Source organism: Chitinophaga oryziterrae (assembly GCF_009758125.1).
Lineage (GTDB): Bacteria > Bacteroidota > Bacteroidia > Chitinophagales > Chitinophagaceae > Chitinophaga > Chitinophaga oryziterrae.
This window is the reverse complement of sequence record NZ_WRXO01000001.1, coordinates 1,211,104-1,326,446: the sequence shown is the minus strand read 5'-3', so window position 1 is coordinate 1,326,446 and position 115,343 is coordinate 1,211,104. Positions and strand designations below refer to the sequence as shown.

Genomic DNA, 115,343 nt, shown 5'->3' with positions numbered 1-115,343 from the left:
GGAATAACACCAGGATAACATATCAAGGGTTGTTACTATCAATGCAAACAGGATAGCCCATTTTTTCTCAAGTAAAATAAAAAGGTTTGACAGAAAGCGCAAAGCCGGTAACAACAGGCTGCCAAATGCAGTCACTAAGACTAAGCCCTTAATGGAACTGATATTGAATGATATCTTATGATTAAAATAAAAGTAAGATCTGCTGGCCCATGAAAGAAAAGGAAGTAACATAAAAAACCACACATATATTTTCAATGCCAGCGGCATAAGCTGGCGACGACGAATCAATGTTTCCTGTATGAAATCGCGGTCGAAAATTGAAGGTTGTTCTTTTTGCATAGGAGATTCAGATATGAAAATAATGTTGACCTTGTTGACACAATTGAGAATCTATATGTTCCAGGAGTATTCGGCTACCCATCCAAATTTACAATTTTACCAGCAGATTAAGTGGTTTGTCCATTGAAAAAATAAATTTTGTTACGGCTATCGTACAAAGCAAGAAGGCTGCCCCGCAGGACAGCCTTTTTTTGTTAATGTGGTATAAAAGTTACATTACAACAAGCTTTTGAGTGGTGTTCGTCTTAGTGTTCTTAATTCTCACCAGATATATTCCACTTTTAAAATTCTTTGTATTAATCATATAATTTTTACCAGTAGTAACAGTTTCAAAAACTCTTCCACCATTCATTGAAATAATAGTGATAACGGTCTTTTCCATTACAGGATTGATAAATTCAAGCTTTACATTAGTGCTTTCAACAACGGGATTAGGGTACATCAAAAACTCAGCAGGATTTACTATCTCTTTCACTTCAGCAACTACGCGGGTACTCTCAAATGAATGATTGCAATACTTTGACCAGTCTATCCCTATTTCACCAGTGGTATCATTACCAGCTGTTCTTGCACTCGCTAGCGTAGCTGAATTATACCATTTGGTGTTAACGCTGGCAGCGCCTGTAACACCGGTAACCAATCTCAAACGATAATCATAATGAGCTGTGCGGGTACTTTCACCATTATAGATGTAATCAGTATTTGTAATAACGGCAATGACAACCCCATTTGCAGGAGGAACATCCAGCTTCAAACTACAAGTACCACTTGAAACATACTGGCTATATACCGGAACACCTGTTGTTGAGCGATAAACCAGCTGACAGGTCATATTCGCACCAATTGGTTCAAAGTTAACAGTAACGATATTACCTGTTACTGTCAGAGGGATCTGATTGGCTCCTGACCATCCTGGTAATGTGCGGGCTTCAGGAGTAAGCAGTCCTGCATTGTTCGTAGTTTTAACGTATGGAGTAGCAATCCATGCATCAGGATTTAACCAGGAAGGTTGCCATTCTGCACCAATTGATTGTCCGAAGTGCCCATTTAATAATGCCAGTACAGCAGTTTTCCATGGACCAAAATCTACCAGAGCCTGTTTAGCGCGGTATTCTGTAATTAATCTGCGCATTTGTGTAGCGCCAACTCCGGAAGCAATTCCTTCCAGTACGCGGCCAGGTGCATTTCTCCATATCCAGGGAACAGCGCCATCACCCAATGCATTACCCAAAAATGTTGGGAATGAGCTGCTGTACTGGTGTCCGCCTAAATAGGTACGCCATGTACAAATCTGCTGATTGCCATTGAACATGTTAACCCCTTCTGCTGAAGGTCCACCAAAGCTACCATCCTGTAACCAACCTGAGTAACATTCAATTGGCATAAAAGGGGCGATGAAATCCGTACCGTTCAGATCTCCCATCGTATTAAAATTACCGGACCTTCTTGCATCAGCAGTTTGTTGTAACCAGACATTACCACCTTCCTGGAACCATGCAGACTGCTTTACACCTGGTAAGTCGGCCAATAAAGCATGAATACCTTCATGCACCATTGCTCCTTTCTGAAATTCCCGGTCACTATAAGAGCAGGCAGGGTCATAACTGTAAATAGGATAATAGGATGCCAGCACCATTGGCCAGCTAACTCCGTTATAGTATATAGTACTTTGCCAGCCACCCAATTCTGTATTGGGTGCATTATCGGTACAAAGCCCTGAACCGTACAGGTATACTGAACTGAAATAACCCTTCTTCGCACGTAAATCCGGAGGCCAGCCCATTTGATCGCGGAAATAGGCAAAGTCAGTATTTAATCTCGCAAGCAGTGGCGTAATGGCAGCAGTCGTAACCAATGAATTTTTATTGGGTCCCCAACGGAAAGCCCACCATTGGGAAGATTGCGTTCCAACAACCTGGGGGCAATCATTTAATGCCACCGTAGGAGCAGGTAAACTTGGGAATTCGTCTCTGAAATTGTAACTGATGGTAGGAGAATAGGCAGGCCATGTATAAGGTTTCCCTCCTGTAGTATCTACTGTTCCTCCTCCGGCAGTACCCATTACACGCCATTCAAGCATTCCTGTGGACTGAGAGGGATTCAGCATCGATACGCGGATCCTGTCTATATTCATCGATGCGATCGGAACTACGTTAAATGCATTGGTCTGCAATGGTATATCAGCCAGGCGAACCCAGGATGAACCATTCCAGTATTCTGCATAAGCAGTTGTTGGTGTCAGTACTCCCCCTCCATCATTAAACCAGTATACTTCCATAGAAGTTACTGTATAATTCTGTGACCAGTTGTACTGCACCCATTCGATCGTGTTCGGATTGTTCCAGTTACCATAAGCACCGTGCGACTTATCATTAGAATTCGCCGGTGTGAAATTGTCATTTAAGGCGGTAATAGTTTCCCAGGGTGATACGTACGAAGTCGTAGCCGTGGCCTGTGGAGCAATGTTTGTTTGCGCTTTCATTAAAGAGCAATACAAAACTAATCCTAAACTCAGGATTGAGAATTTTACTTTGTTCATAAAATAGGTTTTTCTTGTTGGGTTTTCTTAGGTTTTGTTGTTAGTAAACAGGCTAAGAGAATCGGGTTTTAATGAGTACGTGAAATGGGCTACAAGTTTTTTATATGGTTTTCTGAGAATATTTGCTACGCCGCTAAACTAGATCAATAGCGTACATCTCGTTTCACATATTTTAACAATCTTCAATAGGATTTTGTCAGGTCGGATATTACCGGAAGAGACCTTATTTCCTTGCTACATCTGCCGGATCTAACTCTTTTAGTTTTGATTCGCACCGTTATTCAGCCCGGGTACTATGACAGTCTGTATGGTCCAATTCCAAAATCCTATATCCCTTCATCACTGAAAGTCCATTCCTTCGGCATTCTTTCAGCATTCCTATATCGTTTGGATATAGGAATGCCAGTAGAATGCTATAGGAATGCTATAGGTGTGATAAAGGAATGATGAAGGAATGTTAGTGTCAGAAAGTGTTTGGATCACTTTTTTTATTAAATTGCTGATGTAATTGTATTGTATAATCCCAAACTCAAATTAACCATGGCAAGAGCAGATAATAACCTGTTTATGTCCAATCTATCCGGTACGATTGGCAATCAGATGACGATCAGACATAGAGGTGGATCCACCATCGTTTCAAAAAAACAGAAAAAGAGTAAAAAACGATCTACTGAAGCACAACTGGAAGTCCAGGAAAAATTCTCCGGGGCAATCCTGTATGCAAATAAGGTGATGCTTGACCCGGACCTGAAAGCACTCTACAAGGCAGTAGCGTTACCAGGACAAAATGCCCATAACATGGCAGTAAGAGATGCCCGTAATCCTCCGGAAATAAAAAGCGTTATAACGGATAATTACACCGGTAACGCAGGTGATCAGATCGTGGTACGCGCTATAGACGTTTTCAGGGTATTCCAGGTAGTTGTGGCCATCTATACCGCCGCAGGTGCATTGCTGGAGCAAGGGAATGCCGTTATGGGCAGAAACAGCATCGACTGGACATATACTGCCACAAAGAAAAACACAGCCCTAAAAGGCGGGAAAATAGTGGCTATGGCAGAAGACCTTCCCGGTAATCAAACTTATAGTGAAATTTCTATGTGACCGGTTGTTTATAGATGCGTTTATCCGGTTTAATTAGTATTCTAAAAAATCCGTATAGTAGATTATAGCACAACAACCTTAGATTTGATTAAAATTGTTTGTGCTCTGTGTGAGACCTTTGCTTCATAAAATTTTATTTTATGAATATAGTTGTCACAGGTTCAATAGGAAATATAAGTAAACCACTTACAAAAGACTTGCTTCAAAAAGGACACAATGTGATTGTGATCAGCAGGGATCCTGATAAGCAGGGAGTCATTGAGGAAATAGGTGCGGTAGCAGCCATCGGTTCTGTAAATGACGCTCAATTTTTAGCTAAGGTATTCTCAGGTGCAGATGCCATATATACTATGGTCCCCCCCGCGAACTACATGGATCCGGATCTGGACCCTATTGCGCGTTTCAGCAGTATCGGTAGCAGTTATGCAGCGGCCGTCCGGGAGGTGGGCATTCGTAAGGTAGTTAATCTGAGCAGTTGGGGCGCGCATCGCGATAATGGTACCGGTGGGATTGTAGGAGCTTATTACCTGGAGCAGATCATGAATGGGCTGCCGGATGATGTAGCCATCACACATATTCGTCCGACGTCTTTCTACTACAATCTCTTCAACTTAATACCAGCAATAAAATATACCGGCAAGATAGCAGCTAATTATGGCGGTGAAGACCGTACCGTACTTGTTGCACCGGAGGACATTGCAGCCGTAGTTGCCGAGGAATTGGAGAGCATTACAACGGGCAGAAAAATACGCTATGTTGCCAGTGATGAACTGACCTGTAACGAGGTAGCCCGTATTTTAGGTGAAGCTATTGGCCACCCCAATCTGCAATGGGATTTAATTTCCGAAGAGCTGGCGCAGCAAAACCTGGAAAAGGCAGGCTTGCCATCACGTTCAGCGGCATTAATGGTTGAACTTCAGGCGGGGCATCACAAAGGGCTGATAGGCGAAGATTATTACAAACACAGACCCGTATTGGGTAAAGTAAAAATGACAGATTTTGCAAAAGATTTTGCATTGGCTTTTCAAAAACAGGTACATTAGACCATGACAGATCACCAGCCACAACATATTAAAACTATAGCTGAGTTTCACCGGCTCCGTGGTTTACCCGGGCCGGTACATCCGTTGGTCAGTGTAATACGCTTTGAAGACATGAAACAGGAAGCGGGCCATCCGCAAAGTTGGGTGCTTGATTTTTACGCCATAGCCCTGAAAAGAAATTTTCATGCAAAGCTCAAATACGGTCAGCAGGTATATGATTTCGACGAAGGTACTATGACTTTCATGGCGCCCGGACAAAAGATAGGCATCGAGTCTGACCCAAACGAAGCCATTGAACATGCTGGTTGGCTACTGATTTTCCATTCCGATTTTCTTTGGAATACATCTATGGCTAAAAGCATCAGGCAATATAAATACTTCGACTATTCCGTTAATGAAGCGCTTTTCCTTTCTGAACAGGAGGAAACTATCCTAAATGGTATCATGCTGAACATTCTAACGGAATATCAACGAAGTATTGATCCGTTCACCCAAAACATCATTATTGGTCAGTTGGAAGTGCTGCTGGCCTATGCTCAGCGATTTTATCAACGGCAGTTCTATACCCGCAAGATCAGCAACCATGATATACTCACCCGGCTGGAAGAGGTACTTAACAGCTCATTTCTTGATGAAAATCTGAGAAGTAAAGGGTTGCCCACTGTGTTGTCTCTTGCCGCATCACTTCATGTTTCACCTAATTATCTCAGTAGCTTGCTAAAGACGCTTACCGGCAAAAGCACACAACAGCATATCCAGGATAAGCTGATCAGACGTGCTAAAGAAATGCTGTCGACCACCCGGCTGTCTGTTGGCGAAGTTGCCTATGCGCTGGGGTTTGACTATCCCCAGTCCTTTAGTAAATTATTCAAAAGTAAAACAAAGCTTTCACCGGCTGATTTCAGGGAATCTTTTAATTAGCTATACCAAAGAATAAACAGCATCATTCAGTTTTAAAACGCTTCTGTTATCACTATCCAGATAAATCTGCGCCTCCCCTCCTTTTGCTATCATTTCACTATGATCAGGTAAGTTTTTTAACCATAGGTTGTTGTTAGTACTATAAAGCTTCAAAGATTCGGCCTTCTCTTTTTTGATAATTGATTGACGGTCGAAATCTTTTTTAACTGTAGAACTTGTGCTATAGCCTTCGCATAAGAAGTTTCTGGTTGCTGTGCAATGATCTTCCGCCCCTTCAACGACAATTCCTCGAATGATATTTTCAAGTTTTTCTTGGGTATCATGGTTTAACATTTACAAGGAAAATAATGCCAATCCGTCAATTTTCACAACCACGTACAGAATGGTCATAACCGTTTTTAGTAGAATCTATAACATGAGAAAGCGCAATAAACGGAAAAAGGTGCGATTAATCGCACCTTTGTGACCCGGTCTGGACAATTCTCGAACCGGTTTTATGAGCATTTAAGAGTGCTTCACAATATTAAATGTTTGTTAACCAAGGATAAATAAGATTACCTAAATATCACTCATAAACCGACCATGGCCCAGGTAGTAAATAAATATGCAATAAAACGTTCGTTAATGTTGTATTAGTAATTTTTGGTTCGCGTGTTTTTTCACCATCAAAGATGTCTAAAAAATATATACCTGGCATTAAATCCTGAACATAGAATGTTATCAGTTCAAGATCTGAGAAATTCATGCTTTTCATAAGTTTACCATTAGCGTTAGTAACCTTAACGTTATATATCAACACCCTGGATGTTGCTTTGTTTTTATTCCTGGCTATTGCATTGGACTCCGCACCTGAAGTTATAGTAACAATATATGTTGCCGGATTAGTGGAAACAGTAAAGTCACTGACGCTGGCACAGGTACTATATACTGTTACTATGGATCTCACGAGATCCCCCCCAGATAAGCCGCCAGTAGTATAGCTTACGCTAAAAGTTCTTTCATACCAAATGCTGTTAAAACTTTTGCGTATTCAACATTTACAGCATCGTTAGCTGTTTTTACAATTTCTCCTGTAGCTGGGTCCACAACTGTTCTTAATGGCCTTTGTCCTTTGGGTAAATTAATCAGGTTTACCACTGCGTCTGCAACATCCTGCGGATTAGGTTTTGCTGTTTCAAACATTTGACCAATGGCACCAAACATTTTATCTGGAAATTCAGCTATCACTTTATAACCGTCAAGAACTGATGTATCAGAGCCAAATTGGACCTTTTGGGACATCTCCGTAGGAAAAGCTCCTGGTTGAATAATGGCTACATCAACTCCTAATGGTCGTAATTCATAATGCAAACCTTCGCTTAAACCTTCCAAAGCGAATTTTGAAGCACCATACACTGCTGAAAAAGGAGCGGCAAATCTTCCCCACCCACTTGAAACATTAATAATTAAACCTTCCGATTGTTTACGCATATATGGTAATGCCAATTTCATTAATCTCCATGGGGCGAAAACATTGACATCAAACATCCGCTGCACATCAGCAATAGTAGAACTTTCAGCCACACCGAACATCGCAGAACCTGCATTGTTTACCAATACATCTATTGTTCCTTCTGTAGCTATAATGGTATCAATGGCATTTTTTACACTTGTTTCGTCAGTTAGTAAAACATCTAAAACGGTTACATTTTCTACCTGTCCCAGAGCCTTAGCTTTATCAGCATTCTTTCCGTCGGTGTCCCTCATGGTAGCATAAACTTTATGCCCCAAAGCTGCAACGGTGTTGGCGGTAAGCCATCCAAACCCACTATTTGTCCCTGTTATTAATACAATTTTTTTGCTCATTTTTTTATTTAAATTAATGATGCAAATGTTGGTATTAAAAAAATGAAAGCACTTACCATATGGTAAAAAGAGATTTTAACGGATATTTTTTCGTATTCTGCTTAATGATTGCTGCGTAATTCCAAGGTAAGAAGCGATATGAGAAAGCGGAATACGATTGACAAGACCAGGGAAATGTTCAATGAACGATAAATAACGGGTGGTAGCATCTTCAGATACCAACGGGCTTCTTCTTTCAATCGTTTTTAACAGACAATTTTTTACTATCAATCCTGTAATATTGTCCCAGCCAACAATGGTATTTCCAATATCGTCCCAATCTTTCTTTGAAAAAACAAGCAATTTGCAGTCGGTAACTGCCTGTATATACTCGGAAGCCACTACTTGTGCCTCAAACTTCTGGTGGTCAGAAACAAAATTGTTCTCGTCAATGAAATGATGAGTGATCTCCTGGCCTTTGTTGTTGTAATAGCAGAAACGAACGACACCTTCAAGAATAAATCCAACCTGCCTGGGAATCTTGCCGGCTTCCGAAAAATATTCGTCTTTATGAAGTTCCAGCATTTTTGCTTTGCTCACGATGAGGTCTGTCTGATGTTTGTTCAGATTCCCAAACTGTAATATGTAATCAATAAATGCTTTCATAGGTAGAAGATAGGGATTATAATAAGCAGTTCATTTACCATTTGGTAAAAAATTATAAGCTAAAAACAGAAAAGCCGCGTAAATCATTTGATTTATGCGACTTTGTTACTGCTTGATGTTCTTTTTGTTACCCCAGTTCGACAATTCCCGAACCGGTTTTATGAGCATTTAAGAGTGCTTTACAATATTAAGCTCCTGTTAACCAACGATAAATAATATCACCTAAATATCACTCACAAACTCACCATTGCCCAGTTGGTAAATAAGTATGCAATGACGATTTTAGACAAATATGGAATGCTAAGTTGCATGATATGTAAAGATGTTATCATGCCCAACACTACTCGAACCTTACCAATCGTTGATAAGTATGTAAAATGGCATAAAACAAAAACGCTCCAAGTTATTGAACTTGAAGCGTTTAATTTTCTGTGAACCGGATTGGAGAGTTTTCAAACCGTTAAGGGAGGATTTGAAGCTGTTTCAGACTATTAAACTTCGGAATTACAATTAGTTAATAATAAATTTCTAAAGTAAAAAGATAACTGTAAGAATCTATCTCCGGTGTCTGAAATATAGTCCCATTTTCAGAATAAATCGGACTATATGATTCTATAAAAACTATTATCGGTTAACCCCAAATTGTTCATCCAGTTCTGCTTACAGCATACCTTGCTTAAAGAGGTTACTGAAAAAGGAATGAAACTCTTCCATATTCAGTAACCTCTTATAAAAGTCTTTTGAGAAATTTGGTTGGTGATTTTCCGTGAAAAAACTGCATTCAAAGTTAAAAAATACGTAGCAATTTTGTAGCCATACCCAGCCGGCTTCGTTACGGTTGGCTACGCTTCGCCACCCTTCACGCCACCCGGCTGGGTGGTTTTAACTCGTATACAATTGCTATGATCTATTTATACAAAAGATTAAATACTACCTTACTGTCCAATTGGAGACAGTATTTTTTTCATCTTATGCATTAGTGACACCCTATGTTTCCTATTCTCTAAAAATGCGTTTATAAGCTTCTCGAGCTCCATAAACTCAGAAATATTCGAGTCGGTATCTTCATTAAGATCTCCTGCATCAGGCGTATAGGTATTACCATTTGGTAAAGAAGCATTTTCAATTAACCTATTCATCTGTTCATCTATTTTTCGTTCAATTATTTCATTCACTTCAATGGCTCCTTTATCAATGTACAATTGTTTTGTTATTTTTTCTTGAGATCAAGAGTTTGCGGTTTTTCAGAAGTATGATAGCCTATCCCCATAATTTTCAGGGTGCTTATCAACCACTCCTTTTTTGAAGCATCCTCAATATTGTCAAAATCAATTATAAGTTCCATGAGTATCGTTCTTCTGTCTAAACCCTATTTTCAAAATACTTATTCCCAATCGTTTTACAAAGTTAAACTTTTCTGCCAGAATAACCCCAGGATGCCGGGAGAACCAGACACCTGCTCAACTGACCAATAAAGTATTGCTCTTCAACAACTTAACAGGATGATAACATGAGATTTACCGTTAAACGTATGATAAGGTAAAGCGTTAAACCCTTCCGCGAGGACTGACCCTTACTTTTTTTGAAATATAGGTACTCCTATAGGGGGATACCTATCCAGGATAAGTAATCTGGCAACTATTGAGGGCAACACACTTACTGCCATAAAAGAAGCGCTTGAGAAACTTGCCTCATCTGCCGCTTTTACCGGGCTTCCAACCGATTACCCATATATAGCTTTTATAAAGGAGTTGAGAGACAAAATAACACAGATAGCCCAACAGCATAAACACCACTCATCTGTGATGTTTCGTATAAGTCCACATCTTAAAGCAAAGATTATCGCTAAACGATATCTGCTCGCGGATTATGTACCATGGTGGGTAGGGACAGTGGGGTACTATACTTTCACTGATTTAATTTCTGTAGAGAATGTTCGGAAAGTGTTCGGGAAGAGTTAAGGTTTAGATCAGGGTTAGATCGGGGTTAGGCCGCGTTTAAGTCGGGGTTAAGTCGGCTCCATACGATCAAACCCCGACTTAAACGCGACTTAAATCCGATCTAACTATAGAGACTCTCCGAACGCTTCCCGAACGCTCCTATACTACACTAAAAATTCTGTTAAATCTAGGATCAGTAGAGATTGGTTTCAAGTATTGGTCTTAATTTCGCAATACGAATTGAAGGAAGGAAAGGACGCTTACCACTTGTTGAAAAACACCTCCACTTTGCCAAATAGCTACAGTTAACCCTGATTTAATCCACGTAGCACACTTATTAGCAAAATTTAAAAACAAAAAATATGGGAATACAATTAAAAGGACTGTTCGGTGGCTTTTCAGGTAAGGTCCAACGCTTTAAGTTTGGTATGATTACCCATCTGTTAGGATACATTAGTAACCTGATAGACATAGGCTTCCAGGAGCATAAAGCATCAGTATCTGCTATGAATGCAACTGTAGCCTATAATCTCAAATATGCAGTGACAGGTATATCACGTGACTTTAGTATCAATTTACCTGAGTTATCTTTTAGCCAGGGTAAGTTAATTGGTCCTAAAAGTGTTACTGCTGAAGCGTTAGCAGGCCTTAAAGTTAAATTTACATGGACAGCAAGTGAGATTGTCCGGAAGTTGACTCATCCTGCAGATTTGCTAATGATCACTCAGAAAAGACTGAATTTATAACAAGCACTAACGCAGCATCCCGATCTGCATTAACATATACGATTCAACTACCGGTGAATTTTACCGGGGATGAAGTGCATGCGTATGTGGCTTTTGAAGGCTATGAAAATAATTTCAATAACACAATTTTTGCAGTAATGATATGACCGCAAAGGCAGCTGTAAGTTAATGATCCTCATGCTGGTAAGAAAGTCTCAACTTCTTATTGTTCGCCGAAAGATATTTACCGATAATGATACTGGTAACAAATACTGTGTAGAAATGGCCCGCAAGTCCAATCAGCATCACAGCTCTTCTCGCCAATAATGATAAAGGTAAAATATCTCCATACCCTATCGTAAGCAGCGTCGTAAAACTAAAGTAGTTAAGGTTATTCATCACTTCATAGCCTGTGCCTGTATTTGAAAACGCATTAGGTTCTTTGATCTGGATCTGATAAAAGACAAAAGTGCCTATAAGACAAAGCAGCACAAACCCACACAAAGCCGCCGATAGCAGGCTTCTTGAAACACGCTTTGCATACAACACCTCTTTAAAAACATCTGTTGCCACTATGAAAAAGAATAACAGGTACAGGATGCCCAGCCAGCTCTTGATATCGGTGATACCCAGTTCGCGTTGACACAGATCAAGGAAAACAGTACAGGTTATCACAACGAGGATAAATATGCGCAAACGCTTATTATAATAAAAAACGATAAATCCCACGATCATATTCTGATAAATATTGAATATTGCCGCCACATGCACATGTTCCGAAAAAGTATTACCAAATATGAAGACCATAAAACTGATGAGCAGCAATTCATAACGCTTCTTGCGAGCATAACATAAGATCTTCTGAAATAGTTCCGTTTCCTGCATAGTCATAATTATTTGCATCAAATTCATTTTGATTGAATTTCAGCAGATATGCTGGTTTTGTTTTGTTAAAACGAGATAAACGCTGAAAATGAACCGACAAAACGATTATTTTAATCGTCTCAACGTTTCCTTCGATCTTTTACACCAAAAAAAATGCCCTGCAGACGATGATGTCTGCAAGGCATTTATATTTCCGTTCTTCCGTTCTTTATTGCTTCACCCTGTCTGGACAATTCCCGAACCGGTTTTATCAGCATCTATAAATGCTTAAGCAGACTCACGACTTTTGTCTGTCTTACAAAGACATAACATCATTACTAATACGCATTAAAATATTCATACAGGGTTAAAATTCTAAAATCTGGAAAAATCAAAAGCCGTGTAAATCATAATGGTATCCAATATATGGGGTACCAGGACGCAACCGGCATCACCGTCGGGCTGTGGTCCAGCCCTGTATACGCCAATGGCATTGTCTTCGCGGGGAATAATGATGGCGAGAACTATGCTATTAATGCAGCCACTGGCAGGTCGGCATGGACATATGGCAACACGCTATCTGAACATCCGGCAGCCACGCAGGCCACGGTGGCCAATGGCATCGTGTTTTTTGGGACAAGCAGCGGCTATCTGGCCTAAGTTTACAAAGCCTATACCATATATGATAAAGATTTTTCGCATCCCTATTATTCTCTCAAGCACGTGCATTTTATTGTTTATTACCACATCTTGTAATAAATCCGGAGAAGATGTTTTACCAGGATCTGAAATGCCTATCATCCCGGAGTAGTGGCAACAAACTTTGGTGTCGAATGTAATCTTGGCGCTGTGCTCAATTTTATTGCAAAACCGGGTAAGAGCATTACTCAAAATGTCGGACCAAGGCGCAAACGTATCCGTTTATTAAGCCAATTCCATATTTTGTTTTATTGATATTGCTATATTTCAGATAGAATTGGTGCTTTGTGTTCAAAAGTTATGGTATCGAGATTGTCAACAAAGAATCTCGCCAACTGCTTCCGACTAATTTTAAAAGGTTTAGGGGTGCTTGAATAATTTATAGTAAGTTTTCCCATGGTTTCGTTATTATTGAGCGCAACTGGCCTGGCAATGGTCCAGTTCAGATCAGCGTTTTCAAGTAACTTTTCTTGTGCATTATGATCTGCAAATACAAATTTGAAATTTGTGATCTTAATGATAAGTCTCATATACCAGGGTGCATATTGATAAGAATTTCCAGCCCCTATGGATGATAAGATCATGACCCTTTTGATGTTATATTCCTTCATGGTAGTAATGGCGTTAGATAGACTTTTTTCCAATGTATGGGGAGGAGTAATCCTTTTGAAAGAAAAACTCTCTTTTTCCGGTAACGCACTTAATAAACTGATAACAGCATAACATCCTTTCATAGCAGCGCGTACATCTTCGATATTTGTAGGAAGCCCCTTAATTAGTGTTACTTGTTCTGAATTTATATGCAGTTTGTCGGGGTTTCTTACTAAGGCAACAACATGATAGCCTTTTTCTAAAGCGTAGTTGATGACTTCGTGTCCCGTTCTTCCGGTTGCTCCAAATATTAGTATTCGTTTTGACATTTGATTATCGTTACGTAATTTAAAATGGATTTGTTATTTCTTAATAATGATATTGTTGCTGTATAAAATGCACTTCTTAAGTAGCGCAAAACTACTTACATTAGCTAAACAGTAGTAAGTACTATACATTTGTTTAGCGCTATACTTTTAGTAAGCAAGAAAAATTATGGAAGGAAATACAAGTAATTGTTCGAAAAAAGACTTGAGAGCTGTTCGCGATGCTTTGGAAGTATTAAGCGGAAAGTGGAAATTGCAAATACTCATAGCAATACTAAGTGGAAATAAACGGTTTAAAGAAATTACCCGTGAAATTGACGGTATCAGTGACCGAATGCTATCAAAAGAACTAAAAGAACTTGAAGCTCATAGTTTAGTTAAAAGGAATGTATTTGATACGTTCCCACCGGTAGTGGAATATAGCGGTACTGATCACACCAACTCTTTAGAAACAGTTATAAACTCTTTAAAGGATTGGGGGCATTTGCACAGAGAAAAGGTAATTGGAATCCAGAATAACTCCCTGATCAACTAATGGAGTCCTGAGAGCAGAATTTTCCTGACGTTGCTCATCCCGATAGGGGCTTGCTACGAAGGGACACAGAACCAGGCTACATTAAAATTCAGAAGTGACAAATCATTCGAACTACATTGGACAGGGGTTTTCTTTTTTGATACGTGATATATTGGAACATGGAAGCAGATTGGCAATTTCTTGTATTTGAAGTATGACACTCAGAAATATCAGCGCTTAGGCGAAACACTAATGTTAAAAGATGGCTACTTACACAATATTGATCAGTTATCGAATGCAGGCATGAAAACTAAGATTCCCTTTAATCTTCCATTTAATATGATTATCGGCGAGATTTAAAAGTATTTTATTTAGTTCATTTTATCTGATTTAATTAGTATCTTAAAAATCGTATAACAGCGGTTGAACCTCGTTGAGGTTCTTACTGATTTCAATTTACATAATGAAATATACTTGTAGTTCTTGCGGTCAGGTACATGAGGAGTGGCCTGCTTTAACATTTGACTCTCCAACATCTTACAATATTCTGTCTGATAGTATGAAAAACCAAATCGGCGAACTCAATGCTGATTTCTGTATTGTCCGTCATCCTGGACAGACAGATAGATTTATTCGAGGTACTTTAACTTTAAAGGTAATTGACCATTGTGAAGGTCTCGACTACGGAGTTTGGGTGTCATTAAGTGAAAAGAGCTTTCAAGATTATTCAGAAACCTTTAATAATACTAGCCCCGAAGAAAAATATTTCGGTTGGCTTAGTAATGATATACCTGAATATGAGATATTGGAGAGCATGCCAACCACAGTTTTTACAAGATTAAACGGCCTGAGACCTGAAATGAATACCTACAATGCCAGTCTGGTTAAGGTTGATAGTTATATCGAAGGAAATGTCATATTAGGTTTGTGTTAGAATTACAGCCAACTCTCTAATTAATATACGCAAGTTATATATCATTCGTTCTTAAGTTTCAATAACATAAATTGATAAATATCAAAATCAATCCGTAACATCTCTCCGAAATCTAGCCATCTGTCGATTATGCTTCTTTGTCGATCTGTGGTTCCACCTAATTGCCCATTTTGCAAACTATCTAACAACGATGTGGACTCAGTCAGATTCATCATTTCAGTCGTAGGCTGTCCGTCTCGAAATCTCAAAAAATCGTAAATAGTTTGTCCAAGTGTTGATTGGTTGTTAAGATAAGTCGGGTCATGAAAACATATTTCTCCTCCAGTCTCCAAATAACTATATTTATGTTTATGAGTAGTCACTATTGTGTGCGGTGGAATGACAATATGCTCCTTTAAAATTGGAATGTTCTGAAATCTCATATTTCCGGTTGAATCCAGAATATTTTGTGTTTGTTCATAAAAAGGGTCATGCATGAACCAATGCCAGGGTCTCCAACTTAAAAGCGAAGACATGTGCACTGCTAATAAATAAGCAGTTCTGTTCAAAAACAATGGTGCGGTATAAAAAGCCTTACCTTTTCCTGTTGCGTCCAATTTCGCTTTCAAATTAAAAAGTACATTGTGTTGATAATCCGTATGCTTTGGTTGTTTATCCCGTAATTCAAAAAATAATGTTCTGGGTGAGCAATTCACTCTTAACTTCTTTCTATCCTTGATAATACTTGAAGTACTATTGTCAGGATATGCAAAAGACCTTTTGAATTGAATATATATTGGACTAATGGAATCAATTAAAGCATCTGCTCCATATATCACTTCATCTTTTTTTGATAATGGAACTAAAGCAAAAGGCGCCCTTGGAAACCTTGTTATTGTGAGTATAGATTGAATCATAAATCCAACAATATCCTCAGTAAAGTCTGGTATTATTAAGTTCGATTTGCTCATTATTAAATTCTCTAATTGCCATATATTTCTGAATATACGCAATTGTCCCAATCATGCAAAGATTTTAAATCCAACAAATTCTGAACTTTGATGAATCTGAGTAAGTATGGGGATAGCGGTCAGAGTTTAAAAGTATCATTAATTACCCGTATGGAACTCGAGCCAGACACCTGTGCAAATCATGAGTTGAAGTTAATATTAATTTATCGATCGCGTATCGAACCAAAGAAGGCTTCAAAACAAACATGTTCTGAAGCCTTTTTTATCTTTTGTGACCCCGTTAGGACAATTCCCGAACCGGTTTTATGAAGATTTGAAGGCGCTTTATTTGTTGAAGATGCTAATGGACTTGCCCTATCTCTGGCTTAAAATAATGGGCTTACTATTATTTAATATGAGTATAGGAATATGTATTGAATAATACCCGTCAATCTACTTTGTAGCTGACAATATTTGTCACTATCCAATATTCTGAAGTAGCGTTCTTTGCGCTTGGTTTATGGTTTATACTATTACGTTGAGTTTGTGGATCTAAACAAAGGCTCCAGTACATCGCGGTGAGCTTCACCCCATCGAGCTGTAACTTCGATCACGGGTATTAATGTTTTGCCCAGCGCCGTTAGTTCATACTCTACTTTCAGTGGCCATTGATCAAATATTATCTTCGTGATAATGCCCTGATCCGTGAGTTGTTTCAGTTGGATATCTAACAGCCGCCGGGAAGCTTTGGGCATGCGCCTATGTAATTCACCTGGCCTCTTTATGCCGGAATAGATGGACCAGATCAGGTTAATCTTCCATTTTCCGTTCATTACTTCCATAAACAGGTGAAGGCCGCAGTCCAGTTCAACAGGTAACTTTCTTTCGTACATCCCGCAAATATCAGTCATTCTATCATCTTATTTGATACGGCTGAATTTAGCCATACTTGACTTTACCTGGCAGCTAGACGAACTTTGAATTATGAAAAATAAATTATTCGGAACGCACACAGGTCTACCCGCCAGTGAACTGATATTAGGAGCTGCGAGTTTAGGTGAACGCCGGGGTTATGGTGCAGTGGCTGAAGACATTCCAAAGATTCTGTCGGTCTATACTGATGCAGGAGGCAATTTTATTGATGTATCTGACCAATACCAGCTTGGGGAAGCGGAAGAGATCGTTGGAAGGTTTATTGAGCCACACCGTCACAATTTCATCATTTGCACCAAATATACCCGCAGCAGTGAAAGGGATCCTTCGCCTGCCAATTCAGGCAACCACCGTAAGGCTATGCGTCAGGCAGCCGAAAGCAGTTTGAATCGCCTTAAAACGGATTATATTGACATTTACATGCCTCATTACGATGATGGACTGACCCCGATTGACGAAATCGCCCGGGGCCTTGAAGACCTGGTTAAAAGCGGAAAGGTACTTTACACCGGCCTGGCAAATTTTCCCGCATGGAAGGCGGCGGCCATCGCTAGCGCTATTCCGCTGGCTGCATTGCAGATCGAATACAATTTGGTTCAACGAACTGCTGAGCGTGAGTTAATAGGCATGGCCGGTTATTTCGGCTTGGGTACGATGCTCTATTCGCCTTTAGCAGGGGGATTGCTAACCGGTAAATACCGGAAGGGTGCCGCAGGAAGGCTAACACTTTCTGCACCGGATGGTTGCCAGGAAGATACCGCTACTAAAAATATCATAGATCAGTTAGAATTGATCGCTGCGGAGCTGGGAGTAACTCCTGGTCAGGTGGCATTAGCCTGGACGCTAACACGAAACGCTTTTCCGGTAATTGGTGCGCGTACAGTTGCTCATCTGGAGGATAGCCTTAAAGCGGTTGAGATCTGTCTGAGTGCCGATCAGGTTACACAGTTGGATAATATAAGCGCCGTGACTATGGGGTATCCGCATGATCTGCTTAAAACAGTTCAAAAAACGTATTGATCCTTCAATTAATTGCTACCTGGCTCATTGAACTTGCTATTTAATAATTTTCAACCAGCGGGGAAGTAGTCTTGCCGATCCGGCAATTTTTAGGCCTTATTGATAACCGGGGTTTTTCATATCTTGACGTACCTAAACGCTTTGACCAAATGACAAATAATAACAGCCAGCCAATACTTTTCCGTTGGCGGTCATTGTAGAGTGACACCAAACAGGAATAAAAAACCGTAGATTATGACAACTGAAAACTCTCTTCATAACGACCTTGAAATTGTGAAAGAATTGGTTTATGACAAATGCGGTTTCCACTTGACAGATCTAAAACTGAATTCTGAAAGTGTAGAATACGGTGCTTGTTCGTTTAAACTTAATGGACAGACAATTGAACATAGAGTTTCTAAAGTTACACCGACAAAAACAGGGCAATTTGTGACTATCTGGAAGCGAAATAAGGATGGAATAACAGAACCTTTTGACATTTTTGACGACATTGATTTTGTAGTAATAACATCAAAAATTGGCGACAACATTGGACAATTTATTTTTCCAAAATCAGTTTTGGCCGACAAAGGAATTATCTCTCAAAACGGGAAAGATGGAAAAAGAGGAATTCGGGTTTATCCACCGTGGGATGCTGTAACTAACAGACAAGCAGAAAAAACTAAAAGTTGGCAGACTGAATACTTTTTGACAATTAAAAGCGACAACTCTACCGATCTTGACGTAACAAGAAAATTATTTAACAAAATAAAGTAACAGACGAAATTAGGTACCCGAATGAAAAGAGGCTGCTTTTGAAGGCAACCTCTTTATAAATACGGTCCTGGTCTTAAATGAAGCCTTGTTTGTGCATATAGCCAGAAGAAGTTTTCTATTAAACCAACCCCAGGAATTTATAATTTTACATAAGTAAGCTTATGGCTTTTTTGCTGGGTGCTGACTACAACGCCATTATGTAATTCTTTCGTAGTGGTTATTACGGTAATTGGATAGTTCCCATTATCGTAAGTGAATACGTTGGAGATCTCTTCGCCATCACTGCCGGAAGTGGTGATAGAAGTCAGCACGTTGTTCGTAGAAAGTGCATCGGCGGGATCGTCCATTTGTAAGTTGAACAGTATCGGTTGTTGTGCTGCATAGTTAATCTTGTTGTCGTAGGTATATACTGTCACAGTGGTGTCTTTGGTTTCTTTGCCATCCCTCATGAGAATACTATACTTTTGGGTGATATTCTGGCGCGTATCCCATTCGAGCACATTTTTCTGAAATAAACCGATGCTACCTCCTGCTTCAGTGATCGCAGCAATATAAATGGTTGCTATAAGACCTGTTGCCTTATATACCAGACTGTCATACCTATCGTATTTATCAAAGCCATATTCATAAGAATATGCTTTGAGCACTTTACCTCCGCTGTTGTATTCGAAAGTCTTGAACTTATGAGTGGTATCATTTTTCGACATACCGAGCAGGGCAGCGGTAAGCCTGTCATTTTCATATACCGGTTTCAGAAAAGATGTAAAATTATCTGCCGGTTCATGCTGTTCAAAAAGAATGAGTCTCCCGGCGGCGTCATAACTAAGCGCACTACTGTCAATATCTGTAACGTCGGTAGCTAATAGTTTTTTAGGGTCTGAACTTGCTTCGGTTTGGATACTTCCATGGTTTAATGATATCCGAAATTTGATCGAACAAAATCATAGATAAAATGAGCAATAAAATTGAAAGTAAGGTTGTCATCGTACATAATTGTGCATAAACGCAGAAAGTCACGATTACTCGCGACTTTCTGTGTGGTGAACTGTAGTAGAGTATTCTCGAACCATTTTATAATTGATTTGCAGCGGCTTGCAAGCATTTTGGTATAAAAACCAGTGCTTGCAAGCCGCTTTTTCATTTGTATTGCAAACATACTTAATGTGAAATTGAAATTGAAGTGTATGGAAAAATTAATGTGTGCAGAGGCCAATCGGATTGATCTGGTAGATTATCTGGCCTCATTGGGTTACCGGCCACAAAAGGCAAGCAACCAAGATTATTGGTATTTATCTCCATTTCGGGAGGAAAAAACACCATCTTTTAAAATAAACAGACAGCTGAATGTATGGTACGATCACGGAACCGGGAAAGGTGGTAATCTGGTAGATTTTGGAATCCTTTACTTTAATTGTACTGTTGGAGTTTTACTTGGCCGCCTGTCACAACACCTGCCTACCCGGAGTTTTTCTTTTCAACCGCCTACCCCGTCCATCGGTCAGCAACTCACCCCGTCTCCTTTTGCTGGTGAAAAGAAAAATACCACCGAAAACAAAATTGTTATTCTGGACACCCGCCTCCTGGCTGAAAAACCCTTGTTGGAGTATCTGCAAAAAAGAAGCATACCGCTGGAAATTGCCACCCGGTTTTGTAAAGAAGTAGATTTTCTTTTGTATGGTAAGAAGCATACCGTCATCGGGTTTCCCAACAACGCCGGAGGGTATGAACTACGAAATGAAAACTTTAAAGGCAGCAGCTCACCTAAAGATGTAACCCTGCAACAAGGCAGACGGTCGGATGATCTGGTGGTGTTCGAGGGCTTTTTTAACTTCCTTTCTTTTCAAACGATCAACCGGGAAAAGCAAGCCCCCCTGTCAAATTGCCTGATACTAAACTCCCTTTCCTTCTTTGAAAAAAGTCGTCCCGTGATGGAGGAATACAAGACGGTTCATTTGATTTTAGACCGGGATACTGCCGGAATAAATGCCACTAAAAAGGCATTGGATTGGAACACCGGCCAGCAGGATAAATACATTAATCGGAGCGAGTTTTATAAAGGCCACAAGGATTTAAACGCGTGGCTTATTCACCATCACCATATCAAAGAGGAAAGCCAGCGGATAGGAAGGCGACTTTGACGTTCGGGTAGCCAGCTATGTTTTGGTAAAACCAAAACTACTGGCTCCCCTCATGCTACCGCATTCGGGGAGGATTTTTTTCATGCTATCGCATTCAAAAAATAAAGAGGAGGAAGATATGGAGCAGCGGAATGCACAAACTAAAAACAAAGGAGGTCGCCCTAAAAAGGACGTTAAGAAAGATCAATTGATGGCCATAAAATGCAGCCTTTATGAAAGGCGCATCATAGAAGCAAGGGCCAGAAGTGTGGACCTTTCCGTTTCGGAATACCTGCGGGAAATAGGTATAACCGGAAAAATAGACAGGCGAGAAAAAGCGCTGCCTAAAGAAGTTTTAGAACTAACCGGTACGCTTAATCACATGGCAGCAAACCTTAACCAGATTGCCAAGAAGCGAAATGGCATCGAAGAATTAAGCCCTTTAGAACGGGCCAATTTAAAAGTCCAATCCGGAGAGGTGAAGGAATTGGCAAAACAAATTAAAAGCTATTTACAATGATCGGGCATGTATCTATAGGAGCATCTTTTTATCACTGCATCAGTTATTGTCTGGAGGATAAACGGGGATTTTCCGAAGAACAGAAGCTGCAGCTTTCACTGAAAGATAACCTACAACATAAAAACCGGGCAGAAGTACTGTTTTACAATAAATGTTTCGGAGATAAGTACGAGTTGACGAATGATTTTAAAGATGTTCGGAAGTTGAATAAACGGGTGGAAAAGCCGGTATTGCATTTATCCCTTCGACTGGCTCCCGGAGAGATGCTCACCAAAGACCAGCTTACGAAAATAGGCAGTGAATGCGCAAAGGAATTTGGCATAGCGGATAACCAATATATCTGCGTAATGCATAATGATACCAGAGAACAACACATACATATTGCCGCCAACCGGGTAGGTTTTGACGGAAAAGTAGCCAGTGACAGCAACAGCTATAAAAGAATGGCGGCCCTTTGCCGCAGGCTTGAAAAGCAATATAAGTTACAAGAAGTATTAAGTCCGCGTGCCTTTTTATCTCCCCAAGACCGGTTATTGCCCCGGCAGGATATGCGGAAGGAAAAACTGAGAACGGACATTCGGCAGACCTTAGAAAATGTACATCAATATTCAGAGTTTGAGCAGAAGATGCAGGCATTAGGATACAAGGTTATTAAAGGGCGTGGTATTTCTTTTATTGATGAGAAGAAGGTGAAAATAAAAGGCAGCGAAGTCGGTTTTTCGCTGGCTACTATTGAAAAGGTGCTGCATCTAAAAAGCCAATTGAAGATTAAACAAGCGGAAGAAAAGGCAAAGCAACCTGAATATCAACAGCACCGTGTAAGGCATTCGTTTACTCCTACTCAAAGGATGTTGCAAACGGTGAGCCAAACGAAGGAATGGGATAAGTCCCCCGTTGCCCAAATTCAGAAGGAAATTTCTAACCTTCTTTATCAGATCCTTAAGCCGGAACAGTCATTTGATTATATAAACCCTGAACTGTTAAAAGAAGCCAAGCGCAAGAAGAAAAAGAAATTCAAAATGAGCCTGTAACCCCATTATTTCATTCAAAACACATTTATTATGGAAACTACAAAAAACATAACCGGTATTGAAAAAGACAGTTTGGAACTGGTATTGGAAGAATTTGCAGAGGAACAAAAGTCACATGTAAAATCCATTGCTGACCTGGTTACAGCTGTTAATGTATTAACCAACAAGTTTAACAACTTTGAGGAAAAGCTGAATACACCGAAGGGGATTTCCGTATCTACTGATACCAGGCCGATACAGGAAATTGTTAGAAAGGGGTCGTAGATATGAAATTGACGGCAGCTGGACAACCCAAGAACGTGATACGGAAATTTCAGCTATTGCTTTTCCCGGAACAGGATGCAAAACTGTTTTACAAGATAGTATTTGGACGTTGGTTCCTTTGGTTGGTAATTATGCTATTCCTTACTAACTTGTATAAATTTAGTATTCATTGGTGCGACAACCAAAAGGAGATAAAGCTACAGCAGCTAGAAAATTATAGAATTAAAAGGGCTTGGAATTATCTATATTCTCAAAGTGGAAGAGATGTAAAAAAAAGGATGGATGACGCTCGGACAAAATCACATTCCGAAAATAAATAAATAATATTTACCAAAATCTGTGATTACTAATAAAGACACCCTACAAGTATCTATCGAAAATAGCGATCATATTCATATGATCCCGAATAATTAGATATCATTTGATATTTAATAAAATTGAAAACTTACGTATATTTATAACAATAAGGACTATATTTATTCAACAACATGAAAAGAGAAAAAGGCCCAAAACATTTTTTATTTAACACCTCCAATTAGAAAATATATGGCAGTCCCCGAGCATTTACAACACAAACCAATTATAGCTGTAAACGACTACGATAAGATTGATGGACAATATGCTCCCAATAGCGATGCTAAAGTTTTATCCATTGGGCAAGCACAATATGATGAAGACGAAATTTCTGTTAAGGTCTTTCGCCATACTGGTAATAACTGGAGTAGACAAAGTGAGGAATTGCCACTTCATAGAACACTTGACCTGACAACATTGATTATAACCTCAATACTAACAGGTCAAAATTCGGAAAGAATAGTTTCAAACCTCAATGAACAAATAATTTCAGAACCTAGAGTACAAGAGATTAAAGATTATTACCAAGCAAACATAAGTATCTTACGACCAAGGTTAGAAGAGATTAGAGATTTATTAAACAGCTTACTTTGATAAAAGAAAAAATATGATATCCGATAAAGAAAAATATTTAATGGCGCTTAAAAAAAATAATGGCCGAATTGATGAAATTTCGATTGGTTTAAATATTGGGTTTAGTGACGAAAAGACTACTCAAATTATTGCTGAATTGGTAAATGAAGGAAAGATAGAGTTTCAATCATTCGGACTTTGTAGCTACCGTGTGCTGTAAAATTTATATATTGGGAGTTTAAACTGAATATTTTATTCTGATGGATAATCTAATTTGTAAAGCAATTTCAGAATTACTAATCGATCGGAAAGACTTGCTCAGAATTCCTTTAAGGCAAAAAGCAAAATTTGAAGGCTGGTTAAAATTTGAATTAGCCCATCGTTTAATTCAGATAGGGATGGAGTCTGTTGAAGTAGAGACTAAAGCATGCTATAATCGAAATGCTACTGATATCACGTTCTTTCATAAAGAAATTTTTTATAGCATCGAGTTAAAAACATCAAATACAAATTGGAAAAATGAAGGCGTCAGAAATTGCAAAAAACCTATAACTAAGAATATACAATCGATTATTAACGACGCAATAAAATTAAATTCAGATCAAGGGTTTGTGGCTTTTATATTATTCCCGATTCCACTTCATAACAAAAGTTGGGAACTTTATATTGACAGAATTGTTGAAAAAACAAATTTGCCAATTTGCAAAGATAAAAACTGTAAATTGATAGAAATAAGTATTGATGAAACTAATGTATGTAATCTACTTGTATGTGTATTTAAATCAAGAAAGTTCAGTATATGGTAATAAAAATTTATGTGGAATGAAAAGTTAGCGTTTAAATCATAAAACATGAGTAATTAAAAGGATTTTAAAACTGAGCTAAAGGACTTAATTAGCAATAATTGACACATTGTAATGAACTTAAAGGAATTTCATAAAACGACTACCGACGAGCTTCTGGCAATAACAAACAGAGTTAAAAATCTAATACATCATTGGCCCGAAGTAGGAAGACATAAAGAAGCAGTTCTTAAAAATGTCATTAAACGATTTATTCCCGAAAAGTATTCAATAGGAACAGGTTTCGTAATTAAACAAACACACAATCGCGGTGAGCATTTATCTTCAAAACAGATTGACTTAATTATCTACGATGATACAAGTCCTATTCTATTTAAAGAGGGCGATTTTATTATTCTGACAGCCGATGCTGTCAGAGGCATTATTGAGGTAAAAGCTAACCTACAGAATCAAAATCTAACGAATGTAGTCAGACAAGCAAATGAAAATGGGAATTTCGTTTTTTCAGGAAAAGAAAATAAGAGCCAAGTTTTATTCAATGGTATATTTTCATTTGAAGGCTATGAAAATAATTTTGATAATGTAATATTTGCGGAAAGATTCTCTGAAGGTGAGATCGGCTTTGTTACCCAAGAGAGTTATAAGAAATTCAAAGTAAACCATGTTTCTTTAAATAAGGATTTGTTCTTGAAATTTTGGCCACAAGACAAAAAACCACATTCCCTATATAACATCGAAGACTTATCATTCCCTTTTTTTATTTCAAATCTTACAGATATTTTAGCAAATAAATCTGTACGAAAAAATAACTTCATTTGGTATCCAACTGACAAAGAGCTTAATCTGCAACACCAATTTTAACAGACTATATCAAAAGAAAAATGTCCCACTAACAATAGAGTGTCACGACAAATTTCTCAAAAATCTTGAAGGTGCTTGGTTAACAGGTGTTTCCTTATCCCATGGCATGAACTTCTGTTTGGGGTAAGTGACATATAAAAGACGCTTAGAGCGTGTTAAAGCTACAAATGCATTATTCTTTTCTTCATTAAGAGACGCTCCACCTTCCTTAACCGCTCGATAATCAGGAAATGTACCCTCATTCATCCCCATCAAAAAAACTATATCAAATTCTAATCCTTTCACAGAATGAACTGTACCTAATGTAACTCCGGTATTTTTGTTATTATTTAGGGAAATCCCTAAAGCAATTTGATTCCTAAAGTTAGATAATGTTTTATTCTCAGCAGTTGTTTGCAGAGAGTATACCTTCCATAATGCTTTTAGCTCTTCTATATCTTGTATTACAAATCCCTTCTTTATTAAGTCGTTCGAATAATGAGGTGAAGTATTAACATATGCTTCTATCAGTTCCAATCCCTTTATAAAATTATTTATACTTGAATTAACAACTTTCCAGGACTCAAATAGAATGGTATATTCATTTTTTATATCAGGTGAAATAATAAAATCAGATAATTTATATAGCTTATCAATCCCAACATTAGTATCTAATAAAGGAATTTTTTCTAACTCTAAAAGTTTACACAACTGTATAAAATGAAGTTTATCCAAAGAGTTCACTAGAATTCTAATGCCTAAATCATACATTTTAAGTAAATCACTTACAGGCTCGCTCAGATCATTAGTCTTTTTATAAACAAATGGAATTCGCTCTTTTCCTAGTTCCTTTTCAAGACTTTTAAATACATATTTATTTCTTCCTAAAACAGCAATTCTTTCAGCAGTTATATCCCCCTCGATATCATTGTGCTTTTTAGAATCCAGGAAAAATTTAATCTTATTAGCTATGAACTCTGCTTCTGACTGTTCATTTTGACATTCAGAAATTGAAAATTCACCATTGATTACAGCATCAGAAATATCCACTGAATTTGGAATTAACTTTTGTGCTGCTGTTAAGACGGAAATAGAAGATCTGAAATTTTCCGCAAGCTGTATTATCTGGGCGTTAAAATCAATGACAAAGTTTTCAGTCATAAAAGTTTTACTTGACCCATTAAATCCATAAATCGCTTGATTAGGATCTCCAACCATTAAAATATTATTGTGTTGCTTACCGCATAGTGCTTTGATTAATTCATATTGCGCAAAATTTAAGTCTTGAGCTTCATCAATGCATACATATCTAAACATCTTTCTATATAAATCGGCGACAGCCGGACGTTCAACAAGGATTTTATAAGCGAGACAAATTACATCATCAAAATCTATGGCATTTTGAGAAGATAACACAGCGTTATATTCATTGAAAAGTAACATTGTTTCTTCATCAGTCGCTTCGTTCGTCTGAACAAGCCCACATAAATTCTTTTTTTGCTGGCTGATGTAATTTAAAACATCAAATATGAACTTCTGCCTATCTTTATCTGAAGCTCCTGTAACGTATTTTTTTAATGATAGGTTATTCTCAAATACCTCAAGTAAAATTTCTCTTCTATCATTCTCCCGCTCAAAAATATGCGGCATTTTATCTATCCCTATTGCAGTACCTTTTGAACGAATAAGCTCAAGGCAAAATTTATGAATAGTTCCAATGAATGCCCTATCCTTTATGCTCTGTACATCTTTAAGGCGTGTTTGCATTTCATCCGCAGCTTTATTTGTAAATGTTAATGCTAACACTTTAAATGTTCCTGGTTGCGAAGAGAGTAAATATCTTACACGTTCAGTCAAAACTCTCGTTTTACCGCTTCCTGCACTTGCCAAAACAAGCATAGGCCCGTCTTTTGACTCAACTATTAATCTTTGTTTATATGAAAGCCTGATTTCCATTATATATTAGCTTTATCAATTTCAATTTTCAAATCAGCAGATATTTTATCAAAAAGACTTTTCAAGATTGGAGGGAATCGTCTGTTTTTATCTTCTAATTTCACGATAATTTCAGTAACAATAGGGCTTATTGAGGTTTTGTTCTTAGACATATAATTTAAAATATCCAAATCACTAAATGCAGATATTTCAACTTTCCTTTTCTCAAGAAGTTCTGCTCTGGCAGTTTTCTCCTGTTCACTATTAAAAACTAAATTTTTATAGATTGCGTTTTCGATTTCAATAATTCCATTCTTAATTTCGTTTTGATAGCCTAACTCAATCAAATATTTTTCAAAGTCATTAGAGTTTGGAATTACAAATAGATTTGAGGGACTATCATCGAGACTAATCTTAATTTTTGAAAGAGCTGATTTTACTTTTTTGACAGGATCAGGCTCTCCATCACTAAGTATGTACCAAGGAATATTGAATGTTTTACAAAGGCGAATAAAAGGTAAATAATTACCTGCTCCTCCAACTCCTACGAAGTTTATCCCTAGCTCAAAAGTGTGTTTGGCCCAGTACCCTTTACCGAAAATCGGCAAAGATTGTTCTTCCGTTTCTCCTTCAAAAAGAACAACAGCCTTTGCAAAAAGCAATTCTCCTCTGGAATGCATTACTTCTCTTCGTAATTTTCTCAAATCTTCTGGGAACATTCCATCTATACTAAATTGAGATACTTGAGGAAGGTCATTTGATTTATAAAAGTGTCTAATCTCTTCTAAATCGCATTGTCCTGCAATATATGGAGAGTGCGAGGTAATAATTTTTTGACCTTTGATCTCTATTAGCTGAGAATATAAATGCCTTTGTGCATTAGGATGTAAATGAGCTTCTGGCTCTTCAAGTGCTAAAATGGGATAATATGGGCTTACTTTCCCCTTTTCAAAACTATCGGCCAGCCACGTTATATATGCTTTGAATGCCAAAAGGGAAGCCCAGCTTCTAGTTCCCATCCCATGATATTCAAGGGGGAAACTTTCATTTTCACCATCTTGAAAATTAATATTCAATCCTTTATTCAGATCTCTAATTTTTTTGTTTAAAGGAGTAATATCAATACCTGTACTTCCTGATGGAATCGTGTTACTTAATTCTTTTAACCTATCACGTAAATGGGATAAAACTTCACTATTCCCTACAATATCATCATTTAGACTCTTTATTTTTTTTTCGAGTTCCTCAATTTTCTTTGGATCTATTTCAATTTTAGAAATAAGTTTCCCGAGATAGGAGGAACGATCCTTCAGGTCACCTAATATATCTCGTTGAGCATCTATAAAAAACAATGGCAATGTTTGAAATGACGACTTTAAAGGATCTAAATATTCCTCTTTCTCCCAGTTTTCAACGTTTTCCTTCCAATCACCAATCTTATACTTTTTTATTTCGTAATCATTTTTGAAGATGTTATATGACACCTCAGTTCTAAAAGCCACATACTGGTTATCATTCCTATCAATATTTATTAGATCACCAAATTCAACATCTCTCCACAAATCCGTAAACTCTTTTATTCTTTCGCTGTTCTCATTTACAGGAATAATCCTTACATCAATTCGAATTTTCTTTGCTTCATTAGAAACATCTTCTTTACTTATATGAAAATCTTCTTTTGATACAAAACGTTTTTCAATTCCTAAAGCCAGGTTAATTGCCTTTAGGAATGTGGTTTTCCCCGCGTTATTAGCACCAACAAGCAAAGTAAGAGGCGTTAAATGTACTTCGATATTCTTTAGAGAGCGGAAGTTAGAAATTCTTACAATGTCAATTAAAATACTCATTAGTTTAGTCCTTTTTAGATGCAGGTAATTTTAAAACCAAAATGAATAATTTGAATTATAACAGATTCAATAAGCAAAATATAGAAAAAAGCCACCAACAAGGTGGCTTTTTCTATATTGTTGTTCGTCAATTTTAGTTCTTAGGTTTCCCTTGCAACAATTCTACTTTTTCCTTTTCACTTGCCAACAACCGTTCATATAACTCCACTACCTTATCAATAGGATTAAAACTGCAATAGTAATTAATGGCATTCAACGTAGAACTATCGTTACTATTAAACGTATTCGCAATAACATTAATCGCAGCTTCTTCGTTAAATTTCTGAATAGCTTCGGGGGTTACCTTCAATACTTTAGCTACCTGTTCTAAAATATCCGGTTCTATAGTTTCTTTCTGTTCCAATAGAGAGATTTTCTTTTGTGTCCAATCATCGCCTAATTCATAGGCAAGTCCTTCCTGCTTCATACCCAGCATTTCCCTGAAACGTTTAACGTTCTTTCCTTCGTGTACTTTGTTTGGCATATCAGTATTTGTCATGCTACAAATATAATAAATCTATCAATGGAATAATGAACCCCAAAGGGGTATAAAATACCGCTAAGATATTCTATTTATTCGGCAAGATAGATAATTAAAGTATTGAATATGAGGGTATTGTTATGTTGTTTTGATTACCAAATCGATACCATATGACAAAGCAGGAATATAAGACGCTCTCCTATAGGCCCACTGAAATGGAGTGTAACGGTGTAGGTAAGCCTCATGAAGCGCTGGAGGTCTTTTTTAATGATTTCACAGTAGAAGATTGCCGGAAGCGCCTTTGGGAACTATATAGCTATTGGGTAATTAACCATGAAAGACAAGGAACTGAGCATAATGAAGCCAGCACCATACTGCTTTTCTATACTCATACTGAAATGCTGATAGAAGCCGCTTATTTGCTCTATAATAAGAAAAAAAGGAAAGATGCAGCAAAAGAAGCAGCTCCACTGCCAGAAATACCTGTAGTCAAACCAGACGAAACCGTGGTATCCATAACCCCGGATGAAACATTACAGCAGGTGATACAGGCAATAGTCAAAGAAGCGCTGCCAGAAAGGATATTTCTCATTAACCCGATTAGTGACGGCCAAAGCGGAGAGAATTTACAGTTAGAGCTAATGGTATTGCTGCCTGAAACGGCCTCTAAGCCGTTTGATGAATACCACAATAGTATTACTGCTGCCTGTAAGGATATGACATCAGTCAAGGTCTTAATACGGAAAGCGCAGGAAGTATATAGCTTTTTGCAACAGGGACATATATTTTACTCTGTGGTTTGTACAGATAAGGCGCTTGTATATAGTATAAATACCGTCCCCTTGCCAGTTCCTGAACATTTACCCATAACAGAAATACAGGAAAAAGCGTATAAAACTTTTGAGCAGGATACCCCTAAATGTGACACATTTATAGACGGAGCCAGGTATTACCTGCTTACAAAAAAGTACGGCATAGCAGCATTTATGTTACAACAGGTAGTAGAACACCTACTGCGGGCTGTCATTGCCTGCCTAATGAACCGGAACGTATTTACCCATAACCTCACCAGTTTGCTACAGACATGCCGGTTATGTGCCAAAGAAATAACAACCGTATTTCCACGGGATACGGATAAAGAAAAAGAGTTTTTTCAGCTGTTAAACACGGCCTATGTAAAGGCGAGATATACTAATGATTACGAAATCAGCGAGTATGAAGTATCTGTCCTGCTGGAACGTGTTGAATACCTGCAATTCAGAGCCAAAGAGGTTTGTATGAAAAAAATTGAAGCATTCGGCCAGTCTGTAAAACATTTAATCACCAAATAAATTACTGTTTATGCCACAACCACACGACTTTTACCCGCAAAACTTATCCGTATCTGAAATAGCCAATCCATACATGGTAGCTAATACCTTTTTCCATGAATATGACTTAGCCTATGTAAAAAGAACCATTGCCAGTTGGATGGCAGCGGTATATAAAGCGGCCAGCTGGAACCACGAATCCCCCGGTAATCTTGTTTATTTTCTTGAAAGACTTTTCCGGTTAATTGAAGCCGGATGGCTTATTAATCAGATGGACAATAGCGAAAGGCTGGCTAACCTAAGGTTGCAGTATCCGGAAGGAGAAATTGACATGATGAACCCTGCCTTGTATTGCAAATTTGTACATAAAGACTACCCTTGGGATTATTTTCCCCGTAATCTTACGCGGAAAGAATTTATTACCCCTTATAAAGTCTTTCCTAAATTCTTTCAGTTTCGTACACTATCCGAATGGAAAGAGGAACTGCACAATATTTTACATATTGCTTTAACAGGCGATAACATGGAGGCCACTGGAGATGTAATTGATGTATTGGCATTTAAAAAGCATCTTGATAAACTTGCAGATGCCTGCCACTTAATCAGCGTCCGGGAATTTGAATGGTCTAACGGAGAAATCATAGTAAAAACTATTAACACAATAAACAATGAAGGGGAAAACACTACAGAAAAAAATTGATAAATACACTTGCAAATTAGGCCACAATCTAATTTGTATCCGTATGGAAAAGGGGATTAGCCTGTCTGCTACTTCGACTGATACTGGTATCTCCGTATACACACTACATAATATTGAGAAAGGGAAGTACCAGCATATAAGGATATTAGTACTTTTCCGATTGGCCAAATACTACCACATAATGCTGTCAGATTTATTTGAAGGTATGGATTAGGGATACGGCTATTCACCAACATCTTTAATATGTGTCAGCCACTTTTCTACCTGATCATAGATTTCCTGCACATCCTTTTCCGGGTTATTATTCAGCATATAATCAGCAAACTTAGCTTTCGTCTTAATATCTTCCCATTCCATAACCGTGAGGCTTAACATCGGCCATTTCTTGGTTTGTTGCATAAATCCATATAATGGCAGATAAGGCGGGGCATAGTAAAAGGAGTTATCTACCAGTTCATCATATAAAGGGCGATTAAACGCCCTTTTCATATCCTGTATCACATCATACAGGATGCGAAATTTACTGCCTTGTTGTATAGTAGTAGCTAATGCAGGCATTCCCTTATCCTGGAAGAAAACAAACAGGTAATCTATGAACCCCGGCTCCATTTCGTCACACAAATCTTTGCTGTAAAAAGTATAGTCCAGCTTAAACTGGTCTAAAGAAAAATCAGGCAGTCGCTTATCAATAATGTAATTAATCAAAAGTTCTTCCTTCTCCATAATCTGTTCCAGCGAAGGGCCATGCATTTTCCCATCCATGAATATTACATATCTGGCTTTGGAAAACAATTCAAAATAGTAACTCTTAAAAACAATTGTTTTCCTGTCAAAAGTTACCTGTACATATAAAGGATACGTAAGCTGACCGTGAAAAAACACCTGTTTTAGCCGGTCATTTAAATATGTTTTATAGCTAACCTTATACGTCTTTTCCATTTTTTACTCATTTTATACGTAATGGCATCAAAACGTGTAACAGAATCTAATATACCCTTATTCCCAGTATACAAATCATACCAAAGTATGCTAAAGCTGACCAATTTGGGTAAGGCTTTCAAAATAAACACTCCAAATTAATAAAAAGTTTTGGTAAAATATAAATTAACCTAACAAATTTACTATATTAGCATTGGAGGGTATATTCTCTTGCACAGAGAGATTTTGTGAAGTTGATAAAAGTGGAGGTGCAGATGGAAAACATTCAGCCCGAGAAAATAGTTGAAATACTAAAGGGGCATGGTACGCATGTAACTATTGAAGAAGCTAAATTGATTTTGGAATTTATGTACAAGTTAGCTCAAATTGCTTTAAACACATATTTAGGAAAATGAAAGCAGACTTATATATACGCGTCAGTACTGACGAACAGGCTGACAAAGGTTTCTCCCAGAGAGATCAGGAGGAACGTTTGCAGAAATATTGCCTTAACAATGGAATTACTGTCCGGAAAGTAATATTTGAGGATTATTCAGCGAAGACGTTTGACCGGCCGGGATGGAGCACTGAGCTTTTAGACCTAAAGAAACGGAAAGGGCAGATTGATGTAATCCTGTTTACCAAATGGGATAGGTTTAGCCGTAACGCAGGAGATGCTTACCAAATGATTAATATTCTTCGTAAGCAGGGAGTAGAACCACAGGCCATAGAACAGCCATTGGATATGACAGTCCCGGAAAGCAAAATAATGCTTGCGGTCTATTTGGCAACGCCGGAAGTCGAAAATGATCGTAGGGCACTTAATGTAAGATACGGCATGCGCAGGGCAAAAAAGGAAGGGCGGTGGATGGGGCCAGCTCCTGTAGGATATGTCAATAAGATAACAGAAGATTTCAGAAAGTATATAGCCCCTGAGGAACCTTCTGCCAGTATTATGAAATGGGTATTTGATATGTTGGCAACCGGCCAGTATCAGGTAGAGCAATTATATAAGGAGGCCTGTTTAAAAGGCATTCGTTGCTGCAAGGCTAATTTCTGGAAATTATTGAGAAACCCGGTCTATTGTGGTAAAATATACCTATCTGCTTTTAAAGATGAAGAAAGTAAGCAGGTACAGGGTCTGCATGAACCTATTATATCGGAAGCACTATTTTATGAAGTGCAGGATATATTGGATGGCAAAAAGAAGGATTACCGCACAAAAGTTGGTTCACAGGAAATAATGCAACTGCGTGGCTATTTACTTTGCCCCAGATGTGGTAAACTATTAACGGGCAGTGCTTCTCGTGGTAGAAATGGCCAGTATTATTATTATCACTGCATTTCCTCCTGTGGTGCAAGATTTAAAGCAGAACAGGCTAATGACCTTTTTTCAAAGGAACTACGCAAATTTATACCCAACCCCGGCATGGCAGAATCTTATAAATACGTAATTAATTCCGCCTATAAAGTACATGCAAAAGGGCATCATGGTGAAGTCAGACAAATTACGGATCAGCTAAATGAAGCACAGGCTGATATTGTAAAAGCAAGAAAATTATTGTTAAGGGAGGATATTAGCGCTGCCGATTATAAGGAAATCAAAGCTGATTGTGAGAAAAGAATTACCCAACTCGAAGCCGGTCTAATAGAACTTTCCAGAACAACCACTAATATAGAAGCCTTGCTTGACAAGGCAATAACATCTTTAGTCAGGCTTGAACAACTGTATCTTGACAGTGATGTAAAGAAGAAGCGGCACATTATTGGTTCGATATTTCCCGAAAAACTCACTTTTGACGGATTCAATTATCGAACCACCCAAATCAACGAAGCCGTTAAGCTAATATACAGTCTGGACAAGGGATTCGCCCAAAATAAAAATGGACAAACCGAAACTAATTTCGATTTGTCCACTTTCGTGAACCGGATTGGATTCGAACCAATGACCTGCTGCTTAGAAGGCAGCTGCTCTATCCAGCTGAGCTACCGGTCCGATTCCCAAATTTCCCGTATATTTATCGTTTTATTTGGGAGTGCAAATCTATGTAAAATAATTCAAAATTTCAGCCATTCTTAAAATTAAAGACTTTTATGGACGTAAAAATCGAAGCTAGTTGGAAAGAAGCCCTTAAAGATGAATTCCACAAATCTTACTTTGATCAGATCGCAATGTTTCTAAAACACGAAAAAGCGCTCAATCATATTATCTACCCGCCCGGCAACCTGATATTCAATGCTTTCGATAAAACGCCCTTCGATAATGTAAAAGTAGTGATCTTAGGGCAAGACCCTTATCATGGCCCCGGACAAGCCCACGGCCTCTGCTTTTCCGTTCAGGATGGCGTAAAACCTCCTCCTTCGCTGGTAAATATATTCAAAGAATTACGCGATGATATCGGGATGCCCATCCCGCAAAGCGGCAATCTGACCAAATGGGCTGAACATGGCGTACTGTTATTAAACGCTATTCTGACCGTAAGAGCCAACGAACCAGCTTCCCACAGCAAAATAGGCTGGGAAAACTTTACTGATGCTGTTATAAAAAAGATCTCGGATACTAAAAAGGATGTCGTATTCATGCTCTGGGGACGGTTTGCCCAGGATAAACAGATACTGATAGATGCTACCAAACATCATATCCTCAAAGCAGCTCACCCCTCCCCCTTCAGCGCAGATAAAGGCTTCTTCGGCTGCAAACACTTCTCAAAAGCTAATGCATTACTCGCCAAAGCAGGAATAGAACCCGTAGACTGGAGATTATGAGAAAAATATATGCAGTATACGCACTGATACTCTTCGTCAGCTCCATGCTGATCATGTTAATACCTATGTGGCTGGTCTCCCTGCTGCCCGCCCCGCTTAACATCCGCTGTTTTATGTGGCTGGGCCGTGCCTGGATGCATGTATACATGCCATTGGTATTCTGCCCTGTCCATACAAAAGGACGGCAATATTTCAAAAAAGGACAGCCTTATATCATTGTATGCAATCATAACTCATACGTAGACATCCCGGCAACTACCTACGCCATCCCAGGTGCCAGCAAAAGCCTTGCAAAGCAGGAATTAGCGCGTATACCTGTCTGGAGTATCATGTATAAGGTAGGCAGCGTATTGGTGAACAGAGATGATCCTGAGAGCCGTAAAAGGAGTTTTACAGAGATGAAAGAGGTGCTGAACATGGGAGTACATATGTTACTCTACCCGGAAGGTACCCGCAATAAAACAGATGATCCGCTGAAATCGTTTTATGATGGGGCATTTATATTAGCCATAGAGACCCAAAAGCCCATCATGCCTACTGTATTATTCAATACCCGCAAGATACTGTCTGCAGGTAAGTCCTTCGGCGCACGGCCACACCGGATAGACGTTCATTTCCTGCCGCCGGTAGAAACCGCAGGAATGACACAGGATGATATCCCTGCGCTAAAAGAACATGTATTCAAAACAATGTGGGAGTATATAGAAAAAAGCCGCTCTGTTTAAAACAGAACGGCTTTTTTCTTACGTTACAAATCATAGAACGTTCGCGATCGGTTAATCCTCAGGTCCCGTAAAATACCCGATTTAGGACTGATCGTAATACTGAACTGCCTGTAAGTTCCGATAGGTATAAGGTTGATAGACATCTGCCAGCAATGCAAATCACGCGATATATAGATGTTTGTATAAGCTAATTGTTTATTGATAAAGTCTATACCACTGTTCACACCCACCTTCCACTTCGGCGTTAAACTGAAATCACCATTAAAACTCAGGTACTGGTTAAAACTGACCACTACCCCGCCGGAGTCAGGAATGATCTGTTTACTGTAGGATAAGCTATAAGAAAGGTCCACCTTCCACGGAATATCAAAATCCACATACTCCCCGGGATTCTTCCGAACTGCCGCCAGCTGTCTTTGCTGTGCCTGGAATGCCGCATCTGTACTCTGCTCGTTCTCTATGTTATTGATCTCCTTCTCTTTGTCCTTGCTCTTTTTGTCGGACGACTGGAATGAGGTACTCATCGAGATATTCGCATTCGTCAAACGTCCCAGACTCAGCTTCCCCGCCTGCCAGACATATGCATCCAGTCTTCGGCCACGGGCATTCACCTGGTAAGGATCTATAGAACCACTCGCCGTTACATTAATCTTATCAAACAGGTTCGTACGGGCATATATACTAAATGTAGACAGCCTGAAACTGTCCGCCAGCATATTATAAGACGTGTTGATCCCAAACCCGTCCAGCAACTTAATCTTCTTCTCATGATTCGCCGAGGTATCCTTCTTCGAGAACACCTTCATTTCCAGATTGTTATCTAACCCAAAGGAAATCGACCCCGCCCGCCCTTCAGAGGGTACACCCACTGATGAACTGGTAAAGTACGACTGTCGTAAACTATCCCCTGTCTTGTTATAGCGCAAATAATAATAAGCATTCTTAGCAAGGTCCGGCTGGAAACTGGCACTGATCGTAGGACGCATCACGTGACGGATCGCCCTGATCTTCGACGTCTTACTGAACTGGTACATCCCGTACAACGCCGTTGATAAGGAAAGACTCGCACTCGCCTGCCTCGCCGCAAAGAATCCGGAAGAGTAAGTCGTGTCAATACCACCTAATGAATCAATGCTCACACGTTTATTCGCATTCCAGGTACGCACCGTTTTCTTCGTATACCAGTATTCCGCATAACTAATACCCGGAGAAAGGGTAAAATTCTTAAATACCGGAATAGAGAATGAAATAGGAACATTATGCTTCATACCCGACTGCAACGCATCAAACATCTTAGACTTCCCAAACACAGAATCCTTGAAAGTAACACTGTTATTCAGGACAGTAGAATATCCGATACCTAACTTATAATACCACTTGGATGGTCCCACCAGTTCCTTAGGCTGGAAAGGATACAAAGTGTTTACGTTAAATGTAGCTGACGGGAATGATATAGACACATCACGCGTACTCAGGTTCTGAGAGTGCGTAAGGCTGGATGTAAAGTTGAAAGGCTTGCCCTGCCAGGTCTTGGAAAAGCTGATAGATGATCCGATATTGTTATTTACACGAGTCGCATAATCATAGACGTTATAAGTATTATAGCTCGATGTTCCGAAGTTCACGTTCGCTCCGAAGTTCACACCAGGACGCGCCTTGCTGTCCATACTATGGTTCCAGGTTACACGGAAGTCACGCGAGCGGCTAAACTCTGTCTTCACTGTAGGGTCCCCAAAACGTGTATTCGCAAAGCTTAGTGTCATCCCACCATTATAATGATAACGCTTCCGGTAGGTAGGACTTGCGGTCAGCGACCAGCTGCCATAAGAATAGATATCCCCCCGCATCGTCAGATCAAAATTATCTCCCAGCCCTACATAATAACCACCGTTTTCAAGCCCCATCCCCTTCTGCGCATTCACCACATAACCCGGCATCAGCATCCCGGAACGTTGTCCCTGTGTAATAGGAAAGATGGCAAATGGAATGAATAAAGGCGTTGGCACCCCTTCTATCTCTAAATTAGCAGGACCAGAAATCACCAGTTTATCAGGGATTACCTTGATTTTCCTGGCGCGGAACTGGAAGTGAGGAGTGTCCAGGTTACAGGTAGTATACCCGTTCTTAAAACCAAAAATACTGTTGTCGGGCTGCCGCTTTGTCTGCTGACTGGCCACAAACCCTTCTCCATATTGAGACCGGGTATTATATATCTTAGCTCTTTGCGTATTAAAATTATAACGTAACGTATCAGAATCGAAACTCTGCCCTCCGTCATTCAGTTGCGGCCGGCCATAGGGTTTACCGCTGGTATCCAGCGCAGTAGTAGCTTCCATGATCCCCGTACTCTGGGTAAAATTCATCCTTTCCGCAGTAAGATCTACCTTTTTATACTTCGTATTCGCCGTACCATACAGGAAAAAACGTTTATCCGGCACCACCAGTACAATGGAATCCTTAGCTTTATAAGTAACAGGCGCATCAAGGCTATCCTTCGACAATTTCGGCATATCCATGCTATCAACTGCCGTACTATCTGTGAGAACAGGCAGGGAAGTGTCTTTTTTTACAGATATTGCATCTTTTTTCCGTAACAACGCCGTATCTTTTACAATCGGCACGGTATCTGTGAAACTTTTGTTAAAGTCGGCAGAAAGATGTGGCGCGGGAGTTGCTACTGCATCTATAATAAAGGGAACGACAATTAATATACCGGCAAATAGCAGGTATATAGGTCGCAAAAACTTTTTATAATTATTTTTGTGATTCAGGTGCATGTCTTGATAGCGGGCACAAACCTACAAGATTTTATACAAATTATTATCAATCGTAAAACGAAAAGGATATTTAACATCTTATGTACCGACGGAATAACGATTAACTATGACGGATCAGATGGAATAAAGGAGCGGGATTCGTCGTTTATAAATATTACTAACTAACGCCCATTATATTAAAATAAAAATTGAGTCATGCGCTGGAACCGATTTTGGATCTTAGGATGTAGCACTTTGCTAGGACTTTTTTTCATTTATGCCAAAGAAGCCCCCGGTGGCACCAAAAGGAATCCCCCTATCAGGACAATCATCATAGACCCGGGACATAGTGCCCAAACCCCGGGCGCTCACGGTAAATTTTCTACGGAAGAAGGTATTGTGCTGGATGTAGCCCTGAAACTGGGTAAACTGATTGAAAACAATATGAAGGATGTACGTGTGGTATATACCCGTAAAACGAGCAATGCCCTCGCATCCACCCTTAAAGCTGATCTCAACGAAAGAGCCATCATCGCCAACAGGGAAAAAGGAGACCTCTTCATATCTATTCACTGTAACTCTGCCGGCCCTTCCCACCACATCAGCGGCTACAAAACCGTCATGGTGAGGAAAGGGAAACGCAAGGTAGCCACCAAGAAACCTATATATACCACCTCCCCCAGTACCGCGGAAGGTACGGAAACGTATGTATGGGCTACCGGTAAAAACACCGCTAAAACAGAATCCCTCAGGGAAAGCCCCGTAATCCTGCTGGATAATGCAGAAGGTGCTAACACTGTGATGGATATGTCTGATCCTGAAACATTTATCTTACTAAATACATTACGCAACACCTACTTCGACCAGAGCCTCCGCCTCTCTACCCTGATAGAAGACGAGTTCACCCACGTAGGAAGGATCAGCCGTGGTGCAAGACAACGTGATGAAAAAGGGATCTGGGTATTGCAGGCAACCGCCATGCCCAGCGTACTGGTAGAATTAGGCTTCATCAGCAACCCTGAAGAAGAAAAATACCTGAACTCGGAAGACGGGCAGCAGGAAGCTGCCACCTGTATATATAAGGCCATCCAACGCTATAAAGATGAACTGGGCCGCTACAGTAACCCGGAATCAACTGAACCGGCTACCATGCAGCCTACCCCCATCAGTTATAAAAAAGGCGCTGGCCGTCAACCGGTTATAGCTTCCAAAAGCAAAACTGCCACTACAAAACTGATCGCTAAAAAGGCGACCAAAGAAAAAGATAAACAGCTGGCTTCCAGAGAGAAACCATCAAAAACACCTTCAAAAGCGATCGCTGCAAAAAAAGTGGTCGTCAAGCCTTCCTTTGCATATGATATCCAGTTGATGATCACAGATAAGAAGTACCATTCCGGCTCTTCTATCTTTAATAAGCTGGCAGGAAATATCAGGCAGGAGCAAATAACGATTAATCATAAACGGCTGAATAAGTATATCTGGGGAAGTTTCAGATCCGAACCGGAAGCCAATACTGCTTTGCGTAGAGCAAAGCAGCTTGGCTTCTGGAACGCCTTCCTTTTACCATTAAAAAATAACAACCGACTGGCAAGCAGATAACATTTAGCTATACACCACCCCACAGATTATAACCCCTATCCCCAGAAAAATCCCTTTTTTACTCATATATTGTCCCGTAATTACCAGGAATCAAAAACCCGGTATCGGATTTGACTATTTGTAATTCAAACAGGCAATTGATTGCCTGCATCCTTTTTTGTTTATTTTTGCAAGAACGTATAACGTATTCTCATGCTTAAAGTATCTAATGAAACCAAAGTAGGCATTCTTACAGCGGTATCTATCGCATTGCTTTTTTTGGGTTTTAATCTTTTAAAGGGGAAGAGCCTTTTTTCAACCGGTAAGACTATTTACGCAGTATATACACAAGTAAACGGACTACAACCTTCCAACGGCGTACAGGTGAATGGCCTGGTAGTAGGGAATGTAGCTAATCTGGATGTGATGAATAAGAGCGCAGGCAAAATACTTGTTACTCTTAGGATCACCAAGAAAATAGATATCCCCCGTAACTCCGTAGCCCGTATTACAGGCGATTTATTAGGTACCAAAACCGTTCAGATCGATTTTGGTAACGCGAATGATTATCTGAAAGATGGAGATACCGTGTATGCAGCTGTAGATGGATCTATTACAGATGCCCTCAAAGAACAGCTAAACCCTCTGGTAAGTAAACTGGAAGTTACATTAGGATCTGTGGACTCCGTCCTGATGACCGTCAACTCCATTTTCGATCCCAACACCAAAGGCAACCTGCGTGAAGCTATTGCCAGCCTGAATGCTACCATGGCTAACTTTAGCAAAACATCCGCTTCCCTCAACAGGATGCTGGACCCAAAAACAGGCAGCGTATCGGCTACCATGAGTAACCTGGAATCCTTTTCCGGTAATCTGAAGAATAATAATGAAAAGATAACCGGCATCCTGGCCAACGCAGAAAAAACCACTTCTGCCCTGGCCAACGGGCAACTGGATAAAACACTCCTTGAGCTGCAGCAAATGGCTACACGTCTCAATGAAACGATAGGAAAGCTGAACAGCACAGACGGTTCACTGGGATTATTAATGAACGACAAAAAGGCATATAACAACCTGCAATATTCACTGGGCAACCTGAATAAACTGCTGGAAGACCTTCGCGTAAATCCTAAACGCTACGTGCACTTCTCTCTGTTTGGCAAAAAATCAAAAGCTCAGCCCTTACCATCAGATACTGCAAAGGCACAATGATTTTGAAGATACAGCAATTAGCAAAATACGGGCTCATCCTGACAGGGATCTGCCTCGGTGGATTCTTTCCTGCCATGGCTCAGCAACCACAAACTCAGCCAGGTAATACGGATTCTACCAAGGTGATTCATATCATTCAGTCAGATAAACTGAATGTTATCACCAAAGACACCGTGCAACTGAACCGTTTTATTGGAAATGCCATCTTTCGCCAGGGAAATACCCTTTTCTATTGCGATAGTGCACTCATTAACAGGGCTTCCAACATACTGGATGCCTATGGTCATATACATATTAACCAGGCAGATAGTATCAATATCTACGGAGATTACCTTCATTATGAAGGAGATACGAAACTGGCTACCCTTCGCGATAACGCCCGGCTAACCGATGGAAAGATCACCATCTCCGGCCCGGAACTTAAATACGACATGAATGCCCGCATCGGTACTTATGAACAGGGCGGTAAGCTGGTGAATGGCAAAAGTGTACTCACCAGCCAGGAAGGATTCTACTACGCAGATACCAAAGATGTATACTTTAAGAAGAATGTAGTGATGATAGACCCGGAATATACCCTGTCTACCGATACACTTCTTTATAATACTGAAACAAAAATAGCTACTATCGTAGCTCCTACTACTATCAACGATGGTAAAACCATCATGTATGCCACCTCTGGTGAATACAATACGGAAACTGGTCAGGGTAACTTTGACAGCCGTCCTACCATCCAGGATAGTACCGCTACCATTACTGCCGACAGGATCACCATGGATAAACGCACCGGCTTCGCATATGCCATCGGTAATATGATCTACCGCGATACCGCGCAGAAAATGACACTGCTCTCTAACTATGGTACCGTTAACCAGGCACAGAAAACCGTCCTGGCAACCCAGCATCCGCTGATGATCATGGAAAGGCAGAAAGATACGCTGTATGTATCTGCTGATACGCTGTTCTCCGGTATTGTAAAAAGAGATACCAGCACAAAAAAGCAGGTTATTGTTACACCAACAATAGATTCTGCACTAATAGGGATTTCTATACAGAAAGATTCTCTCAGTATAGATTCGGCCGGTAAACATAATGCGTTTGCTTTAAGACTTGATAGTGCCTTAAAACCTGCCGATAGCACAATGAAAGCATTGGCAAAAGATACGGCTGCTATCATACCCCGTAAAGGGCTGACATTAAAGCCAAAATCCGCCACAGACAGTGCTCTCGCAGCCAAACCATTAGCGCCGCTATCCGATACCGCACAGGCAAAAGATACCACTGAACACCGTTATCTGATGGCCTGGCATAATGTCCGTATCTTCTCCGATTCTCTTCAGGGAGTAGCAGACAGCTTGTATTATACTTCAAAAGATTCTATCTTTCGCTTCTATAAACAACCTGTATTATGGGCCACCGGTACACAGCTTACCGGAGACACCATCTTCCTGTATATAAAAAATCAAACTGCTGATAAAATACTGCTCGACCAAAACGGGCTGATAGTAAAAGAAGCAGGAAAAGAATTATATAACCAGATAAAAGGTAACCAGATCACCGGTTACTTCGTAGGACAAACCCTCGACTGGATGCATGTGGATGGGAACGCAGAAAGTATATATTATATTAAGGATGATGATGGCGCCTTTATCAGTGTAAACAAAACACTCAGCGGTATCATCAACATCTACTTCAGGAATAGCGAGTTACATCACGTTACCTTTATCAAAGATCCTGAAGGAACGATGTTCCCGTTCTCCCAGCGACCATTAGATCAGTTATTACTGGAAAATTTCCATTGGGAGATAAAACGGAGACCCAAAACAAAATACGAGTTAATGGGTTCTGTAAATACGGTCAAAGCAGCACCTGAAAAAGTAGAAGAAAAAGAAAACCAATAAATATGATTAGAAAATTCCTATCGCCCATCTATCAGTTTTTACACGACAGCAGGGCGGTAGGGAGTATCCTGATCCTTTGCACTATTGTATCTCTGATACTGGCTAATTCGCCCTGGCAACAGGCTTACATATCATTCTGGGATACTTCCGTACACATTGGCGAACATCTCCCGCACACTATACTACACTGGATCAACGACGGCTTAATGGTCCCCTTCTTCTTCCTGGTAGGAATGGAGATTAAAAGAGAGCTGACCACCGGCGAATTATCTTCCATCAAAAAATCCATGTTGCCTGTACTGGCAGCCATTGGAGGAATGGCTTGCCCGGCAATCATCTTCCTGGTATTCAACATCAACACGCCTTATTCTCATGGCTGGGGAATACCCATGGCTACTGATATCGCTTTTTCACTGGGCGTTCTATCCTTATTAGGAAGAAGGGTCCCTCTCACACTAAAAATATTCCTCACTGCCCTGGCCATCATAGACGATCTCGGCGCGATACTTACCATCGCTGTTTTTTACACTGCCAGCCTGCATACCGGTTATCTGCTCACTGCTGCAGGTATCATGCTGCTGCTCATTGTGTTAAATCTCTGCAAGGTGCAAAAACCGGTGTTCTACCTCATTCCCGGCCTAATATTATGGTACTGTATTTACAACTCCGGTATCCATGCCACTATCGCCGGTGTGCTGCTCGCAGGCTGTATCCCGCTGACACGTTTACCGCCGCTCATCAGCCGGCTCCATGATCCTGTGAACTTCTTTATCATGCCGGTATTTGCACTTTCAAATACGGCCATTATATTCCCGCCAGACATGCTCAATGCTTTTAACAATACCATCAGCTATGGTATTCTGGCAGGACTGGTAATCGGTAAACCATTGGGAATCTTTGGGTTCTCTTATATTGCCACCAAGCTTAAACTGGCAGCACTGCCAGCTCAGACCAACTGGTCACAGCTATTGGGTGTAGGCATTATCGCAGGTATAGGCTTCACGATGTCCATCTTCATCTCCACCCTTGCATATCCGGAACCAGCCCGGCAGATTACGGCTAAAATAGCCGTAATAGCGGCCTCCCTCCTATCGGGACTTATAGGATACTTTTATCTTGTTATCAAAAAACAACAATAATTGCCACACTGGCACCGTTATTGCAGAGCATTCCAACTAATATGAAGAAGACGCTGTTCATATTTATGCTCCTGGTACTGGGCCACAATCATGCAAATGCACAGTTAAAAGGTAATCCTCAGGCAGGCCTCCGTTTAGGACTACCATTCGGTGTCACTGCACGTTACTTTTTCGATGACGCCAATGCAGTGGAAGCCATAGCCGGAGCATACGCACACACTTTCACCATCACCGGTTTATATGAAAGGCATTTCGACCTTTCCGCTTTAACAACAGAGGGGTTTGGATGGTTTGTAGGAGGTGGCGCACATATGGGCAGTCGTAAAGAGAATGATAATGTGAAGTTCATTGCAGGTGTAGATGGTATTGGTGGAATTGATTATGTTTTTCCGGCAGATCTGAATTTACCGATAAATGTAAGCCTCGACTGGAAACCAGCCATTCACTTCAATACATCATCAGATCTTGCAGATTTTGCCATATCAATAAGATATACTTTCGGACGTTAATCTTTTTTTAAAACCAGATATATATGAAACAACTTGTGTTATTCTTTGGCCTGTTCGCAATGATCTCCATTCAGGCAAGTGCACAAAAAAGAAACAGCTCTATCGCTAATTATTCAACAGCACTGGGTGTAAGGGTAAACCCTTTCCTGGTAGGCTTTACTGTGAAACATTTTATTGCAGGTCCACATGCCATTGAAGGCATCGTTTCTACCAATGTAAGCGAACAGCAGAATGTTACATTTACCGGCTTGTACGAGTACCACTGGAATGTTTTCGGTAAGAAAGAATTCCTGATGTACGCAGGTGGTGGTGTGCACATAGGTGCTTATGACCGCTTCGACTACTACCGTGATGATTACTACAGACATGGCGATGGTACTTATGTAACCGGCGGTCTGGATGGTATCTTTGGTGTAGAATACACATTCAAAAAGATTCCGTTGGTACTGAGCGCTGACTTAAAACCATACGTTAACTTCAGCGGTGGTGTTCATCACTTCGGTGAAGAGATCGGTGGTATCTCTGCCAGGTATACATTCAAATAATAAGACTTTATTTTATTTAAAGCCGGATTGCAAATTTTCATTTGTAATCCGGCTTTGTCGTTTTAGGAATTCTTATATTTAAGCAGGATGAAAATATTTACTGCTTTACAGATTCGGGAAGCCGATGCTTATACAATCAAACATACGCCTATAAGCAGCCTGGCGCTAATGGAAAAAGCTGCGCTTGCCTGCACAGACTGGCTGGCAGAACAGCACTTTACAAAATACCCTTTTGCCGTATTCTGCGGTATGGGCAACAACGGCGGAGATGGCCTTGCTATCACCCGCATGCTGCGCAACATGGGCTGCGATGCACACGCGTACATCATACCTCATAGCCAGCAGGCTTCTGAAGATCATCAGGCTAATTACAAATCCTTACAACGCTACTACCCTGAAAGCCTTCATACGCTGCAAACATTCCCCCAACTGGCAAAAGATACCGTCATTATCGATGCTATCCTGGGTACCGGGTTAAACAGACCTGCAGAAGGCCTTATTGCAGATACTATCAGTCGTATCAACAGCTGTTATGAACAGCATACCATCATTGCTATCGATATCCCTTCCGGCTTGCTGACAGATACTTCCAGTGTAAACCAGCCTTCCGTACAGGCTCATCATACCCTCAGCTTTGAACTACCCAAACTGGCCTTTTTACTGCCAGAAAATGCGGTGCGTATAGGCGAAGTACATATACTGCCCATCGGCTTACATCCGGATTATATCGCTCGTACACCCGCAAAATTCAACATCACGGACGGGGCCATGATGCGGGATTTATACAAACCACGTAAACCCTTTTCACACAAAGGTACATTTGGACATGTACTGCTGATTGCCGGCAGTTATGGAAAGATGGGAGCTGCCATATTAAGCGCTAAATCCTGTCTGCAGGCAGGCGTAGGCTTACTCACCTGCCACATCCCTAAATGCGGTTACGATATCATGCAGATATCCGTTCCGGCTGCCATGTGTATCACGGACGAACAATTCGATCACAGCTCCAGCTTCCCTTCCGAAGAAGAAGCTAAAAAATATAAGACGATCGGCATAGGCCCCGGTCTTGGCACTGCCGCCGGCTCCATATGGGCCCTTGACAAACTACTGGACCATTACCGGCAGCCAATGGTAATAGATGCGGATGCCCTCAATCTACTATCAACAAACCCCAAAACATTCGCCAAAGTACCTGAGAATTCTATCCTTACCCCCCACCCTAAAGAGTTTGAACGCCTTTTTGGTAAAACGGATAATGATATAGCACGATTGGAGCTGTTGTCTCAAAAGGCGGTGGAAAGGAGACTCTGTATCCTGCTAAAAGGCCGCTATACCGCAATGGCCAGTCCCGATGGCGAACTCTATTTCAATGCCACCGGTAACCCCGGCATGGCCACAGGAGGTAGTGGAGACGTCCTTACCGGTATCATCACCTCGCTGGTGGCTCAAGGGTATTCTTCCAGGGATGCCATGCTGCTTGGTGTATACATTCACGGTCTGGCCGGCGATTTCGCCGCAGCCGCACTCTCACAGGAAGCCATGACAGCGGAAGACATCCCTGCTTACTTAGGCAGAACCTTTCTCACCTTGCATAAAAATCAATAGATACCGTTTCCGATAAAAGTTTATATTTATAGAATTGTAAAAATTCCCGATATGAATATTGTTTATCTCGTTCCTTGTTTTGGATTATTAGCGTTACTATTCACAGCGATCCGAAGTGCCTGGGTTTCCCGTCAGGATGCAGGCAATGAAAAAATGCAGGAAATAGCGAAGTATATTGCCGAGGGCGCAATGGCTTTCCTGAAGGCAGAATACAAGATCCTCACTTATTTCGTTATCATCGCGGCCCTTTTGTTGGCCTACATGGGCGCATCCCACAAGAATTCCGACTGGACCATCGCCCTGGCCTTCATCGTAGGCGCCGTATTTTCTGCCACAGCTGGTTTTATTGGAATGAAGATAGCCACTAAAGCAAACGTACGTACCGCACAGGCAGCACGCAGCAGCCTCGCCCAGGCCCTTAAAGTATCCTTCACGGGAGGATCTGTAATGGGAATGGGGGTAGCAGGACTCGCAGTACTGGGATTAGGTTCCCTGTTCATCCTGCTCAAAACATATTTTGGCGCAGAAGCCAATACAGATCAAATGATCAAGACGATTGAAGTGCTGACCGGCTTCTCCCTGGGTGCTGAAAGCATCGCGCTCTTCGCCCGCGTAGGAGGAGGTATCTATACCAAAGCCGCAGACGTAGGAGCCGACCTGGTAGGTAAAGTGGAAGCAGGTATCCCTGAGGATGATCCACGTAACCCCGCTACCATCGCCGATAACGTAGGCGACAACGTAGGTGACGTAGCTGGTATGGGCGCTGATCTGTTCGGCTCTTATGTAGCTACCGTACTCGCTACCATGGTACTCGGCAGCGAAATTATTTCCCACGATAAATTCGGCGGACTCGCCCCCATTATATTACCAATGCTGATTGCCGGCATGGGTATCGTATTCTCCATCATTGCCACAATGTTCGTACGCATCTCGGATACTGCAGGTCTCAGCACCAGCGTAGTACAAAGAGCGTTAAACATGGGAAACTGGGGTTCTATCGTGCTCTCCGCTATCGCCAGCGCTACACTGGTATATTATATCATGCCTGCAGATGCCATCTATTTAAAACGTGATTTCATCGCCGGTACTGATCAGCTGAAAGACGGTGCAAAAGCCATTACACAAAACGGTGTGGTAGGTGCCATCTTCGTGGGCCTCGCGGTAGGAACACTGATGAGCATCATCACAGAATATTATACTGCCATGGGTAAACGCCCCGTAATGTCCATCATCCGCCAGTCTTCCACAGGCCATGCGACGAACGTGATCGGCGGTCTGGCCGTGGGTATGGAATCTACGTTTTTACCTATCCTGGTGCTGGCCTCCGGTATCTACGGTTCCTTCTATTTTGCAGGCTTATACGGTGTTGCAATAGCAGCGGCAGGTATGATGGCTACTACTGCCATGCAGCTGGCAATCGACGCTTTCGGCCCTATTGCGGATAACGCAGGTGGTATTGCTGAAATGAGCGAATTGCCTAAGGATGTACGTGAAAAAACAGATATCCTGGATGCTGTGGGTAACACCACCGCCGCTACCGGTAAAGGCTTTGCCATTGCCTCTGCTGCCCTTACCTCACTGGCGCTCTTCGCGGCCTTTGTAGGCGTGGCTGGTATCAGCGGTATAGATATTTACAAAGCCGATGTACTGGCAGGTTTATTTGTAGGCGGCATGATCCCCTTCATCTTCTCTTCCCTGGCCATCCGTGCTGTGGGTGAAGCGGCGATGAGTATGGTGGAAGAAGTTCGCCGTCAGTTCAAAGAAATCCCGGGGATCATGGAAGGTACCGGTAAACCCGAATACGATAAGTGCGTAGCTATCTCTACCCAGGCTTCTATTAAAAAGATGATGTTGCCGGGCGCTATAGCGTTACTGTCCCCATTAATCATGGGCTTTGTATTCGGCCCCGAAGTATTAGGCGGGTTCCTGGCAGGTGCTACCGTGAGTGGTGTACTGATGGGGATGTTCCAGAACAATGCGGGTGGTGCATGGGATAATGCCAAGAAGTCTTTTGAGAAAGGGGTTGATATCAACGGCATTACTTATTATAAGAAATCAGAACCGCATAAGGCTTCCGTTACAGGAGATACCGTAGGAGATCCTTTTAAAGATACCTCAGGGCCTTCTATGAACATCCTTATCAAACTGATGTCTATCGTATCCCTGGTAATCGCTCCTACCCTGGCGGAACTTTTCCATACCATTAAAGTTGAAGAAAAGACAACCGTAAAAACAGAACAAGTGATTCAGGCTAAAGTAGTTGCACTGAAAAAATAAACTCTTTTAATATAAAAAGGCTCCGTTGGGTATACCAGCGGAGCTTTTTTTGTTAACAATATCCACTACGGAATGTTTATTGTACTAGATCACACTAAAACAGATAAACATGAAGATTGCCATTATCGGAGCCTCCGGCTTCATAGGTTCAGCCATTTTGAAAGAAGCATTAGACAGGGGACATAGCGTAACAGCAATAGTAAGACATGCTGAAAAAATTACTACAATCAGTCCGCTGCTTACTATAAAAGAAGCAGATGTAACCACCGCAGACGTTGCCAGCCTGGTAGCCGGCAATGAGGCAGTCATCAGCGCTTATAACGCATACGAATCAGCTACCTATGTAAATGCTATCAAAGCTATTATCAACGGCGTGAGGAAAGCTGGTATTAAACGCTTCCTGGCAGTAAGCGGCGCAGGCAGCCTGGAAATAGAGCCGGGTTTACAATTACTGGATACCCCCGAATTCCCCGCAGAATGGAAAGGTGGTGCTTCCGCCACCCGCGATGCGTTTTATGTAATAAAAGAACAGGATGACCTGGACTGGACGGTATTAAGTCCGGCCATGATGATAGAACCAGGAGAACGTACCGGCAAATTCCGCTTAGGGAGAGACCAGGTAGTGGCAGATGAAAAAGGAGATAGCAGGATATCTACCGGCGATTACGCGGTAGCAATGATAGATGAACTGGAAAAACCAGCCCATATCAAACAAAGATTCACTTTAGCATATTAACAGGGTATGCGGCCGGTTAGTCTGGCCGCTACCTCATTTTTACCGGGCTTACCCCAAACTTTTTCTTAAATGCAGTACTGAAGTGCTGTATAGAGGAAAACCCATACGTATCTGCAATATCAGTCAGAGAGACACTCCCCTCAAGTACCAGTTTACGCGCATGCTCCATCCGGTGATCATTCAGATATCCATACACTGTATTATTAAATACCTGCTTAAAACCACTTTTCAGCTTAAATTCATTCAGTCCTGTCAATCTCGATAACTCCTGTAAGGAAGGAGGTTCCTGCATCTGCATCAGCAGTATATCACGTGCATGATAAATCTTCTCTTTATCCGTTTTCGAAACAGTACTGTGCAATTCCGTTCCTCTCTCATATTGCTCGCACTGCAAAGCCAGTAACTCCAGGACCTTAGACTGTAAATACAACTTCTTCAACCCACCCTTGAATTCGCACTTCTTCACATCATCGAGTATCGCCAGCATCCTTGTGGTAATTGGTTGATTACTGTTTTTATTCAGCATGATTGCCTTCCCAACTGCCACTTTGTTGGCCAGACCATCCAGTACACGTCCATTGTTGACAGCCAGCTCCAGAAAACGCTCAGCAGAAAAATTCAATGCCACCATTTCCATGTTATTCTGTTTGATTACAGAAGCATTCTCCGTCTCAAAAGGGTTGTAGATAAGATTATGCTCCAGGGAAGAAAAACGGCGTTTCCCGGCAGCTTCCATATCCGTGTCAATCTGCCCGTGTATCAGGAACATCAGGGATACCGTATTGATGTTCTCTGTAGATTCTATATGTAGATTCTGATAGATCTGCGCACTTCCCATCGCAATATGATAACCATCAAAAAATATCTCCCGGAGGCTGGCTTCCCCGAAATCACGCTCCAGTTGCTGCGTTTCTTCTATCAGGGAAGGTGAATGCAGCTTTTCCAGGGGGAAAAGGTCCTCTTCCCTGAATAATACCTCGTGCGAGTCATTAGATATCTGAATGCCCATAATAATCCGTTAAATATAAATTTTAATCCTTCTCGTGTAACAGTTAACCGGACAAAGTGCTTCAAATTTGCACAAAAATATTCCCAAATATTTAATAATTTGTTATGATTGGAATATTCAGGACGAATATTAATACCACACAGGATAAGATAAATGTGCTGGAAGCCATCTCTGCTTCATTTAACGTGGCTACCTGTAGTATTGATATGGAAGATTGCGACAAAGTATTGAGAATTGTAGCCCAAACTAAGCCCATAGAAGAAACAGCCATTATAAAGTTAGTACAACACATGGGTTATCAATGTACTGTATTAGAATAGCCTTACATATCTGAAAAAATCTCTTCTCCCCTCATAGGGGTAGTTCCTTCCGCTTACGTCATATATGCGTAAATAGGCCGACTATCTGCCAAATAACAACATTAAGATCCTTTTATGAAGACAAGGTTAATAATGCTGCTGTTTCCAGTCCTGCTATTATTGCAGGGACAGTACGCACAAGCTCAGCAACGGTACACTATAAGTGGCTATGTAAAAGACCAGCAGAATGGAGAAAGCCTCATCGGGATCTCCGTTTCTAAAGCAGGTACCGGATTGGGTACAGTTACAAATGAATTTGGTTTCTTCTCCCTTACCCTGCCCGCAGGAGACCATGTACTGCAATTTTCCTATGTGGGATATACATCCATGAAATTGAATGTATCCCTCAAAGGCAATAAAACAATGGATATTAAACTGGAGAAATCCAGCAGCCAGTTAAGTACTGTCACTGTAAAAGGTACCAAACAGGAAAAAGCAGTGAATACACTGAGTACCAGTATTAACCGCCTGGATATTGCCCAGATGAAAAAGATGCCCACTTTCATGGGTGAAGTAGACGTACTCCGTTCTATACAGACCTTACCCGGTGTAAACACGGTAGGTGAAGGTGCCAGCGGATTCAACGTACGTGGTGGTGCAGCAGATGAAAACCTCATCCTGCTGGACGATGCACCTGTATATAACTCTACCCATATGCTGGGCTTCTTCTCCGTATTCAACCCGGATGCTGTGAAAAGCATCAACCTCATTAAAGGTGGTTTTCCGGCTGAATATGGCGGCCGTACTTCCTCTGTACTAGATATACGCATGAAGGACGGAAACAACCAGAATATGGCCGTAAATGGCGGCATAGGCAATATCTTCAGCAGGTTATCTGTGGAAGGTCCGATCAAGAAAGATGAATCCTCTTTCATCATCGCTGCCCGCCGCTCTTATATTGATATCCTTATGAAACCTTTCCTGAAAGGAGACATGAAAGATACCAAACTGAATTTCTACGATATTACCGCCAAGGTGAACTTCAAACTGAATAAGAACAATACCCTCTTCGCCAGTGGTTACCTGGGGCGTGACGTATTCGGTTTCGGAACACAGGTAAATATGAACTGGGGAAATAAAACAGCTACTGTAAGATGGAACCACGTATTCACAAACAGGTTGTTCCTGAACCTGACTACCTTCTACAGTAACTACGATTATACACTGGACTTTGACAACAGTAGTAAGAAAGATGCCGGAGATAATACCCAGCGGTACAAATGGACTTCGAACATCATCAACTATGGTGTTAAACCGGCCCTCACCTACTATATCAATGCACACAACAGTGTACACATGGGCGTACAGGGTATCTACTACACCTTTAAACCCGGCACCGGTACTGCTGTCGATGGCTCAACCACCAACGTTACAGAATTAACACAGCAGCATGGTCTTGAAGCAGCCGCCTATGTTGATCACGAGTGGAAACCTACCAGCAGGTTCGGTGTACAGTATGGCTTACGGTTCTCTGCTTATCAGTACCTGGGTAAAGGCACCGCTTACTACTATAACGATACCACACCTGGCATCCGCAAAACGTTATCCGGTTACAAAGAATACGGTACCAATGAACTGATAAAAGCATACAATTACCTGGAACCAAGAATCACGGCACGTTACGCGTTCTCGGATAATCATGCGGTTAAAGCATCTTATGCCCGTACCACACAGTATATGCATCAGTTGTCCAACACGGCCTCTCCTACTCCACTGGATATCTGGACGCCAAGTACCAACAACATTCAACCACAGGTAGCAGACCAGTACACCGTAGGATATGTATACGATGCACCGTCCGGCGTTTATGAGATCTCTACCGAAGTGTTCTATAAGAACATGGAACACCAGCTGGATTATATAGACAATGCCAGTCTGCAACTGAACCAGCTGATCGAAGCAGATTTACTGCCTTCTCACAGCCGCTCATACGGACTGGAAATAATGGCGAAAAAAGAAGTAGGCGCTACTTCCGGATGGATCAGCTATACGCTGTCCCGTACAGAACGTCAGACAAATGGTATCAGTCAGAATGAATGGTTCCTCAACCGCTACGACAGAACACATAACCTGAACCTCGTATTAACACACGATTTCTCTCCAAGGAGAACATTGTCTGCCAACTGGGTATTTGCATCCGGTACACCTGCAACGTTTGCAGATAGCCGCCTCGAATTCCAGGGCTGGGATATTCCGTACAACAGCACCGAAAGACGCAACAACTACAGGTTGCCTGCTTATCACCGCCTGGATTTATCTTACACCATCAAAGGCAAACAACTGCACCGCTGGAAAGGAGAATGGGTATTCTCTCTGTATAATGTGTATGCACGCAGAAATGCTTACACCGTCTACTTCCAGCAGAATAAAGATGATTCTTCCAAAAAAGAAGCAGTACGCCTCTCTATCATAGGCTCTGTTATTCCAGGTATCACTTACAACTTCAAATTTTAACCGGTACTTACATGAAAAAATTATTCATAATAGCGATGATAGTGGCAGGATTAAGTGCCTGCACAGATACGATAGATCTGAATATAGCAAAAGGTACCTCTTATCCGGTACTGGATGCATGGATCACCAACGAACCAGGCTTACAGGTAATCAAACTCACACAGTCTGTTACTTCTTATACAGATCAGACACCTGCTACTATTATCAAAGATGCCGTCATTACACTCATCGATGAAACAGCCGGACAAACATACCCGTTCAACTTTAACGACTCTGCCTATACGTTCAATCCGGGTGATAATGCATCAGTAGGTGTAAGAGGCCATGCATACAGGTTGCGTGTAGTATACAAAGGTGAAACATTCGAAGCGGTAGATACTATTAAAAATGTACCTCCTATCGATTCTATCACCTACAAATACAAAACAAAAAGTGAAAATGCAGTGCCTGAAGATGGCTATGAGGCCAGATTTCATGCAACGGATATAAAAGGTGAACTAAATTATTACTGGGTCCGGTCTTACCGCAACAATATATGGCACCGTGTGGAAGATGTCTATTCTGTAGATGGTTCCTATGATCAGAGCGTACTGGATGGTGCCTCTTTCATACAACCCCTGGAGGAAGACATTACTGACAGGGAGCATCCTTATCAACTGGGTGAAACAATAATCGTAAAAATGCGCTCTCTTACTTACCAGAGCCACTTCTTCCTCACACAGGTACAGGCGCAGATCGATGCAGGCGGACTGTTTGCCAAAGTGCTGGAAAACGTAAGATGTAATGCAACAAATATCACTCCCGGTGGTAAACAAAAACTGCTAGGCTGGTTCGGTACTTCTGCTGTAAGCAGCAATGAGAAGGTAATACAATAGTTCTCTCCACATATAACAGCAGGCTGGAAAGTCTCTTTTTCCAGCCTGCTTCACAAAAAATAAAAAACAATTTATATGAAAAAAGCGCTGATGGCGCTGCTGATACTGATTACAGTACAGCAGGCCCGGGCACAGCATGCCCAGACTGAAACATTATTCTCCAATAATGGCCAACATAAGACAAGAATTGCCGCGTATGGTGCGCCTGCGGCTAAATTTACATCCATTGATGGTAAATTTGGAGTGCTGACAGGCGGTTACGGCGGAGTACTTTTAAATGGTAAATGGATGCTGGGAGCAGGCGCCTGGTCGCTTGTCAATAACATAGCTCTTCCCGGCGTAAATGTTAATGGTGCTACAGATTACCTGAACCTCTGGTACACTGGCGCAGTAGTGGAATACATCCATAATTCTGATAAACTGATTCACTGGACTGCCGGTACCCTCATTGGAGGTGGCGGTGTTTCCAGAAGGGACAAATACAGGTTCAACGAAGACGGCGATCATCACGATTATAATTATGATAAGAGCGGATTGTTTGTAGCAGAACCCTTTGCCAACCTCGAAATCAATATCATAAAAAACCTGCGTTTTGATATAGGCGCCTCTTACAGGTTAGTTACAGGAACAAGTACCACAGGTATCACAGATAGTAAACTCAGCAATCCATCAGTACACGTAGGCCTGAAAGCCGGTATCTTCTAGTCCTCAATCCATCAAAATAAGACTTGTGCCAGGCATAGCTGCCTCTTCAGACGGAACGATTTCCAACCGAAGGGCGGCATGCCTGTTTTAATTTATTTCCATAAATATTTGGTGATTACGAAAAGTATCGTACATTTGATACGAAGATATTCGTACATCAATAATCATTGTAATTATGAGCACTGCCAAACAGACGAAACCGACGGAAAGCGAACTGGAAATATTGGGAATACTGTGGGATAAAGGTGCCAGCACAGTAAGAGAAGTTCATGAGATATTAGAAAAGACGAAAGACGCAGGATATACTACTACCCTCAAGCTGATGCAGATCATGCATGAGAAGAACCTGCTCAGAAGAGATACAACCAGTAAAACGCATATATATGAAGCTGCGATTTCACAGGAAAGCACACAGCAACAGTTACTCAATAAAATGATTGATACCGTGTTCAATGGTTCTGCCTCACAACTGGTGCTGCAGGCATTAGGTAACCACCGCTCTTCAAAAGAAGAACTGGAAAAAATAAAACAATACCTGAACGACATAGAAAATCAACAAAATAAGTAACCCGCTGCGTTGCGGCACATAAAACAAGACTATCATGACTGCGTCACTACCCTTCACTGCAGATCTGATCCAGGCTTTTGGATGGGCCCTGCTGCATTCTCTCTGGCAAGCATTACTTATATATGCCTGTTTACGGCTGGTACTGCTCCTGTGGCCACAGGCCAGCTCCGCTATCAAATACAATCTTTCTTTTATCTCCCTCACGGGCATCTTCGGATGGTTCGTCATCACCCTGTGGGAGCAATTGCAAACAATCAAAAAGATCCATCTCGTTGCCATACAAATGGTGGATGAAGGCATCCGGCCGGCCAGGCTGGAACTGCCAGTACTCTATCATAGCCAGACACAGCTGACGAGCCTTTTCCCTAACCTCGAATTCTTTTTCCCGTTGCTCATCGTTATCTATATCACAGGGGTAGCTGTGATGACAATAAAGCTGACAATGGACCTGCTGCAACTGCGGCAGATCAGAAGAAAGCAGGTACTTCCTATCGATTCCGCATGGGAACGACACCTTGATAAACTGTTGCTGCAGCTTCAGCTATCCAGGAAAGTGAAACTGCTTATTTCCGAACACGTACAGGTACCTGTCATGATCGGTTTTTTAAAACCATTGATCATACTGCCTGTCATCATGTTTAACAACCTGACAGCCGAGCAGCTGGAAGCAATTCTTCTGCACGAACTGGCTCACATAAAACGCAATGATTATCTACTGAATATCTTCCAGTCAATCGTAGAAACAATTCTGTTCTTTAATCCCTTTATATGGCTGATATCTAAAAATATCCGCATCGAAAGGGAACACTGTTGCGACGATCTCGTAATAACAGGTAAAGTACATCCGTTGCATTATGCCAAAGCCCTGGTAGCACTAGAAGAATACCGGTTAACTGTCAATACCCTGGCTATGGCGGCTGCAAATAATAAACAACACTTATTTCACCGCATTAAACGCATCATGGAAATGAAAACTAAAAACATTAACTATACGCAAAAATTATTAGCTGTACTGATCATCGCCGTAGGCCTTGTATCCATTGCATGGCTCAATCCTACCAGCGCAATGACAGAAAAGAAACAGCCCACAAAAGATGTAGAAGTGATACCTGAGTCTATCGCTCCTGCGATAGTACCTAATACAATACATCTTGCAACCTTTACAAAAGATACGGTTCCCGCCACTAAACAACAGGCAGAAAAACAGCATGCCGAGAAGACAAAAGCAGAAAAGCTGGATATAGCAGAAAAGAGCCTGGATGCGGCTAAGATAGGCATGGAGGCTGCCCAGGAAGCGATGAAGAACATTGACTGGAACCAAATCAATGCAGAGGTTAACAATGCCATCAAAAATATAAACTGGGACGAGATTAATGAAAATGTTCAGACAGCGATGAAAAATATCGACTGGAACAAAATCAACGAAGATATTAAAGTAAGCGTGAGTAATGCACAGACATCCGTAGATCCTAAAATCATAGCCGAAAATGTACGTATAGGAATGCAGAGCGCCAAAGCTGCCCTGGCAAACTTCTCATCCGAAGATGTAAAAAAACAGGTAGCTGAAGCTATGGAACAGGCCAAAAAAGAAGTAGCGAAAGCCCAAATATCAATGACCCAGTCCCGGCACAGCATAACACAAAGCAATAAAGAAATAGCAGCAACGAAGGAGGCTCAGTCCAAATATCAACTATTGATAAAGAAAATGGCCGAAGATAAACTGATAGATGCGGAGAAAGGATACGTTATTGCAGTAAAAAACGGAGTACTGTCTATAAACGGTGAAGTACAATCCGCAGCTGTTAAGGACAAATACAGCAAAGAACTCGGTAATGTGAAAGAACTGAGCATACAAGGTAAAGATGACAACCTGATTATAAGCGAAAACGACTAATACCACGATACTTTCGCAATTATACATCGCTACTGCCGTTCATACAGCAGTAGCGTTTTTTTTTGCCCATTCCCCCTTATCTTTAGACCCTAAACCTCAAAGTTGATATGAAAACTTTTTTAGGTATCCTGGCGATCTTCCTTACGATGGAAGTACAGGCGCAGGACTTTACCGTTGTTAAAAATAATGCAGCTACTCCGGTTAAAAACCAATGCCTGACTGGCACCTGCTGGTGTTTCTCTACCACTTCCATGATAGAATCGGAATCTCTGCGGAAAGGGCAACCAGCCCTGGACCTCTCCGAAATGTTCACCGTACGCAATATCTACATTGAAAAGGCAAAGAACTACATTCACCGCCAGGGATTCGCCCGTTTTGATGAAGGCGGACTGGGACATGATGTACTCTACGCAGCCGCCCATTATGGCATCGTCCCTGAGACCGTCTACAGTGGGCTTAAACCTGGACAAACAGAGCACGATCATGGCGCATTGGTGACTGCTATGAAAACTTACCTGGACAGCCTCCTGAAGGTTAAAAGACCCCTTCCCGACGATTGGCAGGTACACCTGGTTGCTATACTCGACCAGTACCTGGGCGCTCCTCCTGCTACTTTTACCTACAACGGCCATACTTATACACCTCTTACCTTCGCCAGGGAAGTGGTAAAGTTTAATCCGGATGATTATGTGAACCTGACATCCTTCACGGATCATCCCTTTTACAAGCCCTTCATTGTGGAAGTGCCGGACAATTTCTCCAATGGTACTTATCTCAATATTCCGCTCAACGAAATGATCTCCATTGCCAAAACAGCGCTGACCAAAGGGTACACCGTACTCTGGGATGCAGATGTCTCTAACAGGGGCTGGCTGACAGGCAAAGGATATGCGATATATCCTGCCATTGATACCATCGGAAGAAGCAGTGCTTTTAATGCAGATGTGGAAGAAAAGCCATTCACACCCGAAGGACGTCAGAAATTATATGAGGAATTAATTACAGAAGATGATCACCTGATGCACATCACCGGTATAGGCAAAAGCAAACAGGGCAAAGACTTCTTCATTGTTAAAAACTCATGGGGAAATAAGGCAGGTCCTTTTGAAGGATACATGCATGTTTCTGTCCCCTATTTTGCTATTAATACTATTACTATCGTAGTACCTAAAGCCGCTTTGGATAAACCCCTCAGCGGTAAACTGGCTGCTAACTAAAGACGATCATAATAGGTGGTATCAAAGATACTGGTAAACACTAAAAAGACTCCGTAAGCACTACCTTTTCAGGTATTACCTACGGAGTCTTCTTTTTAAAGTTATCCCTGCCGTATAAACAGGAAGCTCCTGGCGAACCGGAGCTATTTAGGTCAGCAGTATGGAGCTGTCTGATCCGGCTCCCGCGGGAGCCACCTGTCTTATAGGATAATCATAGGGATGATCAATGGATAACTTTAAACCCTTCAAAGTTTTGTAGCTCTCCTGCTGTAACAGTGATGTCTGTCACGTTTGCTAAAGGCGGGCCCTGCCGGCACCACGCAATGAATGCTTCCATTGCATGCGCTTCTCCTTCTGCCGCTATCCATACAGTGCCATCGGGTAAGTTCTTCACTTGTCCCCGGATACCTAAGTGGTCGGCGGTATGTTTGGTACTGGCTCTGAAAAAGACACCATGTACCCTGCCTTTAACAATAATGATTGAATGTAGTTGTTGCATATGCATGCTTACATTTATGAAAGCACCAAAGCTACGAAACAGGTTAACTATTAACCGGGTTTTAATGAACGATTGAGGGAAACACAAACAATGAATGATACAGACCGGGTTTATAATATGACATAATTCAACAGTTTTATTCTGACCATTTATGACTTGATTATTATACTTAACGAAACAATGTATATTCTACTACTATACCATACTCCATATTCATCAGTGCACGAATGATCTATGCTCCGGCTATACGATATCGTCTTTTCTGATTATCCTATGCTGCGTAATTAAACAGCGTCTTTTCTCTCTGTACCTCATGTCCAAACACAAAATCCTTCACCACCTCATAATTGCCACCACCCTCGGGTTTCCTCAGTAACGTGAAACTCCTGCACTGAAAACTGCGCACAAATATCTGGTTATTGAAATGATCATATACCTTCTGAAATTCAGTAGTAGTGATCGCTCTTGCTAATGCTATATGAGGTTTATATGCTGTAGGCTTTATCTCAAATTCCTGCAGGATCTTCGCATGCAATTCAGCTATCGGTTTGGGATTAGCTACGTTCACATAGATAGTACGCTTATCATCACCATGCTGAAAATGATCAAACCGGGAAGTATACAGCGTGAAGTTAGATTGCTTCTTTGCAATACTGTCCAGCAGATGAATAAAATCATCCTGGTACTTCTCAGGAAATACAGAGCGGAACAGACTAATATGCGCCTGCGAAACCCTGCTGCTGTTCAAACCCAGCTCCTGGGCTATTAATTGCTTCATGGCCTTCACATCATTGTTGATCTGAGTACCCGGAGTTACTACCAGCAGGTAATCATACAATGTTTCCTGCTCAAATGTTAAGTTGTTATTTGCTTGCATAACCAAATAAGTTTAAGACTTAAAGTGAATTGGTTATTTGAATATTGACATCACAAATATACATTACAATAATCACATTTACTAACTTTTTTAGTATTTTTTGCTAAATAATAACGCAAACGGGGCACTGCCCGCTTTTGCGAACAGTGCCCCGCACTATATCTCAATATAATTAAGCCAGTTTCTGAATGATAGCAACAAAATCCGCAGCTACCAGAGACGCTCCGCCGATCAGACCGCCATCTACATCAGGAGAGGCAAACAGTTCTTCTGCATTGGAAGGTTTTGCACTGCCACCATACAGGATGCTCACATGCAAAGCAGCTTCCCTGCCGTATTTCGCAGCTATCTGGGAACGGATAAAAGCATGCATGTCCTGCGCCTGCCCGGCACTTGCCGTTAAACCGGTACCGATCGCCCAGATTGGCTCATAAGCAATCACCACATCTTTCAGTTGCTCTGCACTCAAATGATACAGGCTTTCTTCCAGTTGCTTAGCCACATAATCATTCTGCGTTTCTGCCTTCCTGATTTCCAGCGGCTCTCCACAGCAGAAAATAGGTTTCAGGCCATTTGCCAGCGAGAGATCAATTTTCTTTGCCAGTGCAGCATTGCTCTCCAGGAAATACTCCCTTCTTTCAGAATGGCCGATTATTACGTAATCAACTCCAACAGATTTCAGCATCTCTGCAGATACTTCACCGGTATAAGCACCGGACTTCTCAGAAGCAACATTTTGCGCTGCCAGGTAAAAACCAGGATTGTTCTTTAACAATGACTTTGCCTTCAACAGGTAAGGAAAAGGAGTGGCTACCACTACTTCCTGACCGTCCTGCAACTTCAGGCCGGCCTGCAAAATGTCATTGATCAACTGTTCGCCCTGAGCTAGTGTCAGGTTCATTTTCCAGTTTCCAGCTACAATTTTTTTTCTCATGTCTATATCTAATTGAATAATTAATTACCGGTTGATTGATACACAGCTGTTAACAGCCGTTCTTCCACTTCTCCCAATGTCTGCCCTTTAAACTGCATCCACACACCAGCATCCCGTAAAGCTTCTTCCAGTCTATATTTCCCTTGTACTCCCCAGGCAAATGAAGGCACAAACTTAGGCTGAAAATCGCCCCCAAAGATATTACTTGAAACACCGACTACGGTACCTGTATTAAACATTGTTCCTATTCCACAACGGCTGTAGTCGCCCATAATCAAACCACATTTCCGTCCTGCTGGGAAAGCCTCCTTACGGGCCTCCAGCCATACTTTCACTACGCCGCCGTTGTTTTTCAGGTTAGAACAGGTGGTATTTCCTCCCAGATTACACCATTCTCCCAGTACTGCATCTCCCAGGTAACCTTCATGCCCTTTATTAGAATATCCGAACATGACTACATTCTTGATCTCTCCACCTCCTACACAACCGGGTCCCAGTGAAGTGGCCCCGTAAATTTTAGTCCCCATTTTCAATACACCACCTTCTCCCAGTGCAAAAGGCCCTCTTATTAAACACCCTTCCATCACTTCCGCATTACGTCCTATATAAATAGGGCCTGTACTGGCGTTCAGCATACTAAAATTCACTACTGCACCTGGCTCAAAAAAGATATTTTCCCTCCCGCGTACCTGGTTATTCTCCGGTAAAGGAGCAGATTCCCGGCCGGCAGTCAGCAGCTCAAAATCTTCCCGCAGTGCCTGGTCGTTCAGCAAAGTAATATCCCAGGGATAGTTAATCATGCTCACGGCATCCGTAAAAGCCACCCTGGACGTTACATCCGGCATTTCCACTGCCGCTACCTTAGCCAGCACTGTATTATCCTTATATAGCTCCTGCCCTGTTTCCAGGGAAAGGATCGCTTTCACTAATGTTTTAGAGGGAAGTATATGTCCATTGATCAGGACATTCACGGTATGTTGTTTTATCGGGTATTTCTCCTGTAAATGGGGAACAGTAAAATAACTGGTACCAGTACCCAGGAACAGATCCCATTTTTCGCGGATAGTAAGAATACCCACGCGGCAAGCCGCTACCGGTCTTGTGTGAGTAAAGGGGAATAACAAATCGCGTGCGGGTGTGTCGAATAGAATGTAATTCCGCTCCATAAAGGCTAAAAATAAAAAATCCCATCGAAAAAGCCGATGGGATTCTATAATTATTTTGAAAGAGGCCAGACTAGGCTTTCTTTGCGTAACGTTTGTTGAACTTGTCGATACGACCAGCTGTATCCAACAGGATGTTCTTACCAGTGTAGAACGGGTGAGAAGTGTTGGAGATTTCCAGCTTAATTACCGGGTACTCGTTACCATCTTCCCATTTCAGCATTTCCTTAGAACTGGCGGTAGAACGGCTTAAGAAAGCAGTACCGTTAGACATATCTTTGAATATTACAAATCTGTAATTTTCCGGATGGATTCCCTGTTTCATTTGAATTAATTTTCTTTAGTTATCGTACGCTAACCTCACACCTGGTTTGGTCTCATACGAATATTATTATAATACAGGCTGCAAAGGTAATAATATTTTTCAATTTCAGACCTTTATAACCGAAATATTTTTAGCTCTTCATATTTACAAACTGGAAAGGTACACCCAGGTCCGCTTCCCTCACTTTTTGCATAACTTCCTGTAAATCATCGATCTTCTTACCGGTTACGCGCACAATATCATCCATAATGGCAGCCTGTACCTTGGTACCGGAATCCTTTATCAGCTTCACTACCTTCTTGGCATCTTCCTGCTTGATACCATTCCGCACCGGGATCTCTTTCTTGTAGACCTTGCCACTCTGGTAAGGCTCCTTACTCAGATCATAGATATTCGCATCCAGCCCATGACGCATTGTCCGGCTGATCAGCACATCTATCACCTGGGTCAGCTTCATATCACTCTCCACCTCCACATTCAAAGTAAGGTCCTTCTTATTCAACTCCATTTCTACATGGGAACCCTTAAAATCAAACCGGGTGGTGATTTCTTTCTTTACTGTATTTATAGCATTATCAAGTGTTTGTGTATCCACTTTGCTAACAATATCAAAGGACGGCATAATTGAAATTATTTAGGAACAGCAAATATACTTGAATAGCATGGAAACAAAAACCCCGGGAATATACCCGGGGTATGTTAGCGGATTGAAGTCCACTAACACGAGGTCACTTACAAGCGACCAACAACTGATCTATTAATCCTTTTTAGAGACTTTTGACATACCGGAAGATGACTGGCTGATAGACGCATTACCTTTGTACCGCACATTTCCCATACCAGACACACTTATATCCAGCTTCTTATCCGCATATACATCCAGCTTGCCACTACCCGAAACCTCTACCCTTACATTATCTGAATGCAGATCGAACGCATCAATATCACCGGAACCTGAAATTCCATAATTGGCGGAAGGAATATTCCCTTTCAGATTCACCTTGCTGGAACCGGATATCCGTACATTCAGCGCATTGGAAGTAAGGTCCATATCTGCTATCGTGCTGCCACTGAAAGAAAAAACTACCTTATCCCCTTTCAGACTGTTCTTACTGTAAAAACCACCACTTCCACTGGAATTCAACGCTTCCAGCTCTTCTACCGTCACATAAATATTGACCGTCTTCGAAGGCTTGATCTCATACCCTTTCTTTGTATTGATATGCAGTTCATTACCCTCTACGGTAGTTACGATATATGGCAACAGGTTATCATCTGCCTCTATCTGTATATCGCGCTTACTACCCTGCTGTATGTATACATTGTAATTACCGGAAGTACTGATACTCTTAAAAGGATTCTGTGTACGCACTTCCTGTTTGATAGTGCCGCTTCCTTTAATGTGTTCATTACGGTCACCTATAGTAAAAGAGCAAAGTACAAGCAAAGCGATCACTAACGGCCCGTAAAAGGACCGGCCAAAAAGTTGCGTTTTCATAATAAGAATTTTTTGATTGATGGATTTGTGGTTATAAAAATCAGCGACTGCTTAACGCGATATCGCTATATACTCCCTGAATATTTATTGAAGGCGACTGTTCGCCACCACTACCTGATGTTGCGCTGTATATAAGGTTTGAATTCTTTTTAATAGAATTCACGTTTTTTAATGACAGCTCACCTGTTTTAAGCTCTCCGCTATTAAGCGTTGCCCTGAGCTGGAAACTGGCGCTCTGTAAAAATCCAAGCTTTACATCGGCATAGGTAAGATGCATATCAACATTCTTAAATCCTGATGATACATTTTTCACGTCCATATCGCCATACACCAGGGTCGCATTGATGTCTGTCTGTACATCCGTTATATGAAAATCAGTATAGGTACACTTTGTAGTAATAGCCCCTACTTTTGAAATAGTATAATCGTCATAGTTACCTTTTGCTTCTAACTTACCTACTACCCCCAACACATATTCACTGTAATTGGAACTGGTAACAAGTGATGCAAAGGATTCTCCACGGATATTAGAATAGTTTGCTTTTACAATTACGGCCTCTGCTTTTCCGATCTTCCCTTTCTGACAATAATTCATATGCATTTCCAGCGACTTCTGTGCTTCCTTGATATCGTAGTTGCAGTAGTTCATAGTGAGTACCGCAGGAAAAGAAAGTACATCAGTAATAACGTCCCCAAAATTATTCTCAATGTTTAAACGTCCAAGATCGTCCGGTACATACACCTCATAATCTATGTTCACATAATCTTTGGAATCTTTCTTACTGCTACCCCAGGCAAACCACTTGCTACCTGAACCTGAAGGATTATACACCGTTTGCAGGCTCACTACATTACCACCTGAATTATTGGCAATATCTACCATGTCATTCGTCGCCTTTGCTTCATCTATCGTCTTACCAAAGCCTGTAATCGTGATCGTCGCCTTTATCGTGTTTTTAGACCAGCTATGAATAATGACCTTACCATATTTATTAGAAATGTTCAACGTCGCAAATGAATTATTACTATTGAATTCCTTAACGATGACTCTTTTAAACTCACTGTCTCCTTTAGCACCAAACGCAAACACGGGCAGTAACAGCAGTAACAGTATTTTAAATTTCTCTTTCATAATTAGGTTGCTTTTGTGTAGCGGGCTGCTTTTCATGCAGCTCGTCCAATATTTTATCCAGCAGGTCCATTTTCAACTGATAATAATGTATCATGGCTGCTTTTATACGTTCATTTCCGGGATTTTGTATTAACTCTGCTTCCAGCACCTGGTAAGTTTCGTTACGCAGTTCAAGTTCTTTACGGGCGGAACTATCCAGTCCTACTACAGAAGAGGGATATGCTTTAATAGCTGTTAACCGTTGTTCTATCTGGGAGGTATAATACATTTTGGCATCCTGCAACTCAGGCGATACATTTTCCAGGTGTTGCGCCTTTTTCATCTGCAGAAACTGAAAAATCATTACGCTGTTCACTACCAGCACCAGTACGGCAGCAGCTTTCAGCCAATGACGTCCCAGCATGTATACAAGCCCTTTTTTAGGGGGCGCCAACTCCTTTTCCAGTTGCGCCCAAATGCCCGGCCCCGGGCCCTGCTCCTCAAAATCAGGCCGGTGTTGACTGATAAAATCCTCAAAACTCTTTTCTGGCATCAGCGAATTACATTTTTTTGTTTAACGATCTGCCTCACTTTATCTTTTGCCCTCATGTACTGCGTTTTCACTGTAGATTCCGAAATATCCAGCATAACGGCAATCTCCTTATGCGAATACTCTTCAAAGATATACAGGTTCAATACAGTACGGTAGCCCTGCGGTAATACATGTATAGCATCCTTAATCGCAGCCACTGTCCAGGCAAAACTATCCTCATCTACTGCTCCACGGTCCTCTTCCACGTCTATATTATCCACTTCTTCAAAATACACTTTCTTTTTACGCAACCTGGAAAGACAGTGGTTTACCACAATCCTCTTGATCCAGGCAGTAACACTACTGGCACTCTCCAGACGTTCAATGTTCTTGAATATCTGCATGAAAGCCTCCTGCAGCGTGTCTTCCGCATCTGCAACATTTCCTGTCATGCGCAAACAGATATTGTACATTGCCGCTGAATAAGCGTTGTACAATTCCCGAAATGCACGAACATCTCCTTGTTTACACCTGTCTACCAGGTGGTCTGTTATGGTTGTCTGGTTCAAGTTGTTGGCGAATGCTTGCATAATAAAGACATTATTTTGTAAAAAGGTTGCACTAGACAGGAAAAAAATTTCTTCCAAATCGTAACAATCGCTGATAACCAATCAATTGAGAGTTTAAAAAAGGACGCAATCTAACGAGAGATCACGTCCTATCCATCCTTATATGTACCTAAAACCTAGGTCGGACCTAATTATCACTCTTCACCCTGTTCTGCTCGTCTTCCAAACCTGTCTTACGGGTCCTTGCTGCCTTAATATTGGTACTTCCGAAACGGTAAGTGAAATTCAACCTCACCTGCTGGCTTTCCCATTTACTTCTTACTGAGGTGTAACGGCCTGCATTTTCAAATGTGCCACGGAATACCTGGTTGTTGAAAACGTCATTTACACTCAGCTTTAATGAACCCTTCTTATGCAGGATCTGTTTTGATACTCCCAGGTCCATTGCATACATCGGTTTCATCTTGAATAACCCTTCATCTGCGATCTGTGAGGACAGGTAGAAGAAACTTACCTCAGTAGAGATCCCTGCAGGCAGGGTAAAAGAATGCTGTGTACGGGCCATGAATCCACCACCGTTAATACTTACGTTCTCACCGTTCACCACTGTCTGATATTTACTATAGTTACCAGACAGATAAGTAAAGCTGTTCCACCATTTCGTAATCGGGATAGGGAATGAAATATTCATCGTAAAGTTGTCTGACTTGGCCACATTCAGATATTTATATCTTAAAATAGAGCTGTCGCCGGTTACAGGGTCTTTCCCTGTTTCTATGATCTGTGTCATCAGGTCCTTTGTATGTGTATACCCGATGGAGGTAGTTAAAAACTCTTTGAAAGTATGCGACAGTTCTATACCATTAGCATAAGAAGGGCGCAGGTAAGGGTTACCGGACAAAATAGTGTACCTGTCCAGGTAAAACTCAAAGGGATTCAGATCTTCATAGCTGGGACGTTGTAATCTTCTGCTGTAAGACAACCCTAACTGATGGTTCTTCGATACTTTGTAACTCAAAAACACACTGGGAAAGAGGTTAAAATAGCTGGTATCCGTTTTACGGTTGATCGTTACAGAATTACCTTCTACCTGTGTAGCTTCTCCGCGAAGACCTACCTGCAAACTCAGTTTCTTAAACTGTTTGTGAAAATTGATATAACCGGCCTGTACATTCTCTTTATAAATGAACTGGTTGGAACGGTTCACATCATACACCCAGTTGTCGCTGCGTAAAGAATCGAAACGGGCATTGTTATCCGTCTTTACAAAAGAGAACTTCAATCCTGCTTCAAACTTAGCCTCATGTTTCAGTGGATTTACATAATCAATTTTGATCGTTTTAATATTTATGTTAGATGGCTGTAAACTGCGGGAAGTATCACCGTGCATATAGTTCTTACCGGCAGCATCCCAGGTAGTAGAAAAGATATTCGATGTTTTGGTTTCTTTGTTCAGCGCATAGTCCAGGTCAATATTCAACTCTTTGCCCATTGTATCCAGCACACCTTTGTAGTTAATATTGTATGCCCAACGGCTCCATTTGGAACTATTTTCTGAATTCGTTCTCAATGTTGAATCTATTGATTCCCTTCCACCAATCAGCGTAGTACCGGCAACAGGTGAAGTCGAATTTCTGAAACCGGCATCTACCATCACTCCTATCGTATGATTTTTGCTGATAAAGTAATCCATACCTACTTTTACTCCATGATAGTTAGGCGTATTGGTATTCAGGTTCTGCTGATCAAATTTGGTGAACTTCCCGTTATCCGTACTGGTACGGTATAATCCCAGGTGCTGTTCGTTTGTACGGTGGTTATAATTATAGGAGCCAAAGAGGTTGAACTTTTCATTACGATGGTTCAGGTTCAGGCCCGCATTATATTTGGGGGTAAGTCCGTAAGCGTAGCCCAGGTTCACATTCCCATTGGTACCTACCGTTTTGTTCTTTTTCAGTTTGATGTTAATGATCCCGGCGTTGCCAGCTGCATCATATTTGGCGGAAGGATTAGTAATCAGCTCTATCTGATCGATATTGCTGCTTGGCATACTCTTCAGCAGCTGGGCAACGTCCTGGGAACTCATATTGGTGAGCTTACCATCTATCATTATAACAACGCCATTCTTTCCTTTCAGATTGATGTTATCATCTTTATCAATTGTTACACCTGGTGATTTTTCCAGTACTTCCATGGCGGAAGCACCTGCACCGATGATGCTGTTCTCTACATTCACCACCATTTTGTCGGCATGCTGCTCAACGAAAGGTTTTTTACCAGTCACGCTCACCTCTTTCAGATTCTTAGCATCTGTACCAAGCGATAAAGTGGCTATTTTAACAGTACTACCCTTTACTTCGAAAACGGGACTGTAAGCCTTTTTCAAACCTACATAAGCAGCAGCGACCAGGTATTTACCAGGTTTTACCTGCTCAAATTCATACAGACCGCTGATATCGGCAATAGCGCCTTTTACCAGGGAAGAGTCCTGTGCCTTTAATAAGGTGATGGTAGCAAATTCAACTGGCTTGCTACCAGCCTGCATTACCTGACCGGTAACTTTTACCGGAGGGGTTGTTTGAGCGAAAGTCTTACAGACCAGTACGCTAAGGGTAATAAATGTGGCAATAGATTTCATATAAGGAGGATTAAGATGTATATATAGTTATCAGTTGTCGTATTAGTATATATAGTTCTTTTGTTGCTACAGTTCTTTTACTTCTACAGTTCCTTTCTTTCTAAACTACAGTGTAAAGATAGGTAGTGTGTATCGCATAGTACATGTTTTTACATAAACGGTTCCCAGATAGGGATGATTGGTAAATTTTAAGTTAAAGACGTTTTTGCGCAGATTTGGTTACAAACTTTCGGGAGCTGGATTAGTTTATTTATATCCGGAACGAGTTCAGGACGGCTCCTTATAAGACAAAAAAAAAGCCCCACAATGCATCATTGTGAGGCCATATAATAATGTATAGTATAACTATTCCCAGTTGATCTGCTCCAGCACCTGCGGCAACAGCTCCTGTACCTTTTCAAAGAAGACCCTTTCCTCTTTCCGGATATGTTCTTCCAGGCTTCTGGCCAGCAGGTCCATCGCATCAATCATATCCGTAGTATCTGTAAGGGCACTGTACATACGGGATATTAAAGAATGTTCCCGGGTCAGTTCATTAATAAGTGTATCTATTTCTTCGTTTTTTCCCAGGCATAACTCAAAAAGGTATTCTTCTTTCTGGATATGTGGTACCATTACTTCCTGGAACACTTTTACTATATAAGCCAGCTTTGCATCTGTTTCCAGCGGAAACCCTTCATAAGGAGCTGCATCCTTTTTCAGATAACGGCATACAAATAGTAAACGTTGATGTTCCTGAGATAAGGGTATTAAAGTAGTATGACGTTGCATAGTTAGGACCTCGTTTTAGCTGCATTAAACACTTTACGGCTATACCAGATCAACACGGCTCCGCCAATTACCAACAAAGTAGAAATGATTTCAGCCTGAGTAGGGTGAAATCCGAAAATATCATATTTAGTATTTACCCTGATCTTCTCTACAAAGAATCTTTCTACACCATTCATCATCAGGTAGATGCCGAATATTACACCAGGTACTGTAATCTTTTTACGGATACTCCATAATATAAAGAACAATATCAGGCAGGCAATGATCTCGTACAACGCTGTAGGATATACGGCTACCGGTAACACACTGCAGTACTTGCCGGTACAACCCGCCATCTGCACACCTTCATTAATTACGTTATGCGGATAACCATATGCAAAGAACCAGTCGGGTAAAAAGCTCAATGCTCCCGGTTTTACAAAAGGAGCATGCGGGATATGTTCCAGACTGGCATACTGTCTTGTAAAGAATTGCTCACTGCCTTTTACAACTTCCTGAAATTTGGCGGGATCTACCTGTGTCACCTTTCCGGTGGCATCGGTTACATAACTGCTGTTATAGATACCCCAGTCTCCGTCTCCGGAAAAATGACAGCCCATACGGCCAATACCGTAAGCCAGCATCAATGCCGGCCCGGAGCTATCTACCAAATGAAAAATATTGATCTGTTTTGATCTTGCATAACGAATGATTACCACAGCAGCGACTATCAGTCCACCGTAAAAGGTTAATCCGCTGAAAGAGGTCAGCGCTCCGATAGGGTCCTGTACAAAGTCGCCCCAGTTCTCCAGGTTGTGGAAAATCTTGGCGCCTATCAAACCGGCTACTGCTGCCTGCACCGTAAAATCAGGTACCCGCTGATGAGGCATCACCATGATAGTACGTACTTCCTGTTTAGGTAATTGCTGCTTTTTAGCGCTTCTGTACTTAAAGAACCCAAATACGATTCCCAGTACGATACCACCCTGCCAGCTACCCCTTGTAGATAATATAAAGGACTGGAAATCCTGGGAAGCTTCCGCCCAGTTCAATGCTACACCTAATATTTTGTATCCCAGTACAAAACCAAGCACTGCATGAAGGAGTATTTCCGTCATGCCCACCGGCTTACCCACTGTTATTTTCTCCTGCACACCATGCAACAATCCCAATTGCTCCTTCCTTTTCAACTCGCTTGATAAAACATAAGCTGCTGCCAGGAAAGCAATGGCTACAAAGAAGCCAAATGTCTGAAAGAGTTTAAAAAAAGGAAGATCCAGACCGAACAGGTCTTTAAATGCGTAATAAAGATTAGGATACATAGCCAAAAAAAATTGGTGATCTGAAATTTCCCTATGAACAAAGCCGAATTAGTCGAAAGGAAAATCAAACCACCAAAGTAAGTTGGAAAAATTACAAATTCCAAATGATATTTATACTTAACGTCAAATGCTTAATACAATAACGTATTCCACGTTCCTGTATTAAGCATTTTCTTATACGTCAGATATTAGCAGTACTGTTCAAAAGCATCTGCCAGGTTAGCCGCGATCATCTGAGCCGGGCGGCCTTCAATCATATGACGCTCAATAAAGTGTACTAACTGTCCGTCTTTAAATAAAGCGATTGCCGGAGAGGACGGAGGGTAAGGTAACAGGTGTGAACGGATCTGCTGAATAGCAGCTAAGTCAAAGCCTGCGAAACTGGTAGTCAGCCTGTCTGGTTTCTTTTCGCTATGTGCTACAGCCAGTAATACTCCCGGACGGGCAGTACCTGCAGAGCAACCACATACAGAATTGATCATTACCAGAGTAGTTCCCTCCTTCTTCAATATCTCGTCAACCTTATCAGATGTCAGCAATTCTTCAAATCCGTTATCTGTTAACTCTGCCTTCATTGGCATTACAAGTTCTGCTGGATACATATTAATACAATTTTTTTGTTCTTAAGTTTTTACAAAGTTAATCAATCAGGGGATAAATAGAAAAACTTGAATGAATATGACTTTCTGTCAACAATTCAAACATGAAAGTGACAAAAAGTCTGTACAAGTTATATGTTTCATAGCAAAATAGCAGGTTTAATGGCATGGTATCCCGTTTGCTTAGTAGTGAGTATCGATAAATTTTCAAAAAACATTAAAAACTTATAATCATGACTTACGTAAAATTCAACAACACTCCGGTAGCAAAATCATTTGGTGGCTTAGTAGAAGAAATCTTTAACGGCGCCAACCTCAACAAGTTTATCAAGGACGATTTTAACACTGCTGATTTCTTCGGCGCTCATCCTCCGGTAAACATTCTTGAAACGAAAGAAGCATATGTTCTTGACCTGTTAGTACCAGGATTAAACAAGGAAGACTTTAAGATCAGCCTGGAAAACAAGGTATTAACTGTTAGTGCTGAGAGAGAAAAAGAAGCAGAAACCAAGGATGAAAACCAGAAACAGATCCGTCGTGAATTCAGTTTCCGCTCATTCAAACGTTCCTTTACCTTAAACGAACAGGTAGATGCTGCTAAGATTCAGGCTAAATACGAGAACGGGATTTTGAAAGTGACCTTATCTAAAAAAGAGAATATACAAGATCCAGTGAAAGCCATCGTGGTAGAATAGGTTGTGACAGAGAAGTGCGGAACGGAAATGTGACAGCGATGTGAGGAGATAATGTGATAAAGATGTGAAGATTGGAAATGTGAAAGGGATGTGAGGTGATAATGTGACAGGGATGTGAAGATTGGAACGTGAAAGTGATGTGAAGAGATGTGATACAGTTGTATATGTCCTTCCCGGGTAAAACCGGGAAGGACTTCTTATTTATACCCCTTTCCATAATTCACACAAACGTTGAACAAGTATCCTGTTTTTATAGAATAATTTGCCATATAACCATAAGGCCTATGCCGCATTTATTTAACAGGATAAGATCATTGACTGTAAAAGTCTATAACGCTGCTGAAAATGCAGTGATAGGCAATGCTTTGCAGTCAATTACCGACAGCCGGGAACACTGTAATTACAAGCTGATATTCGATTATCTGTTCTTCCATATACTGCTTTTAATACCAGAATCCCTGATTTCCCTGTATAACCAAAATACCACGGATTTGCTTTTATTACCAGTTTTCATGATATGTTTATTATCTGGCTTATTACTTCTTAACAAGGGGGTGTCCAATAAAACTGTCAGCATACTGGCAACTTTAACAACGCTGCTCATTCCGATGGTTTCGTCCTTTTTCAATAACCAGGCAACTACGTCCCCTTATATTATGATGTGGTTGTTAAGTATCCTGTTCTGTTTTATTACTACCAACATGGTTACCACTCTTTTAATGGGTGGCCTCGTATGCGGTTACCTTTACCTGGCCGCCTGGTTAAACATACATCATATAATACCTGTACATGTAGTCGAAACAGGTGCCTTTACAGTGCCACTGATGTCCGGACTATTCATCCTGTTCCTTATAAGGGTGCTGGGAGCGCACTACCGTAACATCTTCATCTATGAAGAGAAACTGACCCTGCAGAAGCAGAAACAACACTCTTCTCTTCTTAATCAACATCTTACAAAACAATTCATTATACTGAAAGGACTGTCCCGTTCCGGAAAATCCAAATACCTGGATGGTAATAAGGAACTGCTGGAAGCCTGCCTGGGAGAAATCGAAAAGCAATGCGAAAGTGCGATCGATTACCTGGATGCGGGAAGATTGCCGGAAAACTAACAGGCCCCCCTACACGAGCGTGTGAGGATAAGACCAATACTGTCCTGCCCCAATAGAAAAATTACAACTTTCGGGTATTTCTTAGTTGCTTAAGTCAGGCTACCTTTGAATTATCAAATAAGCCGGTCTTATTGTTCCTATACCGCCTCACCTTTTTGAAGTCTTATTTCCCTATACGAAACGCCATTTATCCCTTTGTCTTATTTTCCTTTTATGCTTTTGATGTAACCTATGCCTAGGAATGGGCTCTTCTGTTATTCGGGGGAGCCTTATTTTTTGCCCTACAGGCAAAAAATAACCTCGCGAGGAGTCGCGAGGTATTTAAGTGGATTACTAACCCATTTTTTTAATAACCCAAAATCTTTAACATGCTCTGGGCGCTCTGTTCCTTGGCATACAGCCAGTCTTTCAGCTGCCCATTCTTGTCATATCCTACAATTACGTGTTTCGGTGATGGGATCAGGCAGTGTTTAATACCGCCATAACCGCTCAACTGGTCCTGATAAGCACCTGTATGGAAGAATCCTATATACAGAGGCTCTTCATGTCCCTGCTGCTTGGGCAAAAACACTGCGTTGATATGCTCTTCTGATGTATAGAAGTCGTACCCGTCACAGGTTAACCCTCCCAGGTGGACCTCCTGGTATTCCTGGTCCCATTTATTAATGGGCAACATCAGGAACTTTTCTCCGATGCCCCAGGTATCCGGTAAAGTGGTGATAAACGAACTGTCTATCATATACCAGATCTCCCTGTCGTTCTGCATCTTTTCTCCAACCACACTATATATTACCGCACCGCTTTCGCCTACGGTAAAGGAACCGAACTCTGTATAAATATCAGGTACCGGCACTTTATTCTTCTTACACATGCTTTTGATGTTGGCTACAATCTCATTTACGATATAATTGTAGTCATAGTCAAAACCAAGGGAGTGTTTAATCGGGAATCCACCCCCAACATTTATACTATCCAGCTCCGGACAAATCTTCTTCAGCTGGCAGTAAAGGTTGATCACCCTGTTAAACTGGCTCCAATAATAGATATCATCTTTGATACCTTTATTCATAAAGAAGTGAAGCATTTTCAGCTCGAACTTCTCGTTGCCTTTGATCTTGTCCACATAAAACTCCAGTACATCACGGGAAGGAACACCCAGGCGGGAAGTATAAAAATCAAAGCTAGGTTCTTCTTCCGCTGCGATACGCAAACCGAGTTTTACCTTTTCTTTTGACCGGACAAACTTCTTATAGTCTTCCAGTTCTTCCCTGTTATCCAGTACCGGAATTACATTCTTAAACCCGGTGTTGATCAATTTTGAAATTGCACGGGTGTAAGGTTTTGTCTTATAACCGTTACAGATAATCTTCGTCTCTTTATTGATCTTCTTACGCTCATATAACTTATTGATAATATCAATGTCATATGCAAAGGATGTTTCAATATGAACGCCATGCTTGAGTGTCTCCTCCATTATAAAGGAGAAGTGTGAACTCTTGGTACAATAGCAGTAATAATAATTGCCTTCGTACTTGTTCTTCTTAATTGCATCCTGGAACATCTTCTTGGCCTTATTTACCTGCATCCCGATCTTTGGGAGGTAAGTTAGCTTGAAAGGTGTGCCGTACTTGTCAATCAATGCCTTGATATTCAAATCATTGAATTCAAGGTAGTTGTTCTTTACATCAAAGCCTTCCTGCGGAAACTCAAAGGTTTGATTAACGAGATCTGTGTAGGTGCTGTTCATTTAAAACCCGGGAAAAATTTTAGGATTAGAAAAAGCAATCACAACCCTCGCTGGAAAACTCCTGGTTTACACACCTACGTCAGTTCGGAACCCAGCAAAATTGGTTGCAAAGCTAAATATTTTGTCCTATTGAGGGGACAAAAATTTCTACTTTTTTTTAAACGGTTAGATATTAGCTTAATTCACTCCTTATCAATACATTAACGACTTTTACATATCGTCAATTTCTATAATTTAAGTAACTCCAGACTGCGTCTTCCCTCACAGAAAATAAGGTCCAGGATACTCAGATTTGGCATAAAACCCACCCTTTCCTGGAAAACCTGGGTATAAACAGGGCCGGTATCCCCCGGAATGGTCTCAGACGGAGACATGGTATCTCTTAAATCGGTAATTCCCGGATCGGGTTCCTTATTATATGTATCTGTAAAAGCTACCGGATGACTTAACCCAATTACATTATTGGCCCATTCAAAACATGCCATGTTCCAGTCGAGCAGAAACTCAGCAGGCTGTTCATATAATTTTCCCAGCGACTCTTCATGATATTCGAACCAGGGAGAACGACGGTAAGCAGATACCAAAGTCTTCCAATGTTGTCCCTGCCATTTTTCTTCATTGCTGATTCTCACATCCTTCATGACCGTCCGCTGGTTTTTTCCTCTGGCCAGAGGAACACTCAAAAGAATGCGTCCGTTTGGTCCGGCTATATAACAGCGATTACGAAAACTCAGCTTCTGATAGTGTTCATATCTTTCTATCAATAATATATCGAGGTTAATTAAAGTTTTATAATAGGTAATATTTGGAAAGTATTGAGATTCAATTAGTAATGTTGATTTTGTAGTATCAACTGCCATATCGTCTAAATTTAGTGGTTATTATGTAAATACAGGTGTTCTGAACCATTGTATCAGTTATGATTAATTACTTAACAATTAATTGTAAGTAACTGTAAAACAATTCATAGAACAATTTAAAATATGCTATCCTTTTTAGCAATCCATGCTATAAAACCAAAAGATAATCCGCCGCAAATTTACTAAACTATTTAGTACCTTTTTTGTTCATTTTCAACAGGTTTTGCACTTAAAGCAAAATGTTAAGTAGAGGACTTTTATCTCAGCAGTAATACACCAGCCCTGGTTAAAACTTTCATAATTCACCCATCCTCTTTTTGAGATCTATATACTTTCATGTAGGTTTGAGAAAATATCACTTAGATCATTTGTCATGAAATATATCAGACTGAGCATTTTTATTTTGGCTATCTGGGGAATGGCCGCTTCCTGCGAAAAAGTGAAGGACCTCCAATTTGTGAGAGTAGCAGGATTTAAAGTCGGCAACCTCGGCTTTTCAAAAAGCATCGTTGAGATGACCTTATCTTATTATAACCCCAACAGTTTTAACCTGAAACTCAAAGATGCCAACTTTGATCTTTTCTTCGACGATACCCAGGTAGGTCATTCCGTCCAGGACACAATGATCTATATTCCGGCAAAGGACACTTTTTACTTTCCGGTAAAACTGGAGATCAATATGGAGAATGTGTTCAAAAATGCCCTTGGCGCTTTCATGAATAAAGAGGTAACTATTAAGGCAACAGGAAATTGTAAGGTGGGTAAAGGAGGGGTGTTTTTACCTTTCCCTATAAAATGTGAGACAAAGCAACCGTTGAATTTCTTTTGACAAAAGTATAAAAATCAAAGATTTATTTTTGACGGGCATATATAAAAAATCCCCCTGATTTAAAACCAGGGGGATTTTTTTATATATGTCCGTCTTTGGATTTAGTGCTTTTTCTTATCTTCTCCACCACCATCTTCCGGCTTCTTACAGCAGGTCGGTAACTTGGCATAAGACTCTTCGTTTGCCTTTACGTTATCAGCATCATAGCCCGCATTTGCGATAGCCGTTTTCACATTCTCGATGTTGGTACGGTCACTGAAAAACTTCACGGTAGTAATACCATGTTTGTAATCCACCTTGGAAGAAGCGACGCCCTCTTCTGTTAACAGATACCTTTCAATACGACTCTTACACTGTTCGCATTGTACAGTCGGGGTACTGATCTTTGCAGTTACCATAGTACCCTTTTTTGCCTGGGCCATAGTAACACCTACACCCACAAATAATAATACCATTACAAGTTTGATGATACGCATAACTTACTTTTTGTAATTCTAATATAATAAATACCTTTCAATTGATAATCTCCTTTATGAAGAACGGTTATACCGTCTGTAAATTCCATTTATCCGGAGCGCTTCTCCAGGCTTCCAGCGTAGCAAGCTCTGATTCAGAAACTACCCCTTTCTCTACTGCCAGCTCAATTAACGCGCTGTAATTGCTGAGAGAGTAGAAAGTGACGCCTGCTGCTTCAAATGCTTTTACGGCTACATCAAATCCATAGTTAAAGATGGATACCATTCCCACTACTTCTCCACCTGCTGCCCTGATAGCCGCTACGGCTTCCAGGCTGCTCTTACCCGTAGAGATCAGGTCTTCCACTACAACAACAGGCTGGCCTGGCTGTAATACCCCTTCTATGAGGTTTCCCATGCCATGCTCTTTTGCTTTGGCGCGTACATAGATAAATGGCAGCTTCAGCTGATCTGCCACCAGGGCCCCCAAAGGGATACCACCTGTAGCCACCCCGGCAATCACTGCCGCATCCGGGAATGTCTCAAATACCACATTGCACAACTCAGACTTTACATAGTCACGCACATACGGGAACGACAATATCTTACGGTTATCGCAATAAATAGGTGATTTCCACCCGGAAGCCCAGGTAAAGGGTTCTGCCGGACGCAGCTTTACTGCCTGTATCTGAAGTAGCTTCTCTGCTATCTGTTTTTCGCTGATCTTACTCATATATGGCAAAAGTACTTATTTCGGAATTATGTTTTACGCTCCTCCCGATAAAGAGTTAATCTGGAATTATTGATGAAACAGTAATTTTGCAGCATGCAAAAAGACTCAATTATATATCTCAACGAAAGGCCATTGGTCATAGTGCCTACTCACCAGGCTATTCCCAATAAATATAAAGACGCGGTTTTATATACCCTCCCGGACCAGGTAACAATAGAAAGTACACTCCAGGCATTGGAAACAGATAAATTACCGGCGGCCATCTTCATCAATCCGGATACTGATGCGATGTTGGATACAGTGAAAAGCTATTTTAACATATTAGTGGCAGCAGGTGGTCTGATCACCAACCAGGAGGAAGAAATATTGCTGATGTTCCGCCGTGGTAAATGGGACCTCCCCAAAGGGAAACAGGATGAAGGAGAAAACCTGGAAGCATGTGCCTTACGTGAAGTAGAAGAAGAAACAGGTTTGCATAGCATCACCCTGGAACATAAAATCACCGAAACCTTACATTTTTATACCTACAAGGAAAAGAAAATCCTGAAGCATACGTACTGGTATAAAATGAAGTTTACCGGAACAGAACTCACCATTCCACAGATAGAAGAAGATATTGTTGATATTCAGTGGGTAAAACCGGAAAACCTCAGCAAGTACCTGAAATTCTCTTATCAGAACATTACAGATGTATTTGAAAAAGAGGGTTATCCTGTATAAATAACCGGTAACGGAGATCCCGGTCTCCGTTATTCTTTTTTATCTCTTATTGCTACTGTCAGGCGACTGATACAAACCAGTTTGTTATGTTCATCGCAGATACGGATATCCCATACATGGGTAGTAGATCCTATATGTAAAGGCCGGGCAATGGCATGTACATATCCGTCCTTCACCCCTTTTATGTGGTTGGCATTAATATCCAGGCCCACACAGATCTGTTTCGTGGAATCAATAATCAGGGATGAACCAACACTGCCTACCGTTTCTGCCAGTGCAACTGAAGCGCCTCCATGCAATAACCCATAAGGCTGACGGGTAAGGTCATTTACCGGCATAATCATACGCAGGTAATCAGGTCCTATTTCCGTAAACTCCATGCCCAGTGCAGCAGACATGGTATTTTTACCAGTGTCATTGAGTTGGTCCAGGGAAACATTCAGTGAGTGCCAGATTGGTTTCATATTGTTGATTTGATGCTGTTTAACACTTTCTCAGGTAGTAGCTGTGACGCATCTCCTCCGTAACGCAGCACATCCCGTACCAGTGAAGAAGCAATAGTAGAATATTTTGGGGTACAACTTAAAAAAATTGTTTCAACCTTGCTATCCATCATGCGGTTCACATCAGCAATCGCTTTCTCGTATTCGAAATCAGCAATGCCCCGGATACCTCTTAAAATGAAGCGCGCGTTGATCTCTTTACAGAAGTTGATAGTAAGCCCTTCGTAGGTAACTACTTTTACTTTGGGCGAATGACTGTAAATATCTTTAATCCACCGGATGCGTTGTTCTACCGGGAACATAGGCGTTTTAGTAGAATTGGTACCAATGCCTACTACCAGTTCGTCGAATAAATCCAATGCGCGGTCTATCACATCTGTGTGCCCCAATGTAATAGGGTCAAATGTGCCGGGAAATAAACAAATACGTTCCATATTATTTCTTCAGTTCTTCCCTGTTAATGAAAATAGAAAAGATGGTTGAGCCATAGTTCCGCTCACTGCGGTAATAAGAATGTTTCTTAAAATCCATATTCCGGGTATGTTCTATGACGAACCATCCTTCCGGCGGTAGCAGTTCCCGCTCAAAAACAAGCTGCGGTACTTTGTCCAGTGTTGGCATTCCGTAAGGCGGATCTGCAAAGATGAAGTCAAATTTCTCGGTACACTGTCCCAGGAAGCTGAACACATCCATTCTTTGCACCTTGATCTGGAAATCCATTTCGGCAGCTGTCTTTTTGATAAACGCTGCCATGTCTGCATCTTTTTCTACCGCAGTAATATCGGTGGCGCCTCTGGAAGCCAGTTCATAACTGATACTTCCGGTACCGGCGAAGAGGTCCAGTATTTTAAGGGAAGGAATATCAAGATTATTTTCGATGATATTGAATACTCCTTCTTTGGCAAGATCTGTAGTCGGACGGGTATGCGGCATATTAGCCGGTGGCTGAAAGCGCAATCCTCCTTTATCTCCTGCTATTATACGCATAATGCGAGTGCATATAAATTGTTGAAATAATAAGCGGGGATCTCCTGCATTTTATTGATATAACCAAAACCGGGCAAACGCTGCATCCATTCCACTTTAGGAATGAAACGGTGTAATTCTTCGTAGATCTGGGAATCCGCAGTAACGGCCCCTCCTACTTTTACCTTGGCGTATTGCTCATTTAAACCGGTTTGCCGCAGGGCATTGATCAGATGATATACTACATCCAGACCATTCTGACAGGCGATTTCCTGCTGCGACAGCAGTTGTCCTAACTTATATACAGTGAGCGTAAACTTATGTTGCTGGATATCGATAAAGGCTACGCCGTTAATATCGCGGTAGTCGTTATCGAAAGAGTATGATTTCAGTAAGGCAGTGTTGACGTGTAATGTATTGTCGGTAGCAAATTCCTTGCGCAGGTAACCCAGCAGGTCTTTATCTACGGCGTAGATATTTACCATCTGCTGTTCATGCATGATGTCTGCAAGAATGACCTCCTGCGTTTTCTCCGGGTAGATCAGCTCCAGGTAATCCTTTTTCAGAGAAGGATTATAATGCTTTTCAGGCACGATAGTCGTATCTCCTCCATCGAAGGCCAGGTATACTGCTTTGAAATGTGTGAATAACAGTTTGTCGGCATCAAATACCTGCTCTATCATCTCCAGTTCTGCCGTCGCTCCTTTCTGCGTCTGAAACCGGTAAGATTTCAGCGCCATGAACTTTTTGGCAACCGGATTATAGACTACGTAACTGAAAACGCCTTTCCCCGTAAGTACCAGCAGCTGACAGGTAGTAAGGTCTGTTTCCAGTAAGGAAGAATCATCCACTGCAAAGGCAGGATGTATGTTATATGTAACAGACATTATTAATACATTAGATATGGCACAATAATAACTAAAAATAGTGACTTTGGGGCGAGTCCCTTGTTATTCCGGCCGTTACAGGGCGTTTTACCTGCAATGGAGTTGCTTCTTATGCTGATTTATCCCCCCTGTATTATTCTAATCCTTCCAGCATCTTTTTACACTGGGATTTGAGATCTGCATCATCCTGATATATACTTCTCAGTGATACGGCCTTCTTCAGGACTTCTATCGTTTTGTCCTGCTCGTCATTCTCCTTGTAGGCCCTGGCCAGTTCCAGGTAGTTCAATACGAAGGAAGGGTCCAGCTTGCGGCACTTCTCATAATTGCTGATAGCTGAGGCAAGAGAGCCATCCGGCAGACCACCGAACAACATTTTGGCTGCTGCCTTTTCAAAAGTATTGAGGTTGGCGACTTCATAGTTCCACTTCCCTAATACATGATAGGCCTTGGCATAGTTGGGATTGAACTTGATGGCCAGCTCCGCGTATTTCTTTACTTCCTTTGAGGCCGCTACCTTCTCTTTAGCACCGGCGATCAAGGCTTTACGTCCCATCGCCACGGCCATTACATAGTTGGCATCAGCATTCTCGGGAGCCAGTTTAATGGCTTCTTCTGCATATGCCTTTGCTTCATCGTAATTACGGACCTTCTCATCACTATCTTTCTGACGGTAGCCTTCGCGGGAACAAAGTTCACTGGCGCCAATCAGGGCTGTAAGGTTATCCGGCTGAATCCTGATGGCATCTTTGTAACGGGCAAGCGCAACGCCTTCATTCATTTGTTTTTCAAGCTGTTTGGCCTGTTCTACCAGTTCATCAGCTGTTTGCGCATACAAAACACCGGAAAATAACAGCAGATAAGCAAAGGCCAATACGTTTTTTAACATAGGGTGGAGTTTCTATATATATTAAAAATACTAATTTAATACCAACAATGGCATACCGGCCATCACTACTTTAGTAATTTTTTTCTAATGACACCACCGAATTACGTACGGAAGCACCCATAGGAGGGTTCATTTTGCGTAAAGAAACATTGGATTTCTGTACTTCGGGATATTTTAGTTTGATAGCATCGGTGATGGCATAGACCACCTGTTCCAGCAGCGGCTGGGGTACTGCCATGATCTGTTCTACAATGGTAAAGATGCCCTGGTAGTTGACGGTTTCTCTGATACTGTCTATATGCGTAGTACCGGGAATAGTAACATATACATCGATAATGAAATCATTGCCGATAACTCGCTCTTCAGGATATAATCCGTGAAAAGCTCTGAAATGAACGTGTTCTAAACCGATTGTTAACATACAAATGAGATTCAATAAGTAAGGGATACCCAAAGATGGAAGTCTTTGGATATCCCTGCAATATAATATCTGATCACTTAATTATGATGTCCCTTGGCAGACAGGTAACGTTCTGCATCCAGGGCGGCCATACAGCCACTACCTGCGGCAGTTACTGCCTGACGATAGATCTTATCCTGTACATCTCCACATGCAAACACCCCTTCCAGGCTTGTACGGGAAGAACCTGGTACTGTTTTAATATAACCCTGTTCATCCAGTTCCAGTACATCTTTAAAGATGTCTGAATTTGGCTGGTGACCAATTGCCACAAAGAAAGCGCTTACCGGTATGATAGTTTCTTCCTCTGTTTTATTGTTGAAGAGTTTCACGGCTTCCACCTTGTTCTCGCCCAATACTTCCAGGGTTTCAGAGTTCCAGTAAACCATGATATTGGTCGTCTTCAGTACACGGTCCTGCATGATCATAGACGCCCGCATTTCATGACGGCGAACTACCATATGCACGTTGTTACACATCTTGGACAGGTACAATGCTTCTTCAGCAGCAGTATCTCCGGCTCCCACGATCACCACGTCCTTACCACGGAAAAAGAATCCGTCGCACACCGCGCAGGCAGAAACGCCGCTACCGTTCAAACGTTGTTCAGAAGGCAGTCCAAGCCATTTGGCAGAAGCGCCTGTAGCGATGATCACGGCATCTGCAGTCATCACTTTTGTTTCGTCTATTGTTATTTTATATGGCTGGCTGCTGAAGTCTACAGAAGTGGCAAGGCCAAAACGTATATCAGCACCCATGCGGGTCGCCTGTTTTTCGAAATCCACCATCATTTCCGGTCCCTGCACCCCTTCCGGGTATCCTGGATAATTCTCTACCTCTGTAGTAATGGTCAGTTGTCCACCCGGTTGTATTCCCTGGTAAAGCACCGGTTTCAGGTTAGCCCTGGCTGCATAAATGGCAGCGGTATAACCTGCCGGTCCGGAACCTATGATCAATAAATGCACATGCTCCTGCTGTTGGTTAGTTTCCATACTTCCTATGTAATATTAATAAGGTATAAAAATTCATATAGCGCCTGCAAAAATACGCATCCGCTATATATAAAAAACACCGGCCATAAAATTTACAGCCGGTGCATTTATAGACATAATAGATTTTAGATGTAGTTGGCAAACCTTCAGATCAGACAACGTATGGATAACGTTTCAAACAGCTCTGTAATTTGCTTCGTCCAGGACCTATTATCCCAGGTAAGATTTTAATGCACCGCTATAGCGGGCTTTCTGCAATCTCTTAATAGCGCGTTCTTTGATCTGACGAATCCTTTCCTTTGTCAGATCATATTTCTGCCCAATTTGTTCGATCGTAGCACCGTTTTCACCATCCAGACCAAAATACGCATTCACGATTTCAGCTTCGCGGGGACTGAGGGATTTCAGTACTCTGCGGATCTCTTCACGCAATGAATCACGCATTACATCATCATCAGTAATATCACCACCTTCCAGTAAATCTCCCATGGCTACATCTTCCGCTTCGTGTACCGGAGCATCTAATGACATGTGACGGGTATTACTCTGAAAAATATTATTGATCTCTGATTCAGACATTTCCAGGATTTCCGCTAACTCTTCAGTAGAAGGTTCTCTTTCATTTTCCTGCTCAAACGCCATATAGGCTTTATTAGCCTTATTATAGGTTCCAATTTTATTTTGAGGCAGACGAACCAGACGGCCCTGCTCTGCTAAAGCCTGCAGAATAGATTGACGAATCCACCACACTGCATAAGAAATGAATTTGAAACCTTTGGTTTCATCGAAACGTTGCGCAGCTTTAATCAAACCTAAATTGCCCTCATTTATAAGGTCGCTGAGGCTAAGCCCCTGGTGCTGATATTGCTTTGCTACGGATACAACGAAACGGAGGTTACCTGTAGTTAAACGTTCAAGAGCCTTTTGGTCACCCATTTTAATGCGTTGCGCCAATACGGTCTCTTCTTCAGGGGTTAACAAAGGGATCTTTGAAATCTCCTGCAGGTATTTTTCTACCGCCTGCGAATCACGGTTAGTGATCTGGGTGGCAATTTTAAGTTGCCTCATATTGAAAGTTTATTAGTTTACTAAATTTAATAACGTTGGAAAGAATTATTTTGTTGAAAAACTTTTAATATTTATCTTACAAACTATTCCTACTCTCCAATATTATCGTTCTAACAAATTAGCCTGCAAAGATCGTGCTAATAGCCCATACTGCCAAATATCTTCACAAACCTTTTCATTCTAGTAACAAAGTACTCTATATAAACGAAATTTTATAGCCCTTTATTAGGTTATTCGAATGCTTTAAATAAATTTTAACAATTGATAAGTAATCACATTCAAATTAATAACTTCACTAATTTATTGTTCAATACATTGCAAATTTTTCAAGGATGACGATCGATTTCAGGAGTGATACTTTTACCCGTCCCACCACCGGCATGATGCAGGCTATGACCAATGCAGCCACCGGAGATGATGTATTCGGGGAAGATCCAAGCGTTAACAGACTGGAAGCCATGATGGCAGATTATTTTGGCAAAGAGGCAGCCTTATACTGCCCTTCCGGCACGATGAGCAACCAGATAGCCATTAAAGTACACACCCAGCCGGGTGATGAAGTGATCTGTAGCAGCCTTGCCCACGTGTATATTTACGAAGGTGGCGGCATCGCTTTTAACGCCGGCGCCCAGGTACGCGCCATCGAAGGCGAACGTGGTATGATCACCGCCGAACAGGTGGCAGCTGCCATCAATCCCGACGATGTACACAAAGCCAGCACCTCACTGGTATGCCTGGAAAATACTTCCAACCGTGGTGGTGGCTGTATGTATGATATCGAAGAAATTAAAAGGATCAAAACCGTTTGCCAGGATAATCATCTCAAATTACACCTGGATGGCGCCAGGCTCTTTAACGCCCTGGTGGCGGGAGGAGACAATCCAAAGATCTATGGAAAACTGTTCGATAGTATCTCTGTTTGCCTGAATAAAGGCATGGGTTGCCCTATGGGTTCCGTACTGTTAGGCAGTGCTGCCTATATCAAAGCTGCCCGCCGTATCCGTAAAAAATTAGGTGGTGGATTACGCCAGGCTGGCTTTATGGCAGCCACTGGCATTTACGCCATGGAACATCATATTGCCAGATTGGCAGAAGACCACTATCATGCTAAACAGATTGCTAAAGCCCTGCTGGAGAAGTCTTTCATCGGACATATGCTGCCGGTAGAAACCAATATCCTCATCTTTGAGGTATTAGGCGACTGGACCCCTAAGTTCTTTGCTGATTACCTGAAAAAGCATGATATACTGGTGATGCCGATTTCAGAAAACCAGGTGAGGATAGTGACACACCTCGACGTGACACCTGCCATGATAGAAAAAACATGCGCCGCCATTGCAGAAATGCAATAGTACCGCTGATATAACTTTAAAACCCCTCTGCAGCAATTGCTACAGAGGGGCTTTTTATTTTTGGGGTTAGATCACCTGGATGAAGTTATTTATCTACTTCATACTGAATGCTTCGGTTAATCTTTAACAATACTAATCTAACAACTCCCCCTCTTGTACGCAACCGGGAATGCATTTCCGGTGTGCTTTCTTTAATATCCGGCGGCTTTGAGAGGAAAACTGTCGGTATGATCGGTTATTCTCTTATTTTTGCAGACTTATTTAAATGATATACCGCAAGCATGGAACTCTCTAAAAATTATACACCTGCTGCTATTGAAGGCAAATGGTACCAGTATTGGATGGATAATGGCTATTTCCGGAGTAAACCGGACAACCGTCCTCCTTTTACCATTGTAATCCCTCCACCTAACGTTACGGGAGTACTGCACATGGGACATACCCTGAATGAAACCGTACAGGATATCTTAGTACGCCGCGCACGTATGACAGGCTTCAATGCCTGCTGGGTGCCCGGATCAGACCATGCGTCCATTGCTACAGAAGCCAAAGTAGTGAACATGCTCAAAACGGAAAAAGGGATTGAGAAATCCCAGCTTACCCGCGATGAGTTCCTTAAATATGCCTTTGAATGGAAAGATAAATACGGTGGTATTATCTATAACCAGATCAAGAAACTGGGATGTTCCTGCGACTGGGACCGTGTTACCTTCACCATGGATGATCATTACTATAAAGCCGTTATCAAGGTATTCAACGACCTCTATAATAAAGGCCTCATCTACCGCGGCGCAAGGATGATCAACTGGGACCCGAAAGCGAAAACGGCCCTGAGCGATGAAGAAGTACAGTACAAAGATGTACAGGGTAAACTCTATTACGTAAAGTATGCCATCGCTGATTCTGAAGACCAGCTCACCGGCGATTATATCACCATCGCTACACAACGTCCTGAAACCATCATGGGCGACAGCGCTATCTGCGTAAACCCTGATGATGAACGTTACCAGCACCTGGTTGGCCATTACGCCATCGTTCCACTGGTGAACCGCCGCATCCCTTTCATCTTCGATACTTATGTTGATAAGGAATTTGGTACCGGTGCGCTGAAAGTAACACCTGCACACGATATCAATGACTATAACCTGGGTCTGAAACACAACCTGGAAATAATAGATACACTGAACGACGATGGTACCCTCAGCACTGCTGCGGGCGTATTCATCGGTATGGACCGCTTCGCGGCCCGTAAGAAAGTGATTGCTACACTGAAAGAACAGGAACTCCTGGATAAAGAACAGGAATACACTACCCGCGTAGGTTACAGCGAACGTAACCCGGACACTGTCGTGGAACCCCGCATCAGTACACAGTGGTTCGTGAAGATGGCGGAGCTCACCAAACCGGCGCTGGACGCAGTAGTGAATGGTGATGTGAATATCCATCCCGGCGACCGCTTCCTGGCTACCTACAAGTACTGGATGGAAAACGTGAAGGACTGGTGTATCTCCCGTCAGCTCTGGTGGGGACAGCGCATTCCTTCCTATTATGCACCGGATGGTACTTTCGAAGTGGCAGAAAGCATAGAAGAAGCAGTGGCGCAGTTTAAAGCCAAAGGCGTAATGCTGGAAGCTGCCGACCTGCGTCAGGACGAAGATTGCCTGGATACCTGGTTCTCTTCCTGGTTATGGCCAATGGAAGTATTCAACGGTATTTCCCAGCCTGATAATGAAGACATTAACTACTATTATCCAACGTCCGTACTCGTTACCGGACAGGATATTATCTTCTTCTGGGTGGCGCGTATGATCATGGCGGGTGAGGAATACAAAAAAGTAAAACCTTTCAGTGATGTATACTTCACCGGTATGGTACGCGATAAGCTGGGCCGTAAGATGAGTAAACAGCTGAACAACTCTCCCGATCTGCTGGAACTCATAGAAAAATTTGGCGCTGATGCTGTACGCTTCGGTATCCTGATCTCCTCTCCTGCCGGTAATGACCTGCTGTTTGATGAGGCATCCCTGGAACAGGGCCGTTTTTTCTGTAACAAGATCTGGAATGCCCTGAAACTGGTGAAGATGTGGGAAGAACGTGGCACTATTGCCAACGCACCGGATGCAAATCATTTTGCTGTTGAGTGGTTCGAAAACAGATTGAATGAAGTACAGGCACAGGTAGCAGAACTGTTCAAAGACTTTAAATTAAGCGAAGCGCTTAAAACTATATACAGCCTGGTTTGGGATGATTTCTGCAGCTGGTACCTGGAATGGGTGAAGCCTGGTTTTGAACAGCCAATCGACGCTGCCATCTATCAGAAAACTGTTTACTTCTTTGAACAACTGATGCAACTGCTGCATCCGTTCATGCCATTTGCTACAGAAGAGATCTACCAGTTGTTACAGACACGTACTGCCGGCGATGACCTGATCGTGAAACAATTCACCACTCCTGCTGCTACCAATGCAGACATCCTGTTACAGGGTGCACTGGCTAAAGAGGTAATCAGCAGCATCCGTGATGCACGTAACAAACACCAGCTGAAACCAAAAGATGAAATAGGTGTATATATTGATACTATACAGGAAGATGTATTCAAACTGATTGAAGATACACTCTCCAAACAGGTGAATGCAAAATCCATTACCTACACTAAAACACCAGTTGCCGATTGTATTAACATCGTAGTACAGCAGGATAAGTTCTACCTGGAAACAGAAATAGTACTGGACCCTGTGGCACAGAAAGAAGAATTACTGAAAGAACTGACCTACCAGCAGGGATTTTTGGTATCTGTAGAGAAGAAGCTTGGTAACGAACGTTTTGTGCAGAATGCCAAACCGGAAGTTGTTGAAGCTGAACAGAAAAAGAAAGCTGATGCAGAGGCCAAAATAGCTGCCATTACGGAAAGTTTAAAATCACTATAATTTTCAGCATCGCCCGGACGTTAACTATTCCGGGCGATGTTTTTTATATCCCATTTGTACTATGCGGAAATATTATTTACTATCCGGACTTTTTGTTGTTTTAGGCACCATGCCGTTGTATGCACAATCAGGCAAGTCCAAAAAACCGGCCACAACTGCTGCTAAAACAACCACTTTGCGGTTCCGCAGCACCTGGGGGATATTCCTCAGCGATACCCTGCCACGCCCGGAATTATTAAAATTGCTCGACTCTGCACTTGTAGTAAGGGATGAAAAGAATAACAAATACCCTGTTGTATCCTTCGACTTTACTTATGAGAAAAAGGAACCTTACCTGAATGATACCACCGGTAAACCAGGCATTTATACTGAATTTGTAGGAGATAGTTTTGATGGGGACAAGCTCTCCCCTCTCTGGGTTGCCCGCATTAAAGAGACATTGTCGAAAGGAGAAGTTCTCTATTTCGACAATATCACGGTACGTTATACCGGCGATAAATTATACCGGGCCCCGAAGCTGAAATTTAAAGTGAATTAGTAACTGAATAACTGCTGAAGCGGTATGATAAATTCTATACGCTGCTTCGCATTATCCGAAGGGTCCTGATCAAATAAATGGCTGAAACGTACGCCGAAACTAAAGGGCAGTATGTTGCCAATCTTCGTATCAAAGAACATTTCTGCACCCGCAGAACTATACCGGTTATTGATCTTATCGATATAATCATACGCCCTGCTGTAATCGTAGAACACATTCCCTCTTATTCTCATAATGTATAACATCTGCGCAAAGCCCCAGTCGGGGTACGCAATAGGGAAATGATAGTTAGCGCCCAGCTTATAAACATGTGCATAGAAAGGTGTGTTATATCCCCTCGCATACACGAAGTTATCCGAGAAAGAATACCTGCGCATGGTATCCCTTTGCTGATAAGAAGCGTTTAACACAATACTGTGATTAGGAGAAAATCCCGGCAGGTAAAGATCCAGTCTGGTGAAGAACTGTTCCGAATATACACTGCTTAAAGAATGACTGTATTGCGCTACGAAATACTGACCAAAGTGAGAGAAGATATTCTGCTGCCCCTTGATGCGGAAATTGGTGAATACAAATGTATTACCCAGGTACTGTAAGGTAGGGTTGGTGAACTTGAAGTTCCCCCGCGGATATCTGTCCAGGTAATGGTAAGTAGATGTGAGTGACATCGTACGTCCATACAGACCGGAAGAGATATTCAGCGGGATGGTGATCCCTGCATGTACATCTGTTTCATCCCAATATAAACGTCCCCTGTTACGGAATAGATCCGAGCGGTTGAACGTATAGGAAGCCCCCGCCTGCAAATACGGGAACCAGCCACCAAAGATCATATTAGCGCTTAAAGCGGAACTTCCTTCATTGCGGTTATACGCATAGCCGATACTGGTACTGGTAGTATTCAGGATGTTATTACCAATTAAAGAGAGGCTATATGTTGGATCATAAAAAGAAGGTATCCAGCTGTGAAACTTAAAGAACTGGAATGTTTGCGGATACTTCTTTACAGGAAAAAGATCATGTGGCGTTTTAGCGAGTATGCTGCCACCTTCCTGCAAATCAGGTCGCAGCCAGGCACTATGATAATTACGGCCGGTATCTATGGATTCCCATGACTGTGGCGTCTCGTAGAGTTTATATCCTTTGCTGGTAAAACCGGTATATACTACTTCCTGTGTGGCAGGATCTATGGCCGCATGCAGTACACCGTTCGCGTTTTTAGTCACCTGATACACTTTCTTATCCGACTGCGTTATGGCATATACGTTATCTACATCTTTATAAGCAGCGGTATAATAAACAGTATCATGTTGTACTTCCGGAATACCCAGTACTGTGTATTTAAAAGGTGTAAGCTGTTCTGTTTCTCCTGTTGTTACAGACTGGCGGATCATAGCCATTTGTCCCTGCTGGTTACGAACGTTACTGATGATGTATTGTTCATCCGCAGAGAACTTTGGATAGGTGTAATACCAGTTGTTGGGATTGGGTAAAGTCGTTTGTACTTTACCGGTTTCTCCATCCAGCAGTTGTAAACTAAACTGTTGGGAAGGAAGTGTCAATACCGCTACGATACGTTTCCCGTCTGCAGTAATATCCGGAGAGAAATACCTTGTACCATGGGTGATGGTTCTGCTATGTCCTGTGGCCGTATTATACAGGCGGATGATGGAATAGTCTTTCCATGACCAACGGGGATGGTAACGGGCCTCTGTCCATATGATCCTGCCATTGCGGTAACTGAAATAGTCGTCAAAGTTAATGCCCGGGCGGGTAATGAGTTTTTGTTTACCACTGCTGTCTAAGAGGAAAAACCCCGGGACTTTGTTATAAGCATCTTTGTAGACGATCCATTCTCCGGCCTTTACGGCGTAAACGTATTTATAGTTGGTAACGGTTTTAGCTATTGGTATTAACAGCTTTCCGGGTACGCTGTTTTCTGCAGCATAGTTGTTCCAGACAGGCTGATACTCCTGTAGCATGGCCTGATAGAAAGCGGTAATATTTTTACCGGTACGTCTTTTCAGGCTCTGGGAGAAGGGGTAGAATAATCCTTTATAACGCACAGCATCTGTGGTAACGTCTTTCCAGAAGGTACGACCGTAATGTTCCCGTCCGTAAACGCTCATCAGATAACCAAGGTTATAATGATTGGGCATATAATCTACATAAGAACCGTTGCGGATCTTCATGTAACTATAGTTCTTTTTCTCCAAAGAGAAGGCCCTGAACCCATCGAAAAAAGATGGCAGTCGTCCTCTTCCCTGTGGACTGAGGGCTGTTTCCATGGTAACGGCATCTCCTTCCCAGAACCAGTTAGGGACAGCTATATTGGTTACTGCAGCCTGTCCCATTTCACCCAGTACATACGAGGCTACTTTGGATACTCCCTGCCGGAAATTACTGTTTTGTAGTACATGGCGGTATTCATGCACGGCCAGCTGTTCTTCCCAGTTCAGTGATCCCAGGTCTGTAGATGATGGTGGTGGTGTAAGATAAAATTCTGAGCGAAAAGGCCCCAGTTGTACATATCCGTTAGATTCCAGCGTCTGGTTCTGTAATACGATGTTTACCTTCTTTTGCAGGTCACCTATAGACGGGCGTGTATACCTGTTGATGTATTGTACAAGGTTTGCCACCCGTTGCCCCTGTGCTTCCAGGCCTTTTGGAAAGATAATGCGAACGGTATCGGTATTGATCTGGTTCCATTTCATGGACGGAGGATTACCACCAAACGTCTGTGCGAGTATGGTTGCAGGGAATAGTACCAGGAGGAGACACGTTAAAGCTCTCATAACTTTGCTGTAGGTATAAACAAACAATATACGCAAATAATGCAGAACGCTTTATGCAAAACGATTAATTGCATAAAGCGTTCTGCGTTATTAACACTCTGGCAGACTGAGAGGAATATTCACGGCCAATCCGCCGTCGGAAGTTTCTTTGTATTTGCTGTTCATATCCAGTGCAGTTTCCCACATCGTTTTTACAACAGCGTCCAGGGATACTTTGGCCAGTTCGGGGTTGCTTTGCAATGCCAGCTGGGAAGCAGTGATCGCTTTGATGGCTCCCATCGTATTGCGTTCTATACAAGGCACCTGTACCAGGCCTCCGATTGGATCGCAGGTAAGGCCAAGATGATGTTCCATGGCAATTTCTGCGGCCATCAGTACCTGTCGCTGAGAACCGCCCAGGCATTCGGTAAGCGCTGCCGCTGCCATGGCAGAAGATACGCCGATTTCAGCCTGGCAACCACCCATCGCAGCAGAAATGGTAGACCTCTTTTTAAAGATGCTGCCTATTTCAGATGCAGTAAGCATAAACTGGATAATCTTGTCTTCGGAGTACCCGTCGCAGAAGATAGTGAAGTACTGTAATACTGCGGGGATCACACCGGCAGCACCATTGGTAGGCGCCGTTACCACACGTCCGAAGGACGCATTTTCTTCATTTACCGCCAGGGCAAAACAGCTCACCCAGTCCAGCGTATAGGCAAAGTGGTTACCACCCTGCCGGATAGCTGTTACCCAGGAGTCATAGTCTGAATAGGCATTGCCTTTGATCAGTCTTTTGTTAAGTGCTGCCGCACGGCGGGCTACTTTTAGTCCGCCAGGGAGTTCACCTGCGGTATGAGAACCCCGGAAGGTACATTCTTTCATCACCTTCCATATATTGAGGATACCGTTTCTTGTTTCTTCTTCAGAACGCCAGGCATGCTCATTTTCCATTACCAGTTCAGAAATAGAATAGCCGGTTTTGATACAGAACTGTAACAGCTGACGGGCAGTATCTATCGGGAAAGGCAAATCCAACTGTGGGGTGTTTTTTCCTTTCTCCTCTCCTTCTCTTACTACAAAACCACCACCAATAGAGTAATAGGTAACCGCCTGCTGTTCACCATCCTGGAAAGTCACCAGGAAAGTAAGGGCATTGGGATGGAATGGCAGGGATTCTTCGTAGAGGAAAGTAATATCTTCCAGGGGATCGAATGTAACCGGTTGGCTACCACCCAGTAATATGGTTTTATTACGGCGGATATCTTCTGTTTTTTCGTTAATGCGGTTTACATCAAATGTAACAGGGTCATCTCCGCAAAGACCGAGCAGAACCGCGATATCAGTACCATGGCCATGGCCGGTTTTGGCCAATGAGCCGTATAGTAAAATGCTTACATGTTCTACGTTGGACAGTGGCTGAGGCAGTTCCTTCAGAAACTGGAGAGCTGCCCGCCAGGGGCCCAGTGTATGAGAACTGGAAGGACCTACCCCTATTTTAAAAATGTCGAATACCGAAATACATTCGTGTGCCAAGAATCATTTATTTTAATCAAAAATACTGGAAAGGATCAATATAAAATAAACTGATCTACATTAAAATAATAAATTATATATTTACGCCGACCTAGATAAAATTAACCCGATAAACCCAATTTTCAATGAAACCCTTATTCTGTCTACAATCACTTTCAGTGATGATTATCTTATTGTCATCCTGCAAGAAAAACACACAAGAGAGTGTTACTCCTGTCAACAATCAGACAACGATCTCCTACCTCTCTTTTAAAGATTTTGAGGCTTATACAAACAAGCAAATCTCAAATCTGAATCTTACTAACAAAGAGCGGTTACAACTTGAAAAAGAGCAGGGATTTACGTCCATGAAAACTGTCTATAATGAGTTTGATGACAAGCTTTATGAAATGGGCCAAAAGAAAGATACAACAGGATTTGCTCAATTAAAATCAGAGATGGGTGCTGTTGTACACTGGTATGAGGATAACGATCATATTGTAAATTGTACTTCGGATATTGAAGCTACTGTTGTAAACAGAGATGGCCTTGTAAAAATAGGTGACTCATTGTATGTATTCAGGAAAGATAAAATTGCAGTCATAAAAAATAATGATGCTTCATTAGTTGTTAAAATTGAAAAAATCAATCGTAATTATGAAGATGGGGATGTAAGAATATTATATAATAATAATGCCGATGGCGCAAGAAGCAGTATCAACAGTAAAAATTTCAGATACATGGTACCTGGCGATTATCCAAATGGAGGTCAGTCTACTATTCAACAGATCGTTCTGCAAAATTCATCTGGAAGTGTAAGACTAAGAGGTCAGATGACCCTTGTCAATCAATATGTGAATGGTAATAACCGTGGTTATGCGTTGTTAACTTTTGCCGGAGAGGAAAGAGTTATACCTCTTATCTGGACAAAGGCCATCCCAAGTTCAATGACTGTAACCGGAGATCTTCTGGTTGGTTTAACAAAGAAAGCAGATCAAACTACGGACTATAATATTCAAAGACTAGTTTATAACTTATATACGCCACTTGATCAGATAAGAACGGCAGATGACTGGACTGGTGGTATTATGCTGGCTATCTCTAATTATTATATGGTCACTTTTACTGGACCAACCCGTTATATACCACAGTTAAATACCAGTTCTGCTCCCTTTTTAGGCACTCAACAGTACATGCTGAATGATGATTATCTTGGTGCAGCTGGTTACTGGGAATATGTAAGTTCTGAACAGGGCCCTAATGTTCCTGTTCCTGAAAAACCCATAACTCCTATAACAATTTTTGGAGCTATAAAAACTACCAGTATAAGTCTCACTTTTAATTAATAAAATAGAAAGAGGCAGTCTAAAGTAATTTAAACTGCCTCTTTTTTAGTATTAGCTTATATTGGATTCTTCAGGTCTGTCAACTCAATATCAAATATCAGGATAGAATTTGCAGGAATACCAGGGTGTGCCACTGTACCATAACCCCAGAAAGAGGGTATATAAAGTTTGATTTTACCACCTTTGGTGATCCTGATTATCTCAAGTTGCCATCCTTTTATTAATTCCTGATAAACAAAATTACGCGGTGTATTGGTTGTTGTTGAATCAAATACAGTACTGTCTGCCATCAGGCTACCTTTATATAATACGTCTATTGTAGTCCCAAAATATTTTATGCTATCTACACCATTACCGGGTGCTACAATATTGTAGTAGATCCCTGTAGCAGTATCCAGTGAAGCTGCAAGATTATGTGCAGTGAGATAGGTTTTGATAGTGGCCATGTCCTTTGTCAGTTGCGGCCCCGGATCGTATACGTCTTTATTTTTGCTACACGCTGCCAGTAATACGAGGAACAATCCACCCAACAGTACTAAATTTCTCATGCTTGCTCTTTTCATGATTTTAATATAATAAATAATGAAGTTACTTATTTGAAATCTACCACCTCTATCTCGCAAACGAGAATAGAATTAGCGGCGATAATGCTGCCTACTTCTTCGTTGCCAAAGGCAAGCGGGGAAGGGATGATTGTAAAGACCTTACCACCTTTCCCTATTTTCTGTAGTACTATCTGCCAGCCAACAATATGGTCTTTCAGTTTACGTCCGTCAAAATTGGTACTGCCAAAAGAAGCATCCAGCAGGCTATCCTGAATATTACTACGGGAATAAATAATAGTAGGGACGGAGTTGAGGGTCATGTGAACAGAGTCCCCTGGTTCCTGGATTTTGTAATACAGACCACTGGAATCTTTTACCATATCAGTAAGGTTGTGCGCTGCAATATATGCCCGGATAATTCCATCCTCTTTATAGAGTACTGCCAGGGCATCCGTGTCAGACGAGTCGGCTTTGGAACAACCCGACAAGAGCAGTACTAAGAGACAATAGCGTAAAATTACCTTCATGACAGTATAACGGCTAAAAAAGGGCAAAGTTACAGCTAAATAAATGGAAAAGGGAGAAAGGCTGATGCCGTTTCTCCCTTTTGATTATTTCCTGAAGTACTAATATTAGTAGTCCATTCCCATACCGTGACCACCTGGCATTGCAGGGGCAGAGGATTTAGGTTCTGGTTTGTCTGCTATCACACATTCAGTAGTCAACAGCATACCAGCGATGGAAGCTGCATTTTCCAGAGCGATGCGGGTAACTTTAGTTGGGTCAATAACACCAGCTGCCAGTAAGTTTTCGTAAACTTCTGTACGGGCATTGAAACCGTAGTCACCTTTACCTTCTTTCACTTTCTGAACAACGATAGAACCTTCGATACCTGCGTTAGCAGTGATCTGGCGAAGAGGCTCTTCGATAGCACGCTTAACGATAGTTACACCGGTCTGTTCGTCTTTGTTATCAACTACCAGGGTGTCCAGGCTGGCGATAGCGCGGATGTAAGCAACACCACCACCAGGAACGATACCTTCTTCAACAGCAGCACGTGTAGCGTGCAGTGCATCGTCTACGCGGTCTTTCTTCTCTTTCATTTCTACTTCTGTAGCAGCACCAACGTATAGTACAGCAACACCACCACTTAATTTAGCAAGACGTTCCTGCAGTTTTTCGCGGTCGTAGTCTGAAGTAGTTGATTCGATCTGAGACTTGATCTGGTTGATACGGGCCTGGATCGCTTCTTTTTCACCTTTACCACCAACAACGGTAGTATTGTCTTTATCGATAGTTACGGATTCAGCACGGCCGAGGTAGCTCAGGTCAGCATTTTCCAGTTTGTAACCTTGTTCTTCGCTGATAACGATACCACCTGTAAGGACAGCAATGTCCTGCAGCATTTCTTTTCTTCTGTCGCCAAAGCCAGGAGCCTTCACAGCAGATACTTTCAACTGACCACGCAGTTTGTTTACCACCAGGGTAGCTAATGCTTCACCTTCCAGATCTTCAGCGATGATCAGCAGTTGATGACCGTTCTGAACGATTTTTTCGAGGATGTGCAGGATATCCTTCAGGGTGCTGATCTTCTTATCGTAGATCAGGATGTAAGGATTCTGCAGCTCAGCGTGCATTTTTTCGCTGTTGGTGATGAAGTAAGGAGACAGGTAACCACGGTCGAACTGCATACCTTCTACTACTTCTACAGTAGTTTCGGTACCCTTAGCTTCTTCTACAGTGATAACACCATCTTTGGTTACTTTATCCATTGCTTCAGCGATCAGTTTACCGATCGTTGCATCATTGTTAGCAGAGATAGCAGCAACCTGTTCGATTTTTTTGATATCGTTACCAACGCTTTCGGATTGTTTCTTCAGGTTCTCAACAACAACTTTTACAGCTTTGTCGATACCACGTTTCAGGTCCATCGGGTTAGCACCGGCAGCTACGTTCTTCAGACCTTCGCTGATGATAGACTGAGCAAGAACGGTAGCAGTAGTAGTACCATCACCAGCAATATCTGCTGTTTTGGAAGCTACTTCTTTCACCATCTGGGCACCCATGTTCTCAATAGGGTCTTCCAGTTCTATCTCTTTAGCAACGCTCACACCATCCTTGGTTAAGGAAGGAGCGCCGAATTTCTTTTCAATTACTACGTTACGACCTTTAGGTCCCAGGGTTACCTTAACGGCATCGGCCAGGATATCTACGCCCTTCTTCATTTTGTTGCGGGCCTCGATATTGAAAAATATTTGTTTTGCCATAATAGCTTGTGATTTTTAACGATTTTAAGATTCTTTGGGTTCAGCCTGTTTAATTAAACAATTGCTAAAATGTCAGATTCACGCATGATTAAGTAATCATCACCTTCGATACTGATCTCGGTACCTGAGTACTTGCCGTATAATACAGTATCGCCCACTTTAACGGTTACCGGTTCGTCTTTTTTACCAGGACCTGCAGCAACTACAGTACCTCTCTGTGGTTTTTCTTTTGCAGTATCGGGGATGATGATACCACCAGCAGTTTTCTCTTCAGCAGCTGCGGGTTTCACGATCACCCTGTCAGCCAAGGGTTTAATACTTAAATCTTTTGCCATATAATTATACTTTTTAAAAAGGTAAGTTGAGTATTATGCACTGAGGCCCTCGATAATTGTGCCAAGGCATTTTTCGGGTCAAATTTTCAGTTATCAAATATAGCTTTCTTATGCTCACTGACAAAAATGCCATTTTTTCAGACAAAACCTGACACAGACATTTAATAGCTTTGTTAAAACAATATGTACCGGCAGCGGAAAGTTTGGAGTTCAGTTTTTTTCCCTAGCTTTGCGGCCTCATACAGTTCTTGATTATAAGATGATTAGTAGAAGAAATATCCGGGTTAAGGTCATGCAAACCCTTTATGCCCTGGAAACGATGGAGCCAGGTACAATAAAGCCAGGTGCGGCAACCAGCCTGTTGAATGAGAAGCTGGACCAGACCAGTCAGATCTTTACTTATTTACTCTATTGCCTGACGCAGGTGGCTCAGTACGCTGAGACAGATTCCCAGGCAAGAGCATCCAAGCACCTCCCTTCTGCTGCAGATCTGCGGGTGAACACAAAAATCGCAGGCAACGAATTCATTTTCCAGATTATTAATGATAAAGGCTTCCAGGTAAACCTGGAACAGTGGAAGCTCAAATTCCTGCCCGAGCCGGATATGTTGCGGAAACTGTATAATGAGCTGGCAGCATCTGATACGTACAAGACTTACATACAAGACCCTGCCCGTACGAAAGTGGCGGAAAAGGAAATCATCGAATTCCTGTATAAAGAGATCCTGTCAAAAAGCGAATTGTTCCTGCAGCATATGGAAGACAGCTTCCTGCACTGGGGTGACGATGAGGAGATGATGACCCTCCTGATCGCCAACTATATGCATAAGCCTCACCTCTTCAACTTCCTGCAGCTTATCAGTAAGGAAAAGCTGGACTATGCAAAAGAACTGCTGCTGACCGTACTTGATAAGAAAGATTACTGCCTGGAACTGATAAAGCCTAAATTACAGAACTGGGACCCGGAACGTATCGCTGCGGTAGACATGCTGCTGATGGAAATGGGCGTATGTGAATTTCTCTACTTCCCTACCATTCCTACCAAGGTGACAATCAATGAGTATATAGACCTGGCCAAGGCATACAGCACCCCTCAGAGCGGGCAGTTTGTGAATGGTATCCTGGATAATATATTGAAAGATCTTGATGCATCTGATCAGATAAAGAAGGTTGACCGTACAAAAAAATAGTTATTTTTGAGGTTAATGCATCTATAAACATGAAAAAGCTATTCTTTATACTTGCCTGCGGCAGCCTGTTTATGGGTGCTTGCGGCTCAAATAACAGTAAAGGCGATCAGCATACTGCTGCTACAGATACCACAAAAGGTACTGCGAAAATCTCTTTTGATGAACCGGTTCATAACTTTGGGAACGTTACGCAGGGAGAGAAGGTGGAATACTCATTCAAATTCACCAATACCGGTGACAGAGACCTGCTGATTACGGATGCAAGTTCCAGTTGCGGCTGTACTGTACCTGACTGGCCTAAAGAGCCTGTAAGACCCGGAAAAAGCGCTTATATGAAAGTAGTATTCAACAGTGCCGGCAAAGAAGGCTTCACTGAAAAGGAAATTACGATCAAAGCGAATACGAATCCGCCGGTAGTACAGGGACCTAAAATACAATGTACTGTGATCAAGCAGTAAACATACAAAACAACAAATACAAACTAATACAATGTACATGAACAATCTGGGCGTTTTATTGATGCCAACTGCAGGTGCCGGCGGTGGTGGATCCGCTATGTCTTTATTATTTTTCGGGGGTATGATAGTGGTAATGTGGTTATTTATGATTCGCCCTCAGACTAAAAAAGCAAAACTGCAGAAAGATTTTATCAACAACCTGCGTGAAGGTGATAAAGTAGTTACCATTGCAGGTATTCACGGTAAAGTGAAAAAGATTTACGATAACAATACATTACAGATAGAAGTTAGTCCGGGTACATTCTTTACCATGGAACGTTCTGCTATCAGTATGGAATATACTTCAGCTCAGCAGAAAGCAGCTGAAACAGCTACAAAATAATTGCAGTCTACAGATTGCGCGTCCCAAATTCCCGTGCGGAGTTTGGGATTTTTTTTTGAATTTGCAGCCGTATGTTAAAAGTAGGTATCACAGGAGGTATTGGTTCGGGTAAAAGCACCGTCTCCCGGATCTTCGAATTACTGGGCATCCCGGTATATTATGCAGATACCGCCGCCAAAGAGATCATGCAAACAGATGAAGCCCTGAAAAAAGCTGTAAAAGAGCATTTCGGAGCAGATATCTATGGGCCGGACGGGAAACTGGACCGGGCAGCACTGGGCAAAATCGTGTTTAATGATAAAGACAAACTGGAACTGCTGAATTCCATCGTACACCCCGCTACCATCAGGCATAGCGACGAATGGGCCAACAGGCAAACCAGTCCATATGTGATCAAAGAAGCTGCTCTCCTGTTTGAATCCGGTTCCTTTCAATACCTGGATAAAATTATCGGTGTGTCTGCTCCTCAAACCATGCGTATAGCGCGCGTAATGAAACGCGACCATGTAACCCGTGAAGAAGTGCTGGCACGTATTAACAAACAGATAGACGACAATATCAAGATGCGGTTATGCGATTATGTGATCCATAATGATGAGCAGCAAATGGTTATACCCCAGGTGCTGGCTTTGCATCAACAATTAATATCAATCTATGGGTAAAACCATTAATTCCGGGAAAGCGGTACCGGTGTTACTTTTAGAGTTACAGACCAATCACCCTACCCCGGTAAAGATCAGTGCAGGATTATTGAAGGAAGATGCCGGCGGGCGTACCTGTCAGCGTATGCCGCTCAATGATAAGAAATCATTGTCCATTTTTAATACCCTGCCTCCTAATGTACAATACCTGCTGCAACCCTGCACACAGGAAGCCATGGTATATAAAGAGCTTCAACTGAAGGAAAAGTTCCGGGATAACCCTGTAAAATCGCAGACGCTACAACAGTATATCCAGGAAGGCATGCAGCTTTACCTGTACAATACCTTGCAGCAACTACGCTCCTTAACGCCTGTGCTCCCCTGGTATACCATGATCACAGACGACAGTATGCTGCTGAAACATACACGCCCTGCCGTAGTGAATAACTTCCCTCCCCAGTTATCCTTTGATCTGGTAAGAACAGATGCGGGTGTTTTGCGACTTACCGGTACCATGACTGTCAACGGGCAGGCCTATCCCCTCTCCGACTTTGAACACTATGGGTTTGTTCTACGCAGCCGGGGTGAGTTATTTATCCTGCCACCATCAACCGTGGATATCCTGGAAAACCTACCAGGTGGATTCATGGATATACCGGCTGACCAGGAAGGTGATATTTTGCTGCATCTTATTGAACCGTTGAGTGCTACTTATCCGGTGAATAAGAGTATACTGATGGAAAAGGCCCTTGTGGAAGCAGAGCCTGTGTGTAATATATGGTTAAGTGAACTGAACAAAGCTTTTTTAGTGCTTACCCCACAATGGCAGTATGGCAACTTTACCTTAGAAGCGGGTGGCCCCCCGGTCGTAATACGTACCGAAGGGAATACGCAATATGAGATAAAAAGAGATATGGAGGCCGAGAAGGAAGTAACCACCTTTATCCGTTCCCTGCATGCGCGATTCGCCCAACAACAAAACGGATACTTTTACCTGCCTTTTGCGGATGCTGAAAAGAGCCAGTGGTTAGTGAAATGCTACCGTAAACTGACAGACCGCAATATTGGGGTATATGGGATGGACCAGCTCCGGCACTTCCGCTACAATACACATGTACCGGTAATGGATGTCCGCTGGCATGGGGATGATAAAGACTGGTTCGACCTGGAAATAAAAGTGCATTACGGGGATATCTCCGTTCCCCTTACTGATATACAAAAAGCATTACAGCATAAACAACCTCACCTGTTATTAAAAGACGGTACTATCGGGGTGATCCCGGAAGAGTGGCTCCATAAGTATGACCTGCTATGGAAACTGGGGCAGATCCAGAAGGATAAACTAAGGCTCTCCAGGCTGCACTTCACCATTGCGCAGGAAATGCTGGAAGCCCAGGACACCCCTGTGGATACCATGACAAAACTGCAACAACTGCAGGCCCAGTCTTCCCAGCACTTCCCTATCCCTCCTGCTATCCAGGCACAACTGCGTAACTATCAGCAGGCAGGCTTTGAGTGGATGTGTTTACTGGATGCGATGCGCTGGGGCGGATGCCTGGCGGATGATATGGGTTTGGGTAAAACCTTACAGACCATTACTTTCTTACAACACCTTACAGAGAAATATCCTGGTGAAACACACCTGGTCATTTGTCCTACTTCATTGATTTATAACTGGGAGAGTGAATTACAGAAGTTCGCCCCCGGTTTACACTATGCCGTGTATCACGGCGCAAACCGGCAGTATGATGCAGATCTCTGGCGCGGGAAACAGCTCATCATTACCAGTTATGGCACAGTACGCAGCGATATTGAAACATTTAGTGCACATGTTTTTGGATATGTAGTACTGGATGAGAGCCAGGTGATCAAAAACCCTTCTTCCCAGACTACACGGGCATTGCAGGACCTGCAAAGCCGTAACCGCCTGATACTAAGTGGTACACCTATTCAGAATAATACAATGGACCTCTATGCGCAGATGAACTTTGCGAACCCGGGCCTGCTGGGGAACCAGGCCTTCTTCCGTTCCGAGTTTGCGCAGCCTATTGATAAATTTGCAGATGCAGAGAAGGCGGGCCAGTTACGCCGGCTGATCTATCCCTTTTTATTACGCCGTACCAAGGAACAAATTGCGAAAGATCTCCCCGATAAAACAGAGATCATTATGTGGTGTGAAATGGGCGATGAGCAACGCCAGGCGTATAACCGTATCCGCGATTTCTACAAAGAGAAACTCTTAAACCGTATTAAAGAAGACGGGATGGCTTCCAGCACGATTTATGTATTGGAAGGTCTGACGCGTTTACGCCAGGTGTGTAATGCCCCTCAACTTATAGAGGCTGAGGCTTCTATCAAGAGTTCAGTGAAGCTGGATGAGCTGATGCGGGAGATTACAGAAAATACGGGGGCACATAAAGTACTGGTGTTTTCCCAGTTCACGGGAATGCTGCAACTGATTTCACGGTCGATGGAAGCTACTGGCCTGCCTTTCCTCTACCTGGATGGGGGAACGAAAGCGGAGACCCGCCAGCAGCTGGTGAAGCAGTTCCAGGAGGATGAAAGCGTGCGGGTGTTCCTGATCAGCTTAAAAGCCGGAGGCGTGGGGCTTACGCTCACTGCGGCCGATTATGTATATCTTGTAGATCCCTGGTGGAATCCGGCGGCAGAGCAGCAGGCGATTGACCGTACGCATCGTATAGGCCAGCAGAACCCGGTTTTTGCTTATAAGATGATTTGTAAGGATAGTGTGGAAGAAAAGATACTGGCTTTACAACAGCGGAAGAAAATGATTGCGGATGATCTGATCAGTGAGGATACCGGTTTTGTGAAAAAGCTGACAGAGGAAGATGTGGCTTTCCTTTTCAGCTAAGTTTTTTGGCCTCATTAAGTTATTTACGAAATTTGAATTATGTTATCCAGAACCATTCTTGCCGTTTTCCTTTTTGCATATACTGCTGCGTTAGCACAACCTCCACAGCAGCAGAAACCGGAAGGGTTTAATATTCAGCGTGGTGTGAATCTCAGTCACTGGTTATCCCAGACAGGAGGGCGCCGGGGTATTTCCCAATCAGAATATTTTACGGAAAAAGATATGGCCTTTATTGCGGAAAGTGGTTTCGATCATATCCGTATTCCTGTTGACGAGGCGGAACTCTGGGACTATAAAGACGAGAAGTTCAAGGATGCTTTTACCCTCTTACATAAAACGCTGGAATGGTGTAAACAATATCACCTGCGGGCCATTGTAGACCTGCATACCCTGCGCAGTCATGATTTTAATGCGAAAGACCAGCCCCTCTGGGACCGTGATGCCGCCCGGGAACGTTTCCTGCAGGTATGGCGCGAGCTGAGTGCTGAGTTAAAGAAATATCCGGTAAGCCAGGTAGCCTACGAACTGCTCAATGAACCGGTAGCTGACAGCGCCCAGCAATGGAACGATCTTCTGGCACAAGGCATTCAGCTGATCCGCCAATTGGAGCCCAACCGTGTGATTATCGCCGGTAGCAACCAGTTTGAGTCTTACAGCACTTTGCCTCAGTTAAAAATACCAACCGGCGAAAGGCGTGTCATCCTCAGCTTCCACTACTACAATCCTTTCTATTTTACGCATTACCAGGCCAGCTGGACCCGCCACAAAGATTATAGCGGGCCTATTCATTACCCGGGCGCTACTATTACACCAAACGAACTGAATGAACAACCTGCTACTATACGAAATCTTCTGGCAGGCAGTACACAGGAATACGATGAAGATGTAATAATGAATCAGATGGATATAGCAGTGAAAGCAGCGAAGAAAATGAAACTAAGCCTTTACTGTGGAGAGTTTGGATGTTTAAATACTGTTCCCCGTAAAGACAGATTGCGATGGTTCAGGGATATGAGGAATGCCTTTGAGAAAAACGGGATCGCCTGGACATTATGGGATTATAAAGGGGCTTTCGGAATAGTAGATGATGATGGGAATCCGGACAAGAAGCTGATTAAGATATTGATGAAGGATTAAGCATTCAGTATATTTTATGAAAGGACCGGCGTTTATAGCGCCGGTTTTTTTATGGGTAACAGATAATCTGATACTGACACCAATAAAAAAGCCCCGGGATGATCCCGGGGCTTTTCTGTATCAAACATTTTAAGATAGTCTTACTTCTTAGCGGTAGCAGGTTCAGATACAACTTTCGCAACGATCGCTTCGCTTTCGTCAGAGAGTTTGTTCTTCCTGTCAAAGTCTACCAGTACCGGAGCTGCCACGAAGATGGAAGAGTAAGTACCGGTTACCACACCTATCAGCATTGCGAAGGCGAATCCGCGGGTTACTTCACCACCGAAGATGAACAGGATCAGGATAGTCAGGAACACTGTGAGGGAAGTCATTACGGTACGGCTTAAGGTAGCGTTGATGGCTTTGTTGATCACGAAGTCTCTGCTTTCACCCTTGAATGTTCCGGTGCGGAAGTATTCACGGATACGGTCAAATACAATCACGGTATCGTTCATCGAGAACCCTATTACCGTTAGTATAGCCGCAATGAAGTGCTGGTCAACTTCCAGTGCAAATGGTACGATATCGCGGCAGTATGAGAATACGGCCAGGGTTACCATTACGTCATGCAACAGGGAGAAGATAGTACCCACTGAATATTGCCATTTGCTGAAACGCAGCAGGATGTACAGGAAGATTACCACCAGGGATAATATGGTCGCTTTCACCGCACCCGCACGTAAGTCGTCCGAGATGGTTGGTGATACTGTCTGAGAGGCAACAATATAACGGTTAGAGAATACTTCATAGGTAACTGAAGGATCATAGAATTTCTTCAGTCCCTGGTACAGTTTCTCAGTCACTTCCTTATCCACGGCCAGGCTCTGTTCATCAATCTTATAGTTAGTAGTGATGTTGAGCTGGTTGGTGTTACCGATTGTTTTCACATACGGTTCGGAGCCGTATATTTTCTCCAGGTCAGCACGTACTTCTTCTGTTTTCATTGGCTGCTCGAAGCGGACAGTGTAGTTACGGCCACCGTCGAAGTCAACACCGTGACGGAAACCGTGGAAGAAGGAAGATGCGCCTAACAGGATCATCACTGTAGAGATCACGTATGCATACTTTCTCTTTCCTACGAAGTCGAAAGAAGCATGTTTGAAGATCTTACGGGAGATCGGCGTGAAGTATTCGAAGTGTCTTTTCTTGTTTGTCCAGTAGTCGGTAACGATACGGGAAACCATGATACCACAGAACAGGGACAGCAGCAAACCGATGATCTGTGTGGTAGCAAAGCCCAGAACAGGACCAAGACCGAAGTAGAACAGGATACAGGCAGTTAACAGGGAAGTGATGTGACCATCCAGGATAGGCGCATACGACTTCTTGTAACCGTCCTCTACTGCCTGCTGGTAAGATTTACCGCGGGCCAGTTCATCCTTGATACGTTCGAATATGATTACGTTCGTATCCACTGCCATACCGATGGTCAATACCAGACCGGCGATACCAGGCATTGTCAGTGTTGCACCGAGGGATGCAAGGATACCGAAAGTGAACAGTAAGTTCAGGATCAGTGCAATGTTAGCTACCCAACCTGCGCTGTTGTAGTACACCAGCATCAGGACGAAGATAACAACGAAAGAGATCATGAATGATTTAGCACCAGCGGCGATGGATTCAGCACCGAGGGTTGGTCCAACAACCATTTCCTGGACAATTTTGGCAGGAGCCGGCATTTTACCGGATTTCAGGATGTTGGCAAGGTCTTTCGCTTCTTCCAGGGTAAAGGAACCCGTGATAGAGGAACGGCCACCGGCTATTTCATTTAATATAGATGGTGCGGAATAAACGATGCTATCCAGCACAACTGCTACGTAGTTAAAAGTAGAACGGTCTTCAGGATTGGAAGGCGCCAGTTCCCCGGTCAGCTTTTTCCATTCCCTTGCACCAACGGCGTCCATCGTCATGCTGATTTCAGGGCTACCGTTCTGGTCGAAGTCCTGCCTTGCATCTACCACGCTTTCACCGCCCACACGTGGGGTAGGGTTAGCAGGGTTTATTTTCAGTGCGAACACTTCCAGCGGACCGTGCTTGTCTTCTTTGTTTTCAGGACCGTACGCAAATACCAGGTCTTTAGGTAAGATGTTCTTTACGGCTGGTAACTGCAGGTACTGTTTGAAGGTAGCTGTATCCGCCGGAGAGATCATACCTACAGTAGAACTAGGGATGATACGACCGTCCTGTGTAATATAAGGATGCAGGATAGCAAACAGCGGGTTAGCCGCGATTGCTTCTTTTTCCATATCTGCCTTTGTTTTGGCAGAATCAGCAGCGCTCTTTGCTTTACCGGAGTCTTTAGACAGGTAAGAAGCAAGGCTACCGGTTTTAGAAGTATCGGCTGCAGCTTTAGCAACAGCAGCGGTATCCTTTTTAGTAGAGTCTATTGCTTTTTTACCGCTGAGTGAGTTCTTTACAGCCTCGTTCATAGGCTGCAGGACGTTGGTCACGAAATCCTGACCATTCCTGTACACTTCGCGGAATTCGAGGTTTGCAGTTGCCTGCAGGTATCTTCTTACACGCTCAGGGTTGTCAACGCCGGCCAGCTCCACGGAGATGATGCCTTTGTTTTCGTCCAGACTGATGTTTGGAGAAGCAACCCCGAACTTATCTATACGTTTCTGCAGTACCAGGTAGGTATTTTTGATGGCAGCACTTGCCTCACGGCGAATGATGGTCAATACCTGCGAGTTACTGCTGTTGAAATTAATATCCTTCTGGTAAGCGTTAGCGAAGATAGAAGCCAGACGACCCTCAGGCTGTACTTCTTCGTATGCTTGTCCGAACAATGTTACAAAATCAGACTGGCTGTTCTTTTTACGTTGAATTGCCAGTTCCAGCGCTTTGTTGAAAGCCGGATCCTTGGACTGTCCACTCAGAGAACGGATTACATCCTCCACACTAACATCCAGTACTACGTTCATACCACCCTGGAGATCAAGTCCGAGGTTCAGTTCTCTTTCCTTTGCCTTGGTATAGGAAACATACCATGGGAAACCCGCTATCTGTTTGTTGCTGGTGCTATCTAACAGTCTCTGTCTTCTGACTTTTATCAGATCAGTCAGAGAATCCTGGTAAAAAGCCTGCAGCTCCTTATTGCCGGGATATTTCTGTTCGGCACTGGGAAATGCTCTACTGATGTCGTTCAAGGCTTGCGCATCTACTTTCTTCTCGTAGTTGCGAACCAAAAACGTGAAAGACAAATAATACACAGAGATAAGGATCAATGCACCGGCAAAAAATCTAACCAGTCCTTTAAGTTGCATATTGTTTCGGGTTTATAAAAAATTTTTAAGAGTTGCAAAGATAGAATTTAAATTGATATATTAAAGCCGTACGAACATAGAAAAGAAAAAAGGTAGAAAATGATGATTATCAACACTTAATCTTACTTTTCTTTTTATAATTAATCCTTAAGTTATGCGTTTTTGCCATTTTTTTTGGTTGATTCTATTCCTTGCAGCCTGCAATACTAATAAATTTATGCAATCCACCAATTATCCTCCTTCAAACTCTTTTTTAGATACTCTTTTAAGAGCTCATTTACAGGAATTTACGCCTATATATAATGATACCGCCAGATACCGGGTACAGATCATCTATACCCGGATAGACAGAGATGCTCAAAACCGCCCGCATTTCCATGATTACTCCTTCCGGGCGGATACCTCAGAATACTTCTACCCCGCGTCCACAGTGAAACTACCGGCTGTTGCCCTGGCCCTGGAAAAACTCAATGATCTGCATATTGACAGGAATACGCCTATGTTTACGGATAGCTTGCCTGATATCACCCCGGCGGTAACATCAGATAGTTCCGCGGAGAACGGACTTCCATCCGTAGCTCATTATATTAAAAAGATTCTGCTGGTGAGTGATAACGATGCTTTTAACCGGCTGTATGAGTTTATAGGCCAGGAATCTTTTAACAAAAGCCTCTGGGCAAAGGGTTACCCCAATACACAGATCCGGCACAGGGTTGGTCTCGGCGGGATATCAACAGAGGGAAACCGGCATACCAATGCTGTTTCCTTCCGCAAAGACGGGCAGCTGTTGTACCAGCAACCAGCCCTTTACAGTTCAATGGCCTTCTCCCCCCGGCACGATCAGATGGGCAGCGCTTATTATAATGACCAGCATGTACTTGTGAATAGTCCGATGGATGCTTCTATGAAAAACAGGATACCGCTGGCAGACCTTCATCAGATGCTAAGGAGTATAATTTTTCCGGAGGCTGTAACAAAAACTCAACGTTTCCGTTTAAGGGAAAGCGACTATCAATTTTTATATCATTGGATGTCAATGCAACCGGAAGAATCTGTCTATCCTTCTTATGATACGGCAGAGTATCACCATAATTATGTGAAATTCCTGTTGTTTGGCGGAGAAAAGCAGCAAAACGAAGCAACCGATATCAGAATATTCAATAAACCCGGCTGGGCATATGGGTTTTTAACAGATGCAGCCTACATCGTTGATTTTGACAATAAGGTAGAATTTATGTTATCAGCCACTATATATGTAAACAGCGATGGGATCCTCAGTGATGAACATTATCAGTTTGAGACAACAGGCGAACCCTTTATGAAAAGATTAGGTACCATCATTTACCAGTACGAACTGCAACGCAAGAAAGAACATCTGCCGGATTTATCCCGGTTTAAAATGAATTATAGCAAATAATCAACATCAAATACTAATTTAAAGAGAGCGTAATGGCAACAAAAACAAATCGTTTATGGGCAATAGCAGCCCTTGTGGTAATCGGAACCGGATTTACCGCGTGCTTGAAATCCGTTGATACAACCCCTTCCAGGCCAGTGGCAGCATTTGCCGCTATTAATGGCATTGTAAGCAGCGTTGCTGTAGACTTTTATGATAATGGTACTAAAGCGACAGGTTCTGCGATGTCTATGGGCTTTGCCGGTATAAATTACCAGGCTTATGGCGGTGTTCACAAGTTCGACTTTATGAAGACAACTACATCAACAGTATGGGCTACTTCCACGTACGCGTATGACTCATTGCAGTATTATACGTTGGTAACTTACGGAGATTCATCTGCGGCTTATGTTAAACCAATCCATGACGATTTTACCGGCATATCCAGTACCAATGTAAATATCAGGTTCTTCAACCTGAGCCCTAATTCGGGCGCAGTGGACCTGTACCTGTCAGATACAAAAGTAGACAGTAACCTTACTTATGTAGGCAACACCAGCGTAAGTACACTGTTTAAATCACTGTCCGGTATTTCCTCTGCCAGTACCATTAAGGTAACGGCCGCCGGTTCTAAACTTGCCCTGGCTACCCTGAATACTGCTACGCTGCGTGGCGGGTATACTTATACACTTTTCCTGGCAGGGATGAAGGACAGTGTTGGTCCGCTGAAACCCGTAGTAGGTTATATACAGAGTCTTTATTAAGTTGTTTATCAAAATATAAGAGAAGGGATAACGGAGTATTTCGTTATCCCTTCTTCATTTTCTCCTATTTAGCTTTCTGCAAATGTTTACATTTCGATTCCAAATTTATTGTACGTTTGTCTCCAGTTAACCCAATAAAACTTTTATTATGACGAAGCAATTGGAATTAGCAGAAAGGCTGTCGAGGATATCCGAGCCACAAACGATTAAAATGGCCAAATTAAGCCGTGAGCTGAAGGCCCAGGGGATAGACATTGTAGACCTGAGTATAGGAGAACCTGACTTTGATACCCCTGTGCACATCCGGGAGGCCGCAAAAAAAGCTATTGATGAAGGATTTACGCATTATACACCGGTGGCAGGTTATGCGGACCTGCGTCAGGCAGTAGTGAAGAAATTACAGCGCGATAACGGACTGGAATACACGTCTGAACAGATTATAGTATCTACCGGTGCGAAGCAGAGTATTGCGAACACCGTGTTAAGTGTCATCAACCCGGGCGATGAAGTGATCATCCCTACCCCCTACTGGGTAACCTACTCCGAATTAGTGAAGCTCTGCCAGGGCGAAGTGGTATTTGTCCCATGCAGTATAGAGAATAAATATAAAATCACGCCTGCACAACTGGAAGCGGCTATTACGCCAAAGACAAAGCTGTTCATGTTCTCTTCTCCCTGTAACCCTACAGGGTCCGTATATTCCAAAGAGGAGCTGAAAGCACTGGCGGACGTATTTGCACGCTATCCCGGCATTTACATCATGGCAGATGAGATCTACGAGTACATTAACTACGTAGGCAAACATGAGAGCATTGCACAGTTTGAAGGAATGCAGGAACGCACGATCATTATCAACGGTCTGAGTAAAGGTTTTGCTATGACCGGCTGGAGACTTGGCTATTTAGCCGCGCCTAAAGCGGTTGCCAAAGCTGCGGAGAATATACAGAGCCAGTTTACTTCTGCTACCTGTTCTATCACACAAAGGGCAGCTGTGACTGCGCTGACAGGAGATCTGAGTACCGCACATACCATGGTAGCAGAGTTCAGGGAAAGACGCAGACTGGTATACGACCTTTTAAGGGTTATCCCGGGATTGAAGCTGATAGAACCGGATGGCGCATTTTATATGTTCCCGGACGTGAGTGCCTTCTTTGGTAAGTCTTTTGAAGGAGAAGTGATTAATAATGCAGATGACCTTTGCATGTATCTCTTACACAAGGCGAATGTATCACTGGTAACAGGTTCGGCGTTTGAACAGCCCGACTGTATCAGGATGTCTTACGCGGCTTCAAGAGAAAAGCTGCAGGAAGGCATCAGGAGACTGGCGAAAGGATTGGGACAATTAGTATAAACAGATAACACCATCTATATTGTAAAAAGCTCCTCCGGGAGCTTTTTTTATTTCTTTTAACATATGCCCGGTAGCAGCATATTAATTGATTTATATATATTTGCATCTGTAAATAATAGAACTACATGACGCTTCCTTCTGCTCAAACATTGCTTTACCTGTTATTGGCCATTGGTGTTTTAACAGTGCTGTATATGGCTGTAAAAGATTTGTTCAAACCAAAAGAAGAGACTGTTGCTCCGGAAGCGCCACGCAGTACGGACAAATCTGTACTCCCTTTTCAGCTACAAGCCTATGAGCGCCTGGTACTGCTGGTGGAACGTATTAACCTGCAGAACCTGATCGGCCGGATATTCCAGCAGGGGCTCTCTGCTACAGATATGCAGATTGGCCTTATACAGACAATTAAAGCGGAGTTTGATCATAATGTTGCCCAACAGATTTACGTCTCCCCTATTGCCTGGGAAGCGGTTAAAACACTGAAAGAACAAACGATTACCATTATTAACCAGGTGGCTAGTCAATTGCCGGAAGAAGCCACTGCCATGGATCTGAATAAACAAATTCTGGAAGTGTTTTTACAGGCGGAGAACTCTCCTTCTGAACTGACTTCACAGATATTAAATGCAGAAGCAAAGAAATTATTCTGATTACTTTTTGTTGATCATTATCACTCTCTTTGGCCTTATTACTTCGTACAATAAGTATCCTTTATTATTGAAATGAATATACAGTGGAGGCGACTGAAACCAGGGTACTCCCGGTGTTTTCACATGCGCCTGTATATGCAGATGGGGTTCTGAGCTAAAACCGGAATTACCTACGCAACCCAATGGCTGACCATAGGTTACAATATCGCCCTGCTTTACAATAACACTTCCTTTCTTCAAATGGGCTAGGAATACAAAGCTGGAGTCGGTCTCGATCAATACCTGGTTAGTGTTCTGCGGCCCGCGGCTCATATCAGGCGGGATATTATCCGGGTTATCACCATAAGCCTTTACCACACGGCCATTACAAGGGCTGTAAAGCGTATCACCAAAGATTTCGTAGTCTTCCAGGCGCTTGCTGAAAATAGCATTCGCCCTGCTGCCATTAGGCTTTAGTTTCACAATGTCCATCGCGTAAATAGCGCCACGCAGGCTGTAGTGAAACAGATTGGTGGGCAACCCCTTGCCCCCCTGTAAAACAAAATAACGCCCTGTTCTGAGCGGGAAAGAGAGTTCTATCGTCTTTGCCTTGCCTGTAGTACCGGTAAAATACAATACACTTAATGTGATCAGCAAAGCCGATAGTAGAAGATTGGCGCTGGTTTTCAAGGTCCGCGGTTTCCTGGCGGGTTTCTTTTTACGGAAGAACGACCACAGGAGAAAGATCAGGAAACAGATACCGAACGCAAATTTCGCATGTATAGTGAGGTACACCCAGGTACCGTACAAGTAGATAAATACACCCAGTGAAAGAGCCAGCAGCAGGCGGCTCCAGCTATCCTTCAAAAGGATCCCACCGGCGATAAATAACTGGAAAAGGCTTAACAGGGCCAGGGCGAATGTGAGCAATAACAATCCGTAAATGAACATGGCTTTTCTAAAAAATCTTCTGCAAATTATCAATTATTTACCCGATACAGCTATAACGTAATAATTATGTAACATTGCTGCTACTTCATTATTCCACTAAGCGTTAAATTATGGAAAATATTATCAAAACAGATGCCGGTATCACGATAAAGCCTGTATATACCCAGCCTGTTCCGATGAACGAGCTACCGGGGGAGTTTCCATTTACCCGTGGTGTACATGCTTCCATGTATCGCGACAAACTGTGGACGATGCGTCAGTATGCGGGTTTTAGCACAGCAGAGGCTTCTAATCAGCGGTATCATTATCTGTTAAGCCAGGGTGTAAGCGGACTGAGTGTGGCATTTGACCTGCCTACGCAAATAGGGTACGATTCTGATCATGCAATGTCCGAAGGAGAAGTGGGAAAAGTAGGTGTGGCTATAGATTCCCTGGAAGATATGGAACGGTTATTCCAGGGAATTAACCTGGAAGAGATTACAACGTCCATGACCATTAATGCGACAGGGTTCATATTACTGGCGTTTTATATCGCACTGGCAAAAAGGCAGGGAGCTGACCTGAAAAAGATTTCAGGGACGATACAGAATGATATCCTGAAAGAATATGCTGCCCGCGGCACTTTCATCTATCCTCCGAAACCTTCCATGCGGCTGATTACCGACATTTTTGATTATTGCAGCAGGGAAGTGCCTAAATGGAATACGATCTCTATATCCGGTTATCATATACGCGAAGCGGGTGCCAATGCTGTACAGGAGCTGGCCTTTACTCTCTCTAACGGAAAAGCCTATTTAATAGCTGCCCAGGAAAAAGGACTGGACATTAATGTATTTGCACGTCGCTTATCCTTCTTCTTCAATGCACATAACCATCTTTTTGAAGAGGTGGCAAAGTTCAGGGCTGCCCGCCGTATGTGGGCCTATATCACCCAATCTCTGGGGGCTACAGACCCAAAAGCACAGATGATGCGTTTCCATACACAAACAGGGGGCAGCACATTAACGGCCCAGCAACCGCATAATAATATCGTAAGGGTAGCTGTGCAGACACTGGCCGCCACACTGGGCGGAACACAGTCCCTGCATACCAACGGATATGACGAAGCATTATCCCTGCCTACAGAAGCAGCGGCCCGTATAGCGCTGCGTACACAGCAGATCGTGGGGTATGAGAGTGGTATTGCGGATACCGTAGACCCGCTGGCAGGGTCTTATTACGTAGAAGCGCTGACGAATGAGGTAGAAAGCAAAGCCTGGGAACTGATTAACCGGATAGATGCAATGGGTGGGGCGGTGAGTGCCATTGAACAGGGGTTTGTGCAGGATGAGATTGCACGAAGCGCCTATCAGTACCAGAAAGATGTGGAGAATGGCAAGAAGGTGATCGTGGGGGTGAATAAATTTGTGGTGCCGGAAGAAGTGGCTCCTGAGTTATTCAGGGTAGATGACAGTATCAGGCAGGTACAGACAGAAAAGCTCCGGTTGCTGAGAAAAAGAAGAGATAATCAGATGGTACAGACCATTTTACAACGGCTGGAAAATGCGGCACATACTACGGAGAACCTGATGCCTGTTGTGGTGGAAGCAGTAGAAAACTATTGTACACTGGGTGAAATTGCGGATACTTTACGGAAAGTATGGGGAGAACACAGATAGAAAATATGACGAATGTCATGTGAGAAAGTATCAGGTATACGTACGAACA

Annotated in this window: 111 protein-coding genes, 1 tRNA gene and 1 pseudogene (1 of these 113 running past the window's edge); 59 read left to right on the top strand and 54 right to left on the bottom strand. The window is 42.2% G+C overall.

Annotation, left to right across the window (positions count from 1 at the left end; genetic code table 11):
• Both GO495_RS05555 and GO495_RS05550 read right to left on the bottom strand, forming a co-directional pair.
• Positions 1 to 339, bottom strand: the 5' portion of a protein-coding gene (locus GO495_RS05555) for a hypothetical protein (RefSeq protein ID WP_157298675.1). Its footprint begins 150 nt before the window's first position; 339 of the gene's 489 nt are visible here — the first part of the coding sequence; its start codon is at positions 337 to 339; its stop codon lies beyond the left edge, outside the window.
• Positions 340 to 550: 211 nt separating this feature from the next.
• Positions 551 to 2,878 (bottom strand): T9SS type A sorting domain-containing protein, encoded by a 2,328-nt coding sequence (locus GO495_RS05550; protein WP_157298674.1) that lies wholly within the window; start codon positions 2,876 to 2,878, stop codon positions 551 to 553.
• 540 nt (positions 2,879 to 3,418) lie between these two features.
• Between GO495_RS05550 and GO495_RS05545 the strand changes: the two genes are divergently transcribed.
• From GO495_RS05545 to GO495_RS05535, 3 genes are all read left to right on the top strand, one after another.
• On the top strand, positions 3,419 to 3,982 hold the full coding sequence (locus GO495_RS05545; protein ID WP_157298673.1) for a hypothetical protein: 564 nt from the start codon (positions 3,419 to 3,421) through the stop codon (positions 3,980 to 3,982).
• 140 nt (positions 3,983 to 4,122) lie between these two features.
• Positions 4,123 to 5,025 carry an NmrA family NAD(P)-binding protein gene (locus GO495_RS05540; protein WP_157298672.1) on the top strand — a complete coding sequence of 301 codons (903 nt, stop codon included), beginning with the start codon at positions 4,123 to 4,125 and terminating at the stop codon, positions 5,023 to 5,025.
• Between the two features lie 3 nt (positions 5,026 to 5,028).
• On the top strand, positions 5,029 to 5,946 hold the full coding sequence (locus GO495_RS05535; protein ID WP_157298671.1) for a helix-turn-helix domain-containing protein: 918 nt from the start codon (positions 5,029 to 5,031) through the stop codon (positions 5,944 to 5,946).
• Here the strand turns inward: GO495_RS05535 and GO495_RS05530 are convergent, their stop codons facing one another.
• The 6 genes from GO495_RS05530 to GO495_RS32340 form a co-directional block, all read right to left on the bottom strand.
• Positions 5,947 to 6,279: a putative polyvalent protein kinase domain-containing protein gene (locus GO495_RS05530; RefSeq protein ID WP_157298670.1), complete on the bottom strand. Its 333-nt coding sequence runs from the start codon at positions 6,277 to 6,279 to the stop codon at positions 5,947 to 5,949.
• 232 nt (positions 6,280 to 6,511) lie between these two features.
• Positions 6,512 to 6,745 carry a T9SS type A sorting domain-containing protein gene (locus GO495_RS32625; protein WP_420808909.1) on the bottom strand — a complete coding sequence of 78 codons (234 nt, stop codon included), beginning with the start codon at positions 6,743 to 6,745 and terminating at the stop codon, positions 6,512 to 6,514.
• 182 nt (positions 6,746 to 6,927) lie between these two features.
• Complete coding sequence (locus GO495_RS05520) at positions 6,928 to 7,791, bottom strand: SDR family oxidoreductase (RefSeq protein ID WP_157298668.1); 864 nt, start codon at positions 7,789 to 7,791, stop codon at positions 6,928 to 6,930.
• A 75-nt stretch (positions 7,792 to 7,866) separates the two neighbouring features.
• Entirely contained in the window at positions 7,867 to 8,436 is a 570-nt protein-coding gene (locus GO495_RS05515; RefSeq protein WP_157298667.1) for a Crp/Fnr family transcriptional regulator, read from the bottom strand.
• Between the two features lie 935 nt (positions 8,437 to 9,371).
• Positions 9,372 to 9,638 carry a hypothetical protein gene (locus tag GO495_RS05510; protein ID WP_157298666.1) on the bottom strand — a complete coding sequence of 89 codons (267 nt, stop codon included), beginning with the start codon at positions 9,636 to 9,638 and terminating at the stop codon, positions 9,372 to 9,374.
• An 8-nt stretch (positions 9,639 to 9,646) separates the two neighbouring features.
• A complete protein-coding gene (locus tag GO495_RS32340) occupies positions 9,647 to 9,781 on the bottom strand; it encodes a hypothetical protein (protein WP_276611792.1) in 135 nt (44 codons plus the stop codon).
• A 957-nt stretch (positions 9,782 to 10,738) separates the two neighbouring features.
• On the opposite strand from GO495_RS32340, the gene GO495_RS05505 reads away from it, so the two are divergent.
• Both GO495_RS05505 and GO495_RS32620 read left to right on the top strand, forming a co-directional pair.
• The gene (locus tag GO495_RS05505; protein ID WP_157298665.1) at positions 10,739 to 11,122 is read left to right on the top strand and encodes a DUF6266 family protein; all 384 of its coding nucleotides are present in this window, start codon (positions 10,739 to 10,741) and stop codon (positions 11,120 to 11,122) included.
• Positions 11,119 to 11,268 (top strand): DUF6266 family protein, encoded by a 150-nt coding sequence (locus GO495_RS32620; protein WP_420808908.1) that lies wholly within the window; start codon positions 11,119 to 11,121, stop codon positions 11,266 to 11,268. The genes GO495_RS05505 and GO495_RS32620 overlap by 4 nt, the downstream gene beginning before the upstream one ends.
• A gap of 19 nt (positions 11,269 to 11,287) precedes the next feature.
• Here the strand turns inward: GO495_RS32620 and GO495_RS05500 are convergent, their stop codons facing one another.
• Positions 11,288 to 12,004 carry an ion channel gene (locus GO495_RS05500; RefSeq protein ID WP_157298664.1) on the bottom strand — a complete coding sequence of 239 codons (717 nt, stop codon included), beginning with the start codon at positions 12,002 to 12,004 and terminating at the stop codon, positions 11,288 to 11,290.
• 387 nt (positions 12,005 to 12,391) lie between these two features.
• Here GO495_RS05500 and GO495_RS05495 point away from each other — a divergent pair, with 387 nt between their 5' ends.
• Complete coding sequence (locus GO495_RS05495) at positions 12,392 to 12,625, top strand: outer membrane protein assembly factor BamB family protein (protein WP_157298663.1); 234 nt, start codon at positions 12,392 to 12,394, stop codon at positions 12,623 to 12,625.
• Positions 12,626 to 12,924: 299 nt separating this feature from the next.
• Here GO495_RS05495 and GO495_RS05490 read toward each other — a convergent pair whose 3' ends face one another.
• A complete protein-coding gene (locus tag GO495_RS05490; RefSeq protein ID WP_157298662.1) occupies positions 12,925 to 13,584 on the bottom strand; it encodes an NAD(P)-dependent oxidoreductase in 660 nt (219 codons plus the stop codon).
• 166 nt (positions 13,585 to 13,750) lie between these two features.
• Between GO495_RS05490 and GO495_RS05485 the strand changes: the two genes are divergently transcribed.
• Entirely contained in the window at positions 13,751 to 14,116 is a 366-nt protein-coding gene (locus GO495_RS05485) for a winged helix-turn-helix transcriptional regulator (protein ID WP_157298661.1), read from the top strand.
• Between the two features lie 442 nt (positions 14,117 to 14,558).
• Positions 14,559 to 15,029: a DUF2199 domain-containing protein gene (locus tag GO495_RS05480; RefSeq protein ID WP_157298660.1), complete on the top strand. Its 471-nt coding sequence runs from the start codon at positions 14,559 to 14,561 to the stop codon at positions 15,027 to 15,029.
• Positions 15,030 to 15,070: 41 nt separating this feature from the next.
• Here GO495_RS05480 and GO495_RS05475 read toward each other — a convergent pair whose 3' ends face one another.
• Positions 15,071 to 15,979, bottom strand: coding sequence for a hypothetical protein (locus GO495_RS05475; RefSeq protein WP_157298659.1), 909 nt, complete (start codon positions 15,977 to 15,979; stop codon positions 15,071 to 15,073).
• A 512-nt stretch (positions 15,980 to 16,491) separates the two neighbouring features.
• The gene (locus tag GO495_RS05470; RefSeq protein WP_205691203.1) at positions 16,492 to 16,869 is read right to left on the bottom strand and encodes a winged helix-turn-helix transcriptional regulator; all 378 of its coding nucleotides are present in this window, start codon (positions 16,867 to 16,869) and stop codon (positions 16,492 to 16,494) included.
• A gap of 73 nt (positions 16,870 to 16,942) precedes the next feature.
• Between GO495_RS05470 and GO495_RS05465 the strand changes: the two genes are divergently transcribed.
• Positions 16,943 to 17,911: an aldo/keto reductase gene (locus GO495_RS05465; protein ID WP_157298658.1), complete on the top strand. Its 969-nt coding sequence runs from the start codon at positions 16,943 to 16,945 to the stop codon at positions 17,909 to 17,911.
• 234 nt (positions 17,912 to 18,145) lie between these two features.
• Positions 18,146 to 18,667 carry a MepB family protein gene (locus GO495_RS05460; RefSeq protein WP_157298657.1) on the top strand — a complete coding sequence of 174 codons (522 nt, stop codon included), beginning with the start codon at positions 18,146 to 18,148 and terminating at the stop codon, positions 18,665 to 18,667.
• A gap of 137 nt (positions 18,668 to 18,804) precedes the next feature.
• Here the strand turns inward: GO495_RS05460 and GO495_RS05455 are convergent, their stop codons facing one another.
• The gene (locus tag GO495_RS05455; RefSeq protein ID WP_157298656.1) at positions 18,805 to 19,374 is read right to left on the bottom strand and encodes a hypothetical protein; all 570 of its coding nucleotides are present in this window, start codon (positions 19,372 to 19,374) and stop codon (positions 18,805 to 18,807) included.
• Positions 19,375 to 19,851: 477 nt separating this feature from the next.
• On the opposite strand from GO495_RS05455, the gene GO495_RS05450 reads away from it, so the two are divergent.
• The 8 genes from GO495_RS05450 (at position 19,852) to GO495_RS05415 (ending at position 25,190) form a co-directional block, all read left to right on the top strand.
• A complete protein-coding gene (locus GO495_RS05450) occupies positions 19,852 to 20,805 on the top strand; it encodes a toprim domain-containing protein (protein WP_157298655.1) in 954 nt (317 codons plus the stop codon).
• Positions 20,806 to 20,857: 52 nt separating this feature from the next.
• Positions 20,858 to 21,304, top strand: coding sequence for a plasmid mobilization protein (locus GO495_RS05445; RefSeq protein WP_240915153.1), 447 nt, complete (start codon positions 20,858 to 20,860; stop codon positions 21,302 to 21,304).
• A complete protein-coding gene (locus GO495_RS05440) occupies positions 21,301 to 22,335 on the top strand; it encodes a relaxase/mobilization nuclease domain-containing protein (RefSeq protein ID WP_157298654.1) in 1,035 nt (344 codons plus the stop codon). The genes GO495_RS05445 and GO495_RS05440 overlap by 4 nt, the downstream gene beginning before the upstream one ends.
• A 30-nt stretch (positions 22,336 to 22,365) precedes the next feature.
• Positions 22,366 to 22,599 (top strand): hypothetical protein, encoded by a 234-nt coding sequence (locus GO495_RS05435; RefSeq protein ID WP_157298653.1) that lies wholly within the window; start codon positions 22,366 to 22,368, stop codon positions 22,597 to 22,599.
• Between the two features lie 546 nt (positions 22,600 to 23,145).
• Positions 23,146 to 23,547: a DUF6530 family protein gene (locus GO495_RS05430; protein ID WP_157298652.1), complete on the top strand. Its 402-nt coding sequence runs from the start codon at positions 23,146 to 23,148 to the stop codon at positions 23,545 to 23,547.
• 13 nt (positions 23,548 to 23,560) lie between these two features.
• A complete protein-coding gene (locus GO495_RS05425; RefSeq protein ID WP_157298651.1) occupies positions 23,561 to 23,746 on the top strand; it encodes a DUF7343 domain-containing protein in 186 nt (61 codons plus the stop codon).
• A gap of 40 nt (positions 23,747 to 23,786) precedes the next feature.
• Positions 23,787 to 24,332 carry a hypothetical protein gene (locus GO495_RS05420; protein ID WP_157298650.1) on the top strand — a complete coding sequence of 182 codons (546 nt, stop codon included), beginning with the start codon at positions 23,787 to 23,789 and terminating at the stop codon, positions 24,330 to 24,332.
• Between the two features lie 111 nt (positions 24,333 to 24,443).
• Complete coding sequence (locus GO495_RS05415) at positions 24,444 to 25,190, top strand: DUF6602 domain-containing protein (RefSeq protein ID WP_157298649.1); 747 nt, start codon at positions 24,444 to 24,446, stop codon at positions 25,188 to 25,190.
• A 42-nt stretch (positions 25,191 to 25,232) separates the two neighbouring features.
• Here GO495_RS05415 and GO495_RS05410 read toward each other — a convergent pair whose 3' ends face one another.
• The 3 genes from GO495_RS05410 to GO495_RS05400 form a co-directional block, all read right to left on the bottom strand.
• Entirely contained in the window at positions 25,233 to 27,125 is a 1,893-nt protein-coding gene (locus GO495_RS05410) for an ATP-dependent helicase (RefSeq protein WP_157298648.1), read from the bottom strand.
• Entirely contained in the window at positions 27,125 to 28,951 is a 1,827-nt protein-coding gene (locus GO495_RS05405; protein WP_157298647.1) for an ATP-dependent nuclease, read from the bottom strand. Before GO495_RS05405 ends, GO495_RS05410 begins: the two co-directional genes overlap by 1 nt.
• Positions 28,952 to 29,084: 133 nt before the next feature.
• Positions 29,085 to 29,489, bottom strand: coding sequence for a helix-turn-helix domain-containing protein (locus GO495_RS05400; protein ID WP_157298646.1), 405 nt, complete (start codon positions 29,487 to 29,489; stop codon positions 29,085 to 29,087).
• A 152-nt stretch (positions 29,490 to 29,641) separates the two neighbouring features.
• Between GO495_RS05400 and GO495_RS05395 the strand changes: the two genes are divergently transcribed.
• Genes GO495_RS05395 through GO495_RS32615 form a run of 3 tightly spaced genes read left to right on the top strand, consistent with a single transcriptional unit; the run spans position 29,642 to position 31,695 of the window.
• On the top strand, positions 29,642 to 30,802 hold the full coding sequence (locus tag GO495_RS05395) for a HEPN domain-containing protein (protein WP_157298645.1): 1,161 nt from the start codon (positions 29,642 to 29,644) through the stop codon (positions 30,800 to 30,802).
• Between the two features lie 10 nt (positions 30,803 to 30,812).
• Positions 30,813 to 31,481 (top strand): hypothetical protein, encoded by a 669-nt coding sequence (locus GO495_RS05390; RefSeq protein ID WP_157298644.1) that lies wholly within the window; start codon positions 30,813 to 30,815, stop codon positions 31,479 to 31,481.
• Positions 31,450 to 31,695: a helix-turn-helix domain-containing protein gene (locus GO495_RS32615; RefSeq protein ID WP_420808898.1), complete on the top strand. Its 246-nt coding sequence runs from the start codon at positions 31,450 to 31,452 to the stop codon at positions 31,693 to 31,695. Before GO495_RS05390 ends, GO495_RS32615 begins: the two co-directional genes overlap by 32 nt.
• An 8-nt stretch (positions 31,696 to 31,703) precedes the next feature.
• Here the strand turns inward: GO495_RS32615 and GO495_RS05380 are convergent, their stop codons facing one another.
• Positions 31,704 to 32,420, bottom strand: coding sequence for a hypothetical protein (locus GO495_RS05380; protein ID WP_157298642.1), 717 nt, complete (start codon positions 32,418 to 32,420; stop codon positions 31,704 to 31,706).
• 391 nt (positions 32,421 to 32,811) lie between these two features.
• Here GO495_RS05380 and GO495_RS32610 point away from each other — a divergent pair.
• A pseudogene (locus tag GO495_RS32610) lies at positions 32,812 to 33,588 on the top strand (recombinase family protein); the annotation flags it as partial.
• 733 nt (positions 33,589 to 34,321) lie between these two features.
• Here the strand turns inward: GO495_RS32610 and GO495_RS05370 are convergent.
• Positions 34,322 to 34,395 (bottom strand) — tRNA-Arg (locus tag GO495_RS05370).
• Between the two features lie 98 nt (positions 34,396 to 34,493).
• On the opposite strand from GO495_RS05370, the gene ung reads away from it, so the two are divergent.
• Positions 34,494 to 35,165, top strand: coding sequence for a uracil-DNA glycosylase (ung, locus tag GO495_RS05365; protein WP_157298641.1), 672 nt, complete (start codon positions 34,494 to 34,496; stop codon positions 35,163 to 35,165).
• Positions 35,162 to 35,890 carry a lysophospholipid acyltransferase family protein gene (locus tag GO495_RS05360; protein WP_157298640.1) on the top strand — a complete coding sequence of 243 codons (729 nt, stop codon included), beginning with the start codon at positions 35,162 to 35,164 and terminating at the stop codon, positions 35,888 to 35,890. Before ung ends, GO495_RS05360 begins: the two co-directional genes overlap by 4 nt.
• 23 nt (positions 35,891 to 35,913) lie before the next feature.
• Here the strand turns inward: GO495_RS05360 and GO495_RS05355 are convergent, their stop codons facing one another.
• The gene (locus GO495_RS05355; RefSeq protein ID WP_157298639.1) at positions 35,914 to 38,631 is read right to left on the bottom strand and encodes a putative LPS assembly protein LptD; all 2,718 of its coding nucleotides are present in this window, start codon (positions 38,629 to 38,631) and stop codon (positions 35,914 to 35,916) included.
• 231 nt (positions 38,632 to 38,862) lie between these two features.
• Between GO495_RS05355 and GO495_RS05350 the strand changes: the two genes are divergently transcribed.
• The 9 genes from GO495_RS05350 (at position 38,863) to GO495_RS05310 (ending at position 50,148) form a co-directional block, all read left to right on the top strand.
• Positions 38,863 to 40,245, top strand: coding sequence for an N-acetylmuramoyl-L-alanine amidase family protein (locus GO495_RS05350; protein WP_157298638.1), 1,383 nt, complete (start codon positions 38,863 to 38,865; stop codon positions 40,243 to 40,245).
• Between the two features lie 192 nt (positions 40,246 to 40,437).
• Positions 40,438 to 41,436, top strand: a complete 999-nt coding sequence (locus tag GO495_RS05345; protein ID WP_157298637.1) for an MlaD family protein — start codon at positions 40,438 to 40,440, stop codon at positions 41,434 to 41,436.
• The gene (locus tag GO495_RS05340; protein ID WP_157298636.1) at positions 41,433 to 43,337 is read left to right on the top strand and encodes an OstA-like protein; all 1,905 of its coding nucleotides are present in this window, start codon (positions 41,433 to 41,435) and stop codon (positions 43,335 to 43,337) included. Before GO495_RS05345 ends, GO495_RS05340 begins: the two co-directional genes overlap by 4 nt.
• A gap of 2 nt (positions 43,338 to 43,339) precedes the next feature.
• Positions 43,340 to 44,476: a Na+/H+ antiporter NhaA gene (gene nhaA / locus GO495_RS05335; protein ID WP_157298635.1), complete on the top strand. Its 1,137-nt coding sequence runs from the start codon at positions 43,340 to 43,342 to the stop codon at positions 44,474 to 44,476.
• A 41-nt stretch (positions 44,477 to 44,517) separates the two neighbouring features.
• Positions 44,518 to 44,985, top strand: a complete 468-nt coding sequence (locus GO495_RS05330) for a hypothetical protein (protein ID WP_157298634.1) — start codon at positions 44,518 to 44,520, stop codon at positions 44,983 to 44,985.
• A 23-nt stretch (positions 44,986 to 45,008) separates the two neighbouring features.
• Complete coding sequence (locus GO495_RS05325) at positions 45,009 to 45,530, top strand: hypothetical protein (protein WP_157298633.1); 522 nt, start codon at positions 45,009 to 45,011, stop codon at positions 45,528 to 45,530.
• 87 nt (positions 45,531 to 45,617) lie between these two features.
• Complete coding sequence (locus GO495_RS05320; protein ID WP_157298632.1) at positions 45,618 to 47,135, top strand: NAD(P)H-hydrate dehydratase; 1,518 nt, start codon at positions 45,618 to 45,620, stop codon at positions 47,133 to 47,135.
• A gap of 51 nt (positions 47,136 to 47,186) precedes the next feature.
• On the top strand, positions 47,187 to 49,412 hold the full coding sequence (locus GO495_RS05315) for a sodium-translocating pyrophosphatase (protein WP_157298631.1): 2,226 nt from the start codon (positions 47,187 to 47,189) through the stop codon (positions 49,410 to 49,412).
• Positions 49,413 to 49,521: 109 nt separating this feature from the next.
• Positions 49,522 to 50,148: an NAD(P)-dependent oxidoreductase gene (locus tag GO495_RS05310; protein WP_157298630.1), complete on the top strand. Its 627-nt coding sequence runs from the start codon at positions 49,522 to 49,524 to the stop codon at positions 50,146 to 50,148.
• Positions 50,149 to 50,176: 28 nt separating this feature from the next.
• Here the strand turns inward: GO495_RS05310 and GO495_RS05305 are convergent, their stop codons facing one another.
• Positions 50,177 to 51,157: a helix-turn-helix transcriptional regulator gene (locus GO495_RS05305; RefSeq protein ID WP_157298629.1), complete on the bottom strand. Its 981-nt coding sequence runs from the start codon at positions 51,155 to 51,157 to the stop codon at positions 50,177 to 50,179.
• A gap of 104 nt (positions 51,158 to 51,261) precedes the next feature.
• On the opposite strand from GO495_RS05305, the gene GO495_RS05300 reads away from it, so the two are divergent.
• From GO495_RS05300 to GO495_RS05270, 7 genes are all read left to right on the top strand, one after another.
• The gene (locus tag GO495_RS05300) at positions 51,262 to 51,477 is read left to right on the top strand and encodes a hypothetical protein (RefSeq protein WP_157298628.1); all 216 of its coding nucleotides are present in this window, start codon (positions 51,262 to 51,264) and stop codon (positions 51,475 to 51,477) included.
• A 114-nt stretch (positions 51,478 to 51,591) separates the two neighbouring features.
• Positions 51,592 to 53,970 (top strand): TonB-dependent receptor, encoded by a 2,379-nt coding sequence (locus tag GO495_RS05295; RefSeq protein WP_157298627.1) that lies wholly within the window; start codon positions 51,592 to 51,594, stop codon positions 53,968 to 53,970.
• Between the two features lie 11 nt (positions 53,971 to 53,981).
• Complete coding sequence (locus GO495_RS05290) at positions 53,982 to 54,845, top strand: DUF4249 domain-containing protein (protein ID WP_157298626.1); 864 nt, start codon at positions 53,982 to 53,984, stop codon at positions 54,843 to 54,845.
• Positions 54,846 to 54,920: 75 nt separating this feature from the next.
• Positions 54,921 to 55,550: a hypothetical protein gene (locus GO495_RS05285; RefSeq protein ID WP_157298625.1), complete on the top strand. Its 630-nt coding sequence runs from the start codon at positions 54,921 to 54,923 to the stop codon at positions 55,548 to 55,550.
• A 175-nt stretch (positions 55,551 to 55,725) separates the two neighbouring features.
• Entirely contained in the window at positions 55,726 to 56,118 is a 393-nt protein-coding gene (locus tag GO495_RS05280) for a BlaI/MecI/CopY family transcriptional regulator (RefSeq protein WP_157298624.1), read from the top strand.
• A gap of 34 nt (positions 56,119 to 56,152) precedes the next feature.
• Positions 56,153 to 58,012: a M56 family metallopeptidase gene (locus GO495_RS05275; RefSeq protein WP_157298623.1), complete on the top strand. Its 1,860-nt coding sequence runs from the start codon at positions 56,153 to 56,155 to the stop codon at positions 58,010 to 58,012.
• A gap of 107 nt (positions 58,013 to 58,119) precedes the next feature.
• Entirely contained in the window at positions 58,120 to 59,229 is a 1,110-nt protein-coding gene (locus GO495_RS05270) for a C1 family peptidase (RefSeq protein WP_157298622.1), read from the top strand.
• Between the two features lie 223 nt (positions 59,230 to 59,452).
• On the opposite strand, the gene GO495_RS05265 is transcribed toward GO495_RS05270, so the two are convergent.
• The 14 genes from GO495_RS05265 to GO495_RS05200 form a co-directional block, all read right to left on the bottom strand.
• Positions 59,453 to 59,728: an acylphosphatase gene (locus GO495_RS05265; protein WP_157298621.1), complete on the bottom strand. Its 276-nt coding sequence runs from the start codon at positions 59,726 to 59,728 to the stop codon at positions 59,453 to 59,455.
• 271 nt (positions 59,729 to 59,999) lie between these two features.
• The gene (locus GO495_RS05260; RefSeq protein ID WP_157298620.1) at positions 60,000 to 60,605 is read right to left on the bottom strand and encodes a 2'-5' RNA ligase family protein; all 606 of its coding nucleotides are present in this window, start codon (positions 60,603 to 60,605) and stop codon (positions 60,000 to 60,002) included.
• Positions 60,606 to 60,777: 172 nt separating this feature from the next.
• The gene (gene tpiA, locus GO495_RS05255) at positions 60,778 to 61,539 is read right to left on the bottom strand and encodes a triose-phosphate isomerase (protein WP_157298619.1); all 762 of its coding nucleotides are present in this window, start codon (positions 61,537 to 61,539) and stop codon (positions 60,778 to 60,780) included.
• A gap of 20 nt (positions 61,540 to 61,559) precedes the next feature.
• The gene (locus GO495_RS05250; RefSeq protein WP_157298618.1) at positions 61,560 to 62,705 is read right to left on the bottom strand and encodes a putative sugar nucleotidyl transferase; all 1,146 of its coding nucleotides are present in this window, start codon (positions 62,703 to 62,705) and stop codon (positions 61,560 to 61,562) included.
• A gap of 70 nt (positions 62,706 to 62,775) precedes the next feature.
• The gene (locus GO495_RS05245) at positions 62,776 to 63,027 is read right to left on the bottom strand and encodes a type B 50S ribosomal protein L31 (RefSeq protein ID WP_089778244.1); all 252 of its coding nucleotides are present in this window, start codon (positions 63,025 to 63,027) and stop codon (positions 62,776 to 62,778) included.
• A 130-nt stretch (positions 63,028 to 63,157) separates the two neighbouring features.
• Positions 63,158 to 63,649: a YajQ family cyclic di-GMP-binding protein gene (locus GO495_RS05240; RefSeq protein WP_089778246.1), complete on the bottom strand. Its 492-nt coding sequence runs from the start codon at positions 63,647 to 63,649 to the stop codon at positions 63,158 to 63,160.
• Positions 63,650 to 63,784: 135 nt separating this feature from the next.
• Positions 63,785 to 64,525 carry a head GIN domain-containing protein gene (locus GO495_RS05235; RefSeq protein WP_157298617.1) on the bottom strand — a complete coding sequence of 247 codons (741 nt, stop codon included), beginning with the start codon at positions 64,523 to 64,525 and terminating at the stop codon, positions 63,785 to 63,787.
• Between the two features lie 40 nt (positions 64,526 to 64,565).
• Positions 64,566 to 65,657 carry a hypothetical protein gene (locus tag GO495_RS05230; RefSeq protein ID WP_157298616.1) on the bottom strand — a complete coding sequence of 364 codons (1,092 nt, stop codon included), beginning with the start codon at positions 65,655 to 65,657 and terminating at the stop codon, positions 64,566 to 64,568.
• Positions 65,641 to 66,189: a hypothetical protein gene (locus tag GO495_RS05225; RefSeq protein ID WP_157298615.1), complete on the bottom strand. Its 549-nt coding sequence runs from the start codon at positions 66,187 to 66,189 to the stop codon at positions 65,641 to 65,643. Before GO495_RS05225 ends, GO495_RS05230 begins: the two co-directional genes overlap by 17 nt.
• Positions 66,189 to 66,758: an RNA polymerase sigma factor gene (locus GO495_RS05220; RefSeq protein WP_157298614.1), complete on the bottom strand. Its 570-nt coding sequence runs from the start codon at positions 66,756 to 66,758 to the stop codon at positions 66,189 to 66,191. The genes GO495_RS05225 and GO495_RS05220 overlap by 1 nt, the downstream gene beginning before the upstream one ends.
• A 166-nt stretch (positions 66,759 to 66,924) precedes the next feature.
• Positions 66,925 to 69,375, bottom strand: a complete 2,451-nt coding sequence (locus GO495_RS05215; protein ID WP_157298613.1) for a TonB-dependent receptor — start codon at positions 69,373 to 69,375, stop codon at positions 66,925 to 66,927.
• Between the two features lie 345 nt (positions 69,376 to 69,720).
• Complete coding sequence (locus GO495_RS05210) at positions 69,721 to 70,146, bottom strand: hemerythrin domain-containing protein (RefSeq protein ID WP_157298612.1); 426 nt, start codon at positions 70,144 to 70,146, stop codon at positions 69,721 to 69,723.
• A gap of 2 nt (positions 70,147 to 70,148) precedes the next feature.
• A complete protein-coding gene (locus tag GO495_RS05205) occupies positions 70,149 to 71,447 on the bottom strand; it encodes a prolipoprotein diacylglyceryl transferase (protein WP_157298611.1) in 1,299 nt (432 codons plus the stop codon).
• 188 nt (positions 71,448 to 71,635) lie between these two features.
• Positions 71,636 to 72,049, bottom strand: a complete 414-nt coding sequence (locus tag GO495_RS05200) for a BrxA/BrxB family bacilliredoxin (RefSeq protein ID WP_157298610.1) — start codon at positions 72,047 to 72,049, stop codon at positions 71,636 to 71,638.
• Positions 72,050 to 72,279: 230 nt separating this feature from the next.
• Here GO495_RS05200 and GO495_RS05195 point away from each other — a divergent pair, with 230 nt between their 5' ends.
• Entirely contained in the window at positions 72,280 to 72,741 is a 462-nt protein-coding gene (locus tag GO495_RS05195; RefSeq protein WP_157298609.1) for an Hsp20/alpha crystallin family protein, read from the top strand.
• 284 nt (positions 72,742 to 73,025) lie between these two features.
• Positions 73,026 to 73,853: a hypothetical protein gene (locus GO495_RS05190; protein ID WP_157298608.1), complete on the top strand. Its 828-nt coding sequence runs from the start codon at positions 73,026 to 73,028 to the stop codon at positions 73,851 to 73,853.
• Between the two features lie 346 nt (positions 73,854 to 74,199).
• Here GO495_RS05190 and GO495_RS05185 read toward each other — a convergent pair whose 3' ends face one another.
• Both GO495_RS05185 and GO495_RS05180 read right to left on the bottom strand, forming a co-directional pair.
• Positions 74,200 to 75,600 carry a type III PLP-dependent enzyme domain-containing protein gene (locus GO495_RS05185; RefSeq protein ID WP_157298607.1) on the bottom strand — a complete coding sequence of 467 codons (1,401 nt, stop codon included), beginning with the start codon at positions 75,598 to 75,600 and terminating at the stop codon, positions 74,200 to 74,202.
• 227 nt (positions 75,601 to 75,827) lie between these two features.
• A complete protein-coding gene (locus GO495_RS05180; RefSeq protein ID WP_157298606.1) occupies positions 75,828 to 76,460 on the bottom strand; it encodes a WbqC family protein in 633 nt (210 codons plus the stop codon).
• A 373-nt stretch (positions 76,461 to 76,833) separates the two neighbouring features.
• Here GO495_RS05180 and GO495_RS05175 point away from each other — a divergent pair, with 373 nt between their 5' ends.
• Positions 76,834 to 77,289, top strand: coding sequence for an LEA/WHy family protein (locus GO495_RS05175; protein ID WP_157298605.1), 456 nt, complete (start codon positions 76,834 to 76,836; stop codon positions 77,287 to 77,289).
• Between the two features lie 101 nt (positions 77,290 to 77,390).
• Here GO495_RS05175 and GO495_RS05170 read toward each other — a convergent pair whose 3' ends face one another.
• A complete protein-coding gene (locus GO495_RS05170; RefSeq protein ID WP_157298604.1) occupies positions 77,391 to 77,765 on the bottom strand; it encodes a heavy-metal-associated domain-containing protein in 375 nt (124 codons plus the stop codon).
• A gap of 67 nt (positions 77,766 to 77,832) precedes the next feature.
• On the bottom strand, positions 77,833 to 78,477 hold the full coding sequence (gene pyrE / locus GO495_RS05165) for an orotate phosphoribosyltransferase (protein WP_089778281.1): 645 nt from the start codon (positions 78,475 to 78,477) through the stop codon (positions 77,833 to 77,835).
• Positions 78,478 to 78,570: 93 nt separating this feature from the next.
• Between pyrE and GO495_RS05160 the strand changes: the two genes are divergently transcribed.
• Positions 78,571 to 79,197, top strand: coding sequence for an NUDIX hydrolase (locus GO495_RS05160; RefSeq protein WP_157298603.1), 627 nt, complete (start codon positions 78,571 to 78,573; stop codon positions 79,195 to 79,197).
• Positions 79,198 to 79,226: 29 nt separating this feature from the next.
• On the opposite strand, the gene GO495_RS05155 is transcribed toward GO495_RS05160, so the two are convergent.
• The 8 genes from GO495_RS05155 to GO495_RS05120 all read right to left on the bottom strand — a co-directional run bounded on the left by GO495_RS05155 (position 79,227) and on the right by GO495_RS05120 (position 84,962).
• On the bottom strand, positions 79,227 to 79,661 hold the full coding sequence (locus GO495_RS05155) for a hotdog fold thioesterase (RefSeq protein ID WP_157298602.1): 435 nt from the start codon (positions 79,659 to 79,661) through the stop codon (positions 79,227 to 79,229).
• Positions 79,658 to 80,134 (bottom strand): pantetheine-phosphate adenylyltransferase, encoded by a 477-nt coding sequence (gene coaD / locus GO495_RS05150; protein WP_157298601.1) that lies wholly within the window; start codon positions 80,132 to 80,134, stop codon positions 79,658 to 79,660. Before coaD ends, GO495_RS05155 begins: the two co-directional genes overlap by 4 nt.
• Position 80,135: 1 nt before the next feature.
• Complete coding sequence (locus tag GO495_RS05145; protein WP_157298600.1) at positions 80,136 to 80,687, bottom strand: RsmD family RNA methyltransferase; 552 nt, start codon at positions 80,685 to 80,687, stop codon at positions 80,136 to 80,138.
• Positions 80,678 to 81,553 (bottom strand): DUF3822 family protein, encoded by an 876-nt coding sequence (locus GO495_RS05140; protein WP_157298599.1) that lies wholly within the window; start codon positions 81,551 to 81,553, stop codon positions 80,678 to 80,680. Before GO495_RS05140 ends, GO495_RS05145 begins: the two co-directional genes overlap by 10 nt.
• Positions 81,554 to 81,686: 133 nt before the next feature.
• On the bottom strand, positions 81,687 to 82,442 hold the full coding sequence (locus GO495_RS05135; protein WP_157298598.1) for a tetratricopeptide repeat protein: 756 nt from the start codon (positions 82,440 to 82,442) through the stop codon (positions 81,687 to 81,689).
• 70 nt (positions 82,443 to 82,512) lie between these two features.
• Complete coding sequence (locus GO495_RS05130; protein WP_157298597.1) at positions 82,513 to 82,863, bottom strand: dihydroneopterin aldolase; 351 nt, start codon at positions 82,861 to 82,863, stop codon at positions 82,513 to 82,515.
• A gap of 77 nt (positions 82,864 to 82,940) precedes the next feature.
• The gene (gene trxB / locus GO495_RS05125) at positions 82,941 to 83,894 is read right to left on the bottom strand and encodes a thioredoxin-disulfide reductase (protein WP_157298596.1); all 954 of its coding nucleotides are present in this window, start codon (positions 83,892 to 83,894) and stop codon (positions 82,941 to 82,943) included.
• 210 nt (positions 83,895 to 84,104) lie between these two features.
• Positions 84,105 to 84,962: a sigma-70 family RNA polymerase sigma factor gene (locus GO495_RS05120; protein ID WP_012793808.1), complete on the bottom strand. Its 858-nt coding sequence runs from the start codon at positions 84,960 to 84,962 to the stop codon at positions 84,105 to 84,107.
• Positions 84,963 to 85,294: 332 nt separating this feature from the next.
• Between GO495_RS05120 and GO495_RS05115 the strand changes: the two genes are divergently transcribed.
• The 3 genes from GO495_RS05115 (at position 85,295) to GO495_RS05105 (ending at position 89,779) form a co-directional block, all read left to right on the top strand.
• Positions 85,295 to 86,314: a threonine aldolase family protein gene (locus GO495_RS05115; protein ID WP_157298595.1), complete on the top strand. Its 1,020-nt coding sequence runs from the start codon at positions 85,295 to 85,297 to the stop codon at positions 86,312 to 86,314.
• 281 nt (positions 86,315 to 86,595) lie between these two features.
• A complete protein-coding gene (locus GO495_RS05110; protein WP_157298594.1) occupies positions 86,596 to 89,241 on the top strand; it encodes a valine--tRNA ligase in 2,646 nt (881 codons plus the stop codon).
• A 61-nt stretch (positions 89,242 to 89,302) separates the two neighbouring features.
• Positions 89,303 to 89,779 (top strand): hypothetical protein, encoded by a 477-nt coding sequence (locus GO495_RS05105; RefSeq protein ID WP_157298593.1) that lies wholly within the window; start codon positions 89,303 to 89,305, stop codon positions 89,777 to 89,779.
• Here GO495_RS05105 and GO495_RS05100 read toward each other — a convergent pair.
• The gene (locus GO495_RS05100) at positions 89,776 to 92,574 is read right to left on the bottom strand and encodes a hypothetical protein (protein ID WP_157298592.1); all 2,799 of its coding nucleotides are present in this window, start codon (positions 92,572 to 92,574) and stop codon (positions 89,776 to 89,778) included. The two genes, GO495_RS05105 and GO495_RS05100, sit on opposite strands and share 4 nt — an antisense overlap.
• Positions 92,575 to 92,664: 90 nt before the next feature.
• The gene (locus tag GO495_RS05095; protein ID WP_157298591.1) at positions 92,665 to 94,089 is read right to left on the bottom strand and encodes an L-serine ammonia-lyase; all 1,425 of its coding nucleotides are present in this window, start codon (positions 94,087 to 94,089) and stop codon (positions 92,665 to 92,667) included.
• Positions 94,090 to 94,214: 125 nt separating this feature from the next.
• On the opposite strand from GO495_RS05095, the gene GO495_RS05090 reads away from it, so the two are divergent.
• Positions 94,215 to 95,414: a hypothetical protein gene (locus tag GO495_RS05090; protein WP_157298590.1), complete on the top strand. Its 1,200-nt coding sequence runs from the start codon at positions 94,215 to 94,217 to the stop codon at positions 95,412 to 95,414.
• 56 nt (positions 95,415 to 95,470) lie between these two features.
• On the opposite strand, the gene GO495_RS05085 is transcribed toward GO495_RS05090, so the two are convergent.
• The 4 genes from GO495_RS05085 to GO495_RS05070 all read right to left on the bottom strand — a co-directional run bounded on the left by GO495_RS05085 (position 95,471) and on the right by GO495_RS05070 (position 98,561).
• A complete protein-coding gene (locus GO495_RS05085; protein ID WP_157298589.1) occupies positions 95,471 to 95,962 on the bottom strand; it encodes an FKBP-type peptidyl-prolyl cis-trans isomerase in 492 nt (163 codons plus the stop codon).
• A 44-nt stretch (positions 95,963 to 96,006) separates the two neighbouring features.
• Complete coding sequence (locus GO495_RS05080; RefSeq protein WP_157298588.1) at positions 96,007 to 96,486, bottom strand: FKBP-type peptidyl-prolyl cis-trans isomerase; 480 nt, start codon at positions 96,484 to 96,486, stop codon at positions 96,007 to 96,009.
• A gap of 105 nt (positions 96,487 to 96,591) precedes the next feature.
• Positions 96,592 to 98,226, bottom strand: coding sequence for a chaperonin GroEL (gene groL, locus GO495_RS05075; RefSeq protein WP_157298587.1), 1,635 nt, complete (start codon positions 98,224 to 98,226; stop codon positions 96,592 to 96,594).
• Between the two features lie 53 nt (positions 98,227 to 98,279).
• Positions 98,280 to 98,561: a co-chaperone GroES gene (locus tag GO495_RS05070; RefSeq protein WP_089778315.1), complete on the bottom strand. Its 282-nt coding sequence runs from the start codon at positions 98,559 to 98,561 to the stop codon at positions 98,280 to 98,282.
• A 292-nt stretch (positions 98,562 to 98,853) separates the two neighbouring features.
• Between GO495_RS05070 and nusB the strand changes: the two genes are divergently transcribed.
• The 6 genes from nusB (at position 98,854) to GO495_RS05040 (ending at position 105,240) form a co-directional block, all read left to right on the top strand.
• Complete coding sequence (nusB, locus tag GO495_RS05065) at positions 98,854 to 99,750, top strand: transcription antitermination factor NusB (RefSeq protein ID WP_240915152.1); 897 nt, start codon at positions 98,854 to 98,856, stop codon at positions 99,748 to 99,750.
• A 29-nt stretch (positions 99,751 to 99,779) separates the two neighbouring features.
• Positions 99,780 to 100,208, top strand: coding sequence for a DUF1573 domain-containing protein (locus GO495_RS05060; RefSeq protein WP_205691202.1), 429 nt, complete (start codon positions 99,780 to 99,782; stop codon positions 100,206 to 100,208).
• 31 nt (positions 100,209 to 100,239) lie between these two features.
• Positions 100,240 to 100,590 (top strand): preprotein translocase subunit YajC, encoded by a 351-nt coding sequence (yajC, locus tag GO495_RS05055; protein WP_089778321.1) that lies wholly within the window; start codon positions 100,240 to 100,242, stop codon positions 100,588 to 100,590.
• Positions 100,591 to 100,661: 71 nt separating this feature from the next.
• Entirely contained in the window at positions 100,662 to 101,252 is a 591-nt protein-coding gene (coaE, locus tag GO495_RS05050) for a dephospho-CoA kinase (RefSeq protein WP_157298585.1), read from the top strand.
• Positions 101,245 to 104,103: a DEAD/DEAH box helicase gene (locus GO495_RS05045; protein ID WP_157298584.1), complete on the top strand. Its 2,859-nt coding sequence runs from the start codon at positions 101,245 to 101,247 to the stop codon at positions 104,101 to 104,103. Before coaE ends, GO495_RS05045 begins: the two co-directional genes overlap by 8 nt.
• A 39-nt stretch (positions 104,104 to 104,142) precedes the next feature.
• Complete coding sequence (locus GO495_RS05040; protein ID WP_157298583.1) at positions 104,143 to 105,240, top strand: glycoside hydrolase family 5 protein; 1,098 nt, start codon at positions 104,143 to 104,145, stop codon at positions 105,238 to 105,240.
• Positions 105,241 to 105,380: 140 nt separating this feature from the next.
• Here the strand turns inward: GO495_RS05040 and secDF are convergent, their stop codons facing one another.
• Positions 105,381 to 108,545, bottom strand: a complete 3,165-nt coding sequence (gene secDF / locus GO495_RS05035) for a protein translocase subunit SecDF (protein WP_157298582.1) — start codon at positions 108,543 to 108,545, stop codon at positions 105,381 to 105,383.
• A gap of 217 nt (positions 108,546 to 108,762) precedes the next feature.
• On the opposite strand from secDF, the gene GO495_RS05030 reads away from it, so the two are divergent.
• The 4 genes from GO495_RS05030 to GO495_RS05015 all read left to right on the top strand — a co-directional run bounded on the left by GO495_RS05030 (position 108,763) and on the right by GO495_RS05015 (position 112,706).
• A complete protein-coding gene (locus GO495_RS05030; RefSeq protein WP_205691201.1) occupies positions 108,763 to 109,962 on the top strand; it encodes a serine hydrolase in 1,200 nt (399 codons plus the stop codon).
• 32 nt (positions 109,963 to 109,994) lie between these two features.
• Complete coding sequence (locus GO495_RS05025; RefSeq protein ID WP_157298580.1) at positions 109,995 to 110,705, top strand: DUF4397 domain-containing protein; 711 nt, start codon at positions 109,995 to 109,997, stop codon at positions 110,703 to 110,705.
• Between the two features lie 148 nt (positions 110,706 to 110,853).
• Positions 110,854 to 112,056, top strand: a complete 1,203-nt coding sequence (locus GO495_RS05020; protein WP_157298579.1) for a pyridoxal phosphate-dependent aminotransferase — start codon at positions 110,854 to 110,856, stop codon at positions 112,054 to 112,056.
• A 125-nt stretch (positions 112,057 to 112,181) separates the two neighbouring features.
• Complete coding sequence (locus GO495_RS05015) at positions 112,182 to 112,706, top strand: DUF7935 family protein (RefSeq protein WP_157298578.1); 525 nt, start codon at positions 112,182 to 112,184, stop codon at positions 112,704 to 112,706.
• Here GO495_RS05015 and GO495_RS05010 read toward each other — a convergent pair whose 3' ends face one another.
• Entirely contained in the window at positions 112,707 to 113,636 is a 930-nt protein-coding gene (locus tag GO495_RS05010; protein WP_157298577.1) for a M23 family metallopeptidase, read from the bottom strand.
• A 110-nt stretch (positions 113,637 to 113,746) separates the two neighbouring features.
• Here GO495_RS05010 and GO495_RS05005 point away from each other — a divergent pair, with 110 nt between their 5' ends.
• Positions 113,747 to 115,294 carry an acyl-CoA mutase large subunit family protein gene (locus GO495_RS05005; RefSeq protein ID WP_157298576.1) on the top strand — a complete coding sequence of 516 codons (1,548 nt, stop codon included), beginning with the start codon at positions 113,747 to 113,749 and terminating at the stop codon, positions 115,292 to 115,294.
• Positions 115,295 to 115,343 lie beyond the last annotated feature (49 nt).

What these genes read in the sequence shown, in the direction of transcription:
- GO495_RS05245 (WP_089778244.1), bottom strand. Translation starts at nt 63,027, where the DNA reads ATGAAACAGGGAATCCATCCGGAAAATTACAGATTTGTAATATTCAAA.
- GO495_RS05210 (WP_157298612.1), bottom strand. Translation starts at nt 70,146, where the DNA reads ATGCAACGTCATACTACTTTAATACCCTTATCTCAGGAACATCAACGT.
- GO495_RS05030 (WP_205691201.1), top strand. Translation starts at nt 108,763, where the DNA reads ATGCAATCCACCAATTATCCTCCTTCAAACTCTTTTTTAGATACTCTT.
- GO495_RS05480 (WP_157298660.1), top strand. Translation starts at nt 14,559, where the DNA reads ATGAAATATACTTGTAGTTCTTGCGGTCAGGTACATGAGGAGTGGCCT.
- GO495_RS05320 (WP_157298632.1), top strand. Translation starts at nt 45,618, where the DNA reads ATGAAAATATTTACTGCTTTACAGATTCGGGAAGCCGATGCTTATACA.
- GO495_RS05190 (WP_157298608.1), top strand. Translation starts at nt 73,026, where the DNA reads ATGCCGCATTTATTTAACAGGATAAGATCATTGACTGTAAAAGTCTAT.
- GO495_RS05300 (WP_157298628.1), top strand. Translation starts at nt 51,262, where the DNA reads ATGATTGGAATATTCAGGACGAATATTAATACCACACAGGATAAGATA.
- GO495_RS05135 (WP_157298598.1), bottom strand. Translation starts at nt 82,442, where the DNA reads ATGTTAAAAAACGTATTGGCCTTTGCTTATCTGCTGTTATTTTCCGGT.
- nusB (WP_240915152.1), top strand. Translation starts at nt 98,854, where the DNA reads ATGCAAACCCTTTATGCCCTGGAAACGATGGAGCCAGGTACAATAAAG.
- GO495_RS05520 (WP_157298668.1), bottom strand. Translation starts at nt 7,791, where the DNA reads ATGAGCAAAAAAATTGTATTAATAACAGGGACAAATAGTGGGTTTGGA.
- GO495_RS05505 (WP_157298665.1), top strand. Translation starts at nt 10,739, where the DNA reads ATGGGAATACAATTAAAAGGACTGTTCGGTGGCTTTTCAGGTAAGGTC.
- GO495_RS05195 (WP_157298609.1), top strand. Translation starts at nt 72,280, where the DNA reads ATGACTTACGTAAAATTCAACAACACTCCGGTAGCAAAATCATTTGGT.
- trxB (WP_157298596.1), bottom strand. Translation starts at nt 83,894, where the DNA reads ATGGAAACTAACCAACAGCAGGAGCATGTGCATTTATTGATCATAGGT.
- GO495_RS05160 (WP_157298603.1), top strand. Translation starts at nt 78,571, where the DNA reads ATGCAAAAAGACTCAATTATATATCTCAACGAAAGGCCATTGGTCATA.
- GO495_RS05400 (WP_157298646.1), bottom strand. Translation starts at nt 29,489, where the DNA reads ATGACAAATACTGATATGCCAAACAAAGTACACGAAGGAAAGAACGTT.
- GO495_RS05475 (WP_157298659.1), bottom strand. Translation starts at nt 15,979, where the DNA reads ATGAGCAAATCGAACTTAATAATACCAGACTTTACTGAGGATATTGTT.
- GO495_RS05240 (WP_089778246.1), bottom strand. Translation starts at nt 63,649, where the DNA reads ATGCCGTCCTTTGATATTGTTAGCAAAGTGGATACACAAACACTTGAT.
- GO495_RS05040 (WP_157298583.1), top strand. Translation starts at nt 104,143, where the DNA reads ATGTTATCCAGAACCATTCTTGCCGTTTTCCTTTTTGCATATACTGCT.
- GO495_RS05020 (WP_157298579.1), top strand. Translation starts at nt 110,854, where the DNA reads ATGACGAAGCAATTGGAATTAGCAGAAAGGCTGTCGAGGATATCCGAG.
- GO495_RS05275 (WP_157298623.1), top strand. Translation starts at nt 56,153, where the DNA reads ATGACTGCGTCACTACCCTTCACTGCAGATCTGATCCAGGCTTTTGGA.
- GO495_RS05045 (WP_157298584.1), top strand. Translation starts at nt 101,245, where the DNA reads ATGGGTAAAACCATTAATTCCGGGAAAGCGGTACCGGTGTTACTTTTA.
- ung (WP_157298641.1), top strand. Translation starts at nt 34,494, where the DNA reads ATGGACGTAAAAATCGAAGCTAGTTGGAAAGAAGCCCTTAAAGATGAA.
- GO495_RS05455 (WP_157298656.1), bottom strand. Translation starts at nt 19,374, where the DNA reads ATGTCGAAAAATGATACCACTCATAAGTTCAAGACTTTCGAATACAAC.
- GO495_RS05010 (WP_157298577.1), bottom strand. Translation starts at nt 113,636, where the DNA reads ATGTTCATTTACGGATTGTTATTGCTCACATTCGCCCTGGCCCTGTTA.
- yajC (WP_089778321.1), top strand. Translation starts at nt 100,240, where the DNA reads ATGTACATGAACAATCTGGGCGTTTTATTGATGCCAACTGCAGGTGCC.
- GO495_RS05265 (WP_157298621.1), bottom strand. Translation starts at nt 59,728, where the DNA reads ATGCAACAACTACATTCAATCATTATTGTTAAAGGCAGGGTACATGGT.
- GO495_RS05130 (WP_157298597.1), bottom strand. Translation starts at nt 82,863, where the DNA reads ATGTTAACAATCGGTTTAGAACACGTTCATTTCAGAGCTTTTCACGGA.
- GO495_RS05115 (WP_157298595.1), top strand. Translation starts at nt 85,295, where the DNA reads ATGACGATCGATTTCAGGAGTGATACTTTTACCCGTCCCACCACCGGC.
- GO495_RS05515 (WP_157298667.1), bottom strand. Translation starts at nt 8,436, where the DNA reads ATGAAAGCATTTATTGATTACATATTACAGTTTGGGAATCTGAACAAA.
- GO495_RS05465 (WP_157298658.1), top strand. Translation starts at nt 16,943, where the DNA reads ATGAAAAATAAATTATTCGGAACGCACACAGGTCTACCCGCCAGTGAA.
- GO495_RS05025 (WP_157298580.1), top strand. Translation starts at nt 109,995, where the DNA reads ATGGCAACAAAAACAAATCGTTTATGGGCAATAGCAGCCCTTGTGGTA.
- GO495_RS05060 (WP_205691202.1), top strand. Translation starts at nt 99,780, where the DNA reads ATGAAAAAGCTATTCTTTATACTTGCCTGCGGCAGCCTGTTTATGGGT.
- GO495_RS32615 (WP_420808898.1), top strand. Translation starts at nt 31,450, where the DNA reads ATGAAGGGGAAAACACTACAGAAAAAAATTGATAAATACACTTGCAAA.
- GO495_RS05280 (WP_157298624.1), top strand. Translation starts at nt 55,726, where the DNA reads ATGAGCACTGCCAAACAGACGAAACCGACGGAAAGCGAACTGGAAATA.
- GO495_RS05325 (WP_157298633.1), top strand. Translation starts at nt 45,009, where the DNA reads ATGAAACAACTTGTGTTATTCTTTGGCCTGTTCGCAATGATCTCCATT.
- GO495_RS05410 (WP_157298648.1), bottom strand. Translation starts at nt 27,125, where the DNA reads ATGGAAATCAGGCTTTCATATAAACAAAGATTAATAGTTGAGTCAAAA.
- GO495_RS05235 (WP_157298617.1), bottom strand. Translation starts at nt 64,525, where the DNA reads ATGAAAACGCAACTTTTTGGCCGGTCCTTTTACGGGCCGTTAGTGATC.
- GO495_RS05230 (WP_157298616.1), bottom strand. Translation starts at nt 65,657, where the DNA reads ATGAAAGAGAAATTTAAAATACTGTTACTGCTGTTACTGCCCGTGTTT.
- GO495_RS05315 (WP_157298631.1), top strand. Translation starts at nt 47,187, where the DNA reads ATGAATATTGTTTATCTCGTTCCTTGTTTTGGATTATTAGCGTTACTA.
- GO495_RS05100 (WP_157298592.1), bottom strand. Translation starts at nt 92,574, where the DNA reads ATGAGAGCTTTAACGTGTCTCCTCCTGGTACTATTCCCTGCAACCATA.
- GO495_RS05430 (WP_157298652.1), top strand. Translation starts at nt 23,146, where the DNA reads ATGGCAGTCCCCGAGCATTTACAACACAAACCAATTATAGCTGTAAAC.
- GO495_RS05185 (WP_157298607.1), bottom strand. Translation starts at nt 75,600, where the DNA reads ATGAACAGCACCTACACAGATCTCGTTAATCAAACCTTTGAGTTTCCG.
- GO495_RS05445 (WP_240915153.1), top strand. Translation starts at nt 20,858, where the DNA reads ATGCTACCGCATTCGGGGAGGATTTTTTTCATGCTATCGCATTCAAAA.
- GO495_RS05110 (WP_157298594.1), top strand. Translation starts at nt 86,596, where the DNA reads ATGGAACTCTCTAAAAATTATACACCTGCTGCTATTGAAGGCAAATGG.
- GO495_RS05005 (WP_157298576.1), top strand. Translation starts at nt 113,747, where the DNA reads ATGGAAAATATTATCAAAACAGATGCCGGTATCACGATAAAGCCTGTA.
- GO495_RS32340 (WP_276611792.1), bottom strand. Translation starts at nt 9,781, where the DNA reads ATGGAACTTATAATTGATTTTGACAATATTGAGGATGCTTCAAAAAAG.
- groL (WP_157298587.1), bottom strand. Translation starts at nt 98,226, where the DNA reads ATGGCAAAACAAATATTTTTCAATATCGAGGCCCGCAACAAAATGAAG.
- GO495_RS05390 (WP_157298644.1), top strand. Translation starts at nt 30,813, where the DNA reads ATGCCACAACCACACGACTTTTACCCGCAAAACTTATCCGTATCTGAA.
- GO495_RS05285 (WP_157298625.1), top strand. Translation starts at nt 54,921, where the DNA reads ATGAAAAAAGCGCTGATGGCGCTGCTGATACTGATTACAGTACAGCAG.
- GO495_RS05305 (WP_157298629.1), bottom strand. Translation starts at nt 51,157, where the DNA reads ATGGGCATTCAGATATCTAATGACTCGCACGAGGTATTATTCAGGGAA.
- GO495_RS05485 (WP_157298661.1), top strand. Translation starts at nt 13,751, where the DNA reads ATGGAAGGAAATACAAGTAATTGTTCGAAAAAAGACTTGAGAGCTGTT.
- GO495_RS05330 (WP_157298634.1), top strand. Translation starts at nt 44,518, where the DNA reads ATGAAGAAGACGCTGTTCATATTTATGCTCCTGGTACTGGGCCACAAT.
- GO495_RS05170 (WP_157298604.1), bottom strand. Translation starts at nt 77,765, where the DNA reads ATGCGTATCATCAAACTTGTAATGGTATTATTATTTGTGGGTGTAGGT.
- GO495_RS05290 (WP_157298626.1), top strand. Translation starts at nt 53,982, where the DNA reads ATGAAAAAATTATTCATAATAGCGATGATAGTGGCAGGATTAAGTGCC.
- GO495_RS05350 (WP_157298638.1), top strand. Translation starts at nt 38,863, where the DNA reads ATGCGCTGGAACCGATTTTGGATCTTAGGATGTAGCACTTTGCTAGGA.
- GO495_RS05260 (WP_157298620.1), bottom strand. Translation starts at nt 60,605, where the DNA reads ATGCAAGCAAATAACAACTTAACATTTGAGCAGGAAACATTGTATGAT.
- GO495_RS05530 (WP_157298670.1), bottom strand. Translation starts at nt 6,279, where the DNA reads ATGTTAAACCATGATACCCAAGAAAAACTTGAAAATATCATTCGAGGA.
- GO495_RS05535 (WP_157298671.1), top strand. Translation starts at nt 5,029, where the DNA reads ATGACAGATCACCAGCCACAACATATTAAAACTATAGCTGAGTTTCAC.
- GO495_RS05440 (WP_157298654.1), top strand. Translation starts at nt 21,301, where the DNA reads ATGATCGGGCATGTATCTATAGGAGCATCTTTTTATCACTGCATCAGT.
- GO495_RS05500 (WP_157298664.1), bottom strand. Translation starts at nt 12,004, where the DNA reads ATGCAAATAATTATGACTATGCAGGAAACGGAACTATTTCAGAAGATC.
- GO495_RS05205 (WP_157298611.1), bottom strand. Translation starts at nt 71,447, where the DNA reads ATGTATCCTAATCTTTATTACGCATTTAAAGACCTGTTCGGTCTGGAT.
- GO495_RS05310 (WP_157298630.1), top strand. Translation starts at nt 49,522, where the DNA reads ATGAAGATTGCCATTATCGGAGCCTCCGGCTTCATAGGTTCAGCCATT.
- GO495_RS05085 (WP_157298589.1), bottom strand. Translation starts at nt 95,962, where the DNA reads ATGAGAAATTTAGTACTGTTGGGTGGATTGTTCCTCGTATTACTGGCA.
- GO495_RS05140 (WP_157298599.1), bottom strand. Translation starts at nt 81,553, where the DNA reads ATGTCTGTTACATATAACATACATCCTGCCTTTGCAGTGGATGATTCT.
- GO495_RS05080 (WP_157298588.1), bottom strand. Translation starts at nt 96,486, where the DNA reads ATGAAGGTAATTTTACGCTATTGTCTCTTAGTACTGCTCTTGTCGGGT.
- GO495_RS05395 (WP_157298645.1), top strand. Translation starts at nt 29,642, where the DNA reads ATGACAAAGCAGGAATATAAGACGCTCTCCTATAGGCCCACTGAAATG.
- GO495_RS05015 (WP_157298578.1), top strand. Translation starts at nt 112,182, where the DNA reads ATGACGCTTCCTTCTGCTCAAACATTGCTTTACCTGTTATTGGCCATT.
- GO495_RS05105 (WP_157298593.1), top strand. Translation starts at nt 89,303, where the DNA reads ATGCGGAAATATTATTTACTATCCGGACTTTTTGTTGTTTTAGGCACC.
- nhaA (WP_157298635.1), top strand. Translation starts at nt 43,340, where the DNA reads ATGATTAGAAAATTCCTATCGCCCATCTATCAGTTTTTACACGACAGC.
- secDF (WP_157298582.1), bottom strand. Translation starts at nt 108,545, where the DNA reads ATGCAACTTAAAGGACTGGTTAGATTTTTTGCCGGTGCATTGATCCTT.
- GO495_RS05120 (WP_012793808.1), bottom strand. Translation starts at nt 84,962, where the DNA reads ATGAGGCAACTTAAAATTGCCACCCAGATCACTAACCGTGATTCGCAG.
- GO495_RS05540 (WP_157298672.1), top strand. Translation starts at nt 4,123, where the DNA reads ATGAATATAGTTGTCACAGGTTCAATAGGAAATATAAGTAAACCACTT.
- GO495_RS05460 (WP_157298657.1), top strand. Translation starts at nt 18,146, where the DNA reads ATGACAACTGAAAACTCTCTTCATAACGACCTTGAAATTGTGAAAGAA.
- GO495_RS05270 (WP_157298622.1), top strand. Translation starts at nt 58,120, where the DNA reads ATGAAAACTTTTTTAGGTATCCTGGCGATCTTCCTTACGATGGAAGTA.
- GO495_RS05070 (WP_089778315.1), bottom strand. Translation starts at nt 98,561, where the DNA reads ATGGCAAAAGATTTAAGTATTAAACCCTTGGCTGACAGGGTGATCGTG.
- GO495_RS05090 (WP_157298590.1), top strand. Translation starts at nt 94,215, where the DNA reads ATGAAACCCTTATTCTGTCTACAATCACTTTCAGTGATGATTATCTTA.
- coaE (WP_157298585.1), top strand. Translation starts at nt 100,662, where the DNA reads ATGTTAAAAGTAGGTATCACAGGAGGTATTGGTTCGGGTAAAAGCACC.
- coaD (WP_157298601.1), bottom strand. Translation starts at nt 80,134, where the DNA reads ATGGAACGTATTTGTTTATTTCCCGGCACATTTGACCCTATTACATTG.
- GO495_RS05215 (WP_157298613.1), bottom strand. Translation starts at nt 69,375, where the DNA reads ATGAAATCTATTGCCACATTTATTACCCTTAGCGTACTGGTCTGTAAG.
- GO495_RS05295 (WP_157298627.1), top strand. Translation starts at nt 51,592, where the DNA reads ATGAAGACAAGGTTAATAATGCTGCTGTTTCCAGTCCTGCTATTATTG.
- GO495_RS05405 (WP_157298647.1), bottom strand. Translation starts at nt 28,951, where the DNA reads ATGAGTATTTTAATTGACATTGTAAGAATTTCTAACTTCCGCTCTCTA.
- GO495_RS05420 (WP_157298650.1), top strand. Translation starts at nt 23,787, where the DNA reads ATGGATAATCTAATTTGTAAAGCAATTTCAGAATTACTAATCGATCGG.
- GO495_RS05545 (WP_157298673.1), top strand. Translation starts at nt 3,419, where the DNA reads ATGGCAAGAGCAGATAATAACCTGTTTATGTCCAATCTATCCGGTACG.
- GO495_RS05175 (WP_157298605.1), top strand. Translation starts at nt 76,834, where the DNA reads ATGAAATATATCAGACTGAGCATTTTTATTTTGGCTATCTGGGGAATG.
- GO495_RS05250 (WP_157298618.1), bottom strand. Translation starts at nt 62,705, where the DNA reads ATGGAGCGGAATTACATTCTATTCGACACACCCGCACGCGATTTGTTA.
- GO495_RS05490 (WP_157298662.1), bottom strand. Translation starts at nt 13,584, where the DNA reads ATGTCAAAACGAATACTAATATTTGGAGCAACCGGAAGAACGGGACAC.
- pyrE (WP_089778281.1), bottom strand. Translation starts at nt 78,477, where the DNA reads ATGAGTAAGATCAGCGAAAAACAGATAGCAGAGAAGCTACTTCAGATA.
- GO495_RS05495 (WP_157298663.1), top strand. Translation starts at nt 12,392, where the DNA reads ATGGGGTACCAGGACGCAACCGGCATCACCGTCGGGCTGTGGTCCAGC.
- GO495_RS05415 (WP_157298649.1), top strand. Translation starts at nt 24,444, where the DNA reads ATGAACTTAAAGGAATTTCATAAAACGACTACCGACGAGCTTCTGGCA.
- GO495_RS05345 (WP_157298637.1), top strand. Translation starts at nt 40,438, where the DNA reads ATGCTTAAAGTATCTAATGAAACCAAAGTAGGCATTCTTACAGCGGTA.
- GO495_RS05145 (WP_157298600.1), bottom strand. Translation starts at nt 80,687, where the DNA reads ATGCGTATAATAGCAGGAGATAAAGGAGGATTGCGCTTTCAGCCACCG.
- tpiA (WP_157298619.1), bottom strand. Translation starts at nt 61,539, where the DNA reads ATGAGAAAAAAAATTGTAGCTGGAAACTGGAAAATGAACCTGACACTA.
- GO495_RS05470 (WP_205691203.1), bottom strand. Translation starts at nt 16,869, where the DNA reads ATGACTGATATTTGCGGGATGTACGAAAGAAAGTTACCTGTTGAACTG.
- GO495_RS05225 (WP_157298615.1), bottom strand. Translation starts at nt 66,189, where the DNA reads ATGCCAGAAAAGAGTTTTGAGGATTTTATCAGTCAACACCGGCCTGAT.
- GO495_RS05155 (WP_157298602.1), bottom strand. Translation starts at nt 79,661, where the DNA reads ATGAAACCAATCTGGCACTCACTGAATGTTTCCCTGGACCAACTCAAT.
- GO495_RS05435 (WP_157298653.1), top strand. Translation starts at nt 22,366, where the DNA reads ATGGAAACTACAAAAAACATAACCGGTATTGAAAAAGACAGTTTGGAA.
- GO495_RS05220 (WP_157298614.1), bottom strand. Translation starts at nt 66,758, where the DNA reads ATGCAAGCATTCGCCAACAACTTGAACCAGACAACCATAACAGACCAC.
- GO495_RS05360 (WP_157298640.1), top strand. Translation starts at nt 35,162, where the DNA reads ATGAGAAAAATATATGCAGTATACGCACTGATACTCTTCGTCAGCTCC.
- GO495_RS05425 (WP_157298651.1), top strand. Translation starts at nt 23,561, where the DNA reads ATGATATCCGATAAAGAAAAATATTTAATGGCGCTTAAAAAAAATAAT.
- GO495_RS05450 (WP_157298655.1), top strand. Translation starts at nt 19,852, where the DNA reads ATGGAAAAATTAATGTGTGCAGAGGCCAATCGGATTGATCTGGTAGAT.
- GO495_RS05200 (WP_157298610.1), bottom strand. Translation starts at nt 72,049, where the DNA reads ATGTATCCAGCAGAACTTGTAATGCCAATGAAGGCAGAGTTAACAGAT.
- GO495_RS05380 (WP_157298642.1), bottom strand. Translation starts at nt 32,420, where the DNA reads ATGGAAAAGACGTATAAGGTTAGCTATAAAACATATTTAAATGACCGG.
- GO495_RS05340 (WP_157298636.1), top strand. Translation starts at nt 41,433, where the DNA reads ATGATTTTGAAGATACAGCAATTAGCAAAATACGGGCTCATCCTGACA.
- GO495_RS05550 (WP_157298674.1), bottom strand. Translation starts at nt 2,878, where the DNA reads ATGAACAAAGTAAAATTCTCAATCCTGAGTTTAGGATTAGTTTTGTAT.
- GO495_RS05180 (WP_157298606.1), bottom strand. Translation starts at nt 76,460, where the DNA reads ATGGCAGTTGATACTACAAAATCAACATTACTAATTGAATCTCAATAC.